We start from the raw sequence: 96,229 nt of genomic DNA, 5'->3' as shown, positions 1-96,229 counted from the left end.
CGCTGGCGGTCGGGCCCCCGCCGGGCACCAGGCCGGCGGACAGCCTCCCGCCGGACAGACCTTCGGCGCACCGCCCGCTCCGGCCACCCGTGTGGACGGCCCGCCCCCGCCCGTCGCCTTCCCTGCCACCGTGCCGCCGCCCACGATGGCGCCGCCGCCCGCTCCGCCCATGCCGCCCGCGGCCCCTCCGGTGCCGGTCCGGCTGTCCAAGGTGACGCTCACCAAGGAAGCCCCCTCGGTCTCGCTCACCAAGCAGGGCGGCACCTCGGGCGGCATGCGCGTGAACCTCAACTGGGAGGTCCGCAAGCAGTTCTCGGGGTGGGGCAGCAAGCGGGGCCGGGCCGTCGCGAACCACTCGGATCTCGACCTCGACCTGTGCGCCCTGTACGAGCTGTCCGACGGCCGCAAGGGCGTCGTCCAGGCGCTCGGCAACGCCTTCGGGGCGCTGCACCAGCCGCCGTTCATCCAGCTCGACGGGGATGACCGCACGGGTGCCGTGGCCAGTGGCGAGAACCTGACCATCAACCTCGACCACAAGCAGGACTTCCGGCGCATCCTCATCTTCGTGACCATCTACGAAGGCGCTCGGTCGTTCGCCGACCTGCATGCCACGGTCACCCTCCAGCCGATGAACGGCGCACCGATCGACTTCTCGCTCGACGAGTGCACCGTGCCCTCCACCGTCTGCGCCCTCGCCCTCATCACCGGCAACGGCAACGACCTGATCGTCCAGCGCGAGGCCCGCTACCTGGTCCCCGAACGAGGCGTCAGCCCGCAGCGCACCCTCGACTACGCCTACGGGTGGGGCATGAACTGGACCCCGGGCAGGAAGTGACCGCTCACCGCTCGTCGAGGGCGGTGTCGGGACGTGCGTAGGTGCGGCCCTTCCAGGCCGCACCGTGCCCCCTGTAGTGCTGCACCGCGGAATCGACCGTCATGAGGAGGTACAGGAAGGCGGTGGCCGGCAGCAGCGGCGCGAGCCACAGGGGCAGCCGGTAGTAGCGGAGCATCGGCAGGTACGTCGCGGTCATGACCAGCCATGCGAGGCCCCCGGCGACCGCCGCCGCCCCGCTGCCCGCCGCGAGGCCCACGACCAGCGTCACCGGCGGCACGAGGTACACCAGCGCGAGCCCCAGCACCGTTCCCGCGAGCAGCAGCGGACTGTGCCGCAGCTGGGCGTACGCGCTGCGCGAGACCATGCGCCACAGGTCGTGCAGCCGTGGATACGGGCGCACGCTGTCCACCCGCTCGGCGAGTCCCAGCCAGATGTGGCCCCCGGTCCCCTTGACCGCACGCGCCAGCGCCACGTCGTCGATGACGGCGTGCCGGATCGCGTCCGGGATCCTCGCCCGCTCGGCCGCCTCCGTGCGCAGCAGCACGCAGCCGCCCGCCGCGGCCGCCGTCCGCCCGCCCCGCACGGCGATCCAGCGGAACGGGTAGAGCTGCGCGAAGAAGTAGACGAAGGCGGGCACGACGAGCCGCTCCCACACGCTCTCCACGCGCAGCCGGGCCATCTGCGAGACGAGGTCGAAGCCGCCGGTGCGCGCCGCCGCCACCAACTCCCGCAGACTGTCCGGGGCATGAGCGATGTCGGCGTCCGTGAGCAGCAGGAATTCGGGTTCACGCGTGCGTGCCAGGGCGATTCCGTGCCGTACGGCCCACAACTTGCCGGTCCAGCCCGCGGGCGGCTCACCGGGCGAGTCCACGGTGAGCGGCAGCCCGCCGTGCCTGCGCGCCAGGTCGAGCGCCAGCTGCCCGGTGCCGTCCGAACTGCCGTCGTCGACGAGGAAGACCTCGGCCTGCCCCGGATAGTCCTGGGCGAGCAGCGACGGCAGGCTGTGCGGCAGTACGGCGGCCTCGTCCCGTGCCGGTACGACGACGCACACGGACGGCCAGGTGTCCTGCTCGCGGCGCGGTGGCAGCCGTAGATCCGTACGCCAGAAGAAGCCCTGGCCCAGCAGCAGCCAGACCCAGGCGGCCAGTGATCCGACGGCGGTCCACACAATGGCGCTCACCCGCCGCAGTCTGCCCCACGGCGGCGGCCCGTTGAGGCGGATCGTCTATGGTGACCGGGTGAAGATCGCACTGATGGACTCCGGAATCGGACTGCTCGCGGCAGCCACCGCGGTTCGCCGCCTACGGCCCGACGCCGATCTCATTCTCTCCTCGGACCCCGACACCCTGCCCTGGGGACCGCGCACCCCCGAGGACGTGACCGGGCTCTCGCTCGCGATCGCGGAGGCAGCGGCCCTGCACCGGCCCGAGGCGCTGATCGTGGCCTGCAACACGGCGTCCGTGCACGCCCTGCCCGCGCTGCGGGCCCGCTTCGAACCCGATCTCCCGGTCATCGGCACGGTTCCGGCGATCAAGCCGGCCGCCTCGGGAGGCGGCCCCGTCGCGATCTGGGCGACGCCCGCCACCACCGGAAGCCCCTACCAGCGCGGTCTGATCCGGGAGTTCGCCGACGGCGTGGCCGTCACCGAGGTGCCCTGTCCCGGGCTCGCCGACGCCGTGCAGTACGCGGACGAGGCGGCCATCGACGCCGCAGTCGCCGCCGCCGCGGCGCTCACCCCGCCGGATGTAAGGGCCGTCGTCCTGGGCTGCACCCATTACGAGCTGGTCGCCGACCGGATCCGCGCGGCCGTCCAGCAGCCCGGCCTCCCGCCGCTCGTCCTGCACGGCTCCGCCGGCGCGGTAGCCGCCCAGGCACTGCGCCGGATCGGCGAGCGCCCGGCCCCCGAGGCCCCCGCCGACGGCTCCCTCACGGTGCTTCTCGGCGGTCAGCCGGCCGCCTTGCCCGCGAGCGCCCTGATGTACGTGGAAGGCCGCCAACTCCAGGCCGTCACTCCCGTCCGCTGACCGCGGGTCACCGGGCGGGCGCACACCGCGCACACCGTAGGGAAAGGCGCCCGCCTGGAGCAGTTACGCTCTGCAAGGCGGTGCCCGCGGTGCGGAACCTGAGTAGTCTCGTACGCATGAGGGACCACCACCCCCACAGCGAGGACAGTGCGCACTCCGACGTCTGGACCGGCCGCGCCACCAACCGCGTCCAGTGGCTGCCGGCGCTGGCCGGCGCCGCCTGCCTGGCGCTGGGTATCGAGCTGGCCGTCGACTCCGCGTGGACGTCGGGTGTCGCCGCGCTCGCCATGTCCGTCGTCGGGTGCATCGCCGCGGGACTGCTCGTCCTGTTCGGCACGCTCGCCTTCGTGCATGTCGCCGTGAAGGTCGACGAGGACTCCCTCGAAGTGCGCTGCGGCCACATGGGGCTGCCGCGTCGCCGCATCCCCCTCTCGCACGTCGTCGGCGCCGACTTCGCGCCCCGGGTCACCCCACGGCAGTGGGGCGGCTGGGGCTACCGCTGGCGGCCCGACAAGGGGACTGCCGTCATCGTCCGGCGCGGCGAGGGCGTGGTGCTCCGCCTCGGGGACGGGCACACCTTCACGATCACGGTGGACAACGCGGAAGCGGCCGTGCGGATCATCCGTGCCCGCCTGCGGCCGACCACGTCCGGCGTGACCCGCTGACCTCAGGCCTCGTGCGGCCCTGCCCCCCTGCGGGGCGTCATTGCTCCAGCCGTTTGTCGCGGGGTCGCTCGTCCCTGCCCGCATCGCCCACCGGGGCCTCGTCGACCAGCGGTCGCGCCGTCGCGAACCCCGCGAGCAGGCCCGCACCCGCCGTCACCGTCGTGAAGCTCAGCGCATTGCCGACCATCGCGGCAGCGGCCAGCGCCGTCAGTGCCGCGCCCGCCGTCAGCGCGATCGGCGTGGGACGCGGAGTACGCCACAGCGCGTACAGGACCCAGCAGAACACCGTGGCGAGCAGGACCACCCCGACCAGACCCTGCTCGGCCGCCTGCTGCAGCGGTGCCGAATGCGGTTTGCCGTCGGGTGTCACGGACTGCGTGGCTGTCGGACTGAGTTCTCCGAAGCGGCCGGGTCCGGCGCCCAGCGCGGGCTCCTGACGGGCCAGGCGCAGCGCGTCGCGCCACAGCAGCACCCGGTGCTCGGTGAGCTGGCCCTCCAGGGACACGCTCAGACCGTCCGGGAGTACGTTCTCGGCCACGGCCCAGCTCGCACCGGCCACCAGGGCCGCGGCGAGCGCCAGGCCTGTCAGGCCCAGGACGCGGTGGTGCATGCGGTCCGCGGCGAGCGAGCACAGCAGCACCCCGGCGCACAGCGCGAAACCCGTGGTGGAGCCCAGCAGCGCCGCGGTCGCGGTGATCGCGGCGGCCAGCAGCCGCAGCGCGAGACGCAGCACCGGCGGCCCTGCCGCCCAGGCCCCGCAGCAGGCGGCTCCCGCGGACAGGGCCAGCAGCGCGGCCGTGGCCCCGTTGTGCCCGAGCGGCGAGGTGATCTGCGGGCCTGGCGTGGTGTGCGGAGCGGCGAGTGCCAGGCCGAGACCGGCGAGCGCTCCGGCACCGGGGGCGGCGACCGGCAGCAGCGCGCCGCTGATCCGGCCAGCGGCGTACCCGGCGGCGACGGCCAGCACCGCCAGGAGCATGCCCTCGGGCCGGCCGTCGTGCGCGGCCGCCGTGATCAACGACCAGACCGCGCACGCCGCGAGCACGGCGACGCCCGCGGCGTCAGCCATATTGCGTCTCTCGCTCGCGGCCGTCGTACCGGCCGCGGACGTCGTCCCCGTCGACCCCACTCCGTCGCCCCCCGACTTGCTGACGGGCCCCGACCGCCGTGGCCGTATCCGGCCGCACGTCAGAGGCTCGGGCACACGGTAACGGGTGATGCGCCGGTTTGTGGATGAGTTGCGCAGGAACGTTGCAGCAGCCGACCACCGAGGACGCGGTCCTTCCCGGTGCCGACGTCCCTCTCGAGGGGGCACAGCACCGCTCCCAGCAGCCGGTTTCTCACCGAGCCTTGTCCTACCGCGCTGTCGGTGCCCAGGTCACGCGCCGTACACTCCCCGAGTGACCGCCACAGCAACCTCCGTAGACGAGCCGGAACAGCTCGAACCCCAGGCCGCGCCCGTTTCGCGTGGGGCCAGACTGGCGCGACGGCTCGTTCCGGCCGCCGCCGCGGCGCTGTCCGGAGTGCTGCTGTACGTCAGCTTCCCGCCGCGCACCCTGTGGTGGCTCGCCCTCCCGGCCTTCGCCGTCTTCGGCTGGTCGCTGCGCGGCCGCACCTGGAAGGCCGGCCTCGGGCTCGGCTATCTCTTCGGGCTCGGCTTCCTGCTGCCGCTGCTCGTGTGGACCGGTGTCGAGGTCGGCTCAGGGCCGTGGTTGGCGCTGGTCGCCGTGGAGGCGGTCTACGTCGCTCTCGTCGGCGCGGGCATCACCCTTGTCTCGCGGCTGCCCGCGTGGCCGGTGTGGGCGGCGGCCGTGTGGATCGCGGGCGAAGCGGCACGCGCGCGTGCGCCCTTCGGGGGGTTCCCCTGGGGAAAGATCGCCTTCGGCCAGGCGGACGGCGTCTTCCTGCCGCTCGCCGCGGTGGGTGGAACTCCCGTGCTGGGCTTCGCCGTCGTGCTCTGCGGGTTCGGGCTGTACGAGATCGTCCGCCAGGTCGTCGACGGCCGCAGCACCCGTGCCGTGCACCGCGGAGCCGCCGCGGCAGCGCTGCTCAGCGTGGCCCTTCCCGTCGTGGGGGCGCTCGCCGCGCGCACCCTGGTGAGCGACAAGGCCGAGAACGGGACGGCGACCGTCGCGGTCATCCAGGGCAACGTGCCGCGCGCGGGACTCGACTTCAACTCCCAGCGCCGCGCCGTGCTCGACTACCACGCACGGGAGACCGAGCGGCTCGCCGCCAAGGTCAAGGCGGGCCGGATCGCGCAGCCCGACTTCGTCCTGTGGCCGGAGAACTCCTCCGACATCGACCCCTTCACCAACCCCGACGCGGCCGCCGTGATCGAGGGTGCGGCCCGGGCGATCGGCGCGCCCCTCTCGGTCGGCGGGGTCGTCGAGCGGGACGGCAAGCTCTACAACGAGCAGATCCTGTGGGACCCGGATAAGGGCGCCGTCGACACCTATGACAAGCGGCAGGTCCAGCCGTTCGGCGAGTACCTTCCGCTGCGCTCCCTCCTCGGCGCCATCAACAAGAACTGGACCACCATGGTGCGCCAGGACTTCAGCCGTGGCACCAAGGCGGGCGTGTTCACCATGGCGGGCACCAAGGTCGGTCTCGCGACCTGCTACGAGGCGGCCTTCGACTGGGCCGTGCGCGACACCGTCACCGACGGCGCACAACTGATCTCCGTGCCCAGCAACAACGCGACGTTCGACCGCAGCGAGATGACCTACCAGCAGCTCGCCATGTCCCGTATCCGCGCCGTGGAGCACAGCCGCACCGTCACGGTGCCGGTCACCAGCGGCGTCAGCGCCGTGATCATGCCCGACGGGAAGATCACGCAGAAGACCGGGATGTTCGTCGCGGACTCGCTCGTGCAGAAGGTGCCGCTGCGCTCCTCCGAGACGCCCGCGACGCGCCTCGGGGTGCTGCCCGAGATGCTTCTCGTGCTGGTCGCGGTCGGCGGGCTCGGGTGGGCCGGGACCGTCGTGGTCCGCGCTCGGCGAGGCAGTGTCGGCCAGTAGGGCGGGAGCGATGGCGGGGTGCCCCGAGCGGCCCGGGGTGCTTTCCCCGGTCAACACGGGTAACAGGACCGCCCGTTAGGGTCGGTCCATGGCTACTCCCGAATTCATCCGCACCATCAGGGCCGCCGCGGGCCATCAGCTCCTCACCCTTCCTGGCGTGAGCGCCGTCGTCTTCGACGACGAGGGCAGAGTGCTGCTGGGTCAGCGCGCCGACAACCGCGAGTGGTCGGTGCTCGCAGGCATCCCTGAGCCGGGCGAGCAGCCCGCGGCCTGCGCCGTGCGCGAGGTGTACGAGGAGACCGCCGTGCACTGCGAGGTCGAGCGGATCGTCTCGGTGAAGTCCCTGAAGCCCGTCGTGTACGAGAACGGCGACATCTGCCAGTTCACGGACATCACCTTCCGGTGCCGGGCCATCGGCGGCGAGGCGCGCGTCAACGACGACGAGTCGCTTCAGGTCGCCTGGTTCGACGTGGACGCACTGCCCGCACTCAACGAACACAGCCAGTTCCGGATCAAGCAGGCGCTCGCCGACGAACCCACGTGGTTTGACGCTATGACCTGAGCCTGAAGTGTGGGGGGTGACCACATCGGTGGGGGCGTCGGCGCTGCCTAGGGTGCAAGGCATGACCGCGCCCAGCGCCCTCCCGGGCCCCCACGCCCCCGCCCTCGACCTCGGCGGCCGTACCGCCCTTGTCACCGGCGCCGCCGGCGGCATCGGCCGCGCCTGCGCGCTGCGGCTCGCCGCCGCCGGGGCCAAGGTGAGAGCGGTGGACCGGGACGCCGACGGCCTGGAGCGACTCGCCGAGCAGGCCCAGGGCCTCGCGGGCACCGTCGAGCCCAAGGTCCTCGACCTCACCGACCTCGACGCCGCGGAACTCGCCGCCGCGGGTACCGACGTGCTCGTGAACAACGCCGGACTGCAACTGGTGCGCCCTCTGGAGGAGTTCCCGCCCGAGGTCTTCCACACCGTGCTGACCGTGATGCTGGAGGCGCCGTTCCGGCTCATCCGCGGGGCCCTGCCCCACATGTACGGCCAGGGATGGGGCCGCATCGTCAACGTCTCCTCGGTGCATGGGCTGCGCGCCTCGGCATTCAAGTCGGCCTATGTGGCCGCGAAACATGGTCTTGAAGGGCTGTCGAAGACCGCTGCCCTGGAAGGCGCTCCCCATGGAGTCACCTCGAACTGTGTGAACCCCGCCTATGTGCGCACCCCGCTGGTCGAGCGGCAGCTCGCCGACCAGGCCCACGCCCACGACATCCCCCGGGAGCGGGTCCTGTCCGAGGTACTGCTGCAGGACAGCGCGGTCAAGCGGCTCATCGAACCGGACGAGGTCGCCGAGGCGGTCGCCTACCTGTGCAGTCCACAGGCATCGTTCATCACCGGCACCTCGCTCGTGCTCGACGGTGGCTGGACGGCGCACTGAGCACCCGGTGACCCCTCGACACCGAAGTTATCCACAGGGCTGGCGGTGCCGGCCCGACGACAGGTAATCCTGTGAGCATGTCCCGCGATCAAGTGCAGCCCGCCGAGCGCTCCAGCCGGAGCGCCGAGGCACCGTTCCTGGAACTCCTGGCCAGGGGCGCGTCCGCCGAGGCGTACGAGCAGCCCGTGCTGCTCGCCCGCCTCAAGGAGCAGCCGCCCCAGCGCATCGCCGCGCTCGAACACGCCAAGGAGCTCGCGCTGCGCGTGCGCTCGGAGATAGAGGGCCGCAGGCGCCGCGAGGCCGAGCTGTCCGCCCTCTTCGAGACCGCCCACGACCTGGCGGGCCTGCGCGACCTGGACGCCGTACTCAAGGCAATCGTGCAGCGGGCCCGGTCGCTGCTGAGCACGGACATCGCCTACCTCAGCCTGAACGACGCCGACCGGGGTGACACCTACATGCGGGTCACCGAGGGGTCGGTCGCGGCACGCTTCCAGCAACTGCGGCTGGGCATGGGGGAGGGCCTCGGCGGACTGGTCGCCCAGACCGCCCGCCCCTACGTCACCGACGACTACTTCAAGGACGACCGCTTCCAGCACACCCGGACGATCGACGCGGGCGTGCACGACGAGGGCCTGGTGGCGATCCTCGGCGTCCCGCTCATGATCGGCCACCACGTCATCGGGGTGCTGTTCGCCGCGGACCGCCGTGCGCGGGTCTTCGAGCGGGAGGAGATCGCACTCCTCGGCTCGTTCGCCGCCCTGGCCGCGGCGGCCATCGACACGGCGAACTGGCTGGCGGAGACCCGCTCCGCCCTCGACCGCCTGGCCGGTGCCAACGAGATCATCCGGGACCGCAGCGCCGTGATCGAACGCGCGTCGGACGTCCACGACCGGCTCGCCGAGCTCGTGCTGCGCGGCGGTGGCGTCCACGACGTCGCCGCGGCCGTCTCCGAAAGCCTCGACGGCACGGTGCGGTTCACCGAGACGACCGACGCCCCCGGCACCGCTCTGGAGGCCTCCCGTGCCGAAGGCCACGCCGTGCGCCACCGGGACGACTGGGTGGCCGCCGTGTCCGCCGGAGGCGAACTGCTCGGTGCGCTCGTGCTGCGCGGCCATCCGGGGCTCGATCCCGTCGACCAACGCACACTGGAACGCGCCGCGATGGTCACCTCGCTGCTCCTGCTCGCCAGACGCTCGGCCGCCGAGGCCGAACAACGGGTGCGCGGGGAGTTGCTGGACGACCTGCTGGACGCGCGCGACCGTGACCCGCGCCTGCTGCGGGAACGGGCGGCCCGGCTGGACGCCGACCTCGACGCCACGCACGTGGTGCTGGCCGCCCGCCTGGAGGGCGCGGCCTGCGACGCCGACCAGGAAGCCGCGGCGCGCCGGCGGCTGTGGTCCGCCGCCTCCCATCTCGCCGCGACCCGGCACGGACTGGCCGCGGCCCGCGACGGCGGCACCGTCCTGCTGCTGCCCCTGGTCCGCGACGACACCGCCACGGATCTGGCCCGCCGTACCGCACGACAACTGGGCACCGCAGTCCACGAAGCGGTCACCGTCGGAGCCTCCGCACCCGTCGGCGACCTCGCCGCCCGCCCGGACGTCGTGGCCTCCGCGTACGCGGAGGGACAGCGCTGCCTGGAAGCGCTGCGTCTGCTCGGTCGCGCCGGCGACGGCGCCGCCGCCGAGGACTTCGGGTTCCTGGGGCTGCTGCTCGCCGGGGACCGGGACATCTCCGGGTTCGTCGAGCGCACCATCGGACAGGTGGTCGCCTACGACGAACGGCGCGGTACCGACCTGCTGCGCACGGTCGACGCCTACTTCAGGTCCGGCATGAGCCCCGCGCGGACGAAGGACGACCTGCATGTGCATGTGAACACCGTCGCCCAGCGTCTGGAGCGGGTGGGCCGCCTGCTCGGCGAGGACTGGCAGAGCCCGGCCCGCGCGCTGGAGATCCAACTCGCGCTGCGGTTGCACCGGTTGTCGTCCGCGGGCCGGCACTGATCCCCGTACGCCGGAGCGTACGGGGATCAGCGGGGGAGAGCCGTGGGGCGCCGGTCAGGCGGTGTGCGCGTCCGCCGTCGGGGCCGCCACCGGCCGCGCATCCGTGGCGCCGTCCACCTCGGCCAGGTCGTTGTGGCGGGTCTCCTTGGCGACTCCCACCGCGATCAGCGTGACCACGACCGCCGCGATCACGTACAGGGCGATCGGCGTCGAGCTGTCGTAGTCGGCGAGCAGCGCGGTGGCGATGAGCGGAGCCGGGGCGCCCGCCGCGACCGAGGCGAACTGGGCGCCGATGGAGGCACCGGAGTAGCGCATCCGCGTGGCGAACATCTCGGAGAAGAAGGCGGCCTGAGGGGCGTACATCGCGCCGTGCAGCACCAGACCCACGGTCACGGCGAGGACCAGGTTCCCGAAGCCGCCGGTGTCGATGAGCGAGAAGAACGGGAACATCCACAGGCCGACTCCCGCCGCGCCCAGCAGATACACGGGCCGACGTCCGACCCGGTCCGAGAGGGCGCCCCAGGCCGGAATGACCGCGAAGTGCACGGCGGACGCGATGAGCACCGCGTTGAGCGCCGTCTGCTTGGAGACCCCGGCCGACGTGGTGGCGTAGACCAGAATGAACGCGGTGATCACGTAGTAGCTGATGTTCTCGGCCATGCGGGCGCCCATCGCGATCAGGATGTCCCGCCAGTGGTTGCGCAGCACGGCCACCACGGGCAACTTCTCCGCCTCGGCGCCCTGCGTGGCCTTCCGGGCCTCGGCCTGCGCCAACGCCTGCTTGAAAATGGGCGATTCATCGACAGAGAGACGTATCCACAAGCCGACGATCACGAGCAGGCCCGAGAGCAGGAACGGAATGCGCCAGCCCCAGGACGTGAAGGACGCGTCTGACAGCGTGGCGGTCAGCAGCGACAGAACGCCGGTCGCGAGCAACTGTCCGGCGGGCGCCCCGGTCTGCGGCCACGATGCCCAGAACCCGCGCCGCCTGGCGTCCCCGTGCTCGGAGACCAGCAGTACGGCGCCGCCCCACTCGCCGCCGAGCGCGAAGCCCTGCACCAGTCGCAGCGCGGTGAGCAGCACGGGCGCGGCCGCGCCGACGGTCGCGTGGGTGGGCAGCAGACCGATCGCGAAGGTCGCCCCTCCCATCATCAGCAGGCTCAGGACCAGCAGCTTCTTGCGGCCGAGCCGGTCGCCGTAGTGCCCGAAGACGAGCGCGCCCAGCGGCCGTGCGGCGAAGCCCACCGCGTACGTCAGGAACGACAGCAGCGTGCCGACCAGCGGGTCGGAGTCCGGGAAGAACAGTTTGTTGAAGACGAGTGCCGCGGCCGAGCCGTACAGGAAGAAGTCGTACCACTCGATGGTGGTGCCGATGAGGCTGGCGGCGACTATGCGCTTGAGGTTGTTCGACGACGGTGGAGCGGGTGCTGCGGAGGCCATGTGCGCCACTTCCTCGTGTGCGGTGGGGACGGGTATGTATTCGCACACCGTAGGAACGCCCAGATCACGGGCACATGTGGCGGAGCAACATAGTTCGAGGCTTGCCTATGCGTGTGGCCACCATGCTGGCTCACGAAAGCTGCAGCCAGGTTTCGCCGACCTCCACATCACCCTGCCCTTTCGGGCCACCTCTCGCGATCGTTCGGTCTGGCGGTCGACCGCGATGCCGTCAAGGGCAACACCGTTGTCCGGCACCGAGTGTCAGTGGTGCATGAGCAGCATGATGGCCGTGCCCATGGCCGTCGATCCGTGCCAGAAGTGGTCGTAGGGCCCGTCGAGGTCGGTGGAGAAGCCCGCGCTGCCCGGGGCCACGCGCAGTGCGGGCATGTCCCGGGTCAGCGACCGGAGAGCGTAGGCCAGCAGACAGAGCGTCAGTACGCCGGTGATGACATCGCCGGTCTGCGCGTCCGTGACGCCGTCGTGGCGCACCGGCATCCACGCCATGGCGGCCATGCCGACCGCGTGCGGCGACCTGCGCGTGAGGCCGTTCCATCGCGGACCACGGAGGCTGAGGACCGCGGTCAACGGGAACCACAGTGCTGCGGCGGCGAAGAAGAAGGTCGTCCGCCCCGGTGACGGCCCTTCGCCGATCCCGTACCACGGCATCACCGCCATGGCCGACGCCATGACGGTGTGCAGCAGACTGTCACCTCGGCCGCGCCATCCGCAGCCTCGTGTCAGCACGGCCTGCCGCAGTGCGTACACGGCCGCGGCCGTGAACAGCGCTGTCAGCATGCAGTGCACGACGGCGGTGGCGCTCATGCCCAGTGGGTGGTCAGGCGGTGGGCCGTGAGGCACGGAGGTGGGCCCGCTCGGCCAGTTCCTGCTCCTCGACCAGCTCCACCATGGGCTTGCCCGGCGCGCACAGCATCGTCACGACGAACCGGGTGCGCGCGTCGGGCAGCGCGTTGCCGTCCTGGTAGTGGATCGCGTCGCCGCCCGGCTCCCAGAACGTCCCGCCGGCCTCGATCACCCGCTCGGGCTCGCCCTCGAGCTCGAAGCGGACGGCGCCCTCGAGGACGTAGCCGAACGCCGGTCCGGGGTGGCGGTGAGGCGGGGTCCCCGGGTCCCCGGGCTCCCACTCGACGCAGATGGTCATCGCCGACGCGCCCTCGGGGACGGTGAGAGGATCGGTGTCCTGCAGCATCTTCGCCGCCGTCTTCCAGCCCTCCGACCGGGTTTGAACTCCGGTCCCCTGCGCTGAGTCCCTGTCCGACATGGATCGGCCTCCCTTGGATGCACCCGGCCATGGCCGCCATGGCCCTCTGCAGTGATGACCGGGCTCCGGGCGGATCTGTGACACTCGCGTCCACATCAGTGTCACAACGTTGGCATGTGTCCTGTCCTAGGTGGTGTGAGGGACCGACATCACCGCCACCTCACGAAGCCATCAGCGGGGTCACCGACCCCTCGACGGGAAGGGGCCCGGAATGCGAGTCGTCGTAGCAGGAGCCACCGGTCTGATCGGTTCCAGGAGGGTGGCCAGGCTTCGGGATCGCGGTGTGGAGGTCGTGCGCGGGTCACGCCGCCATGGCGTCGACGTCACGACCGGCACGGGCCTCGACGAGGTTTCTCCCCGCCCACGCCCCGACAGGAAACAGCCATGAGTGAGCTCGACCAACTACCCGACCAGGACAGCGAAGAGACCACCGAATGGCAGGCGTCGCTCGACGCCGTCGTGCGGCACGCGGGGCCGGAACGGGCCGAGTACCTGCTGCGACGTGTGCACGAGTTCGCCGCCCGGGATGCCACGTACATCCGCGAGCACTTCTTCACGGGTGACGCGCTCGCCGTTCTCGCCGCCGGGCTGAGCGACAGCCGGCTGACCGAGTTGTTCCAGAACTCCCGGGGCGGCCACGAACCGCTCAAGGTTCACGCCGCCTACCGGGCCGCCTCGGAGCACCGGGGCGCGCCGACGGTCGTCCTCGCCTAGACGGTGAAGGGGCACACGCTCGGCTCGGCCTTCGAGTCGCGCAACGCCAACCACCAGATGAAGAAGCTGACCATGGCGCAGTTCCGCGAGATGCGTGACCTGCTCGAACTGCCCATCCCCGACAGCGCGTTGAGCGGTGACGTGGTGCCGTACTGGCACCCGGGCGAGAACTCGCAGGAGGTGCGGTACCTGCGCGAGCGGCGGGCGGCGCTGGGTGGCCCCGTCCCCGTGCGCCGGGTGGTGGCCAAGCCGCTGAAGCAGCCGCCGGCCCGCCCGTTCGAAGCACTGGAGAAGGGCTTCGGCAACCAGGAGGTGGCCACCACCATGGCCCTGGTCCGCCTGGTCAAGGACCTGATGCGCGACCAGGAGACGGGACCGCGCTGGGTGCCGATCATCCCGGACGAGGCCCGCACGTTCGGCATGGAGTCCCTGTTCCCGACGGCCGGGATCTACTCGGCGGACGGCCAGACCTATGAACCGGTGGACGCGGACCAGCTGCTCTACTACCGGGAGGCCAGGAACGGCCAGTTGATCGACGAGGGCATCACTGAGGCCGGTTCCATGGCCGAGTTCACCGCCGCGGCGACGTCGTACGCCACCCATGGCGAACCCATGATCCCGTTCTACATCTTCTACGCCATGTTCGGTTTCCAGCGCACCGGCGACCAGTTCTGGGCGCTCGCCGACCAGATGGGGCGCGGGTTCGTCATCGGCGCGACGGCGGGCCGTACGACCATGACGGGGGAGGGACTCCAACACGCCGACGGGCACTCCCACTTGCTGGCTTCCACGAATCCGGCCGCCGTGTCCTACGACCCGGCGTTCGCGTACGAGATCGCGGTGATCGTGCGGGAAGGGCTGCGCCGCATGTACGGCGACCGGCCCGAGGACGTCTTCTACTACCTGACCGTCTACAACGAACCCAAGGAGCAGCCGGCGATGCCCCCCGATCCCGGGGTCGAGGAAGGCATCCTGCGGGGCATGTACCTGTTCCGGCCGGCCGAGCCCACCGCAACAGAGCCAAGGATCCAGCTGCTGGCCTCCGGTACGGCCATCCACTGGGCGCTGTATGCCCAGGAGTTGCTGCTGTCCCAGTGGGGCGTCCACGCCGATGTCTGGTCGGTGACCTCCTGGACGGAACTGCGCCGCGACGCGCTGGACGCCGACCGCGCGATGCTGCGGGGCGAGGAACGCGTCCCCTACGTGACGGCGGCGCTCGCGGACGCGCCCGGTCCGGTGCTGGCGGTCAGCGACTGGATGCGTCAGGTGCCTGACCAGATCAGCCAGTGGGTCGGTCACGACTACTCGTCGCTGGGTACGGACGGTTTCGGCCTGTCGGACACCCGGGACGCCGTACGGCGCTATTTCCGCGTGGACGCCGAGTCGATCGTCGTAGCCGCCCTGGACCGGCTGGCACGCGGCGGCGCGGTCAGCTCGGAGGCGGTCGGGCAGGCACGCGAGTGGTACGGATGGCGCGGGTGACCATCGTGAACCCACCGCCGGCCGATGTTCCCGGGCGGGAGCGTCAGGACGCCTATGCGGTCGGTGCGGAGTTCTACGACGTTCTGCAGGCGGAGCGGGACGAGGCCCGGGTGCGCGCGCTCTACCGCGCCGACGTGCGCGGGGCCCGGGTCGGTGTGCTGGACGTCGGCGCGGGCACCGGGCGGGTCACGCTGATGAGCCTCCTGGAGTCGCACGTCCCCGTGCATGCGGTGGAGCCCGCCCGGTCCATGCGTACCCCGCTCATGACGCGGCTGGCGTCCCTGAGTGCGGAGCTCACGAAGCGGGTGACCGTCCACCCGCAGCTGCTCGAGGAGGCGGGGCTGTACGGCGTCGCGGACGTGGCCGTGTGCCACAACACCGTCGCCTGTCTGCACCCGGAGTCGCGCCGGGCGCTGTGGCCGGCCGTCGCCGACGCCCTCGTGCCCACAGGCGTGCTCCTCGTCCAGCTGCCACCGGCTCGCCTGCCGCGTCACAGGACCACCCATGTGCTGCCGACCCGGACCGTCGGCCGCCACGAGTACGGGGGCCGCATGGTGACGTCGGCCGACGTGGGCCGGATCCGGGCACGGTTCGACTACTGGGTGCGCGAGGACGGGCGGGTGCTGCGCCGGCACGACGAGACGTTCTGGATGTTGCCGGTCCCGCGTGCGGAGATGATCGCGGAACTGAGGGAGGAAGGTCTCTTCGCGCTGCCCGAACGGCCGGACCCCTCCGTGCCGGCCCTGCGACTGGCGTGACCGTGACGTGCTCCGCCCGGGTCTGAGCTGCCCGCTCTATCATGGGCAGCGCTTGCGCGAACGGGTCGGAACTGAAGGCGGCACGCATGGCTATGGGGGACGGCACTCACTCCCTCGACGGCTGGGACTCCCTCGACCAGGCGACGAAGGTGTTCATGGCGGTGCGGCCCCAGCTCTTCGGCATCGCCTACCGCGTCCTCGGCAGCACCTCGGAGGCCGAGGACGTCCTCCAGGAGGCGTGGCTGCGCTGGCAGCACACCGACCGTGGCGTGGTCCGCGAGCCGAAGGCGTTCCTGGCCACCGTCACCGCCCGGCTGGCGATCAACCTCGCCCAGTCCGCCCGGGTGCGGCGCGAGTCGTACACCGGTCCCTGGCTGCCGGAGCCGATCGACACACGCGCCGATCCGCAGTTGGGCGCCGAACGGGCCGAGGCGCTCGACCTGGCGGTTCTCTTCCTTCTGGAGAAACTGAACCCTGTGGAACGGGCCGCCTATGTGCTGCGGGAGGCCTTCGACTACCCCTACCAGCAGATCGCGGACATGCTGGAGACCAGCGAGGCCAATACGCGCCAGCTGGTGAGCCGTGCGCGCAAGCGCATCTCCTCGGAGCGCCGCAAGCCCGTCGACGCCACCGAGCACCGACGGCTGATGAAGGTGTTCCTCACCGCGGCACAGACCGGCGATCTGGCCGTGCTGGAGGACATCCTCACCGAGGACGTGGTCAGCTACACCGACGGGAACGGGCTGCGTGGTGCGACCCGGATTCCGGTCGTCGGCCTGGTGCACGTCTCCCGGTATCTCGCCGCCTTCGGCCCGCGCTTCTGGCCGCACAAGAAGATCGAGTGGGTCGAGGCCAACGGCGGACCGGCCGCCCTCGTCTCGGACGGCGGGAGGGCCGTGGTGCTGCTGACCCTCGACATCTCGGAGCGCGGCATCGAGCGGGCCATGTGGGTCATGAATCCGGAGAAGCTGGCACGTTACGTGGCATCGCTGGGCAGCTGAACGGGCCGGTCGTCACATCACCGGGCAGTCGTCGGTCAACCAGTGGTCCGAGACCCGACACACAGAGGTGCGCTCGATGACCGAACCGATCCAGCCGCCTGACCTGTCCACCGAGAACGACTTCGACGGCGACTCCTTCGCACCCCTCCACACCACGACGGTGACCATGACCGGCGGGACGGCGGCCCACGGGAGAGCCTCGGGGAGGGCACGCTCGGACGACGGCATCCTCGACCTCGACCTGCGCCTGCCCGCCGAACTGGGTGGAGACGGCCGGGGGACCAATCCCGAGCAGCTGTTCGCCGCCGGGTTCGCGGCCTGCTTCCACGGCGCGCTGAGCCTTGTCGCACGACAGGCCACGCTCGACCCCGCCGCGATGTCCGTCGAGGCGACCGTGGCGTTCGGCCGCAGCCCACAGGACGGGGGGTACGTCCTGCACATCGAACCTGGTCGTCGACTGGCCGGGCGTCACTCCCGACCTCGCCACTCCGCTTCTGCGGCGGGCCGACGCACTGTGCCCCTACGCGAGGATGGCCCGGCACCGCACGCCGACCACCATCACGCCGGCCTCCTTGGACCACATAGGCCAGGAGGTGTCACAGATCGCGGGACTGCCCGGTCGTACTGGATGAAGACCCCAGCGATCGGAGTGGACCGTGGCTGTCACCGAACAACGTCTTGCCACCATGGTGCTGGTCATCGGCACCGGAGGGGCCGGCCTGCGCGCGGCGATCGAACTGGCCGAGGCCGGCATCGACGTCCTCGCCGTCGGCAAGCGCCCCAAGGAGGACGCCCATACGGCACTGGCGGCCGGCGGCATCAACGCGGCACTGGCCACCATGGACCCCGAGGACAGCTGGCAGCAGCACGCCGCCGACACCCTCAAGGAGAGCTACCTCCTCGCCGATCCCCGCACCGTGGAGATCGTCACCCAGGGCGCCGCCCGGGGCATCGACGACCTGGAACGCTACGGCATGGCCTTCGCCCGCGAGGGGGACGGCCGGATCTCGCAGCGCTTCTTCGGCGCGCACAAGTTCCGCAGGACCGCCTTCGCCGGTGACTACACCGGCCTGGAGATCCAGCGCACGCTGATCAGGCGCGCCGAACAACTCGACATCCCGGTGCTGGAAGGGGTGTACATCACCCGGCTGCTGGTGCACGAGGGCGCCGTGTTCGGGGCCTACGGATTCGACCTCACCAGCGGCAGGCGCTACCTGATCCACGCCGACGCGGTCGTCCTGGCCGCCGGGGGCCACACCCGCATCTGGCGGCGCACCTCCTCGCGGCGCGACGAGAACACAGGCGATTCGTTCCGCCTTGCCGTGGAGGCCGGGGCCCGGCTGCGGGACGCCGAACTGGTGCAGTTCCACCCGTCCGGGATCATCGAGCCGGAGAACGCGGCCGGCACCCTGGTCAGCGAGGCCGCCCGGGGGGAGGGCGGCATCCTGCGCAACGCGCTCGGGGAACGCTTCATGGCCCGCTACGACCCCGAGCGCATGGAGCTGTCCACCCGTGACCGGGTCGCCCTGGCCGCGTACACGGAGATCAAGGAAGGCCGCGGCACCCCCAAGGGAGGCGTGTGGCTCGACGTCTCCCACCTGCCCCGGCAGACGATCATGACGCGGCTTCCCCGCGTCTACCAGACCCTGCTGGACCTGCAGATGCTGGACATCACCAGAGAGCCGATCGAGATCGCGCCCACCGCGCACTACTCGATGGGCGGGGTGTGGGTGCGCCCGGAGGACCACGCCACGGACGTACGCGGCCTGTACGCCATCGGCGAGGCGTCGAGCGGGCTGCACGGCGCCAACCGTCTCGGCGGCAACAGCCTCATCGAGCTGCTGGTGTTCGGCCGCCTCACCGGGCAGGCGGCCGCCGCGTATTCGCAGGCCCTGGAGGCGCAGCCGCGGTCGGCGTCCGCCATCGCTCATGCCCGTGCGGAGATCGACGACCTCCTCGCCGCCGACGGCCCGGAGAACGTCCGCGCCCTGCAACGCGCGATCCGCAACGCCATGACGGAGCACGCGGGCGTCGTGCGTGACGAAGACGGCCTGCGCGCGGGGTTGGCGGAACTCGCGGTGATCGAGAAAAGGATGCAGGACGTCGGCATCCACCCCGACATCGCCGGCTATCAGGACCTCGCGCACGCCTTCGACCTGAAGTCCGCCGCGCTGGCGGCCCGGGCCACCCTCGAATCCGCGCTGGAGCGGCGGGAGACGCGTGGCTGTCACAACCGCAGCGACTACCCCGACCAGGATCCCGCTCTTCGGGTGAATCTCGTGTGGTCCCCGACGACGGGCGTCACTCGCGAGAGTATTCCGGCCGTCCCCGACGAGATTTCCTCCCTGATTGAGGAAGTCTCGACCACGGGAAAACTCGTCGAATAGAAGGTGTCACAAACAACGCCGGTGCCCGGTCTCTACTGATACAGACATCAGGGAAACCCGAATAAATCCGAAAGGAATTCCGTCATGAAGGTCGTAGTGATCGGTGGAACCGGGCTCATCGGCTCGAAGGTGGTCGCCGGACTCGGCGCGCACGGGCACGAGGCGGTCGCCGCGTCGCCCAACACCGGAGTCAACACGCTGACGGGCGAGGGACTGGCCGAGGTCCTCCAGGACGCGTCGGTGGTCGTCGACGTGTCGAACTCGCCCTCGTTCGAGGACGACGCGGTCATGGAGTTCTTCCGCACCTCGACGACCAACCTGCTGAAGGCGGAGACGCAGGCCGGGGTGGCGCACCACGTGGCGCTGTCCGTGGTCGGCACCGACCGCCTCCAGGGCAGCGGGTACTTCCGCGCCAAGCAGGTCCAGGAAGACCTGATCAAGGCGTGCGGCAACCCCTACTCCATCGTCCACGCCACCCAGTTCTTCGAGTTCGCCAGGGGACTCGCCGACGGGGTCACCGAGGGCGACACCGTGCATCTGCCCGACGCCAGGATCCAGCCCATCGTCTCCGGCGACGTGGCCGCGGCCGTCGCCCGCACCGCGGTCGGCGCACCGGTGGGCGGCGTGGTGGAGGTCGGTGGCCCCGACGTGTTCCAGCTGGAGGAGTTCATCCGCATGGGGCTGACCGCCCTGAACGACCCGCGCAAGATCGTCACGGACGCGCAGGCGACGTACTGGGGCGCCCCGCTGCAGGAGAACACGCTCCTGCCCGGTCCGGACGCGCACATCGCCGGGACGAGGTTCGCCGACTGGCTCGCCCAGCAGAAGTAATTCCTCGGGGTGGCCCTCGCCGAAAGGAGAGGGCCACCCATTGCCCTTGGCAGCGGGCCGCGCACATTCCGGCAGGGAATCGGCTCACGCTCCTCGAACGAAATGCCATGGAGACACGATGTCCGTAATGGGTGAGGACCGCGTCGACCTCGCTGCCACCTTCGTATCGCTGACCGCCGAAGCCGCCGAGCTGCGTACCCGGGTCACGGAACTGCGCCGGGAACTCGCGGATCTCGGCGAACGCATGAACGTCGTCTCGGCCGCGCTGAACCGGGATGCGGTCCGTCGCTGATCATCTCGGCCGGGCGGACCGCCGCGTTGTCGTCGAGGCGCCGCCGGAACCCACTTCCACCGCCTGAAGCCGGTCGCGCCGAGTATGTGCATGATGCGAAAGACGACCGCCGCGAGGTTCTGGTCCGTCCGGGCCCGACGGTCCGCACCACGGCGCCGGGCCAGCATGCCGCCGTCACCGCCGGCCGCTCGCATCGGTCGACAGCATCCTTTCCAGGTGCCCGAGGTCACCGGTCTGGGCCGCCGAGAAGAACGCCTGTACGAGGCGCCGGTGTGCGACGGAGTCGACCGGCTGCCCGCGGTGGTCCTCGGTGAGACGCCGCTGGGCGCGTGCAACCTGCTGTCTGGTGTTCACGACGCTGAGGTGCAGGATCTCGGCGATCCGGTCGTACGGGTAGCCGAACCCCTCCCTCAGGACGTACACGGCACGTTGCCTCGCAGTCAGGGTCTCCATCAGCAGGAGAACCGCTCGCTCGACGGCGTCCTGGCGCTCGGCCACCTCTTCGGGGCCCGCGCAAGGGTCCATCCGAACCGGGAGCGAAGGGCTCGCACAGGACTCCCGGCGCTTCCAGGCGGACTGGACCACGTTGATGGCCAGCCGGACCGTGGTCTTCCTGAGTAGTGCCGACGGGTTGGAGACAGCCGTGCGGTCGGCGCCCTGCCACCGCAGCCACGTCTCCTGGATGACGTCCTCGGCCTCGTGCGCGTTCCCGACGATCTGCCTGGCGAGGCTGAGCAGTCCGGGTCTGGCCTGTACGAACACCAAGGTCGCGGCGTCCAGCGCGATGACGGATGTACCCGCCGTCTCGTGGCTCCGCACGGTTTCGGTCAGCTGTGTTTGCATGTCCGGCTCCTCCGCTTCCGTGGGGCAGCAGCTCGAAGGGCGGCCGGCACCAATGTCGCGCCCGAGGGCGGCCCCGCGCGCCCTTGGAAGGCCGTAGGGGACTGCGTGGTCGTGCCGTGGGAGGTCCGTGGTCGACCCGTCCGGATCGTGGTCGCGGGCAGTGCTGGATCCCTCACGGTCGCTCGAAGTCGGAAGTTCTCCGCTTTCGCAGCCGTTTACGATGGATCCGGCTCGCCTCGGCCGTCCCACGGCCGCAGTGATCCAACGCACCGGCCGACGCCCCGCCGGGAGGATCTTGACGTGGGAGGCTGCCATGACGAGCCGCGGTGTTGGAGTCGGTCTCCTCGACAGACGGAACGAGCGTCGGGCCCTCGACGACCTGCTGGCGGGCGCAAGGGACGGGCGCAGCGGAGTCCTGGTCCTGCGCGGTGAGGCGGGGATCGGGAAGTCCGAGCTGCTGAAGTACCTGCTGGGGCGGGCCACCGGATTCCGTACCGTCAGCGCGGGCGGCGTCCAGTCCGAGATGGAGCTCTCCTACGCCGGCCTGCACCAGCTCTGCGCGCCACTGCTGTCAGGACTCGACAACCTCCCGGAACCTCAACGCGACGCACTGCGCACGGCGTTCGGACTGCACGGCGGGGCCGCGCCCGACCGGTTCCTGGTCGGCCTGGCCACGCTGAGCCTTCTCTCGGACGCCGGGGGGAGCGAGCCGCTGCTCTGCGTCATCGACGACGCGCAGTGGCTGGACCGGGTCTCCGCGCAGACCCTGGAGTTCGTCGCCCGCAGGCTGCTCGCGGAATCGGTCGTGCTCGTCGTCGCCGTGCGCGAGCCGACCGCCGGTGAGGTGTTCCCCGGCCTCCCCGAACTGCCCGTGACCGGCCTGTTCGAGGACGACTCCCGAAAACTTCTCGCCTCGGTCGTCACCGGCCCGCTCGACCGCAGGGTGCGTGACCGCATCGTCGCGGAGACCCACGGCAACCCACTTGCCCTGCTCGAACTGCCGCACACACTCACCGCGTTGGACCCGGCCGGCGGCTTCGGACGCCCCGGTGCGGGGCCTGTGGCGAACCGGCTGGAGCAGGACTTCCTCCGCCGCGTCCGGGCGCTGCCGACCGAGACGCAGCGCCTGCTGTGCATCGCCGCCGCCGAGCCGGTCGGCGACGCGACGCTGCTCAGGCGGGCGGCCGAGCGGCTGGGAATCGTCGTGGACACGGCCGCGGCGGACGCCGAGGCGTCGGGATTGATCACCTTCGGCGCCTGGGCTCGCTTCCGTCACCCCCTGGTGCGTTCGGCGGCCTACCGCGCGGGGGGCCCGGACGCCCTGCGCGAGGTGCACAGAGCCCTGGCCGACGTGACCGACGCCGGGCTCGACCCGGACCGTCGGGCGTGGCATCTGGCGCGTGCGACGGTGGGACCCGATGAGGCGGTGGCCGCCGAGCTGGAGCGTTCGGCGGAGCGGGCGCAGGCACGTGGCGGAGTCGCCGCGGCGGCGGCCTTCCTCGACCGGTCCGCCCAGCTGACGCCCGACCCCACGCGCCGTGGAGCCAGGGCGCTGGCGGCGGCACACGCCAAATACCAGGCCGGCGCCTTCGATGCCGCGCGGGAACTGGCGGGCGCGGCCGAACTGGGCCCCCTCGACGCCCTCGGAGCCGCTCGGTCGACCCTGTTGCGCGGTCGGATCATGACCGCCTCCAACAGCGCCGGTGCCGGCCTGCCGCTGCTGCTCGAAGCGGCCAGACGCCTGGAGCCGCTCGACGCCGGACTCGCCCGTGAGACGTACCGGGACGCGATCTACGCGGCCCTCACCGCAGGCCGCCTGCCGCACGGCGAGGGGATCCTCGAAGTGGCCCGGGCCATTCTCGCGACGCCCACGCCCGCCGAACCGACACGCGACGATCTCCTTCTGGACGGCCAGGCGCTGCTGACCACGCAGGGCTACGCCGCGGGCGCTCCGATGCTGCTGAGGGCGCTGACCGCGTTCCGCGACGGCGGGATCTCGCCGAAGGAGGGGCTCGGCTGGCTCCCTCTCGCCTGCCGCCTGGCCCACAGCACCTGGGACTTCGAGAGCTGGTCCGTGCTCTCGGCACGGCTCGTCGACCTCGCACGCGAGACGGGAGCCCTGTCGGTGCTGCCGTCGGCGCTCCTGCTCCGCCTGTCCAACCGGGTCTTCGCGGGTGATCTGGCAGGTGCCGGCTCTCTGGTCGCGGAGGCGACGGCGATCGGTGAGGCGACCGGCAGCAGTTTCTTCGCGCACTACAGCGCGCTGGTCGTCGAGCCCTGGAAGGGCAGGGAGGCCGCGACCCAGCAGGCCATCGACGCCGTCACCCAGGACCTCCTCCTGCGCGGTGAGGGCAAGGTGGAGACCGCAACGCAGTGGGCTGCGGCGGTGCTCTACAACGGCCTCGGCAGGTACGCGCAGGCGTATACGGCCGCCCTACGGGGCTGCGAGAATCCGCAGGAACTCGGTCTCTCCCTCCAGTCGACGGTCGAGTTGGTCGAGGCGGCCGTACGACTGGGCAGACCCGCGGACGCGGCCGCGGCGGTGCGCAGCATCAGCGAGATGGCGCAGGCCGCCGGTACCGAGTGGGCCCTCGGCACCGCGTCCGGCGTCCGTGCCCAGGTGAGCGAGGGACAGGCGGCCGATGCCCTGTACCGGGAGGCGATCGAGCGGCTCGGTGGCACAGGGGCGCGGATGGACCTCGCCCGGACGCACCTGCTGTACGGGGAATGGCTGCGCCGCGAGAACCGCCGAGCCGACGCCCGCGTTCAACTGGGCATCGCGCACGACATGCTGAGCCACATCGGAGCCGGTGCATTCGCCGAACGCGCACGCCGCGAACTTCAGGCGACGGGGGCGAGGATCCGCAACCATTCCGCCGCGGCGCAGGTGGCCCTCACCCCCCAGGAGGAGCAGATCGCCCGCCTGGTCCGGGACGGTCTCACGAATCCCGAGATCGGCGCCCAGTTGTTCATCAGCCCCCACACGGTGGAATGGCATCTGCGCAAGGTGTTCTCGAAACTCGGCATCACCTCCCGCAAGGAGATCCGCACCATACGCCTCGCAGGCGAGGCGGCTTCGGCCTAGGCGTGATCTTCGGTACGTCCCTTGTGCAGCGCCTGGTATTCCTGCGCGGTCGGCTTGGCGATCTGCGCGCCTTCTCCATAAAGAGTCTCGCTGATCCGGGAACGCAGTTGCCGGGCCGGGCGGTTGCCGGGGCCGATCGGCTTGTACTGCTCGTGTTGGGTGAGGGCGTGGAGTTGTTCCTGGCTCAGCGGCTCGTGCACCTCGACGAATTCACCGTCGGGCAAGCGCTTGATGATGCCGGTCTCGCGTCCGTGCAGTACTTTGTCGCGGTCGCCGCGCTGAAGGCCGAGAGCCATGCGTTTGGTCACCGTATAAGCCGCGACAGGAACGACGAAGAGGCCGATCCGGACCGCCCACGTCACCGACTCGACCGAAACATGGAAACGGACGGCGATGATGTCGTTCGCGGCGCCGATCAAGGACACCAGATAGAAACTGAGCCATGCGACACCAAGTGCCGTTCGCACGGGACGGTTCCGCGGCCGGTCCAGAAGGTTCCGCTCGCGCGTGTCACCGGTCGCCCACGACTCGATGAACGGATATGCGCCCAGGGCGAGGAAGAGGCCGACACCCACGGTCAACGGAATCAGGTTGTCGAGTGCCAGGGTGTGACCCCAGAAGTCGACTTCCCAGCCCGGCATCACCCTGAGCAGTCCGTCCGCCACGCCCATGTACCAGTCGGGCTGCGAGCCGGCCGAAACCTGGTCGGCACGGTAAGGCCCGTACTGCCAGACGGGGTTGATCTGTGCGACCGCGGCCATGACGAAGATGGCACCGCTCACCAGCAGGAAGTATCCGGAGGACTTGACGACGCGTACCTTGGCCGGCACACCCACGACATTGCTGTTGGTGCGTCCCCGGCCCGGGTACTGGGTGTGCCCGTGGTAGAGCATGAGGGCCAGATGAGCGGTCAGCAGTCCCACCATGAGGCCGGGGATGACCAGCACGTGGATGGTGTTGAAGCGCGCTGTCAGGTCGTCGCCGGGGAACTCGCCTCCGAAGAGGAACATCGACAGGTAGGTTCCGACGATGGGAACGGACAGGATCGTTCCGTTCACCACGGCGAGGCCGGTCCCGGACAGCAGGTCGTCCGGGAGGTCGTATCCCGTCAGCCCGGCGAACATGGCGAGGATCAGCAGCAGAAAGCCGATCAGCCAGGTGAGTTCGCGCGGCTTGCGGAAGGCGCCCGTGAAGAACACCCGCAACATGTGGGCGAGTACGGCGGCGACGAAGACCAACGCCGCCCAGTGATGGGCCTGCCGGATCAGTAGACCGCCGCGGACGTCGAAGGATATGTGCATGGTCGAGTCGAAGGCCTCCGACACCATCTGGCCGCGTAGCGGTGCGTAACTTCCGTTGTACTGCACCTCCTTCATCGACGGATGGAAGTAGAAGGTCAGATACACACCCGTGACGAAGAGAACGACGAAGCTGTAGAGACAGATCTCCCCGAGCATGAAGGACCAGTGGTCCGGAAACGCTCGTCGTGCTTTTCCTCTGACCAGTCGGCGGACGCCCAGGCGTCCCTCGGCCCAGTCGGCCACCCTTTCGCCCGTGTTCATTTCACTGCCACCCGGGTCTCGATCACTCGCATCGCTCGGCGTTCGCTTTCCGTCGTTCCGCCCCAGATGCCGTCCAGCTGTCCCACCCGCACGGCCCAGTCGAGGCACTGCTCTGCCACGGGACATCGGCCGCAGATTGCCTTCGCCTCGTCGATCTGCCGAAGGGTGGGACCGCTGTTGGATATGGGGAAGAAAAGCTCGGGATCTACGCGCAGGCAGGCTGCCCGTTCACGCCAATGCACGGCATGGTCACCTCGTTCGGCAGTCAAGGGAAAAGAAGTGTGTAGCTGTCCTTTAAGACCGGACAGCCGCCGCATGTGTGACACGGCCGCGACGAGCCCGTGTCACACGATCCGGGAGTTCCCGGTCTTACGGGTTGAGCCGACGCCCCTGCCGCGTGCGGGGCAGCGTGAGCGAGAGCGAGGAATGCCCTGTGGATCAGAGCGATGCGGTGCCGATCGGCGAGCTGTGGGAGGAGCGCCGCTTCCTGCTCGATGTCGCCCACTGGATGCTGGGCGACCCGGGCGCGGCGGAAAGCGTCGTGGACGAGGCGTATCACCGGTGGTACGAGCTGTCCGACGCGGCACGTCGACAGGTCACCGTCCCCCGGTCCTGGCTGGCGAAGACCGTGGGCGGGATCTGCCTGGACCGCCTCGCACGGCCCGGCCGGGACGCGGCCGGGCACGGGGAAGGGCACGGGGCACATCCCTCGGAGGCGGAGGCGGAGGCGGAGGCGGAGGCCGGCCGGGTCGTGCTGAACGCGCTGACGTCGCTGCCGACCGCCGAGCGCGCGGCGTTCGACTTCCGTGCCTTCGGGATGGCCCCGGGCACGGTCGCCGGCATCGTGGGCCGTACGGAGCCGGAACTCGCCGAACTCGCCGAACGGGCCAGGCAGTGGCTGCGGCTGCGCCGCACCCGCTCCACGACACCGCAGCAGCACGACGCCGCCGCCTGCGCCGTGCACCGGGCATGCGTCACCGGGGACGGCGAGCTGCTCACGTCGTTGCTGTGCCCGGACGCGACGGCGTTCTTCGACGGCGGCGGCAAGGTACGAGCGTCGACCGGACCGGTCCACGGCTGTCGGCCGGTCGCCGACAGCCTCTTGACGCTCGTGGCCCCAAGCCCGCACACCACCCTGACCACCCATTCGGTCAACGGCCGGACCGGCCTCGTCGCGCGGTACGGCGGTCGGGTCGCCGCTGTCATCAGCCTCGATGTCTCGGACGACCGTGTCGCCCAGGTCTGGGTCATGCTCAACCCCGACAAACTGCGGTCCTGGAACCACCGCCCTACGTGAGACCAGGGGCGGCTGCGAAGCGGGAACGCGATGCGACGAAGGCGGCGATCTTGCTCGGCGCGAACACCCACAGCACCTGGTGAATGCCGTGCTTCGAGGCGGCCGCAGTCATGAAGGCGACCGTCCGGCCGTCCCGGTGGACCAGCACACCCGCAGCGCCGTTGGCATCGACCAGCTCGGGCACCGCCTCCCGCCACAACTGCCGATAGCTCGCGAGCCTGGCCACCTGGGCGCGGCCCCGCACAGGCACCCGGGCACAGCCCCGCATGCCGTTGCCGTCGGAGAGGCTGACGACATCGGGCGCGAGCAGGGCTTCCAGTGACGCCACGTCTCCCGTTCTGGCCGCCGCGACGAAGGCGGCGAGAAGGCGTCGGTGCTCAGCCGCGTCCACGGTCTGCCGCCGCTCGTTCAGCAGGTGACGGCGAGCACGGCTGACGATCTTCCGCACATTGACGAGGCTGACTTCGAGCATGTCGGCGATCTCGGCGTAGGCGTAGTCGAACGCCTCACGCAGTACATAGGCGGCGCGCTCGACGGGAGTCAGTTTCTCCAGCACCAGCAGCAGCGCCATCTCCACCGCCTCCGCGTGCTCGGCACCGACCGCGGGATCCGCGCTGCTGTCGACGGGTTCCGGCAGCCACGGTCCGATGTACGTCTCTCTGCGCACGCGTGCCGACTGCGCGACGTTGATGGCCAGACGGGTCGTGGCGCTGGACAGGAAGGCCGCAGGACTCAGCACCGCCGAGCGGTCTGTCTTCTGCCAGCGCAGCCATACCTCCTGGACCACGTCCTCGGCCTCGACCGTGCTGCCGAGGATGCGGTAGGCGATCCCGAAGAGCCGCCTGCGGTGGTGTACGAAGACGGCCACAGCGTCCTCGAGGTCGTCAGGTGGGGTGAGGGTCGGTTCGGCATACATGATCCACTGGCCTCCGTTGCTCCGGTTCATCCGCTGCATGGACCGCGATCGACGGGCGCTTGTGACAGAACGGGACGATGGTTTTCCACGTGCCTGCGAAATCCCACTGTTCGAGACACTGAGATGCCCTGTCTGACACTGAAAGCACTGCCTATGCTGTCGACAGGGGTTGAGGAGAGGAGCACTCATGGTCTCCGCGGGCCGCACGGCACACAGCATCGAGGTCACCGCTGAGGGACTTCAGGAGGAACTGGCCCGGCTGCAGTTCCAGAAGCAGGCGCTCGAAAGGGAGTTGGCGGCGGTCGTGGCCCATCTCGGCTCGGTACAGCGGGCTCTCGGGGCTCTCGAGAGCGCGCTGGTCACTCCGGCCGCCGCTCCTCAGGCGGAGGAGCAGTACGGAAGGCTCACCGAGCAGATCATGGCGTACTTCGCCCAGGTCGGTGACGCCGAGGTACGAGCCCGTGAGGTCGCGGCGGCGCTCGGCCGCGACGCCGACAGCGGAAGCATCAACGCGGTACGCAGCACACTCGATCGCCTCGTCGCCGCCTCCCGCATCCAGCGCGCCGGCAGAGGCCTGTACCGCACGAAGGCTTCCTAGCGCACGGCGGTCACCGCGACGCGCACGGCGGTCACCGCGACGATCCAATAATCACCACGACGGACGCGATCATCGCCAGCGTGATCAGCGCCATCCCGGTGAGTGTTCCCCGCAGCCATTGCCGGATCCTGAGGTGGTGTTGCGCTTCCATCGCGTCGACGCGCTCGGTGATGTGGTCGGTCACCATGCGGGCGACGTGTTTCTGCTCCTCCACGTACCACTGCTCGATGTCCCGTTTCTGCTCGGGGGTGAGCCCTTCCACGCTTGCGGTGAAAGCCGCCACGCGGCGGTGCGTCGCTCCCATGTGAGCCTCCCGGTACAGGAAGTCCTCGATGTCGGGCAGGCCGCGGGCGGCCTCCTCACGCGCGGTCATGCCGTGCCCTCTAGGGAAACGAGAACCCCACATGCTCATGCTGTGCTGCCTTCCTTCGCGCGGCCGGCACTCGGTTCCTGCGTCCGCCCGCCCGTCACGAAGGCGTCCCGCGGGTGCTGGACGGAGGCGAGGGACACGAGATCCCGGCCTGTCAGGGCCGCGGTCAGCCAGACCGCCAGAACGCGGATCTTCCGTTCCCAGCTGGGCACCGCGAGCACGTGATAGCCCCGGTGCATCAGCCACGCCGGGAACCCCTTGATGACGATGCCCTTGTACTGGAAGATGCCCCGCCCCAGCCCCAGCGTCGCCACCACGCCCAGGCTGTCGTGACGGTAGTTCCGCACGCGCCGCCCGCGCAGGTCGGCCACGAGGTTCCTGGCGAGACGTCTGCCCTGTCGCACGGCGTGCTGGGCGTTCGGCACCGTGCGCGCGCCCGGCACCGGCGAGGCCAGGTCGGGGATGGACGCGTCGTCGCCGGCGGCCCACACGTCCGGTACGGGTTCGGCCTCGGTGCCCACGCGCAGATCGGCGCGGGCCAGCAGCAGGCCGCGTGCGTCGAGCGGCAGGTCCGAGTGGTTGTGCACGACCGGGTTGGCGGCGTTGCCGGCGGTCCAGACGATCAGCTCGCCGTCGTACTCCGTTCCGTCGGAGAGGACGACGTGGCCGTCCTCGGCGGACAGCAGCTGCGTGTTCAGATGGACCTGCGCGCCACGGTGTTCCAGGTGGCGTACCACCCAGGCACCCGGCTTGTCGCTGACCTCGGGCAGGATCCGGCCCCGGGCCTCGACCAGGTGGAAGGACAGGTCCTCGGTGCCCAGCTCCGGATACGACCTGAGCATCGCGGCCGCCAGCGACAGCAGTTCACCGAAGCCCTCGACGCCGGAGAACCCGCCTCCCACGAACGTGACGGTGAGCAGCTTTCGCCGTTCGGGGCCGGGCGGCAGCGACGCGGCCTGGTCGAACGCGGTCATCAGCCGGTCACGTATCGCCACGGCCTCCTCCACGTGCTTGAGACCGATGGCCTGCTGTGCGAGCCCGGGAATGGGGAACGTACGGGTCACCGCGCCGGCGGTGACCACGAGGATGTCGTAGCGCAGCTCATAGGCCTCTCCGCGCACCGGGCGGACGGTCACCGTACGGTCCGCGTTGCTGATCCCGGTCACGGTGCCCGAGATCAGCCGGGTGTCGCGCAGGTGCCGCCGCAGTGACACGACGGCGTGACGTGCCTCCACCGAACCGGCCGCCACCTCGGGCAGGAAGGGCTGATAGGTCATGTACGGGCGCGGGTCGACGACCGTGACCCGAGCCTCGCCCGGTCGCAGCTTCCTCTGCAGGCCCCAGGCGGTGTAGAAGCCCGCGTAGCCGCCGCCGACGATCAGAATCTCTCGCATGACTGCCTCTGCTTGTTGTCCGTCACCATGTAGACCGCGCAGGCCTGGCCGATGTGACATCCATCGGCGACTCGGACTGTGCCGGTGCGCTCCTGCGCGGCGCTCTCGCCGGTGTCCGTCTCGCCCGCGGCCACGGCGTTCACCGCTCGGTGGATCTCGACGGTGAGCGTGTGGACGAGTTCCGCACCGCGGCTCTGGCGGCGTTACCCGCCGAATGGGCCCTGGCCCGGGCCCGGCTGAACCTCCACCACGGCCGCAGACTGCGTCAGCGATGGCACTACGTCGATGCCCGGAACCCGCTGCGCCGTGCCCGCGAGGAGTTCGACCGGATGGGGGCGCGCCCCTGGACCGAGACGGCTCGCGAGCAGTTGCGTGCCGCCGGTGAGTCGAGTGGACGGCGGCACGCGAACACCAGCGACCGGCTGTCGGCCCAGGAGATGCAGATCGCGGTGCTCGCGGCGCAGGGTCTGAGCAACCGGGAGATCGGCCAGCGCCTGTTCATCTCGCCCGCACCGTCGGAGCCCACCTGTACCGCATCCATTCCCGCCTCGGCGTCACCAGCCGGGGGAAGCTCGCCGGCGCGCTCGCCGCACTCCAGGACGGACACCCGGCAAGCGAATCATCGGGCGCGGACGCGGGCTGACGACACGACTCGCGATCAGCAGACGGATTACCATACTCACCGAAGATTCCTGACAAGGGAGCTGCCATGGCGAGGCGCGGTTCACGGGCCGGGCTCCTCGGCAGGGAGAACGAATGCAAGGCTCTCGACGATCTCCTGGCAGACGCCAGAGCCGGGCGCAGCGGTGTCCTGGTCCTGCGCGGTGAGCCTGGGATCGGCAAGACCGAGCTGCTGAGACATCTCCTCGGTCGTGCCACCGGATGTCGCACCATCAGGGCGGCCGGCGTCCAGTCCGAGATGGAACTCTCCTACGCCGGCCTGCACCAGCTCTGCGCCCCTCTGCTCACCGGTCTCGACCAGCTGCCCGAGCCGCAGCGTGATGCGCTCGGAACGGCCTTCGGGCTCCGCGGCGGCCCCCCGCCCGACCGGTTCCTGGTGGGCCTGGCCGCGCTGAGTCTCATCGCGGACGCGGGAGGTGACCAGCCGCTGGTCTGCCTCGTCGACGACGCGCAATGGCTGGACAAGGCATCCGCGTTGACCTTGGAGTTCGTGGGCCGCCGACTGCTCGCGGAATCGGTTGTGCTCGTCTTCGCCGTCCGCGACCCCAGTGCCGGTCACGCTCTTGGGAGCCTTCCCGAGCTGCCCATCACGGGACTGACCGAGCGGGATTCCCGGACACTGCTCGACTCGGTCGTCACCGGTCCGCTCGATGAACGGGTGCGCGACCGCATAGTCGCCGAGTCACGCGGCAACCCGTTGGCCCTGCTGGAGCTGTCGCGCGGGTTGAACACGGCGGAGATGGCCGGGGGCTTCGAGCGTCCGGACGCCTGGCCGTTGTCGAGCCAGATCGAGGAGGGGTTCCTCCGCCGGGTACAGGCGCTTCCGTTCGAGACCCGACGCCTGCTGTTCCTCGCCGCCGCGGAACCGCTGGGCGATGTGACACTGCTGAGGCGTGCGGCCGAGCGCCTCGGGATCGACGCCGATACGGCTGTGTCGACCGAAGGTGCGGCGGACCTGATCACACTCGGCACCCGGGTGCGCTTCCGGCACCCGCTGGTGCGCTCGGCGGCCTATCGAACAGCGGGCCCGAGCGAACGTCGAGAGGTGCACAAGGCGCTGGCCGAGGCCACCGATGCCCGGCTCGACCCCGACCGCCGGGCCTGGCACCTGGCCGACGCCGCCTCGGAGCCCGACGAGACGGTGGCCGCCGAACTGGAGCGCTCCGCGGGCCGAGCCCAGTCACGCGGTGGTATCGCCGCAACCGCTGCGTTCCTCCGGCGTGCGACCGCGCTGACCCCGGATCCGGCGCGACGCGCACAGCGAGCGGTCGACGCAGCACAGGCGAATCTCCACGCCGGCGCGTTCGAGTCGGCCGCCACCCTCCTCGCCACGGCGGAGGCGGGCCCCCTCGACGAACTGGGCCGTGCGCGGATCGAGGTGCTGCGCGCGGGGCTCGCGTTCGCCCAGAACCGCGGCGGCGAGGCCCCGCAGCTGCTGCTCGCCGCTGGTCGCCGGTTCGGTCGGCTCGATGTCGCGCTTGCCCGTGAGATCTACCTGGATGCCATCGCAGCGGCGATATTCGCCGGCCGCCTGGCGCGCGGCCCAGGACTGCTGGAGGTTGGCGAGGCCGCCCGTGAGGCACCGCCGGCCCGGCAGCCACAGGTGTCCGACATGGTGCTGGACGCCCTCGCCGTGCGGCTCACCGACGGTTACCCGGCGTCGGTGCCGATGATGAAGCGAGCTCTGGAAGCGCTCTGCGACGAGCGGCTCCCCGTACCGGAGCAGCTGCGTCGGCTCTGGCTGGCTTCTGTCATCGCCTCGGATCTGTGGGACGACGAGCACTGGCACACGGCCGCGACGCGTCATGTGACGATCAGCCGCGAGGCCGGAGCACTCAGCGCTCTCCCCGACGCCCTTGACTCCCGCGCGTTCGTGCACCTCATCGTCGGGGAACTGGCGGCGGCCGAGTCGCTGATCGACGAGACCGCAGCGGTGTGCGCGGCCACCGGCAACACCAGCCCGGGACGCGTCGGCCCCCTTGGCCTCGCCGTCTGGCGTGGTCGCGAGGGCGAGGCCCGTGCGTTGATCGACGCGAACCTGGGCGAGGCGGTGCCGCGTGGCCAGGGGGCCACCGTCACCGTCACACGGTGGTACGAGGCGGTGCTCTGCAACGGGCTCGGCCAGTACGCGCAAGCGCTGGCCGCGGCCCGGGAGGCAGCGGCCGAACAGCGGGAGTTCGCCTCGCCGCGCTGGGCGCTGACCGAGCTGATCGAGGCGGCCGTACGGAGCGGTTCACCGGAGTCGGCCATCGACGCGCTGGCGCGACTCTCGGAGGCGACGCGAGCCAGCGGCACCGACTGGGCGCTGGGCGTGGAAGCGCGCTCGCGGGCGCTGCTCAGCGAGGGCGACTCCGCGGAGCGGCTCTACCGTGAGGCGATCGAGCGGCTCGAACGGACCCGGGTCCGCATGGACCTCGCCCGCGCGCATCTGGTGTACGGGGAGTGGTTGCGCCGCGAGAACCGCCGCGTCGACGCCCGTGCCCAACTGGACGCCGCGCACGAGATGTTCAGCCGCTTCGGGGCGGAGGCGTTCGCCGAACGCGCGCGGGGCGAGTTGCATGCCACGGGGGCGAAGGTCCGCAACCGCACGGTCGCGACACCCACGGCTCTCACCCCGCAGGAGGCGCAGATCGCCCGGCTCGCGGGCAAAGGGCTGACGAACCCCGAGATCGGCGCCCAGCTGTTCATCAGTCGGCACACCGTCGAGTGGCACCTCCGCAAGGTGTTCTCGAAGCTCGGGGTCTCTTCCCGCCGGGAGATCCGCGCCATCCAGCTCGAGGGCGAGGCCACATCGGCCTGATGCGCGGGCGCGGTCGCGTTCTGTCAGTCACATCCGTTTCATACGAGACCGTATCGAACGAGTCAATGGCGGTAAACTGGCCTCATGTCAAGCGAAGCCTCTTCCGACGCCGGCCCCGCGCGTGTGACCGACCGCCCCGGGGACGCGTCGCCCTTCGCGCTCGGCCTGCTGCTGCGCCGGGCGCACTGGCGGGCGGCCGCAGTGATGGAAGAGGCTCTGAGGCCGCTCGGCATCGAGCTTCGGCATTTCGCCGTCCTCATCGTGCTCGTCGACCGCGGGCCGACGCTGCAGCGGGACCTGGTGGCGGCGACGGGGTCGGACAAGGCCGGCGTCATGCGTGTCGTGGACGACCTGGAGCGCAAGGGGCTTGCCCTGCGCAAGGCCGTCCCGGGGGACCGGCGGGCCCGGGCGGTGGAGATCACCGCCGAGGGTGTCGAGCTCTACGACGCCGCCCACGTGGCGGCGGAGCCGCTGGCCGAGGGCCTCGTCGTCGGACTGGCACCCGGCGAGCCCGAGCGGCTGACGGATCTGCTGACCCGGTTCGCCTATCCCGCCGACACCGACGAATAGGCGCCCCCGCGCACGCGTCGCAGTCGCTCCGCGAGCTCTTCGGCCTTGGAGGTCGCTTCCTTGAAGGCGCGGTCGCGGGAGGTCTCGTACAGCGGGACCAAGTCGCGCATGGCCGGATTCCGCGGCGCCAGCGTGAGCTCCGGGACGATGAAGTCGAGGTCCAGGCCGAGGGTGTCCCTGAGGACGGCCTCCAGGTAGTTCTGTACGAACTCGAAGCCCTCGCGCGGTGTGCCCGGCGCGTACGAACCGCCGCGGCTGGCGACGACGACGGCCGGGGTGCCCTGGGCGGAGGGGTTCTCGCCTGCGGTGCGGCCGAGCAGAAGCACGCTGTCGAGCCACGTCTTGAGAGTCGACGGGATCGAGAAGTTGTGCATGGGGGCGCCGATCAGGATCGCGTCCGCCTGCTCCAGTTCCTCTATGAGCGCCAGACGCGCGGCGAACGCGGCGGACTGCTCCGGCGTGCGTTCTGACGGCGCGGTGAAGCCCGCGGTCCACGCGGCGGCCGTGATGTGCGGGACGGGGTCGGTCGCGAGATCACGGTGGATCACCGTGCCCTCCGGGTGCTGCTCCTCCCATGCCTTGACGAAGGCGGCCGTGACCGAGCGGGACGAGGACGCCTCGCCGGGTAGTACGGACGAATCGATGTGCAACAGCGTGACCATGGACGTTCTCCCAAGTGGTGGTGCCTGAAGGCAGGGACCCGCTCTCGATGATTCGTTGAACTCGATCGAGAAGGTATTGAATGATACCATCTCGATCGCAACAGAATTTGGCAGGTCGGGCGTCAGGGAAGAGGTAGCCGATCGTGGATGTCCATGAGGCCGTGCGGAGTCGGCGTGCGGTGCGTCGCTTCAGCGAGCGGCAGGTTCCGAGGGAGACGTTGGAGCGCGTGCTGTCCAGCGCGGCCTGGACACCATCCGCGTCGAACCTCCAGCCCTGGCGGGCCTACGTGGTCACCGGAGGACCCCTGGCGGAGATGAAGAGGCGAGCCGGTGAGCGGCTGGCCTCGGGCGAGCCCTGGGACGAGGCGGAGTACGAGCAGTACCCACCTGCCCTCAAGTCCCCCTACCGCGAGCGCCGATCCGCATTCGGCGAGCAGCGCTACGGAGCGCTCGGCATTCCGCGCGAGGACATCGAGGCCCGTCAGAGGGCGGCCTCCGCGAACTGGCAGTGCTTCGGTGCGCCCGCCGCCCTGTTCTGCTACATCGACCGCCACATGGGTCCGGCCCAATGGTCGGACGTCGGTATGTACCTGCAGAGCGTCATGCTGCTGCTTCGCGCCGAGGGGCTGCACAGTTGTCCGCAGATGGCCTGGGCGAAGTACCACAGAAGCGTCTCGGAAGTCCTGTCGCCCTCGGGCGAACTCATCCTCTTCTGCGGTATGTCGATCGGATTCGAGGACGCCACGGAGACGGTCACCCGGACCGACCGGGCCCCTCTCGACGAGACAGTCACCTTCGTCGACGGCCACTGACACCACCGGTCGACACCGTCTCACACCGCTCCACCGCGCATGTCACACCTTGGGCGGGTGCCCTGTCATTAGGGGTGAGAGCAGGCATGAACCATGCCGACGCGAGGAGCAGAGGGATGACCGAGATGCCCCACGTCCGGCCGTGGCCGGAGAATCCGGAACCGTTGGGCCTGCGCGCCCTTCCCCGTCCTGTGGCCGTGGTGGTCGGCGCCGGTGGTGTGCTCGGCGCGGCGCATGTAGGCATCGGATACGCGCTGGAGCGGCGCGGATTCGTTCCGGACATGATCATCGGGACCTCGGTCGGAGCCCTCAACGGGGCCATCGCGGCCGCCTATCCTGAGGAGGCCGCCCCATGGCTGGACCATGTATGGACCCGGCTGCGCCGCCGTGAGGTGTATTCGCTCGGCCATCCGTCCTCGCGGGCCAGCGTCTTCACCGACCGCGGCCTGCGGCGACTGATCTCCCGGGCCGGACTGCCGTCGAGGATCGAGCAGTTGGCGGTCCCGTTCACCGCGGTGGCCATGGACCTCGGCACAGGCGCTCCCGTACTGCTCGACCGCGGAGACCTCGAGTCCGCGCTCCTCGCCAGTGCGGCGATCCCCGGAATGCTGCCCCCGGTGGAGCGGGACGGCCGGACTCTCGTCGACGGGGGAGTGGTCGCCTACGTCCCGGTGCCGGCCGCCCTGCAGGCCGGGGCCGCCAGTGTCGTGGTGGTGGCGGCGGGACCGGAGAGCTCGCCGTTGCGCCCGGTCGAACCGCGCCCACGTGCCGGGGCGATCGCCGCTCGGGCCGGGCTGCTGCTCCTGCACCGCCAGATCGAGCGTGACTTGCAGGAGGTGTCCGGGCTCATCCCGACCGTCGTGCTCCCCACCGGTATCGACACCTGGCCCGCACCCTGGGACTTCGGCCACTCCCAGCGGCTGATCAGCACCGCGTGCCGGACGGCGGGGCGCTTCCTCGACGAACTGCGCATCAGTGGACCGGGGCTGTACCGCGTCGCCGGCCCGTCCACGACATCCGCCGGCCCGAGCGGCCCATCGACCTCTTCGACAGTGGAGGCAGGACTGTGAGCACCATCGTGTTCCTCAACATCGGCATGCACGGACACATCAACCCGACACTGCCGGTCGTGGCCGAACTCGTTCGCCGCGGCCACACCGTCATCTACTACACCTCGCCTGCCTTCCGTGAGGAGATCGAGGCCACCGGCGCGACGGTGCGTCTCGACCCCGGAGGCGACCAGCCCTTCCCCGCCGAGCCGACGCCGCTGGCCTGGATGGAGGCGCTGGCGGTCACCACCCTCGGCCGGCTGCCCGCTCTGCTCACCGAGCTCCGCGGTGAAGGGCCCGACCTGGTCGTCCACGACAGCGCCTGTCCGTGGGGTGCGGTCGCCGCTCGTGAACTCGGCGTTCCGGCGGTCTCGTCGTTCACCACGTTCGCCTTCAACAGCCATGTCCCGAGCCCCACGCGGGCCTCCTGGGAGCTGCTGGCCGAGGCGAGTGCCCGCCCCCGCACCTTCCGGGGCTATCTGCGGTCCCGTCGGGAGCTGCACCGACGCTTCGACACCTCGCCGTTGCCACTGCTCGACCTGGCGAACATCCGCCAGCCGCTCAACCTCGTCTACACGTCGCGGGAATTCCAGCCCGCCGTCGAGGAGTTCGACCGGTCGTACCGTTTCGTCGGCCCGAGCATCGGCGCCCGCCCCGTTGACCCGACGTTCCCGGTGGACCAGCTCCAGGACCCGGTGTCGTACGCCTCGTTGGGCACGGTGTTCAACGCCGGCCCGCAGCTGCTCCGCAGTTTCGCCACCGGGCTCGCGCCCTTGGGTGGCACCGTGGTCGTGTCGACGGGACGGACCGATCCCGAGGAGCTGGGGCCGCTGCCCGCGAACGTGCTCGCCCGCCGCTTCGTGCCGCAGCCGGAGGTACTGGCACGCGCGGCGCTGTTCATCACCCACGGCGGGATGAACAGTGTCAACGAGGCCATGCACGCCGGAGTTCCGCTGTTGCTGGTCCCGCAGGGCGCCGACCAGCCGATGGTGGCCCGCCGCGTCGTCGAACTCGGTGCAGGCTTGACGATGCGCACCCAGGACGTCACCAGGGACTCCGTACGCGTCCTCGCCCGACGCCTGCTCCACGAGCCGGGGTTCAAAGCGGCCGCGACGACCCTGAAGGCCGCTCAACACAGGGCGGGCGGATACCGGCGGGCCGCCGACGAACTGGAGCAGTACACGCGGGTCGCGGGCTCGGTCCATGAGCCGGTTCCCGTCGATCCGTCACAGCGAGGCTGAGCGATGTCGATCCTCGTCGCGGTCCTGCTGCTGTTCGCCGGGGTGTCGGAGGCGGCCGGGCGCATCGTTCCCCTGCTGGCGCGCAGACCCGGCATGCCACGCACCCTGGTCGCGGGGCTGCTGCTGGCCGCAGGGCTGGTCGAGGCCGCCGTCTTCGCGCTGTGGCCGCTGACCGCGTGGAACCTCGCCGAGCTGGTCATGTCCTCCCCGCCACCGGGAGAGAGCCTGCCGTGGACTGCCGAGCTGGTCGCCCCGATGCTGCTCGCCGCCGTCCTCGCGTTTCCGGTGCTCGGGCCCTTTCTCCATCTGCTGCTCTTCGTGGGCGTCGGTGCCACTCTCGCCGACCCGCTGGCGACGGCCACCGGGCTCGGCTGGTGGAGTGCGGCCGGTTGTGTGGCCGTCGCCGGGGTCGGGCTCGGTCTGGCCGTGGAGACCGTTCGGCGGCTGGTCGTGAGGATCAGTGTGCCCCGGGCAACGGAGCCGATCGCATGAACACCTACCTGCTCTGGGCCCTGGTTCTCGGCCCCGTCCTGATAGCCGAGGCCCTGCTGTCCCGTCACGAGGTGCTGGTCTACGGCGCCGGTCTGCGCACCCCCCTCACCCAGCTCCCGGAGGGCGTCCCCTACGCCCGGGGTGCCGACCCCGACCGCCCGCCGGCCGCCTACTTGGTCTACCTGGACGGCATCGGAAAGCGTCGCGTCCGCGACACCAGGGACGGCGGCCAGCTGGTCCAGGCGGTACTCGCCGGAGCGCCGGAACTGCGGGTGCTGGGCCAGGTGCAGCCGTACTCACCGCTGGCCGACCCGCTGGCCGACCGGCCGGTGTGGGCGTGGCTGCGGCGGCGCATAGGGCTGCTGTTGTTCCTGCACAACGTCATGCAGGTCTTCGTCGCCGCCGACCACCGGTACCGCCCCCTGTACAACCGGGCCGTCGGCTCCCAGATCGGCACGCAGCTCCAGCTTGCCGGATACCGGCCCGGCAGCGGCGTTCCCGTGGTGCTGCTCAGCTACAGCGGTGGCGCCCAGGTCGCCACCGGTGCGGTCGAGGAACTGTACGCCCAGTTGCGTGCCCCGGTCGTGGTGATCACGCTCGGCGGGTTCCACAACGGGGCCAATGACCTCAACCACGCCGAGCATGTGCATCAACTCACCAGCGTCGGCGACCGGATCGAGCGGGTCGGCACGTGGATCTTCCCGCAGCGTTGGCGCCTGTTCCGGCGCAGTGGATGGAACCGGGCCGTTCGCTCCGGGAAGGTCACGGTCCATCGGCTCGACCCGGCCACCCACCTCGGGCCACGCAGCTACATCAGCCCGGAGGGCCTGTTGCCCGACGGCCGCAGCTACCTCGACCACACCACCGACACGGTGATCGCGCTCGTCCGCGCCCACTGCGGCGAGACCGCGGTGACGGACGAGCCGCGGCCGTGACACCGGACGCGGAGGGCGGTCAGCCGCCGACCATGCCGCGCAGGAGGGGGCCGTACTCGGGGTGGGCCAGGGCATGTGCCATCTGGGCCACCAGGTAGTCGGCCGGGTTGCCGGTGTCGTACCAGCGGCCCTTGATGACCTGGCCGTAGACCGCGCGGGCGGCGGCGTACGCGTTGATGGCGTCGGTGAGGTAGATCTCGCCGGTCCGGTGTTCGTACCAGCGGCGGGTCTGCTCGCGGAGTTCGTCGACGATGCCAGGTGTGATGACGTAGCCGCCGATGGCCGCGTACGACGACGGGGCGGCGGCGGGCTCGGGCTTCTCGACGAGGCCGGTGATGCGTAGTTGGCCGCCGCCGAGGTCCTCCTTGACGAGGGGCACGCCGTACCGCTGGGAGTCGGTGGGGTCCATCGGCAGGAGAGCCAGCACCGGGCAGCCGGTCTGCTCGTAGGCGCGGATCAGCTGCTGGGCGCGGGGCACCTCGGCGACGAAGACGTCGTCGGGCCACAGCACCAGCACGGGTTCGTCGCCGAAGGCCCGTGCGGCGTTCAGCACGGGGGTGCCGTTGCCGTACGGGCCGTACTGGTCGAGGTAGGTGATGTGGCCCCGGCGGGCGAGCTCGCCGACCTCTTCCACGGCGTCCGCGTAGGCGGTCTTGCCGTCGGCGCGGAGTTGCTCGACGAGGGCGGGGTTGGGGCGGAAGTGGTCCTGGATGAGGCTCTTGCCGTCGGAGACCACGATGGTGATGTCGGTGATGCCGGAGTCCACCAGCTCGCGCACGGTGTGCTCGATGACCGGCTTGTCGCCGACCGGGAGCATTTCCTTCGGTGTCGCCTTCGTCAGGGGCAGCAGACGCGAGCCGAGTCCGGCGGCGGGGATCACGGCCCTGCGGATCGTCGGAGCCATCAGGTCCCTCTCGGTCGGGACGGCCAGGTCGGTGAAGCTCAGCCGATCCTGCCACGCCGGGCCCCAATACGGTTGACCGGGCCGGTCGTGCGGGCAGTCCGAGCAGAGCGCCGGAAGCGGCTCGAGGGTGGCGCTCGCTGTCGGGGATACGCGTCGGTCACGACGACCCGGTCGAGTGGCGGGTCGCGAGCGCGGTGCCGCGAGATGTGCGGGCGATGCGCTTCATGTCGGCGAAGCAGGGCACTCCACCGACCACGACAGGCGGCATGCCATGTTGTGACACCGTCACAGAACCTCCGGCTGTCCGGTCATTATCTGCAAACGGTTGTGTGAGCCCGGGAATGTGCGGCGGTCACAGTTCGCCCACCGCGTTCCACCGACTGACACGGAGGCAGCAATGTTCGAGCAACGGACAGAGGCCGAGATGAGGTTGTACTCCGAGAGGACAGCCAGGGAAATCGCTCTGAAGAGGTCGCAGAGAGAGAGGGGCGACAACGACGACACCCCCGAGAATTGTGAGCGTGGCGGAGTGAACAGCGACTTCCCGGAGAACGGCTGTATCACCGAGCACGATGACGTCAGGGATATGTCGCCTCCGGCCGACGAAGCACGCGTGACGATGGAGACGACGGCCACCAGGGACTCGGAGCGAGCCGACTGACCGCCGCTGATCGTGACGACGCGGGGTCTCCCTCCGTTTCTGTCCGGGTTCTGCGGGCACCCGCACGTGGCGGTTCCGCTGGACGCGGTGAACCAGGAGCGGCCTGCAGGGGAGACGGTCATGGAGTGGTTGCGAAGGGCGGCTTGCGCGGAGATGGATCCCGAGCTGTTCTTCCCGGTCGGAACCACGGGGCCCGCGCTGCGGGACGAGCGGGCGGCGAAGCAGATCTGCGCCCGCTGCCCGGTGGTCAGTGAGTGCCTGAAGTGGGCCCTCACGAGTGGACAGGCCTTCGGGGTGTGGGGCGGAACCTGCGAGGAGGAGCGCTCCGCGATGCGGCGATACGCCCTCGACACCGGGCGGGTCGGGCGCTGACGCCGACCGCCCGTCCCGGCAGGGCCCCGCCCTCACCCCAACGGGAGGGCGAGGCCCTGTACTTCCTGGTGCGTGCGTGCGTGCGTGCGTGCGTGCGTGCGTGCCGCTGTGCGCCGTACGACGTTCACGTCACGCATTCCGCCGGCTCGGGCTCAGGTGGGTCCCGGGCCTCCGCTGCCGAAGGAACCGTTGTTGCCCTCGTCCCACCGGGGCCGCTTCTTCGAGGGGCTCGGCCGGGAACCGATGTTGCCGTGGGCCTTCAGGCGGTGCGGTGTCAGGCGGTTGCCGCTGCGGGGGACCTCGTCGGGCTCCCGGTACTCCCGGATCTCCGATACCGGGCCGTCCGCGGGGAGGCGAGGCTGCTCCTCCGGGCGGGGCGGGGCCGGCTCCCGGCGCCGGACCCGGATCCCGAGCCTGACCGCCCAGATCAGACCGGCGACGACGATCACGCCGGCTATGAGCGGAGCGATCCCGAGGAAGCCAAGAGAGGCCGCGATTTCCGTGCTCAGTGCAGTCATCCGAGGCGAGTACCCGGGGACGCGCTGTCCACCCCCGTACGGAATCCGCGGCGATCCTCCGGTCTCTTCCCTGTCCCGGGCTCAGAACCGCGACGGAAACGGGGTCCGTTTGCTCTCGGTGAGCAGGCGGCGGGCGAAGTCGTTGAAAGCGACGGCGGTCCGGGCGTGCCGATCGATGATCGCGGCGATCTCGGGGCGGACTCCCTCGGGCCGGCGGCCGGCGATCCACTCACGCAGGAAGACCTCGGGGTCCGCATCGCCGCGTACGTCGTCGAGCACGTGGTAGCGGAGCAGATGGGTCGCGGTGAGTGAGCGGTCGTAGACGAGATGGTTCGAGAGGAACTCGGCCTCGCCCCCTGAGAGTTCGAAGCGGGAGCTGAGGGCGAGTCCGAAGTCGGCGAAGTAGAGCAGTCGGCCATCGGTCAGGATGTTGTGGAAGTGGGCGTCGAAATGGACGAGCCCGTGTGCGCTCATGAAGGCGGTTCCGCGCACCAGGGACTCTTCCACCCACGGGTAGGCCGAGCTGCCTCCGTCCTGCGGCAGGGCCCCCCGACGGTCATCCAGCCATGCGGCCAGCGTCTGCGGCACGTGTTCCAGGAAGAGCACCAGGGAGGCTGACGAGCGGCCGATGGCCTCCAGCCGTTCGCGTACGGACTGGGAACCCTCCCAGTGAGCGACCGCGCCGTCGATGCCCCCGAACGCGTCGGCGAAGCCTTCCGGAGGGGCGGCGGGCAGGATGCGCCAGTGGTACATCAGCGGAAAGCCCGCGTAGGCGTTCCCGAGGACCCAGTGGGTGGTCATGGTGTGCACGGCCAGTTCGCGCCAAGCGCCGAACCCCGCCGACCCCACTCCGTACTGGTAGAACATCGGCAGACCGAAGAGATTCGCCGTCGACCGCACGTTCTCCGGCTGCAACTCCAGGTCCGTCAGGGGGACTTGCTTGACGAAGACCCGCGTCCCGTCGATGTCCAGCTCGGCCGACCGGCCCCCGATGCCCGACCCGAGAGGCACGGCCGCGGCGACGACCTCGCCGAGCCGGCGGTCGCTCAGCAGGGACAAGTGCGCGGCTACCGTTCCATGGGCGGCGAGACGCGCGACATGCCGTGGGTCTGGGGGATGCATCGACGGCTCCTCGGCGGCCTGAACCAGGACTTCGGTGATCTCGCGAACGCGCTCGACCCTATCCGTCGGGTCGTCCCGGCGAGGCACCGCATGACCGGCGTCGGGGAGACGCGCACAGTGCCCGCCGAGGGAGAGAGGTCCGCTGTCGGCACCCTCGCGTGGTGCCCGCCCGCTGGGTGGGACACCGGCGAGCGGTCCGCTTTTCGGGTGCCGTGAGAGGGGAACTCGATCAACCGTCCCGTGCCGTTTCGCGCCCAGGAGGCCGACGTGACCGATTCCCGGCACACTCAGCAGAACCCGACGACACAGCACCCCCAGCCCGACTTTCCCGGGCAGGAGCAGCCGCACCCGGGCTGGACCGGGCCCATGGACCCGCCCCCCGATCACGGCGAGGAGTCCTACCGCGGCAGTGGCCGTCTGGAGGGCCGCAAGACCGTGGTGACCGGCGGCGACTCCGGCATCGGGCGCGCGGTGGCGCCGGCCTTCGCCCGTGAAGGGGCCGACGTGCTGTTCACCTACCTCAAGGAGGAGGCGGACGACGCGCGGGAGACCTCCCGGCTGGTCGAGGACGCGGGCCGCAAGGCGGTCGCCGTCCCCTGCGACATACGCGAGGAGGACAACTGCCGCGAGCTGATCGAGCGTGCGGTCGCCGAGTTCGGGCGCATCGACGTCCTGGTGAACAACGCGGCGTACCAGATGTCGCAGCCGGACGGGATCGAGGCGATCTCGACCGAGCAGTTCGACCGGGTCATGCGCACCAACGTGTACGGGATGTTCTGGCTGACGAAGTTCGCGCTGCCGCACATCCCGGAGGGCGGCAGCGTCATCAACTCCACGTCGGTGCAGGCGTACAAGCCCAGTCCGCATCTGCTGGACTACGCCACGACGAAGGGCGCGATCGTGACCTTCACCCAGGGGCTGGCGCAGATGCTCGTCGAGCGCGGCATCCGCGTCAACGCGGTGGCGCCCGGGCCGGTGTGGACGCCCCTGATCCCGGCGACGATGCCCGACACCGTCGAGTTCGGCAAGCAGGCCCCCCTCGGCCGCCCCGCGCAGCCCGCCGAACTGGCCCCGGCCTACGTCTACTTGGCCTCCCAGGAGGCGAGCTTCGTCACGGCCGAGATCCTCAACGCGACCGGCGGCACACCACTGCCGTAGGAGCCGCCCGTTTGCCGACAAGCCGTCCGGGCCCCGCTCGTGACGACCGTGCGCACCCCCTTTACGTGGCTGTCATGTCCCTGTAGCTTCCGCGCCGCAAGAGTTTTCAGGAAGTTACCGGTTCTTCTTGCAGATCTTGGGTGTCAAGTCCCTTTCCTGCGGCCCGTATCGGAGTTGCCATGAGACGCACGCCACCACGCCTGCCAAGACGCCCGCTGGTGGTGTTCGTGGCTGCAGCCGGACTGCTCGGACTGGTCACGGCGCCTGCGACCAGGGGTTCCGCACCGATGGAACCGATGGAGACGACAGCCGCGACCTCCAACACGGCGACCGTCTTCTACTACACGAAGACCAAGAACTGGCCTGCCACGTACCTGCATTACGCGCCGGACGGCGGTTCCTGGACCACCGTGCCCGGCACGCGGATGGAATCGGCCTGCACGGACTGGGTGAAGAAGACGGTCGACCTCGGCTCGGCCGCCGGACTGCAGGCCACCTTCAACAACGGCAGCGGCACCTGGGACAACAACGGCGGCAGCAACTACGCCCTGGGCACCGGCACCATCACCGTCAAGGACGGCGTGATCGCCCACAGCGACCCGTGCGCCGACAGCGGAACGGGCAGTGGCAACCAGGCCAAGGTCTACTACTCGACCACGACCTCCGGCTGGACCACCGCCAACATCCACTACGCGCCCGCCGGAGGGTCCTGGACGACAGCGCCCGGGGTCGGCATGGAGGCGGCCTGCACCGGCTGGTGGAAGAAGACCCTCGACATCGGTACGGCGACCTCGCTGAAAGCCGCCTTCAACAACGGCAACGGCGTATGGGACAACAACAACAGCGCCGACTACACCATCCCGACCGGCACCACGACCGTGAAGGACCGGACGCTCACCAAGGACGCCACCGACCCCTGCGCCGCCGAGGAGCCGGACACGCAGGCCCCCACCGCGCCCGCCCACGTCACCGCGAGCGCCACCGACACGTCGGTGGTGGTGAGTTGGGACGCGGCAAGTGACGACACGGGCGTCACCAAGTACCAGGTCACCCGCACCGGCGGCACCCGGGGCACGGTCGTCACCGACATCGGCTCAACGGTGTACTCCGACACGGGACTTGAGGAGAAGACCGCTTACACGTACACCGTGAAGGCCGTCGACGCGGCCGGGAACACCTCGCCCGCATCGGCCGCGGTGACCGCCACGACCGGCGAGAAGGCATCCGCGCCGGCGTCCGGCACGCCGCTGGGTACCGACCCGCGCAAGGACCCGATCTACTTCGTGCTCACCGCCCGCTTCTACGACGGTGACAGTTCCAACAACCGCGGCGGCAGCCAGGACGTGAAGTCGGGCAACGCGGCGAACAACGACCCCATGTTCCGCGGGGACTTCAAGGGCCTGGTGAACAAGCTCGACTACATCAAGGGGCTCGGCTTCTCGGCCGTCTGGATCACCCCGGTCGTCCTCAACCGCTCGGACTACGACTACCACGGGTACCACGGCTACGACTTCTACAAGGTCGACCCGCGCCTGGAGTCCGCCGGCGCCTCCTACCAGGACCTGATCAACGCGGCTCACGCCAAGGGGATGAAGATCTACCAGGACGTGGTCTACAACCACAGTTCCCGCTGGGGCGCCAAGGGCCTGTTCACGCCGACCGTGTACGGCGTGCGCGATTCCCAGTGGAGCTGGTACTACGACGAGAAGAACGAGGGCTTCGAGTACGACGGCCTGACCGTCGAGCCCAAGTCCGGGAAGTCGTACTACAACGGCGACCTGTGGTCCACGGCCGAACCCTCCGGCAACACCTGCGTCAACTGGGGCAAGGCGACCGGTGCCAAGAGCGCCGAGGGTTACACGCTCTACAACTGTCAGTGGCCCAGCCCCACGTCGGGCATGTTCCCGAAGACGTACTACCACCAGTGCTGGATCGGGAACTGGGAGGGCGAGGACTCGCGGTCCTGCTGGCTGCACGAGGACCTGGCCGACTTCAACACGGAATCGACGCCCGTGCAGAACTACCTCATCGGCGCCTACGACAAGTACATCGACATGGGCGTCGACGGCTTCCGCATCGACACCGCCGTGCACATTCCGCGCGTCACCTGGAACCGCCGCTTCCTGCCCGCCATTTACGACCGCGTCACCCAGAAGTTCGGCACGGACGCCGCCAAGAACTTCTTCGTCTTCGGCGAGGTCGGCGCGTTCGTCAACGACAAGTGGAACCGCGGCTCGGTCAACCACTCGGCGCAGTTCTTCACCTGGAAGGAACGCAAGGAGTACAGCGCGGACGACGCGACAGCGGCCATCGAGCAGTACAACTACGAGGAGCAACTCGGCACCGGAAACCAGCCGACGTCGACGAACGCCTTCCTCAGTGGGAACAGCTACCACACACCGGACCACAGCCAGTTCTCCGGCATGAACATCATCGACATGCGCATGCACATGAACTTCGGCGACGCGCAGAACGCCTACAGCAACGGCAAGGACTCCGACGACTCCGTCAACGACGCCACGTACAACGTCGTCTACGTCGACAGCCACGACTACGGCCCGAACAAGTCCAGTACCCGCTACAGCGGAGGCACCGACGCCTGGGCCGAGAACATGGCGCTGATGTGGACCTTCCGAGGTATCCCCACGCTCTACTACGGCTCGGAGATCGAGTTCCAGAAGGGCAAGCAGATCGACTGCGGCCCGACCTGCCCGCTGGCGTCCACCGGGCGTGCCTACTACGGCGATCACCTCGCCGGGTCCGTCACGGCCTCCGACTTCGGGACGGTGGACTCGGCGAGCGGAGAGGTCGCCACGACGCTGGCCCAGCCCCTGGTCAAGCACCTCCAGCGGCTGAACCGTATCCGCAGGGCGATCCCGGCCCTGCAGACGGGCCAGTACTCCACCGACGGCGTCAGCGGTTCGATGGCCTTCAAGCGCCGTTACACCAGCGGGAGTACGGACAGCTTCGCACTCGTCACGGTCACCGGCGACGCGACGTACACCGGCATCCCGAACGGCACCTACACGGACGCCGTCACCGGTGATGCGAAGACCGTCTCCAACGGCACGCTGTCCGTGGCGGCACCGGGCAAGGGCAACCTGCGGGTGTACGTGCTGAACGGTCCCGGCAGGATCGGGACCGCCGGACCGTACCTGAAGTAGGGCGCGGCGAGAGGTCCCCGGGCCCGGGAGCGTGTTCGCGCTCCCGGGCCCGAGGCCCGACCTGATTGGCGCTTTCGAGTCGGTACACGCCCGCCCGCTGCCGTGTTCAATCGCTCGTATCGGGCCATCGGCGGACGGCCCGCCCGTCAGGAGGCAGGCACTGTGATCGCGGCTCCCGAACCCGGTCTGACCGAACGTGACATCGTCGAGCGGGCCGTGGCGCTTCGCCCCGCACTGCTGGAACGCCAGCCGGAGACCGAGCGGTTGACGCGCTATCCGCAACAGACGCACGACGACTTCCTGCGCTCCGGCTTCTACCGGATACTGCAGCCACGCCGGTACGGCGGCTACGAGTTCGGCCTGCCGACGTTCTACCGCGTGGTGACCGAAATCGCTCGCGGCTGCCCCTCCACGGGCTGGGCCCTCTCGCTCGCCGCCGCTCATGTCCTGCAGGTCACCACGGTCTTCGACGAGCGGGCGCAGGACGAGATCTTCGGCGGCGACGGCGAGTTCCGGGCCGCGTCCACCGCCACTCCCATCGGTGTCGCACAGCCCGACGGCGACCACCATGTGATGCTCGACGGCACCTGGCCGTACGCCTCCGGCTCCCCGTACTCCACGCACTACGTCGGCCAGACGCTGCGCGCCCCCGAGAAGGAGGGCGACCCGCCGGGACCGTTCGTGCTGTTCGTCGCGCCCCGCGCCGTCTGGACGGTGCTCGACGACTGGCAGGGCGTCCTCGGCCTGCGCGGCAGCGGCTCGAACAGCATCCGCCTGGACCGGGCCCGTATCCCCACCCACCTGACCCGCGAGGTGAGCCTGCTCGACCTGCCCGTCGAGGGCGGCACCGCCGGGTCCCGGCTGCACGGCAACCCCATGTACGCCGGTCGCGCGGCAAGCTTCTTCCACGGGGAACTGGCCGCCATCATGACCGGCATCGCCCACGCGGCCGCCGACGAGTACGCGAGGATCGTCGCCGCACGCCCGCTGATCGCCGACCCGACCCGCACCCGGTCCGAACTGCACGACTACCAGCGGCACCTGGGTGAGGCGCTGGGCGCCATCCACGCGGCCGAGGCGGCTCTCCAGCACACCGCCGAGGAGTGGATGGAGACCTGCCGTCGCAACGTCTCGGGCGAGGCCCCCTTCACCGCCGCCGAGGACAACCGGCTGGCGCTCGTCTTCCTCACCGCCGGACGCATGGCCTGGGACGTGCTGCAGGGCATCCTCTTCCGTACGGCGGGTTCCCGCCACGCGCGCGACGGCGAGCGGATGCAGCGCTACTTCCGTGACGCGGCCACGTACTGGTCCCATATCGGCCCCACCATGGCCGAGCCACTGCACCGACGCGTCGGCTGTGACCGCCTCGGCCTGCCTTCGGACCACATTCCGCTGCTGCCCTGAGCGAGGGGCCCGCTGGTCGAGCCCCGTCGCGAAGACCGCAGGCATGCCCACGGTGCGCCCGGGTACGCGACGAGGGTGTGCCCGGGGCGGATCGTGATGATCATGTCCTGGGCGGCCCGTCCGTACTACCCCCGGGATCTGCCATGGATACGTCCTCGAACAACCACACCGCACCCGCGACGCCCGCGCAGGAGGCGCTGGACACCCTCGCCGTCCACACACAGGACACGGAGGCGTTGAACACGCTCGCGGACAGCGAGGTGCTCATTCCGGTGCCCGACGACGCGGGCGACGCGGACGCCACCGACCCGTCGGCCGTCGCGCTGCCCGTGCTGGAGCAGGACAGCGGTGAGCAGGTCGTGCCGGTTTTCACGTCGGAAGTGGAGATGGCCGGGCTGCTGCCCTTCGTCTCGCGCTACCGTCTGGTGCCGCTGGGCGCGCTGGCCTCCCAGTGGCCGTCCGGTGACCTCTCGCTCACCATCGACGCCGGCTCCGCGCACGGTCTGACGCTCAACTCGGAGGGCGTACGCACCCTGTTGGCCCGCCCCCAGCTGTGAACCCGGCACCGGTCAGCGGTTCCTGCGGGACTTGAAAGGACACCCCCCGGCAGTGCTCGCCCACGGGCCGTGCCGCCGCGTATTCGAGGCCCTCCGACAGGGAAACATCCTGCGGGGAACGGTCCGATACGGAGAGGTGGGATCGCTGTGAGAGTCGCCTTGCTGGGCACGGCCGCCGGGGGCGGCTTCCCGCAGTGGAACTGCGCCTGCGCGCTGTGCGCGGCGGCTCGCGACGGCAAGCTGCCCGCGCGCACGCAGGAGTGCGTCGCCGTCAGCGGCAACGCCCGCGACTGGTGGCTGCTCAACGCCTCACCCGACATCCGTACGCAGCTCATCGCGGCCCCCGTGCTCGCACCGGGACCCGGGCCCAGGGACACGCCCGTACGGGGGGTGCTGCTGACCGACGCCGAGGCCGACCACGTCATGGGGCTGACCATCCTGCGCGGCGGCGCCGACCTCACGGTCTACGCCCCGCCGGTGGTCCTGGCCACGCTGGCACCGCTGCGCGGCATGCTGGACCGCTACGCCCCGTGGGTGTGGGCGGACAGCCTGGCCGAGGGCGGCTTCGTGCTGTCGGGGGGCCTTGTGGTCACCGCGCACCCGATCGGATCCAAGGTCCCCAAGTACGTGTCCGGTGCGGTCGAGGACACGCGGTGGGTGACGGCGTACCGGATCGAGGACCTGGCCACCGGGGGAGTGCTCGTGTACGCACCCTGCGTGGCCCGGTGGACCCCGGCGCTGGACAGGCTGCTGACCACGGCGGACTGCGTACTTCTGGACGGCACGTTCTACGCGGCCGACGAGATGGGCGGGGCGGTGCGCGCCCCTGCCGGGCAGGCCGCGATGGGGCACCTCCCGGTCTCCGGGGCGCAGGGCAGCCTGGCCGCCCTGGCCCGCCACCCCCGCGTGCGCCGGATCTACACGCACCTCAACAACACCAACCCGCTGCTCGACCCGGAATCTCAGGCCCGTGCCCGGGTCACGGAGACAGGCGTCGAGGTGCTGGAGGACGGCGCCGAGGTGGCCCTCTAGGGCCGCTCCGCCGCCGTACGACCCCTGGTCAGGGCCGGTGCGCCGCCGTCCGGCCGCTAGTCGTTCAGCATGCGGGCGAGGGCGGCGCGTTGCAGGGGGCGGACCTCCGTGTGCAGGTCGCGGCCCTTCGGGGTGAGCGCGACCCACACGCCACGGCGGTCCTCCTGGCAGACGCTGCGCTCCACCAGGCCGTCCTTGTCCAGCCGGCCGATCAGGCGGGACAAGGCGCTCTGGCTCAGGTGCACCCGGCCGACGATGTTCTGCACCCGGCACTGCTCGCCCGGCGCCGCGGCAGCCTCGGAGGCCAGGATGTCGAGCACCTCGAAGTCGCTGGCGCCGAGGCCGTACGGATGCAGCACGCGGTCGATCTCGCACATGGTGCGCGCGTGCACCGACAGGATGTCCCGCCACCGCTCCTCAAGCCGCGTATCGGCCGTCTTCGCTGCCATATCTGAACGATAACAGAGATCCGGCCATTCGTTGAGTATGCAATTAGTGCAGCTGCATGCAATGGTCGGGCTAGGCGGTGGGCGGGTCCTGCGTGATGCCGACCAGGTTGCCGTCCGCGTCCTTGACCGAGGCGATCAGCTTGCCGCCGCCCACGTCCTGGACGTCCTGCAGCAGCTCGGCGCCGGCCTCGACGAGACCCGCCAGCGTCGCCCGGATGTCGGTGACGTGCCAGTAGGGAACGGGTCCGGTCATCCCCTTGGCGTGCCCGTTGGGGTCCAGACCCACGTCCTGCCCGGCGTCCTTGTAGCCCACGTAGTAGGGCTCGTCCGCGTACGGCTCCACCCCCAGCAGCGCGCTGAACAGGGCCTTCGTCCGGGTGAGGTCCTTGACGGGGTAGATGATGGTCTTCAGGCCGTCGGTCATGACGTCTCCTAGGGAGTGCGTGTCGGGGTGCCGTTGTCCGGCGTGCCGACGTGTTGTCGTCGGCTCCTTCACGTTAGGTCCGCGGAGCGCCCGGTGGCTTCTTCGATCCTGACCGGTCGACGCCTTGGCCGACGGTGGTGGGCGACACGGCCGCGGCCGCCCACCACTCGCTCAGGTCGACTGCCGCCGCACCAGTTCCGTCGGCAGGATCACCGCCGCCGGGTCCTCGCCCCCTATCTGGGCGAGCAGGACGCGCACCATCTCGTTGCTGATGCGGTCCCAGGGCTGGCGGATGGTGGTGAGGGCGGGGTTGGCCGCCGTCGCGGCGGGGGAGTCGTCGAAGCCGCCGACCGACACGTCCTCCGGCACCCGCAGCCCGGCCTTGCGCAGGGCCGCCAGTACGCCCTGCGCCATCAGGTCGGAGGCCACGAAGACGGCGTCCATGTCCGGGACCCGCGCGAGGAGTTGCTCGGCGCCGGCCTCACCGCTGGCCCGGCTGTAGTCGCCGGAGGCGATGAGGCGGTCATCGGGCTCGATGCCCGCGGCGGACAGCACCTCGCGGTAGCCCGCCAGACGCTCCACGCCACCGGGGGTGTCGAGCGGACCCGTGACCATGCCGATGCGGCGACGGCCCAGCGACAGCAAGTGCTGGACCATGTCGCGGGCGCCGTCACGGTCGTCCGCGGCGACGTAACTCACCTTGGAACCCAGGCCGATCGGCTTGCCGCAGGCGACCAGCGGCACCCCGGCCTCGCGCAGCTCCTCGGCGACCGGGTCGCCGGAGTGACTGGAGACCAGCAGCACGCCGTCGACGTGACCCGCGGTGATGTACCGCGTTATACGCCGCCGTTCGTCCTCGGTCCCGGCCAGCATCAGCAGGAGCGGGACGTCGTGGGCGGCCAGCGCCTGCGTGCAACCACGCAGCAGGACATTGAAGTTGGGGTCCTCGAAGAACCGCTCCTGAGGCTCGGTCAGCAGGAAGCCGATCGAGTCGGAACGCCCGGTGATCAGCGAGCGGGCGTGCCGGTTCACCACGTAACCCGTGCGGTGGATGGCGGCGTTGACCGCCTCCTGGGCGGCGGGGCTCACATAGTGGCCGCCGTTGAGCACCCGTGACACGGTGCCGCGCGAGACCCCCGCCTCACGCGCCACGTCGTGGATCGTCGGCGGTTTGCGCCTGCCCCCCGTGTTGCTCATGGTCATGACTTTACGGCCCCGGACAGCAGGTCGAGGCTCCAGAACCGCTGGATGACCAGGAACAGGGCGATCAGCGGGAGCACCGCCAACAGCGCGCCGGTGATGACCAGCGTGTACAGGGCGGGGGTGTTGGCGCCCTGCTCCAGCAGGGTGAACAGGCCCAGTGTGATCGGGAACTTCTCGTCGTCGCTGAGCATGATGTACGGCAGCAGGAAGTTGTTCCACACCGCCACGAACTGGAACAGGAACACCGTCACCAGTCCGGGCACCATCATCGGCAGCGCGATCCGCGTGAAGATCCGCCACTCGCTCGCCCCGTCCATCCGCCCGGCCTCCACCACGTCACCGGGCACGGCCGCGGCCGCGTAGATCCGGGCGAGGTACACGCCGTAGGGGGAGAGGATGAGGGGCAGGAGCACGGAGGCGTACGAGTCGGTGATGTCCGCCTTGGCCAGCAGCAGGTACTGCGGGATCGCGAGGATCACCGGCGGCATGAGCACGCCCGCCATGAGCACGCTGAAGACGGTCTCGCGGCCGCGGAAGCGGTAGACGGCGAGGGCGTAACCGCTGAGCGCCGAGACGGCCGTCGACAGGAGGGCGCCCAGGCCCGCGTAGAGGGCGGAGTTGCCCATCCACTTCCAGTAGACGCCGTCGCGGTAGGCGTTGAGGTCCTTGATGTTCTGGGTGAAGCCGGTGCCCGGCAGGAACGTGAACGTCGAGAACAGCTCACGGCCCGACTTGGTGGCCGCGATCACCACCCAGGCGACCGGCAGCAGGCAGTACAGCGCGCCCAGCAGCAAAGTCAGCGTGGGGACGAGCGCGATCCGGCGGCGCAGCGGCGGACCCTGGGCGGTGCCGGGCGTGGTGCCGGCCGCCGGGGCGGCCTTGCGGATGTCGCCGGTGGCAAGAGAACTCATCGTGCTTCCTCCTGCTTGTTACGGGAGTTCGCGGCGCGCAGGAATCCGAAGGACAGGACGAGCGTGACGAGGGCGATGATCGTCGCCTCCGCTGCGGCCGAGTAGATGTCGCCCTTGCCGAAGGCGTCCTGGTACACCTTCATCAGCGGACTCCAGGTCGTGGGAACGGAGTTGGTGAGCGGTTTGAGGGTGGTCGGCTCGCTGAACACCTGGAGCGTCGCGATGATCGAGAAGAAGAAGGTGAGTACCAGCGAGGGCGCCACCATCGGGATCTTGATCTTCAGCGCGACCTGCAGCGGGGTGGCCCCGTCCAGCTTCGCCGCCTCGTACACCTCGACCGGGATGGCCCTCAGTGAGGTGTAGATGACGATCATGTTGAAGCCGGTGCCGCCCCAGACCGCGATGTTCGACAGCGCGAGGTAGAGCGGGCCGCCGTCCAGCAGGTCCGGCTGCGGCATCCCCAGCTTGTCGAGGACGAAGTAGAACGGGCTGACGTCCGGCAGGTACAGGAAGCCCCACAGCAGCGCCGCCACGACGCCGGGGATGGCGTACGGCAGGAAGATCGCGAGCCGGGTGAAGGGCGCGAGCCGCACCTTGTCCGTGTCGAGCATCAGCGCGAAGAGCAGGGCGAGCCCGAGCATCACCGGGACCACGATGGCGCCGTAGCCGACCACGCGCAGCGCGCCGTCGAGGAGCTCGGAGTCGCTCAGGGCGTCCTTGTAGTTCTCCAGGCCGGCCCAGACCTCCTTGCGGGCACCCGAGCCCAGGCCGAGGCCTGAGACGTGCACCTTGTGGAGGCTGAGCCAGAGCGCGTACCCGATGGGCAGCGCGAAGAACAGGGCGAACAGGATCGTCGCGGGGAGGAGGAAAGCGTACGGGGCCGTCCTGACCCCGTACGCTTTCCGGCGTGCCGTGGTCACTCGGCGACCTCGAAGCCCTGCTTCTTGAGGTCGGCGACCGTGTCGCCCTGCATCTTGGTCAGGGCGGCGGAGAAGTCCGACTTGTTCTTGGCGGCGGCGCCGAACGCGTCCTTGAAGGTCGTGTAGGCGACGTTCACGTTCGGGCCCCAGGCCGAGGGCGCCGTGGACTTCGCGATCTCGGAGGCCTGGGCGTAGAAGTCCGACTGGTTCGAGAAGAAGGCCGGCGGCTGGGCGAAGGCGTCACTGGTCTGCGCGGTCGTGGCGGCGGGGTAGATGCCGCCCTCCTTCGCCAGCGCGGTCAGCGCCTCGGGGTCGGTGTTCAGCCAGGCGGCGAACTTCGCGGCGGCCGCCTTGTGGTTCGAGTCCGTGGTGACGGCCGTGGAGGAGCCGCCCCAGCTGCCGGTGACCTTCTCCGAGGCGGACCACTGCGGCAGCGGGGCCATCGCCCACTTGCCCTTGGTGTCGGGGGCCGCCGTGGTCAGGGTGCCGGGCGCCCAGACCGCGCTGACCCAGGCGATCTGCTTGCCGGTGTTCAGCGCCTTGTTCCAGGACGGTGTGTACATCGGCTGGTTGTCGATCGCGCCCTCCTTGACGAGGCCGCCCCAGAAGTCGGCGACCTTCTTCGACGCCGCGTCGTCGATGCCGACCTTCCACTTCTCGCCCGAGGTCGTCCACCACTTGGCGCCGGCCTGTTGGGCGAGACCGGCGAAGAGGCCGGAGTCGTTGGCGGAGAAGGTGGTCAGGTCCTTGTCCGGGGCCTTCTTCTTCAGGGCGCGGGCGGTCTCGGCGAACTCGTCCCAGGTCGTCGGAACCTTCAGGCCGTACTTCTTGAAGAGGTCCTGGCGGTAGTAGAACATCATCGGGCCGATGTCCTGCGGGATCGCGTAGACCGCGTCCGTGCCGAGCGTGGTCTGCTGCCAGACGCCGTCGGCGAAGTCGGACTTCGCGTCCTTCACGTCGCCCGCGATGTCGGCGAGCGCGTCATTGCTGACCAGGGTCGGCAGGGCCTGGTACTCGGCCTGGACCAGGTCCGGGGCCTTCTTCGCCTTGTGCGCCGTGAGGATCTTGGTGACCAGCGTGTCGCCGGACGCCTGCTTCTTCACGGTCACCGTGATCTGCTGCTTCTTCCCCGGCCCCTTGTTCCACAGGTCCGCGACCTTGTCCATGCCCGGGGTCCAGGTCCAGTAGGTCAGCGAGGCGGGCCCGGACTGGGCGTCGCTGTCGCTGTCCTTGTCGGACGAGCCGCAAGCGGCGAGGGCGGTGGCGCCGAGCGTGACGGCGAGGGCGGTGGCCACGAGGCGGCTGAGCTTCGTGTTGGGCATGGATCGTTCTCCCCTGACCTGGGTCTCCGCCTGCTGCGGAGGCCTGCCATGCTTCTGTGAGCGTTCACATAACCAGGATCAATGCTTGGCGCAAAGACCTGCACTATGTCTGTGAGCGTTCACAGTAGAGAAACATCCCGGACACTTGTCAATGGTTGTTGCTGTGCGGTTATGTTGGGCTCTCGCCGTCGGCGATGTGTGTGCACGTTCCCAAATGATCGACTTCACGGGAGAGATCCATGCCGGAGACCACCCCGAAGGGCCTCACCCGGCTCGCCTTCGGAGGGGACTACAACCCTGAGCAGTGGCCGGAACACGTCTGGCATGAAGACGTCCGGCTGATGCGCGAGGCGGGCGTCACGATGGTGAGCGTCGGGATCTTCTCCTGGGCGATGCTCGAGCCCGAGCGCGGCGCCCACGACTTCGGCTGGCTCGACCGGCTGCTCGACCTGCTCCACGACAACGGCATCCGCGCCGACCTCGGGACCCCGACGGTCGCCCCGCCGGTGTGGTTCTACCGCGAGCACCCGGACGCGCTGCCGGTGGCCGCCGACGGCACCCGCTACGAGTTCGGCTCGCGCGGCGCCATCTGCCACAGCAACGCCGACTACCGTGCCGCGGCCGCCGACATCACCACGCGGCTCGCCACCCGGTACGCCGACCACCCGGCGCTCGCCCTGTGGCACGTCCACAACGAGTACGGCGTCCCCGTCTCCGCCTGCTACTGCGACTCCTGCGCCGCGCACTTCCGCCGCTGGCTGGGCGCGACGTACGAGACCGTCGAGGCGCTCAACGAGGCCTGGGGGACCGCCTTCTGGGGCCAGCGCTACACGGACTTCGAGCAGGTCAACCCGCCCCGGACGACTCCCACCGTCGGCAACCCCGCCCAGGCGCTGGACTACAAGCGGTTCGCCGACGCCACCATGCGCGAGAACTTCGTGGCCGAGCGGGACATCCTGCACCGCCTCGCGCCCGGCATCCCGGTGACCACCAACTTCATGACCGCGCTCAGCCAGTGCGACTCCGTCGACTACTGGGCCTGGGGCCGCGAGGTCGATCTGGTCACCAACGACCACTACCTGATCACCGACGGCCGCCGCACCCATGTGAACCTCGCGATGGCCGCCGACCTCACCCGCTCGGTGGCCGGCGGCGCCCCCTGGCTGCTGCTCGAACACTCCACCTCGGGGATCAACTGGCAGGCCCGCAACCCCGCGAAGGCCCCCGGCCAGATGGCGCGCAACTCCCTCGCCCATGTGGCGCGCGGCTCCGAGGGCGCCATGTTCTTCCAGTGGCGCCAGTCCCGGCGCGGCGCCGAGAAGTTCCACTCCTCGATGCTGCCGCACGCCGGCACGGACTCACGGGTGTGGCGCGAGGTGGTCGAACTCGGCGCCTCCCTCGACTCGTTGAGCACCGTCCGGGGCACCCGCACCCAGGCCGACGTGGCCGTCCTGTGGGACTGGCACTCCTGGTGGGCGCAGACCCTCGACTGGCGCCCCAGCGAGGACCACGACCCGCGCGAGCGCGCCGACGCGTTCTACGAGGCGCTCTACGACCGCCACCTGACCGTCGACTTCGCCCACCCGGAAGCCGACTTGTCGGCCTATCCCCTTGTCGTCGTGCCCGCGCTGTACCTGATGACCGAGGCCGCCGGGAACAACCTCAGGGAGTACGTCGAGAACGGCGGCACCCTCGTCGTCTCGTACTTCTCCGGCATCGTCGACGAGCACGACGCCGTGCACGAGGGTCCCTACCCCGGCCCCCTGCGTGATGTACTCGGCCTGACCGTCGAGGAGTTCTCGCCGCTGCTCAAGGACGACCGCGTCCGCATCACCGGCCCCGACGGCTCCGAGCTCGGCGGCGATGTGTGGACCGAGTTCGTGGTGCCGCGCGGCGCCGAGACCGTGTGGACGTACGCCGACGGTCTGACCGCCGGCCATCCCGCCATCACCCGGCACCGGCACGGCAAGGGCTCGGCCTGGTACGTCTCCACCCGACTGGCCGCGCAGGGGCTGGACGCCCTCATCGGCTGGGCCGCCGACGACGCCCGTCTCGCGCCACGCGCCGACCTGCCCCGCGACGTCGAACTGGTGCACCGCACCGGCGAGTCGGGCACCTTCCTGTTCGCGATCAACCACTCCGCGCTCGACGCCAAGGTGCCCCTCGACGCGCACGGCACGGAACTGCTCACCGGCGAACGCGCCGCCGGGCGCCTGTCCGTGCCCTCGGGAGCCGTCAGGGTCGTACGACTCGACGGCTGATCCCCGCCCACAAGACCCCGACCGGACTCCTGGGGGGACATCCGGTCGGACGGGGGGCGCCGGGCCCCGACCTTCGGGCGCGGCGCCGCCCCACACCCCCAGTCTCCCCACCTTCGTCGAAGGGACGACGATGTTCCACGCGAGACGCGCTCTACGGGCCCTGCTGATACCGCTGTTCGCGGGGCTGGCCCTTGTCACTCTGCCGGTCACCACCGCCCAGGCCGCCTCCACGCTCACCAACGGCGGCTTCGAGTCGAACGGCACCGGAACCGCCACGCCGACCGGCTGGTCGACGTACTCGGCGGGCGGCCAGAACGCCGCCTCCTTCACCGAGTCCGGTGGCCACAGCGGCAGTTACCGCCTCACCCACTACTCGTCCGCCGCCTACAAGGTGGAGACGTACCAGTACCTCTCCGGGCTGACCAACGGGAACTACACCCTCACCGCCTGGGTCCGCTCCGGCGGCGGCCAGAACTCGGCGTACATCGCGCTGAAGAACTGCGGCAGCACCGAGCAGCGCACCGGGCTGCCGGTGTCCAGCAGCGGCTGGGTCCGGATCGTCACCTCCATCGCGGTGACGAACAACCAGTGCACGATCAGCATCAACTCCGATGCCAACGCGGGCAACTGGATCAACGTCGACGACCTGACGTTCGCCTCCGGCACGACGGGCCTGAGCATCAAGGGCGCCGACATCTCCTCCCTCGCCAAGAGCGAGGCGCTGGGCGGCGTGTACAAGAGCAGCTCCGGCACCACGACCGACGCGCTCACCGTCCTGAAGTCCTCCGGCATGAACTACGCGCGCCTGAAGGTCTGGGTGAACCCCGCCGACGGCTACAACAACAAGACGCGCGTCCTCGCCATGGCCAAGCGCATCAAGGCGCAGGGCATGAAGCTGCTGGTCGACTTCCACTACTCCGACACCTGGGCCGACCCGGGCAAGCAGACCAAGCCCGCAGCCTGGTCCGGACACACCTACAGCCAGCTCAAGACGGACGTCTACAACCACACGTACGACGTCCTGAACGCCCTCAAGGCGCAGGGCACCACCGCCGACATGGTGCAGGTCGGCAACGAGATCAACGGCGGCATGCTCTGGTCCGAGGGCTCCACCGACAACTGGTCGCAACTCGCCGGGCTGCTCAACTCCGGCTACAGCGCGGCCAAGGCGGTCTCCTCCTCCACCGTGGTGGCTCTGCACCTGGCCAACGCGGGTGACGACGCCACCGTCCGCTGGTGGTTCGACAACGCGAAGACGTACGGGATCAACTACGACGCGGTCGGCCTGTCGTACTACGGCTACTGGCACGGCACGCTCGCCGCGGCGCAGACCACGCTCGACGACGTCGCCTCCCGCTACGGCAAGCCCGTGTTCATCGCCGAGACGGCCTACCCCTTCCGTCTCGACAGCGACGACTCGCTCACCAACCAGATCGACACCACCGGTGAACTGGTCTCCGGCTACGCGGCCTCGACGGCCGGGCAGACGGCGTGGATGAACGACGTGGCGAGCATCGTGGAGGCCGTCCCGAACGGACGCGGCCTCGGTGTCTTCTACTGGGAGGCCACCTGGACGGCGGTCACCGGCAACGGCTGGGACCCGGCCGACGCCACCTCCGGCAACGGCTGGGAGAACCAGGCCCTGTTCGGCTTCGACGACAAGGCGCTGCCCGCCATGTCGTGGTTCAGCCACCGCTGAGCAGGTGACGAAGGACTGAACGCATGAGGAGGGGCCCGGTCGCCAGGCGCGGCCGGGTCCCTTCGCGCGTGACGGCGCACGCCGGGGGCCGAACGGCCCATCCGACCCTGCCCGTTCGGCCCCCGGCCGGGGCCGCTGGGGCCTGGGCACACGGCCCCCGGCCGCGAGACAGTGACCGTACGGCGCGGTGCCGGACCGACCGAGGGGGAAGAGATGCTGAGGGTGCCGAGCAACGAGAGACGGCTGGACATCCTGGAGTGGCTCCGGGACCCCGCCGCGCACTTCCCACCGCAGCCCCACGCCGACCCCGTCACCGACGGCGTCTGCTCCCAGTCGGTCGCCGACAAGCTGGGAGTGAGCCGCCCGGTGGCCAGCGCACACCTCGAACTCCTCGCCGGAATAGGACTGTTGCGGGCCACCAGGATCAGGAGCCGCACCTTCTACCGCCGTGACGAGGAGCGCATCGCCGATGTGCGGTGGCTGTTCGAGAAGGGCTGGTAGCAACGCCGGCACCCGGCCCGGCGGCGGCCGCATACCGCGGGACGAGGGTGTACCGCGGCATGACGACGGCGGATCAGGCAGACTCGGCGGGTGGACAGCTATGGAATGGTGCACCGAGAACCCGCTCCCGAACGGTACGGACGCCTGCGCGTGCGGACCGACGATCTCGGCCCTGCGCGCTGGCTGACCGAGCGTGCCCCTGGGAACGGCGACTTCGGCACGGTGGCGGGTGTCGCCGCGCCGGGGTTCGCCGCCTACGCGAGGGTGCTGCATCCGGCGTCACTGGGGGAGCGGCCGGTGCGGTGGTCGACGGTGGGTGCCGCCTACGGCCGTGAGGTCGCGCCGGGCACGAACTGGCACGAGCTGATCGGGACCGACCGGGAATATCAGAACGCGGCCGACTACGGCCTGCCCGGTGTCTGGGACGAACACGCGGCGGAGGGGCCCACCCCGCCAGGTGTCGCCCGGGCGCTGATCCCGATCCTGGCCCGGCACACGCGGAACCCCGAGCGCTGCTGGTTCGGGCTGTGGAACGGCTACGGCCGCTGGGACTTCGATCTGTTGCCCTCCTTCGAGACCCCCGGCCGGGACGAGGTACTGCTCGCCGGAACGCTGGACGAAGCCGTCTCGCCGGTGTCCCTGGACGAGTTCGCCGAGCTGCCCGATCTGTGGTGGCCCGAGGATCGCGCCTGGTGCCTGGGCGGCGACGTCGACCTGGTGAGCACCTACATCGGCGGGTCCGAGGCGTTGATCGCCGAGTTGCTGGCCGCCCCGGAGCTGGAGGCACACCGGGTGTCGCCCGGCGACGCGGTCGGCTGACGCTCCGGTGCGCCGGTACCGAGCACTGCTGCGCGCCATGAGGCCGTGCGGCCGGCGCCACCGGTTCGGAGTGCCGAAGCCCGGGGCGCAACCGCTCACCGCTTCTCCCGTCCCCACTGCGGCCCGACCCGGTCCCACGCCCTGCCCCACTCGTCGATCCGGCGGCGGTCCAGCTGACGGCGCAGGACGCGTCCGCCGGCGTAGACCGGCGCGGCGAAGGCCGTCGCGGCCAGCAGGCCGAGCGCGTCGGCCTGCACGGAACTCTCCGTCGCGGACGGAGGGCGGGTGACGAGCCGGCCCTGACCGTTCACCCAGACCTTGACCTCGGAGCCGACCCGATGTCCCGCATCGAGCATTGTCCGGTCGGTGCGCGTGGTGCCGTCCGCCGTCCAGCGGACCGTGGCGCGGACCCGGGTACCCTCCCAGCCGGCCCGTACCGGGCTCGACGTGTTGTCCATCAGCACGGCCTGCACGGGATGCCGATCGGCGCGCTGCCGGGCGAAGGCGTCCTCGGTGGAGTGCGCGCAGACCGTGCCGACAAAGGGGGCACCGACCGCGATGGCCGTCCATACGCCCAGGACGACCCACCCTTCGACGACATCGTCGCGTCGCCGCAACGGATTCCTGCGCCACCTCCACAGCCATCGGCCGCGCGTTGCCTGCCCGTCGTGCTGTCCCGACGGCCTGCCCGCCCCGTGCCCGCTCCGCTGTGTCGGCCTGCCATTGCCTCGCATCGCGTCGCACCTCCTCCTCCGGCCCTTCACGACCGTCCGTCACGACCGTGACACCCGGACGAGTTCCCAGATGAGGGCAGCTGAGGCAGGAGTGGGAGGACCGTTCGGCGTGACGCGCCGGCCCGGCCGCGGTCAGTTCAGGGCGGCCTCGCCGGACCTCGCGGAGGGCGCCCGCTGCCGCAGGCGGCGCAGCATCCGGGCGTCCTCGAAACCGACCTCGCGGGCCGCGCCCTCCACCGTCGCACCATGGCTGATCAGGTGCTCGGCGCGCTCCAGCCGGAGCATCTGCTGATAGCGCAGCGGGGTGAGGCCGTCGGCGGCGCGGTGGAACAGCCGGGTCAGCGTGCGCTCGCTGACGCCGACGGAGGACGCCAGCCGGGCCAGCGGAAGCTGCTCGGCGAACCGCGCGTCGATGAGGTCCTGGACGCGGTGGACCGTGTCGTCCAGATGGGAGCGGTGCCGCAGCATGGCGCTGGCCTGCGGTTCGTGGCCGTTGCGGCGGGCGTAGACGACCATGTTCCGCGCCACCTGGGCGGCGCTCGCCGCGCCGTGGCGTACGGCCAGCAGATGCAGCGCCAGGTCGATGCCGCTGGCGATACCCGCCGACGTCACCACCCGGTCGTCGGTGGTGAACAGCACGTCGCGGACCACGATCGCGCGGGGATGGCGGGTGGCCAGCTCGTCCTGGTGCTCGTGGTGGGTGGTGCATCGGCGCCCGTCCAGCAGTCCCGCGAGGCCGAGCGCCTCGGCTCCGGCGCACACGCTGGCGACGGTGCCGCCGGCGGCATGGTGGGAGCGCAGACGCTCCAGGGTGGCCGGGCCCGGTTGCGGGCCGCCCCGCAGGGTGGGCGCCCGCCAGCCGGGCACCATGACGAGGTCGTCGGCGCCGAGATCCGGCCATTCGGTCCGCGCGGTCAGCGGCAGTCCCTGGGCGCTGTGCACCTGCTCCTGCTCGCCGACGTAGGCGATGCGGTAGGGCAGCCCGTAGCCCGCCGCCGTACTGAAGACCTGGGCCGGACCGGCCAGATCGAGCAGATGGACGCCGGGCAGCAGGACGAAGACGACAAGGCTCACGCCTGGGATGCTCCCCTCTCCGCCTCCAGTTCGGCCACCGTGGCGATCCGCGCGAAGCGGTCGCGCAGGACCGCCTCCGTGCGCTCGATGATCGCATCCGCGCCGAGGTCACCGATCGGGTTGGTGGTCGTCGCGTCGGTCACGAAGGTCATCCGGTAGCCGAGGTCGCTGCCGACCCGGGTGGTGGTCTCCACGCACTGCTCGGTGCGGATGCCGCAGACCGACAGCTCGCGCACGCCGGCCTCGGTCAGCCGCTGCTGCAGATTGGTGGTGGTGAAGGCGTTGTGGGAGGTCTTGTGCAGGACCGGTTCGCCGGGCTGCGGCTGCTCCAGTTCTTCCATCAGCCGTACGTGACCCAGGGCGGGGTCGAACACGGTTCCGCTGCCGGGCTCGGAGTGCAGGACCCAGACCACCAGGTCGCCGCTCGCGCGGGCGAGGCGGACCAGCCGGTTGACCGGATCCGCGATCTTGGGGTTGGCGGCCTGCTCCCACTCCTTGCGGGCACGGAAGGATTCCTGGACATCGATGACGATCAGCGCTCGGTTCATGTCCCCCATTCTGGTCTGCGCCGATGCCCGGGGAGCAGGCCCGATCCAGGCCTCCACCGGAACGATCCGGTCACGCCCGCCGCCGGGCCCGCGCGCGGCGCGCTTGCCCCCTCCCGCGGATCGCGGCAGCCTACGCAGACATGGCCCACCTACGCACAGCCCACCGCCCTCAGGTCCTCCAGCCCCAACGCCTCGTCGCGATCGGCGGTCACGGCCCCGAGGACGTCGTCGCCGACAGACGCGGCCGCGTGCTGACCGGAGTCGAGGACGGACGCATCCTGCGCCTGGACGGCGTCGCGGACCCCTCCGGTGTGCGGGTCGAGACGCTCGCCGACACCGGCGGCAGGCCCCTGGGGCTCGAACTCCTCCCGGACAACGCCCTGTTGGTCTGCGATGCCCGGCGCGGCCTGCTGCGGGTGTGCCTCGACGACGGCACCGTGCACGTCCTCGCCGATTCGGTGGAAGGACAGCTGCTCCGGTTCTGCAGCAACGCGGTCGCCCTGTCCGACGGCAGCATCTACTTCACGGTCTCCAGCCGGAGTTACCCCCTGGAGCAGTGGATCGGCGACCTGGTCGAGCACACCGCGACCGGACGGCTGCTGCGCCTCGCAGCCGGCGACAAGGAACCCGAAGTCCTCCTGGAGGGGCTGCAGTTCGCGAACGGGATCGCGCCGGCAACCGACGAGTCCTTTCTCGTCGTCGCCGAGACAGGCACCCGCCGGCTCACCCGCTACTGGCTCACCGGACCGACGGCCGGTCGCAGCGAGGTCTTCGCCGACGATCTGCCGGGGCAGCCGGACAACCTGTGGCGCAGCCCGGGCGGACCGATCTGGGTGGCACTCGCCGGGCCCCGCGTCCCCCCGCTGGAGCTGCTGCACCGCCGGGGCCCCGCCGTCCGTGCCGCCGCCGCGAAGGTGGCCGTACGGGCGCCGTTCCGGCCTCCGGGCCTCGCCGCCGTCCTCGCCGTCGACGAGCAGGGCCGCACCCTGCACCACCTGGAGCGGCGACGCGCCCCCTTCCGTATGGTCACCAGCGTCTGCGAGGCCGACGGTCGGCTGGTCCTGGGCAGCCTGTGGGAGCGCGGCGTGGCGGTGTGCGATCTGCCGGAGTCCACCGGCTGACGACCGTGGCGAGGCCTCGGGGAAGGTAAGAAGTGGTTGTGAGCCGACTCTTGGTGATCATCCGTGCGATCGTCGGTGCGCCTGCGCGTACCTGACCGACCGGGTGGTGGGGACCCTGCGCGACACTGTCTCCCCGGCCCCTTCACGGCCACCGGCGTTGGCGACCCTGTGCCGGGCCCCCGCTGCCCGCAGCGGCGGCCGCGGCGCGGCGTTCGGGGAGTCTCGGTGCGGCTGGGGCCCTGCGGGGGTGGGCGGCGGGAACCCCCGCGTGGGCGTGGGGCGTCACGTCCGTGTAGTAAGACTGTGCCCGCCGCACTCCTTCTCTGAGCAGAACTGGATCCCATGAGCGTCATCAACGTCGGTCAGGCCGTCGTCCTCGGAGCGATCGAGGGCGTGACCGAATTCCTGCCTGTGTCCTCCACCGGCCACCTCAAGATCGCCGAGGGGCTCATGGACATCCCCGTCGACGACGACGCCGTCGTGGGATTCTCCGCCGTGATCCAGGTCGGCGCGATCGCTGCCGTCCTCGTGTACTTCTTCAAGGACATCGTGCGGATCGTCTCCGCCTGGGGCCGTGGGCTGCGCGACCGCGAGGAGCGCACGAGCCATGACTACAAGTTCGCCTGGTGGGTCATCTACGCGACCATCCCGATCGTGATCGTGGGCCTGGCCGCCAAGCCGCTCATCGAGGGGCCGCTCGCCTCGCTGTGGGTGGTGGCGGGTTCGCTGATCGCCGGCAGCGCCGTGATGTGGGCGGCGGACCAGATGGGCCGGCACAAGCGCGGTGAGGACGACACCTCGTTCAAGGACGCGATGCTGGTGGGCAGTTCGCAGATCCTCGCCCTGCTCTTCCCGGGTTTCTCGCGCTCCGGCGCCACCATGTCCACCGCGCTCATCCTGGACCTCGACCGGGTAGCCGCCACCCGGCTCTCCTTCTTCCTCGGCATCCCCGCCCTGACCGGCGCGGGCCTGTACGAGCTGAAGGACGCGCTGGGCACCGGGGTGGGCGTGGCCCCGCTGGTCGTCGGCACGGTCGTGTCGTTCGTGGTGGCGTACGGCTCGATCGCCTGGCTGCTGAAGTTCGTCGCCAAGCACTCCTTCAACGCGTTCGTGATCTACCGGGTCGTCATCGGTGTGCTGCTGTTCGGCCTGCTGGCGTCGAACACCCTCTGATCTTTCGCGGTCCGCCCGGCACGGGCGGGCTCGGCCGATCTCTCGTGCGGTCCACGGGGCGTGATACCGGTATTCAGGTATCGCGCCCCGTGAAAATTTAAATGCCAGTCCCTTGACAGCCCCCTCTCGTCCCCCGGAGGATCACCCCCGTGAACCTGTCAGACAGCCAGACAGGTGGTTCCGGCCCGCGGCGCATCAGCGCCATGGAAGCGGTGCTCGGCCATCTGCGCAGCGCCATTGAGCGCGGTGAGTACGCGGTGGGGGACAAGCTCCCCTCCGAGGCGGAGCTGTGCCGTCTTCTCGAGGTCAGCCGGCCCGTGTTGCGCGAGGCCCTGCGGGCCCTGCAGACCATGGGCCTGACCGTCTCCAAGACCGGCAAGGGCACCTTCGTCGTCGCCAGCGCCGTCGAGGACCCCACCTTCGGCGACTACGCGGCCAGTGACCTGCTGGAAGTCCGTCGGCACGTCGAGATCCCGGTGGCCGGGTACGCCGCCGCGCGGCGCACGCCGGAGGACCTCGACCATCTGGCGCACCTGCTGGACCGCATGGAGCACGAGACCGACACCACCGCGTGGGTCGCCATGGACACGCTCTTCCATCTCGCCGTCGCCCAGGCCGCCCAGAACCCGGTCTTCCGCCGGGTCATCGAGGAGATCCGGGACGCGCTGGCCCGCCAGTCGGCCTTCCTCAACGAGCTCGGCGGCCGGCGCGAGCAGTCCAACCGCGAGCACCGGGCGATCGTCGAGGCCCTCATCGACGGCAGCGAGGGCGACGCGGTGGAGGCCATGTCCCACCACCTCGACCGGGTCGAGACGACCCTCACCGACATCGTGCGTCCCGCGCACGCGGACACCCCCACGGAAGGCGGAACCGAAGCGTGAGCGAGCAGTTCCTCAAAGAAGAGACCCTGCCCACCGGGCAACCGGCCGCGCACGTCGACGCCGGAGACGCCGGCTACAGCAAGTCCCTGAAGTCCCGCCACGTCAACATGATCGCCATCGGCGGCGCCATCGGAACCGGCCTCTTCCTCGGCGCCGGCGGCCGCCTCGCCGACGCCGGCCCCTCCCTGTTCATCGCCTACGCCGTCTGCGGAATCTTCGCGTTCCTCGTCGTCCGCGCGCTCGGTGAGCTGGTCCTGTACCGGCCCTCCTCCGGCGCGTTCGTGTCGTACGCCCGCGAGTTCCTCGGCGAGAAGGGCGCGTACGTCGCGGGCTGGATGTACTTCCTGAACTGGGCGACCACCGGGATCGCCGACATCACCGCGGTGGCGCTCTACACGCACTACTGGGGCATGTTCTCCGACATCCCGCAGTGGGTGATCGCGCTCATCGCTCTCGCCGTCGTCCTCACCGTGAACCTGATATCCGTGAAAATGTTCGGCGAACTGGAGTTCTGGTTCGCCATCATCAAGGTGAGCGCGCTGGTCGTCTTCATGCTGATCGGCATCTTCCTGCTGGTCACGCAGCACCCCGTGGACGGCCACAACCCCGGCCCGTCCCTGATCACGGACAACGGCGGCATCTTCCCCAACGGCCTGCTGCCCATGCTGCTGATCATCCAGGGCGTCGTCTTCGCCTACGCCTCCGTCGAGCTCGTCGGCGTCGCGGCGGGAGAGACCGAGAACCCCGAGAAGATCATGCCGAAGGCGATCAACTCGATCATGTGGCGCGTGGGCCTCTTCTACGTCGGCTCCGTGGTCCTGCTGTCGATGCTCCTGCCCTGGAGCAAGTACAGCGCGGCGCAGAGCCCCTTCGTCACGGTGCTCTCCAACATCGGCATCCCGGCCGCGGGCGGCGTGATGAACCTCGTCGTCCTCACCGCCGCCATGTCCTCGCTCAACTCCGGCCTGTACTCCACCGGCCGCATCCTGCGCTCGATGGCGATGTCGGGATCCGCACCGAAGTTCACCGGCCACATGAGCCGCAGCCAGGTCCCCTACGGCGGCATCCTGCTCACCAGCGGCATCTGCGTCCTCGGCGTCGGCCTCAACTTCGTAGTCCCCGCCGACGCCTTCGAGATCGTGCTGAACTTCGCGGCGATCGGCATCCTCTCCACCTGGGGCATGATCATGCTCTGCCACCTGCTGTTCTGGCGGAAGACCCAGAACGGCGAGCTGTCCCGGCCGAGTTACCGGCTGCCCGGCTCACCGTGGACCGAGATCGTCACCATCGGCTTCCTCGTCTCCGTGCTCGTGCTGATGTACGCCGACGGAGGCGCCGGACGTACCACCGTGCTGTGTCTCCCGCTGATCGCCGCCGCGCTCGTCGCCGGCTGGTACGGAGTGCGCCGCCGCGTGGCCGCGATACAGGTCGAGGCAGGAAAGTGAACCAGGCAGTGATGTACGGCAGTTCGGTCTCCGCGGCCCCCGCGATCCGCGAACCCCTCCACGCACCCGTCGCCCATCTCGTCCGCGGCGGCGTCATCGAGGGCATCCACTACGGCTCGGTGGTCGTGCTGGCCGCCGACGGTGGCGTCGACCTCCAGATCGGCGACATCGAGGCCGCCTGCTACCCCCGCTCGGCACTGAAGCCCGTCCAGGCCGTGGCGATGCTGCGGGCCGGGCTGCCGCTGGACGGCGAGCTGCTGTCGCTCGCGGCGGCCAGTCACTCCGGCGAGGAACGCCATCTGGCCGGCACCCGGCGCATCCTGGAGCTGGCAGGCCTGCCCGAGAGCGCCTTGCGCAACGCGCCGGACCTCCCCTTCGACCCCGTGGTCCGGGAGGCCTGGGTACGCGAGGGCCGGTTGCCCTCCCGGCTGGCCCAGAACTGTTCCGGCAAGCACGCGGCCATGCTGCTGACCGCACGGCTCAACGGGTGGTCGCTCGACGACTACCTGGACCCCGGGCACCCCCTGCAACAGGCCATCGCCGAGATCGTCGAGGACCTCACCGGCCAGGCGATCGCCCAGGTCACCGTCGACGGCTGCGGCGCGCCGCTCTTCTCGATCTCCCTGCACGGCCTCGCCCGCGCCGCCGCCCGGATCACCACGGCAGCACCGGGCACCCCCGAGGCGCAGGTGGCCGACGCGATGCGCGAACACGCCGAGATGGCCTCCGGCTCGGGCCGTGACGTCGCCGCGCTGATGCGGGCCGTACCGGGGCTGCTCGCCAAGGACGGCTTCGAAGGCGTCCAGGTCGCAGCCCTGCCCGACGGGCGCGCCGTCGCCGTGAAGATCGCCGACGGTGCCGACCGGGCCCGCGTCCCGGTGGCCGCCGCCGCCCTCGCCCGCGCCGGCGTCGATCCCGTCGCGCTCGCCGAGTTCGCCGGGGCCCCGCTGCTCGGCGGCGACGCCGTGGTCGGCAGCCTCCGGCCGACCCGCGCCCTCGACCCGGTGACCCGGCCCACGTACGCCTGATCCCGATCCGGTCACCCGGCCCACGTACGGCCTGATCCCGAACCGGTACCTCCCCGCTCGTACGCCCTCCTCAGCCCCCTGCGCCCGACCGCCCCCTCCCGAAGGAAGACCCGCACCGACATGACCGCCGCAACCCATCGCAGCGAGCACGACCTGCTCGGCGACCGCGACGTCCCCGCCGAGGCGTACTGGGGCATCCACTCCCTGCGCGCCACGGAGAACTTCCCCATCACGGGCACGTCGATCTCCGCCTACCCGCACCTGATCGACGCCCTCGCCGCGGTCAAGGAGGCCGCCGCGCACGCCAACGAGGACCTCGGCCTGCTCGAACCGAGGAAGGCCGCCGCGATCGTCGAGGCCTGCCGGGAGATCCGCGACGGCAAGCTGCACGACCAGTTCGTCGTCGACGTCATCCAGGGCGGCGCCGGCACCTCGACCAACATGAACGCCAACGAGGTGATCGCCAACCGGGCGCTGGAGCTGCTCGGGCACGCCAAGGGCGAGTACCGGCACCTGCATCCCAACGAGGACGTCAACCTCGGCCAGTCCACCAACGACGTCTACCCGACCGCTGTGAAGATCGCCACGGTCTTCGCCGTACGAGGCCTGCTCAAGGCGATGGCCGTGCTCCAGGACGCGTTCGCCCGCAAGGCCGTCGAGTTCCGTGACGTACTGAAGATGGGGCGCACCCAGCTCCAGGACGCCGTGCCGATGACGCTCGGCCAGGAGTTCTCGGCGTTCGCGGTCATGCTGGACGAGGACCGCAGCCGCCTCGCCGAGGCCGTCGAGCTGATCCACGAGATCAACCTCGGTGCCACCGCGATCGGCACCGGCCTCAACGCCCCCGCCGGCTATGCCGAGTCGGCGCGCCGCCACCTCGCCGACATCACCGGACTGCCGCTGGTGACGGCGGCGAACCTGGTCGAGGCGACCCAGGACTGCGGGGCGTTCGTGCAGATGTCGGGTGTGCTGAAGCGGATCGCCGTCAAGCTCTCCAAGAGCTGCAACGACCTGCGGCTGCTGTCGTCGGGGCCGCGGGCCGGCCTCAACGAGATCAACCTGCCGCCGGTGCAGGCCGGTTCGTCCATCATGCCCGGCAAGGTCAACCCGGTGATCCCCGAGGTCGTCAACCAGGTCGCCTTCGAGGTGATCGGCAACGACGTCACCATCACCATGGCCGCCGAGGCCGGACAGCTCCAGCTCAACGCCTTCGAGCCGATCATCCTGCACTCCCTGTCCGAGAGCATCACCCATCTGCGCGCCGCCTGCCTCACCCTCGCCGAGCGCTGCGTGGACGGCATCACCGCAAACACGGAGGGACTGCGCGCCGCGGTGGAGAACTCCATCGGCCTGGTCACCGCCCTCAACCCGCACATCGGCTACACGGCGGCCACCGACATCGCCAAGGAAGCTCTCGCCTCCGGACGCGGCGTGGCCGAACTCGTCCTGGAGAAGGGCCTGTTGCCCGCCGAGCGGCTTGAGGCGCTGCTGCGGCCCGAGGTGCTCGCCGGCACCGGCACCGCGCAGGCGATCTGACCCGATGAGCACCAGGACCGGAGGGACGGCACAATGGTGATCATGTCTCCGTCGCTGACCTTCCAGCCGGTCCTGGAGCGCATCGCCACCGAGATCGCGCAGACCCCCGGCCGCGGCCGGCCCGCCGACTACATCCCGGCGCTGGCCGCCCGCGACCCGCGCAGCTTCGGCATGGCCGTCGCCGAGCTCGACGGCACGGTGTACGGCGTGGGGGACTGGCGCAACCCGTTCTCCACCCAGTCCCTCACCAAGGTGTTCACCCTCGCCCTCGACCTGGCCCGCGAGAGCGACGAGCTGTGGGAGCACGTCGGCCGCGAGCCCTCCGGCAACCCGTTCAACTCTCTGGTCCAGCTGGAGTACGAGAACGGCATCCCGCGCAATCCGTTCATCAACGCGGGCGCCCTCGTCGTCACCGACCGGCTGCAGACCCAGACCGGCGACGCGGCGGGCACCCTGCTGGAGTTCCTGCGCACCGAGAGCGGCAACTCCGCGCTCACCTTCGACAAGGACGTGGCCGCCTCCGAGGCCGCGCACGGGGACCGCAACGCGGCGCTCGGCCACTTCATGGCGTCCTACGGCAACATCGACAACCCGGTACCGGTCCTCCTGGAGCAGTACTTCCGCCAGTGCTCCATCGAGGCGTCCTGCGCCGACCTCGCCCTGGCCACCGGATTCCTGGCCCGGCACGGCATCCGCGCCGACGGCTCCCGGCTGCTCACCCGCAGCCAGGCCAAGCAGGTCAACGCCGTGATGCTCACCTGCGGCACGTACGACGCGGCCGGCGACTTCGCCTACCGCGTCGGCCTGCCCGGCAAGAGCGGCGTCGGCGGCGGCATCATCGCGGTCGTCCCCGGCCGCTGCACGCTGTGTGTGTGGAGCCCGGGCCTGGACCAGCGTGGCAACTCGGTGGCGGGTGTCGCCGCCCTGGACCGCTTCACCACACTGACCGGACTGTCCGTGTTCTGAGCGCCCGCGCCCACCCCGGCGGTCAGCCGAGGAACTCGGTCACCGCCGGCATGAGCAGCTCCGTACGCCGCATCAGGGCGATGTGCGTGGTCGCGGGCAGCACCGCCAGCCGGGCGTCGGGAATGAGGCCCTGCATCTCGGCGGCGTGCTCGACCCGTACGAAGTCGGTGTCCCCCACGACCAGCAGCGTGGGCATCGCCAGCCCGCGCAGGTCGTCGGCGCTCCAGGGCAGCGGGGCGTGCGCCGCGGCCGTGCACCTGCCGAGGAAGTCCTGGAAGTGCTCGGGATGGGGCGCGACGGCCGCGTAGGCCTCGGCCATCTCCTGGAAGTCGGCCTCGCTCGGCAGCCTCGGCGAGGTGTAGTCGGGTGTGCGGACGTCGTCGTGGTAGCCGTCCTGGGCGTACTGCGTGGAGGCGAGCACGAGCTTGCCCACCCGCTCGGGGTGCCGTACGGCGATCTCCAGGGCGGTCAGTCCGCCGAGGCTGAAACCGAGGAAGTCCGCCTGCCCGATGCCGAGTTCGTCGAGCAGCGCCACCACGTCGGAAGCCAGGTTCGGCACGGTCATCGCCCGCTCCGTGTCGGCGGTGCGGCCGTGGCCCTGAAGCTCCGGAGCCACCACACGCCTTCCTGCCGCAAGGGCGGGCAGCACCGCCGCGAAGGACAGGCCGATGGTCAGCACGCCGCCGTGCAGCAGGACGAGCGGACGCCCGGTGTCGTGCTCGGCGCCGTGGATCTCGTAGTACATCTCCAGGCCGTTGACCTTGGCGTAGGCGGAGGTGTTCGCCATCGTCATCACGTCCGTTCTGTGGAGTGGAAGGGCCGGTGGAAGGGGGATACACGGCAGACCGGCCGCACCCGCGGAACTCATCGCCGCGACGGAGCCGCTCGCCCGTGGATCACTCCCGGGCTTATAGTCAACGCCGGTCATCAGCACCCGAGAGGCATCTGTATGCACGACACAGCCGACTTAATCGCGAAGACCTACGCGCTGGGCGCCGGACCGTGGACGATCCGGTCCGTCACCCGCGGCGCCCTGGGCCAGATCTGGAAGCTCTCCGGAAACGGCTCCTCATGGGCGGTCAAGGAACTGCTCTTCGGCTGCGACGAGGAACAGGTCGAACGGGAGGCCGCACTGCGGCAGGCCGCGGAGAGCCTGGGCATCGTGTCCCCGCGGCTCATCCTCAACCGGCAGGGCGCACACGTCTCACGGCTCGGCCCGTCCTCGGACGGGTCCGACGGATCCTTCGTCAAGTTGTACGACTGGATCGACGGCACCAAGACGGACGCGTCCGATCCGGAGATCCTGGACTGGTTCGGCGGGGCCATGGCGCTCCTGCACACGGCGGGGGAGGGCACGAGCGAGCCGCCGGACGCCTGGTACGAGCAGTGCCCTCAGGACGCCGACTGGAAGAAGCTCCACGAGGAGGTCCAGCGGGCCGGGCTGCCGTGGTCGGACGAGCTGGGCCGGTTCATCGCCACGTCCGCGGCGGAGCTGGCCCGGTGGGTGACCCCGGCCGATCCCGGCGACCTGGTGACGTCGCATCTCGACCTGCAGCCGCAGAACGTTCTCGTCCGCAAGGACGGGCCGGTCCTCCTCGACTGGGACAACGCCGGGCCCACCTCCGCGGAACGCGAACTCGCGCGCGCCCTCTACGTATGGTCGGGCGGCAGCGACGCGGACACCGGGTCCGCGCGGCGACTGATGCGGGCCTATCGCGGCGCCGGAGGCGGTGCGGTGATCAAGGGGCCGGAGTCCTTCGCGATGCTCTTCGCCACGGACCTGAACTACATCCGTGTACAGGCCGAGTGCGCCGTCGATCCGGCCGTGACGCCCGCGCAGCGCGAGTTCGGGAGCAGCCAGGTGGTCGCCTGCCTGCGCCGCCTGCCGGACCTGGCGGCGATCTCCCGGCTGACCGCGGCGGTACAGGACGTGGGCTGACCGAGCACCGATCACACGGAGGTCACACGCAGGCCGTCGCCCCGAGGGGAGTGTGTCGCTTTCCGGTCATCCGGCGTTGACACGCTGCCCGAGTGTTGGCCATGGCTTTTCCCGTCGATCTACGCCGCTGCCAGGCCCTGGGCCTGGTCGGTACAGCCGTGCTCGCGCTGGGAGGTGAGACGGCCGGGGCCCTGCCGGTCCGGGAGCTGCTCGCGCCCGCCTCCGCGCGCGCCGCGCTCGGCGTGGTCGGCGTGTACTTCGGCGTCGTCCTGCTGATCGCCGCCTGGGTCCTTCTCGGCAAGGTCGTACGCGGCCCCGAACCACCCTCCGTGCGCGCCCTGTTGGCCGTGCTCGCCGTGTGGACGGCGCCACTGCTGCTGGCGCCGCCGCTGTTCAGCCGGGACGTGTACAGCTATCTCGCGCAGGGCGCCATGGTCGACGCACACCTCGACGTCTACGCACACGGACCGGCGCAGCTCGGCGGACCTCTCGTCGACGAGGTGGCGCCGATGTGGCGGCAGACCGCGACACCGTACGGCCCGGTCTTCCTCGCCGTCGCCTCCGCGCTGTCCGGCCTCACCGGGGGCGACCTGCCGGCCGGGCTGCTCGGCATGCGCCTGGTGGCCCTGCTCGGTGTGGCGCTGATGGCGGCGGCGCTGCCCCGCCTCGCCCGGCACAGCGGCGCCGACCCGGCCGCCGCACTGTGGCTGGGGGCGCTCAACCCCCTTGTGCTGCTGCACCTGGTGGCCGGGGCGCACAACGACGCCCTCATGCTCGGCCTGCTCGGCATCGGGCTGGTCGCCGCGCGCGGCCGCCTGCATGTGCTCGGCGTCGTCCTCGTCACGCTGGCGGCGCTGGTCAAGGCACCCGCCGCGCTCGGGCTGCTCGCGGTCGTCGCGCTGCGCGGCCGCCGGGGCCTGGCCGGAACCCTCCTGATCACGGCAGGTGTCGCCCTGGCCACGACGGCGGCGGCCACTGCCGTGGCAGGCACCGGCTACGGCTGGATAGCGGCCCTGAAAACCCCGGTCTCGCCGCACAACTGGGCACCCACCAGCGTGCTCGGTCGCGCCACCGGCGCCCTGCTCCACGACCTGGGCAGCGGCCTCGCCCCACTGGCCGTGCCGCTCTGGCAGGCGGCCGGTCTCACGGCGACCGCACTGCTCCTGCTGTTCATCTGGCTGCGCCTCAAACCCGGCCCGGTCCACGCCCTGGGCCTGAGCCTCGCTGCCCTGGCCGCACTCGGCCCAGCGATCCGGCCCTGGTACGCCCTGTGGGGCCTGTTCCTCATCGCCGCCGCCGCGCCCGGCCGGGCGACCCGCCCGCGCGTCGCCGCCGCGATCGGCGTCCTGGCTCTGGCCGTGGTGCCGGGCGGCGGCTCGGCGGATGTCGATCAGGTCGTACTTGCGGTCTCCGGGGGCGCGCTCGCCGCGGTGGTGCTCTGGCAGGCCCAACAGGCGGCGCAGGCACCGGTGTTGGGACGGACCGTATGAGAGCAGTGCTCACGGGGATCGGTGCCAGGGCGGGTCGCATGAGAGGACCTCGCGTCGCACTCGCGGGTCATACGGGCACGGATCGCGGCCGGTTGCTCCTGCTGCTCGGCCTCGCCGCCGCTGTCACCCTGTTCACCGCGACCGTGCCCCTGCTGCGTGACTGGTTCGACCTGCGCGTCTACTACGGCGCCGTGGACGCGTGGGCCCGCCACGGCGGCCGGATCTACGACTACCGGGTCCCGGGGACGACGTACGGCTTCACGTATCCGCCGTTCGCCGCCCTCAGCATGCTGCCGATGAGTGTGCTGGGGCTGGACGGGGCGATCGTGGTCTGCCTGCTGCTCAACCTTGTCGCGACGGGCACGGTGGTGTGGATTCTGGTCGGCCCCTCGCTGCGCCGCTACGGCTGGTTCGGGTTCGGCCTGGCGGGCTGTCTGCTGGCGCTGTTCGAACCTGTTCGGGACACGTTCAGCTTCGGGCAGGTCAACCTGCTGCTGCTGGCCCTCGTGCTCGGTGACGCGTGGCTGCTGTCCACCGGCAGGGGCAGATGGGCGGGCGTCGGCATCGGTCTGGCCGCGGCGGTGAAGCTCACGCCCGTGCTCTTCATCGGGCTGTTGCTGCTCGCCCGGCGCCGGCGCGCCGCCGGGGTGGCCACGGCCACCGCCGCCGTCGCGACCGCGCTTGCGGCGTGGGCGGCGCCGGACGCCTCGCGCTTCTACTGGACCGACGCGGTGTGGGACACCACCCGCATCGGCCGTCTTGGCTATGTCTCCAACCAGTCCCTCCAAGGTGTGCTGGCCCGGCTCGCGCAGCCGCACGAGCCGAGCCGGGCCGTCTGGGCGGTGGCAGCCCTCGCGGTGCTGTGCGTGTGGGCGTGGCGGGCGCACCGCGCGGTGGCCGCCGATGACTGGATGGCCGCCTTCGCTCTCACCGGACTCGCTGCCTGCCTGGTCAGCCCCATCACCTGGGTGCATCACCTGGTCTGGCTGCTGCCGTCCTTCGCCGTGCTGCTGCACCGGCACCGGCCGTGGACCGCCGCCGTCCTGTACGCGGTGCTGTGCAGCAGCGTGGTGTGGCTGTGGTTCCACGACTCGTCCGGAATCGACGGCTTCCTCGGCAGCAACACGTACACATGGATCACCCTCGGGCTGCTGCTGCGACTGCCCGTCGGTCAGTCGCGTGTGCCCCGGCCGCCCCTGAGCCGCAGCGCCAGCGCCACGCCCCCCGCGCCCAGACCGGCCGCGCACCCGATACCGGCCGCCGCCGCCCAGCCGGCTCCGTCACCCGCGGACAGCGACGCGGCCGCGGCCGGGGTCGGCGTCGGTGTCGGTGTCGCGTGCAGCGCGGCGGGCCCCGACCGGGGCACGGCCCGCGAGTTGACGAGCGACCCCACCGGGTCGACCCGTCCGGCCGCCCCGAAACCCCAGTCGAGCAGCGAGCGGGCCTCCTCGTACACGGTGAACCCGCCGCCCGCCTGAGGGTTCATCACCGTGACGACCAGGGTGCGCCCGCCCCGCTTCGCGGCGGCGACGAGCGTGTTGCCCGCGTTGGTGGTGTAGCCGTTCTTGACGCCGATCAGCCCGGGGTAGCGCTCCACGCCGTCGGCGCCGGTCAGCAGCCGGTTGGTGTTCTGGATGCCGTACGACCAGGTGCCGCCGCCGGGGAACTGCGCCTCGGCCGTGGAGCAGTACCGCGCGAAGTCCGCGTTGGCGAGACCCGCCCGTCCGAACACCGCGAGGTCGTACGCGGAGGAGACCTGCCCCGGCGTGTCGTACCCGTCCGGGGAGATGACGTGCGTGTCGAAGGCACCCAGCGTGCGGGCCTTGGCCTGCATCCGTACGGCCGTGGTGCGCCAGCCACCGTTCATCGCGGCCAGTACGTGCACGGCGTCGTTGCCGGAGTTGAGGAAGACACCGCGCCACAGATCGGACACCCGGTAGGAGTGCCCCTCGGCGACGCCCACCAGGCTGCTGCCGTCGCCGATTCCCGACAGCTCCTGCTCGGTGACGGTGTGCCGCAGGCCGCCGGGCAGCCCCGGCAGCACGGTCAGCGCGAACAGGGTCTTCAAGGTGCTCGCGGGCGGCAGCTTGCGGTGCGCGTCGTGCGCCGCGAGCACCGCACCGGTGCGGGCGTCCGCCACCAGCCACGACAGGGCGGAGACCTCGGGCACCTCGGGCGCGCCGGCCCGGGGCCGCACCTGTGTGTTCGACCGGTAGAGGGAGGGCGGCTGCGAGGCGGTGGGTCTCGGTGCACCCGGGTCCGTCGTGGCCCGGGCGAGGGCCGGACTCGGCGCCAGGGCCAGCGCGCCGGCCACGCACACGGCGGAGCAGGAGACGGCGACGCGGGTGAAGGAGGCCCGGGAGGCGGTGGCCCGAGGGAGGCCGGCGCGGAATGAGAATCCGATGGTCATACCGCCAACGTAGGAACGGACACGGCGTACACCGGGCTGCCAGGGCCGAGTGAAGGGATTCCAGCACCCGGATGCCGCACGCGAGGGGTGCCCGACCGGGTGCAGGGGCGCGGCCGACGGGCCGTCAGGAGGCGGGCAGCGTGGGATGGACCTGGCGCAGGAAGGTGGCGTTGTCCGGCGTGGCGCGCATGCGCTCCAGGAGGGTTTCGAGGTTCGCCTGTCCGTCCCGTGTCTGCAGGGCACGCCGCAGTCCGCGCATGGCGGTCAACTCGGCTGCGGGCAGCAGGAGTTCCTCGCGGCGGGTGCCGGAGGGGGTGATGTCGACGGCAGGGTAGAGGCGCCGGGAGGCGAGGGTGCGGTCGAGGCGGAGCTCCATGTTGCCGGTGCTCTTGAGCTCCTCGAAGAAGAAGTCGTCGGCTCGGGAGCCGGTCTCCACCAGCGCGGTGGCGAGGATGGTCAGCGAGCCGCCCTCCTCGGCGAGGCGGGCGGCGCCGAACAGCCGCTTGGGGCCTTGCAGCGCGCTCGCGTCGACGCCGCCGCTCAGGGTGCGGCCACCGGAGGCGGCCGCGTTGTTGTGGGCCCGGCACAGCCGGGTGAGGGAGTCCATCAGGATGACGACGTCCTCACCCTGCTCGACGAGCCGCTTGGCGCGCTCGATGACGAGCTCGGCGAGCGCGATGTGCTGCTTGGGCGTCTTGTCGAACGTCGAGGCGAAGACCTCGCCGCGCACGGAGCGCCGCATGTCGGTGACCTCCTCGGGCCGCTCGTCGAGCAGCATCACCATCAGGTGGCATTCGGGGTGGTTGCCCGCCACGGCAGCGGCGATCTGCTGGAGGAGCACGGTCTTGCCGGTCTTGGGCGGGGCCACGATGAGGCCGCGCTGACCCTTGCCGACCGGCGAGACCAGGTCGATGAGGCGGGTGGACACTCCGCCCGCCGGGTGTTCCAGGCGCAGCCGGTCGCGGGGGTGCAGCGGGGTGAGGTCGCGGAAGTGCGGTCGGCGCTTCAGGTCTTCGGGCGTACGGTCGTTGATCCGCTCGACCTCGGCCAGGGCGCGGGGCCCGCCGCGGACGCCTTCGACGCTGTCGCCCTTGCGCAGGCCGTGGCGGCGGATGAGCGCGGCGGAGACCTGGAGGTCGTTCGGCGCGGGCAGGCAGCTGTCGGCGGCCCGCAGATACCCCTGCCCGCCCTGCGCGATGTCGAGGACACCGGAGACCTGGGCCGGGAGCTGCTGCTGTACGGGAGGGTGTTCGAGTGTGGTGGTCATGGTGATCGGTCCTTTCAACGGACGGAGTCATGAGGGAAGGAGGGGAAGGCCGGGGGAGGCGGCGTGCTCACGCCCCCGTGCGGCGAAGGACAGCACCTCGGCTGCGACGAACGACGGGAACTGCCCGAGTCCGTGCTCACGAGGTGGTGCGAGGAAGCTGGACGGCCGGTCGGGATACGACGGGCGTGTCAGCGAGAAGAAGTGGAACTAGCACCGGCGCCCGAGACGGGGCGTACACAAGTGCTATCGGCACTGTACCACGCGGGGGCCCGGTGGAATGGTGATGTGCGCCTCAGGGGCTCGTCGCTCGTGCGCAGCCGGCGGATGAGCGGACCCGTCCCCGATCGGGGCGTCGGTGACGTCGTCCAGTTTCGTTCATGTGCGGCCCAAGTGGTCGTGGCGCAGCAGCAGTTCGCCGACCTCCTCATGGCGCAGGGCTGCGGACGCGGTGGGCGCGCCGGGTGGCGAAGGTCTACGGCTCTGTCGCGTGCCCACGTGACGACCCGCCGGTCGGGCTCTCGCGCAGCCGGTCGAGAACGGTGGGGGAGAGGCGGGCGGCCAGCTGCTCCAGCAAGGAGACCGTCTCGGCGACGGTGTCCTCGTCGTCGGTGCCGAGGGCGGCGGCGAGCGCGTCGTCGATCGGGGTGGTCGCGACCTCGGCCCGGCGCCCGGAGATCTCGGGGGACTGCCGGATCAGGGTGCGCCTGCGGTCGGTGGGGTCGGTTGCGGCCAGCACGGAGCCCGTCTCCCTGAGACGTGCCACGCAGGCCGAGACGGCACTCTGAGGCAGTCCGGTGCGCGCGGCGACCTCGCCGACCGTGGTGTCCGGGTGGGCGTAGACGTCGAGCATCACGATCAGGACGGACCGTGTGCTCGTGGAGCGCGGGCCGACGCCCTCGGTGGGGATGGCCTCCTCGCCGATCTTCATCAGGGTCCGACCGAGGAGGAAGAGTTCAGCTCCGTTCATGGCGGCAGATTACATCGAGTCAGATACATCAAAAATGATGCATCACTCTTGATGCATCATTTTTGATGAAGTACGTTCGATGTCGAAGCCCCGCACCGCACCCACCCTGTAACGGAGGACCACCATGAGCACTGCCGCGAACGCCGCCAGGACCGCCACCCTCGCCGTCCCTGGTGCCACGCTCCACTATGAAGTGCGCGGCTGCGGCCCCCTGTTGCTCGTGTCGCAGAGCGGCGAGGGGGATGCCAACCGCAGTGACGCGATGGTCGATCACCTCGTCGACACCTGCACCGTGGTGACGTACGACCGCCGGGGCCTTTCCCGCAGCGTTCTCGACGACCCGGCCCGGGGCGCGACCCTCGACGACCACGTCGACGACGTACACCGGCTGCTGGCCGAACTCACCGACGAGCCCGCGCTGATGGCCGGATGCAGCATGGGCGCCCTCATCGGGCTGCGGCTCGCGCTGCGGCACCCGGAACAGCTGAGCACACTCGTCGCGCACGAGCCCGCCATTCCGGGACTGTTGCCCGACGCCGAACGGCTGCACGCCCAGGAAGAGTTGGACGAGATGCGTGCCATCTTCCAGCGGGACGGCTGGATCGCCGGAGTGAAGAAGATCGGCGAGATCCTCGGCATCGACCCCGCCCGGCAGGAACTGGAGCCCGGCGCCAGGCTCGCCCCCTTCGACGCGTCGCGCGAGCCCAACTTCACCTTCTTCATCGAGCATGACGCGCCGACCATGACCCGGGCCGAGCTGAGCGCGCAGGAGATCAAGGCGCTCGCCTCGGGCCCCGTCCGCATCGTGCCCGCGGCCGGACGCACCACCCCGCGCACCGTCTTCGACTACCGGTGCGCCGAGGAGCTGGCCGCCGGACTCGGCACTGAGCTGCTGCACCTCCCCGGCGGGCACAACGGCAACCTCACTCACCCCAAGGGCTTCGCCGAGTTGCTGCGCGCAGCGCTGTGAGCAGGCAGAATCACCGGCGTACGACCCAGGACGCCAGGACCTGAGGCGTACGCCCGACTCGGCACCACAGGCCGCAGACCGCAGACTGGAGAACACCGGTGGACGTCTCGCCCGGCACGCCGCATCGTCTGGACCCCGCCGGAGGCTGCCCGCACGCCGACAACGCGCGGCTGCTCGCGCGCGGAAGTGTCGCGCCCGTGGTCCTGCCCGGAGGCGTGGAAGGCATGGCGGTGCTCGGGCACGACACGCTGAAGGAGTTCCTCGCGCACTCCGAAGTCGCCAAGGGTGCCGAGCACTTCACCGCACTGCGGGAGGGCCGCATAGCCGCCGGATGGCCGTTGATGACCTTCGCCACCGTACGCGGGATGACGACCGCGGACGACGAGGACCACCGGCGGCTCAGATCCCTGGTCAGTACGGCGTTCACGCCCCGTCGGGTGGAGCGACTGCGGCCGTGGATCGAGGAGTTGACCGATCAGCTGCTCGACGACCTCCGGCGCGCGGCGGACGGGAACAAGGGGGTCGCCGACCTGCGCCGGAACTTCGCGCTGCCCCTTCCGATGGGTGTCATCGGTGAACTGCTGGGCGTCGACGCCGAGTTCCGCGACCGGCTGCACCATCTGTCCAGCCAGGTGGTGGCCACCGACATCGGCCCCGAACAGGCCGTGGCCGCCAACCGTGAACTGGTAGCCGTCCTCGCCTCGGTGGCCGCCGCGCGGGCCGAGCGACCGGGCGACGACCTCACCAGCGCGCTGATCGCCGCCCGGGACGAGGAGGGCGACCGGCTCAGCCAGGAGGAACTCCTCGGCACCCTGGTGCTGATGATCATCGCCGGGCACGAGACGACCCTCAACCTCATCACCAACGCCGTCCGCGCGCTGTGCGGCCACCGCGACCAGCTGGAGAGCGTGCGCAACGGCAGGGCCGACTGGTCGGACGTGGTCGAGGAGACGCTGCGCTGGGACGCCCCCGTCAGCTACTTCCCCTTCCGCTACCCGGTGCGCGACCTCACCCTGGACGGGACGGTGATCCCGAAGGGCACACCCGTGCTGGCCGGTTACTCGGCCGCCGGGCGCGACAAGGACGCCCACGGCCCGGACGCCGACCGCTTCGACGTGACCCGGCCCGCCCGTCCCGGCACCGCCCGCCACCTCTCCCTCGGGCACGGCGCCCACTACTGCCTGGGCGCCCCGCTCGCGCGACTGGAGACCACCATCGCCCTGGAGCGGCTGTTCACCCGCTTCCCCGACCTCGACCTCGCCGTCCCCGAGGCGGAACTGACGCGCCACTCCAGCTTCGTGGGCAACAGCGTGCGGACCCTGCCGGTACGGCCGGGAGTTTCCGGGCTCTGACCTGCGGCTGCCGCGCCAGAGGTGGGAATCTCACTTCCGGCGCACTGGATGTGTCGATTCGGCGCCGGCCCGTTCGTCGGTGAACGTCAGGACCCAGTGAGCTCCGGGAGGAACCATGAAGTACATGCTGCTGGTCTGCGGCGACGACACCGCCGACGCCTCGGGCATGGCGCCCGTCCAACCGTGGGTGGAGGAACTCGCGCAGCGCGAGGTGCGGCTGCACGGCCACCGCCTCGCCGTGCCCGCCGACGCCGTCACCGTCCGCGTGCGCGATGGTGAAGTGCTGCGCACCGACGGGCCGTTCGCGGAGACGAAGGAGTACGTCGCCGGATACGACATCCTCGACTGCGACAGTCTGGAGGAGGCGGTCGCGGCGGCGGCGAAGCACCCCGTGGCGACCATCGGAGCCATGGAGGTGCGCCCCTTCTGGGGCGACGAGGGCGAGGACGCCGAGAAGCAGATCCGCCACCTCGACAAGGAACTCACCCTCGCCCTGCGCGAGCGGAACATCGAACGTCACCTGGCCTGCTACACGCCCGACGCCGAGGTGGTGCACGCGATGAGCGGGCTGGAGGAAGGCATCGACGCCCTGCGCAAGGCCCAGGAGCGGTTCTTCGCCACCGTCACCGGGCCCGTGGAGCGCGAGGTGCTGGAATTCCGCCTCCGGGTCGACGAGAGCGTCGCCTTCAGCCATGGCGTCGTACGGATCCGCGCGACGCTCACCACCGGTGAGCCGCTCACCGGCGTGGCACGGGTGACCACCGGCTACCGCGCCGTCGCCGACCGGTGGCTCATCGACCACGAGCACGCGTCGGTCCCCGCCGACCTCGGCATCAGGGGATCGGCGTCATGAAGTACGTCCTGTTCCTCTGCACCTCCGTCGGCGGTGAGGAACCCGGCCCCGACGCGATCGTCGACGACGCCCGCCTCACCGCGTACGCCGACCAGGTGCCCGGCCTCGACCTGGGCCGGGGCGGAACGCGTCTGCGGCCCTCCACCGACGCCACCACCGTGCGCGTCGAGAGCGGTGAAGTGCTGCTCAGTGACGGGCCGTTCGCGCAGGCCGAGGAGTACATCGCCGGAATCGACATCGTCGAGGTCGCCGACCTCGACGAGGCCCTCGCCCTCGCCTCCCGCCACCCCGCCGCCCTCGACGGCGGCTCGGTGGAGGTACGGCCGGTCTGGGAGTGAACGAGAACCCGGCGGCGAACGACGTCGAGGACGCGGTCGCCGCCGCCTTCCGCGCGGAGTGGGGCCAGGTCGTCGCCACCCTGATCAGGGTGACCGGCGACTGGGACCTCGCCGAGGAGTGCGCGCAGGACGCCTTCACCCAGGCACTGGACCGGTGGCGGCGCGACGGCGTCCCGCACCGCCCCGGCGCCTGGCTGACCACGACGGCGAAGAACCGCGCCCTCGACGTGCTGCGCCGGCAGGCGGTGGGGGCCCAGAAGCTGCGGGAGGTGGCCGTGCAGGCGCGCCACGAGGGGCCCCACGACCCGGAGTTCGAGGACGACGACGGGCTGCACGACGACCGGCTGCGGCTGATCTTCACCTGCTGTCACCCGGCACTGCCCATCGAGGCCCGGGTGGCACTGACGCTGCGCACCCTCGCGGGCCTGACCACGCCCGAGATCGCCCGCGCCTTCCTTGTCCCCGAGGCGACGATGGCGCAGCGGCTGGTGCGCGCCAAGCGGAAGATCCGCAACGCCGGCATTCCCTACCGCGTGCCGCCCCCGCATCTGCTGCCCGAACGCACCACGGGCGTCCTCGGTGTCGTCTACCTCCTCTTCAACGAGGGGTACGCCGCCACGTCCGGCGTCGATCTGGTGCGCAGGAACCTGTGTGCGGAGGCCATCCGACTCGCCCGCGTCCTGGCCCACTTGATGCCGGACGAGCCCGAGGTACTGGGCCTGCTCGCGCTGCTCCTGCTGCACGACGCCCGCCGGGACACCCGCGTCGACGCGGCGGGGGAGCTGGTGACCCTGGAGGACCAGGACCGTACGGCCTGGGACCGGCCCGCCATCGACGAGGGCGCCGCTCTGCTGGAGACCGTGCTGCGCCGCGGCCGCCCCGGTCCCTACCAGATCCAGGCCGCCATCGCCGCCTGCCACACCACCGCTGCCACGGCCGCGGACACGGACTGGGCCGACATCGCCGCGCTTTACGGCGAGCTGGCCCGCTTCGTGCCGTCCGCCGTGGTGCGGCTGAACCGCGCGGTCGCGATCGGTATGTCCGAGGGCCCTGCCGCGGGGCTCGCCCTGGTGTCGGAACTGGAGCAGGAGGGCGACCTGGCCGGTTACCACCTGCTGTCCGCCACCCGCGCCGACCTGCTGCGCCGGATGGGACGCCCGGCGGAGGCGGCCGAGGCGTACGGCCGGGCGCTGGAGCTCGTGGAGAACGAAGCGGAGCGCGACTTCCTCGAAAAGCGGCTCGCGGAGTGTCGATCGGCGTAGGACCCGTTCGTCGGTGGGGTGCAAGACCCCCTACGACACAGGAGCACCCCATGACCATGAACATCACCGTCGCTGTCCTCGCCCGGCCTGCCAAGCGGGCCGCCGCCCTTTTCGCTCCGCGCACTCCGCGTCGCCCACAGCGCCCGAGCAGCACACCCCCGCCGGCCTCTGCGAGCACGCCCGACGTCTGGCTCGCCGGCCTCCGGCTGGGCGGCTGAGCCGTGCCCGGCTACGCGAGCAGGCGCCGGTGGCGCATACCGGGCCGTCCGACGAGGGTGATCTCCTCCACCGCGGTGAATCCGTTCCGTTCGAGGACCGTCCTGGACGCGGCGTTGTCGAGGGTGGTGACCGCGATGAGTGAGGAGAGCCGGTACGCCGAGGGGGCCAGGCGGCACACCTCGGCGACCGCGGCCGTCGCCGTGCCCCGGCCTGCGGCGCGCTCTGCGATCCGGTAGCCGAGTTCGGCGGCGCCGTCCGCGACGTCCACGAGATTCACGCGGCCGACCAGGTTCCCCTGCTCGTCCACGGCGACATGGAAATGGCAGACACCCGCGTCCTGTTCGGCGAGCAGTGCGCGGTGGCGCGCGGGGAACTCGGCGAAGTACGCGTCCCCGCGGTCCGACACCGACCGTGCGAAGTAGTCCCGGTTCTCCCGCTCGAAGGCGAGCAGAGCCGGCGCGTGGTCGGTCCGGAGCCTCTCCAGCGTCAACATGGCGGACAGAGTACGGATCCGTGACGGGGCTCCGCACCAGGATTGAGCAGCGCCCGACGGCTGCAGCCGTGCACCGGTGCTCTCACCGCCCTGCGCTGCCCTAAGCTGACGACGATGTTCACCCCGCAAGGTCCCACACTCCGCGAACTGGCGGTCCAGGCCCTCTCGTCCGTCGAGCGCGGTTACGACCTGTTGGCCCCCAAGTTCGACCACACCCCCTTCCGCACACCGGAGTCGATCCTCGACGCGGTGGGACGGGCCCTCGCCCGGATGGGCCCCTTCGAGAACGGGCTCGACCTGTGCTGCGGCACCGGAGCGGGCATGGACGTGCTGGAAAGGCTGTGTCGGCAGAGCGTCACCGGGGTCGACGTCAGCGCTGGGATGCTGACCGTGGGCCGGGAGCGGGTCCGGGGTGACGGGGAACCGCGTGTCGACTGGGTGCGCGGTGACGCCCGTGCGCTGCCCTTCGGGCCCGCCTTCGACCTCGTCGTGAGCTTCGGCGCGTTCGGGCACTTCCTGCCGCGCGAGCTGCCGAACCTGTTCGCGCAGGTCCACTCGGTGCTGCGGCCGGGCGGTCGCTTCGCGTTTCCGATGCCGGCACCGGCCCGCCCCAGCTCGCCCTGGTACTGGGCGCTGTTGGGCTTCGACACGGCCATGCGGGTGCGCAACGCGCTCTGGCGTCCGCCGTTCGTCATGTACTACCGGGGCTTCCGGCTCGGCGACGTACAGCGCGAGCTGGCGTGGGCCGGATTCGACGTACAGCTCCTGACGCTCCCCGAGTTCGGCCATCGGTCCGACGGCAGTCCGCGGTGCCGGATGGTCGTGGCCACCCGTGCGGACGGTCCGCGCCCGGGCTGAGACCGGTACACCCGACGGACATCAGGGAGACCGGAGCCGAACAGGTCCCCGGTAGCCCAGCTGCCGATGAGGACGATCAGCCCGGAGACGGATGACAACGCGCCGACGTAGAGGCCGAGGCGTCCGTCCGGGGCGAGGTCGGGCACCCAGGCACGGGTGGCCGGGGTGACCAGCATCTGGCCGAGGGTGAGCAGGACGACGAACCCCGCGGCCGGCAGCAGCCCAGCAGTTCCCGTCCAGTGGGCCGGGCGCACGGCCACCACTCCGAAGCCGGCCGCGATGAGCAGCAGTCCGGCGGCCATGGAACGGCGCAGGTCGAGCCGCTCGGCCGCCCAGCGCGTGACGGGCGGTTGGGCGCCCACGACCAGCAGGGACGAGAGGGCGAACAGCCCGGACAGGGGCGTCTGGGAGCCGGTCGGCCAGCGGCGACCAGGCGACGGCAGCCACGGCCAACGCGGGGGTCCACGGCCCGCTGCCCGCGACGCCGGTGACAAGAAGCCCGGCCAGGACGGGTGGTACGGCCGTGAACGTGTCCACTGCCAAACCGGACAGGCGGGGGGATGGACCCAACAGCACTCCGGCCGTCAAAGCCGCCGCGCTCACCGCCAGAGCGACGCCCAGGGTGTGCAGCCCGCCGTGCGCGACGCGGCCGACGGCGGGGGGTTCGCATGGTGTTCTTGTTCGTCCCTCTGGGTGTGTCGGTGTCGATCGGGGAGATGAGGTCAGCGCAGGGGGATCTCGAAGTGGAGGATCCGTTGGCCGCCGCCGGGCTGCTCGTCGTGCACCAGCTTGCCCAGGGACCGCCACAGGGCCTCGGCCCCCGGTGACGCCGGGTCCGTGTGCAGATAGGCCGACCGGTAGCCGCCGTCCGCTCTGGCGAACCCGATCAGCTCGCCGACCAGCCGCCGCGCGAGCCCGCGCCGCCGGTGCTCGGGATGCACGTACACCCGCCGTAGCTGAGCGGTCTCGCCCGAGGGGTAACGCTCGGCCAGCCACCGGGGGTTGGGCGGATGCGCCGGTCCGCGCGCGTCCAGCGCGGCCGTGGCGGCCACCGTCCCGTCCCGCTCGTGGACCGCCACCAGCAGCGTGTGCCGGGGAGGGACGAGGTAGAAGCGCTCGGGCTCGATGATGTCGCCGTGCCACCGGGGCACGTACCCGGTTCCGAAGTCCCGGTAGACGGTGTCGAGCATCACGGCCCGTGCCGCGTCGAGGTCTTCCGGGGCCGCCACCCTGATGCGATATTCAACCACCTGCGAATCATATGCAATAAGGAAACGGCGAGAGTGACCAGGGACGTGGCGGCGGAGGTGTCCCGGGCGCCGGGCGACCCGTATGCGCGCCGCGACTGTGCGCCGCCGCCACGTGTGGTCGTTCGCGTGGCAGTGCCGTCAGGAGGACTTGGTGCCGGTCCGGCGTCGTACGGCCAGGATCGGCAGACCGCCGAGCGTCGCGGTGACGGCCGCGGCACCGGCGACGAGCGTGGTGCCGTCGGATCCGGTGCTCGCCAGGTGGCCGTCGGCGAGGACGCCGGTGGAGCCGCCGACCGACGAGCCCGCCGACGTCGAACCCGTGGTCGCGGAGCCCGTCGTTCCGGTGCCGCCGGCGGCCTGACCCTGCGGGTGATTGCCTTCGTCGCCACTGCCGGAGCCGCCGTCGCCCGAGTCGCCGCTGCCGGTGGAGCTCTGCGAAGGGCTCGGGCTGGGCTCGGCGTTGCCGCCGGGCACGTCGATGCTGAGATGAGCGGTGTCGTTGGCGGGGTTCTTGTCGAAGGCCGGGTCGATGCCGTACACGGAGGTGGCCCGCACTTCGCCTTCGGTGTCCCGCGCGGTGTCCTTGACGTCCAGTACGAAGGCGTAGGTGAGGGACTGGCCGACCTCAAGGGTGAGGTCGGAGGGCCAGCAGACGTACTGGGGCTTGCCCGGGGCGGACGGTCCGCTCGGGCCGTCGATGTTGAAGGGCGCGCATTCCTTGGGCACCTCGACGGCGACCGTGCCGGGCGGAATCGTCACCATGAGTGCCACGGGATCGTCGCTCTCCTGGTTCTGGATCCAGCCGGGGCCGTCGTTGCGCAGTGTCGCCTTCACCGTCACGGTGTGGCCCGGACGCGCCTTCGCCCGGTCGCCGGTGGCGGCGAGGTCGGCCGTGCTGTCCGCGGTCAGGGTCAGACGCCGGTAGCTGTCCGTGTATCCCTCGCCCGGGGCCTCGCCGGTGCGTCCGGTGCCGTACTCCACGGATTCCATCAGCGCCTTGGGCAGGGCCTTGAACCGTACGGGTGTGGTGACCGAGGCGCCGGGCGGGATGACGGTGTCGAGTTCGCAGAGTGCCTGGCGGACCTGGTCCTCGACGGTCGAGTAGGTGCAGCCCTTGACCGGTTCGGGGAAGTCGAGCCCTCGGGTCAGCCGTATCCGGAACGCGACACCGTCCGCGGCCACGGTGCCGTTGTTGGTGAGGGTGACGGACTCGTCGTAGACCTCGCCGGGCTTGGGCGTGGCGCGCGGCAGCGTCGAGATCACCAGGTCGGGGCCGGCCTCCTCGGCATGCGCCACCGGAGCGGCGAGTGCGGGAACGGCGGCGGCGATCGCGAATGCGGCCACGATGGCTGCCGGGGGACGGAGGCGCTGGCGCACGATGATTCTCCTCGTGGGGGTGGGCAGGCGGCGGCCGGGCAGCGTTGGCCGTCCGGTCATGTTCTGGACACCCCGAAGGCCCCGAGGGTTGTAGTGATCCGGATGTCGGGCGCCGACGGTTCACGGACCGCCTGGCCGAGCGGGCCATTTGGGCCCGCTCGGCGCGGTGTACCTTGCCGAGTCGCTGGACGTCCCGGTGTCAGCCGGCCGCCGGAAGGGTGAACTCGTAGACCAGGGTGTCCTGTTGGGCGTCCACCAGCAGATCGGTGATCTCCAGGGGCCGGTCGTACTGGTCGTGCACGCGCCGGGTGACCCGGACGGACGGCGGGAGCTGCTGGATGGAGTCGCGGTGGTGCAGCGTGAGCCCGGCCTTGCGCATCCAGTCGTAGGCCCTGCGCAGCTGCGCCGAGGCCGAGCCGTCCGCACGGTCGCGGTAGCGGGCCAGTTCCTCGACCTCGCTGACCGCGACGGCGGAGAAGGATGTCACCGCCGTCCTGCGGCCGCTCCCGTCGGCCGCGGCGGATTCGTAGCGATGGACCAGCGTCGGCCGCCGTGGCGCCAGCCCCAGCGCCCGGGCGTGCTCGGGCGGGGGAGCCTCCCAGGTGACCGTCGTGCGGTGGACGGCGCACGGCTCGGTGGTGTGCGCGCCGACGGGGAAGTCCAGCGAGGGTATGTGCTCGGCGGTGGCGCCGGGCAGGGTCGCGTGGCTGCCGTGCCCGTCCGTGGAGACCAGGCCGCCGGCCCGCAGGACCTGCAGGGCCTGGCGTATCGTCTCCCGGCTGACGCCGAAGCGGGTGGCCAACTGCCGTTCCCCCGGCAGCCGTTCACCGGGCGCGACGGTCCCGTCCCGCAGTTCGTCGAGGAGTTGGGTGGCGATCCTCCAGTAGCGGGGTTCGTGGTCGGACAGTCGGGTGGTGCGGGCCATGTCCGCGCCTCCTGTGTGGTCACAATCCGAGCGGCTTCCTTGCGCGACCAGATCTAGCATTGGTCTAAACCACAAGGAAGGGTCGCTGGACGGTTCGGCCGGTTTCCGCCCGCGTCCACCACACCGTGCGCGTGCGCTCAGAGCGCGCTGTACAAGGCGTCGATCAGTGCCATCTTCCTTGGGTCGTCTGCGATGTGCGGGCCCATGCGGTTCATGACGTACCCCAGTGACACGTGCGCTTCCGGGTCCGCCAGACCGCACGAGCCGCCGAAACCGTCATGTCCGAAAGCCCTCGGGTTCGGCCCGTACGAACCGTTCGGTCCGCTCAGCCACAACCCCAGCCCGACCTCCGTCTCGTGTGCGAACCCGGCCCCCAGCACCAGGTCGCGGCAGGCGCCCTGGCCCTCGCGGACCCGCTCGGCCGCCTCCGGTGAGAGCACCTGGCGCCCGTCGTACGTGCCCCGCCCGGCGAAGACGCCGTACAGGGCGGCGACCGCACGCGCCGTGGCGTGGCCGTTCGCGGCCGGGATCTCCGCCGCCCGCCACCCGGGCGTGTTCGCCTCGGCGGCGCCGACGAGCGGATTGGCCAGGGCGGCGAGCGCCGCGGGCGCCAACTGGGCGAAGACCGCCGCCTGTTCGCTGGTCTCGGCGGCCGGCGGATGCACCAGTTCGGCCGCCCGGCCGGCCTCCTTCTCGGGCAGCCCGATGGTGAAGTCGATCCCGAGCGGACCGGTCACCTCCCGCTCCAGGAACGCGCCCGGCAGCAGACCCGACACGCGCCGCACCACCTCACCCACCAGGAAGCCGTACGTCAGCGCGTGATAGCCCGACCGCGTCCCCGGCTCCCACCAGGGCTCCTGCTCCGCCAGGCGCTTGACGGTCAGCTCCCAGTCGTACAACTGCGCCGCCGTGTGCGGCTCCCGCAGCCCGGCCAGGCCCGCGCGGTGCGACAGCAGATGCCGTACGAGGACCGACTCCTTGCCGGCCGCCGCGAACTCCGGCCAGTACGCGGCCACCGGCGCGTCGAAGTCGAGCAGCCCGCGGTCGGCCAGGATGTGTGCGCAGAGCGCTGTCGGCCCCTTCGACGTCGACCACACGTTGACCAGCGTCTCGCGCTGCCACGGCCGGGTGCGCGCCGCGTCGGCCCAGCCGCCCCACAGGTCGACCACGCTCTCGCCGTCGAGCGTGACGGTCACGGCCGCGCCCAGTTCCCCGCGTGCGCGGAAGTTCTCGGCGAACGCCGCACGGACCGCTTCGAAGCGCGGGTCGCAGTGGCCTTCAAGGTGTGGCGTGTGCTGGGACATGGGCCCTCCGTCGTCCGCCGGAAACCGGGATACCGGGACGCCGGTACGCGGACGGAGCGGCCCGGCCCCCCGAACGTACCGACTGGTCGGACTGGAAGGAAGGAGGGGGAAGCCACCAATCGTCGGCTCGGTCCGGCGCCACTCGCCGGTGCCACCGAAGGCCGGGATCCGGCCGGCCGGGGTCCCGTCGCGCATCCGTCATCCCGCCATCTGCCGGATGTCAGCCAACACCCCTACTCTGCTCCCCAGTTGACCACCGAGGTGCAGGAGGCAAGGGGACCATGCGGAGACAAGTGAGGGTGCTGACCCGTACCGGGACGGCCGTGGCGGCGGCAGGTGTGCTCGCGCTGGCAGCAGGACCGCAGGCGACGGCCGCGGCCCCAGCGGCGACCACCGCGGATCTCACGTACGCGTCCAGCACCTGGGTGGGCGTCCACAACGCATACGACAAGGCGAAGTACCCGTACTTCGCCGACGCGCTGGACTCCGGCGCCGGGATGCTCGAACTCGACGTGTGGACCAACGTGTTCGGCTCCTCCTGGCGCGTCTCGCACAGCAACCCGCTCGGCAACGACAACAACTGCGAGAACGCCGCGAGCGCCACGGAGCTGCGCACCAAGTCGCGCAACCGCGACCTCGGCGGCTGCCTCGCCGACATCAAGGCCTGGCACGACGCGCACCCGGGCCACCGCCCGATCCAGCTGAAGATCGAGATGAAGGACGGCTTCCAGTCCAACAACGGCCGCGGCCCGGCCCAGTTGGACGCGCTGCTCGCCGCCAAGCTCGGCGACGCCCTGCTGCGTCCCGCCGACGTCGTCGGCTCCCACACCGACCTCGACTCGGCCGTCCGCGCCGACGGCTGGCCCGCCCGCTCCGCCCTGGCGGGCAAGTTCGTCGTCGAGCTGATCCCCGGCACCGTCGAGGAGGGCAACCCCCTCGACACGCTCTGGACCGACCGCGAGTACGCCACCCATCTGCGCGACCTCGCCTCCGCCGGCCGGCTGCGCGAGGCGGCCGCCTTCCCCGCCGTGCACGGCGCGGCCACCGGCGACCCGCGCACCCGCTACACCGACACGACGATCCGCCCCTGGTTCGTGTTCTTCGACGGCGACGCCGCCACCTACGCGAACGGCACCATCGACACCGCCTGGTACGACGACCGCCACTACCTGGTCGTCATGACCGACGCCCACAACGTCCCGCCGGCCATCGACGGCACCAACCCCACCCAGGCCCAGGCACTGGAGCGCGTCACCCTGCTGGCCACACAGCACGCCAGCGTGGTCTCCGCGGACTGGTACCCCCTGCCCGCCGTCCTCGCCACGGTCGCACCGCGCGGGACGGCGGGGTGAGGCACCTGCCTAGGTGAGGAACAGGGGGCCGGCGGGTTCCTGGTGGCCTGCGGCGGTGTGCCAGTAGTCGCGGGTCTCCACCGCCTGCCCGGCCGCGTCGAAGCGCACGAAGACGCAGCCCGCGAGCGTCACGGGTTCCCCGTCCTCCTCGGCGAGGACGCGGAACTCGGCGACCGCGAGCCCGTCCCGGCCGACGACGGGCTCGGAGAACCGGACGTCGACCGTGCGCTCGGACGCGAACGACCAGCGCACGTAGGCCGCGAGTTCGTCGCGGCCTACGTGCGGCTCGCGGAACGGCATCGAGCGGTGCACGCACTGCGGGGCGTACAGCTCCAGGATCGCGTCCACGTCGTGGGCGGCCCAGGCTCGTTCCCACACGCGGACGAAGCGGTGCGCCGCTCCAGCCGTGTCCATGACGCTCGCTCCTCGCAGGTCGCGGGTCAGAGGTGCCGGGGGAGCCAGCGCAGCTTCGCCGCCTCCTGGAAGGGACCGCCGCCCTCGTGGTCGTTGAAGTCGTACACCTCGATCGTCTTGTTGTCGTCGGCCCAGTTGTTGAAGGCCGCGAAGACCGTCGACGGCGGGCAGGTCACGTCCTCCAGGGCCACCGAGAACAGCGCGGGCGCCCGGCCGCGCGACGCGAAGTGCACGGCGTCGAAGTAGGACAGCGTGCGCAGGACGCGCTCGGTGCGGCCGCGGTGGGTCTTGAGGTAGTTGCCGATCTCCCGGTAGGGGTCGCGGTCGGTGATCGTCGTCGCGCGCGGGAAGTCGCACAGGAACGGCACGTCCGGCGCGACCGCGGCCAGGTCGGGGACCAGACCGCCGACCGCGATCGAGATGCCCCCGCCCTGGCTGGCGCCGACAACCGCGGTGCGGGCCGCGTCGGTCAACGGGTGCGAACGGGCCGCCTCCACGGCGCGTACGGCGTCGGTGTACACCCGTCGGTAGTAGTAGTTCTCGGGGGCGTCGATGCCGCGCGTCATGAAGCCGGGGTAGGCGGGGGCGCCGCCGACCGGGTCCGCGGTGTCGCCGCCACCGCCCCAGGCGCTGCCCTGGCCGCGGGTGTCCATCACGAAGTGCGCGAAGCCCGCCGCCGCCCACAGCAGATGGGTGTGGGGAAGGCCGCGGCCGCCGCCGTAGCCGAGGAACTCGACGACCGCGGGCAGCGGCGCGTTCGCCCAGGCCGGGAGCGTCAGCCAGCCCTTGACCGGGTGCCCGCCGAAGCCCGCGAAGGTCACGTCGAACACCTTGACTGTCTTCAGGTGCGTCTCGACCGGTTCGAAGCGGGCGTCCAGATCGTGCTCGCGGGTCTCCTGCAAGGTCTTCGCCCAGAAGGCGTCGAAGTCCTCCGGCTCGGCGGACGCGCTGCGGTAGCTGCGGAGTTCGTCGAGCGGCAGGTCGAACAAGGCCATGAATGACCACCTTTGACGTCAGGAGTGCGGATGATCACACCGTACGTGGGCCCACCGGGAGGCCGCCAGGCCTTCTCCCCGCGACTGGCCCCGGGCACGTGGAGGAGGCGGGGCTCAGCCTTCCTTCGGGTGCGGGACCACGGTCACGTCGAGGGTGAAGGCGACGCGCGCCGCGCCCGCCACGTCCGGCGCCTTCGCCATGGCGGTGACCTTGGCCGCACCGGCCCGGGTGCCCGCGCACCGCACTTCGGCGCGGGCGGTGCCGTCCGGGCCGACCTGCCATCCGGAGGGCAGGACGAACACCGGGGCGGAGCTGTGCACGGCCGTCCACCGCTTGTCGTCGATGCGGGGCCGCAGGACGAGGGTCACCACTGTCCCCGGCCGGGCGCACAGCCGCTGTTCGACCGCGTCGCCGGGGGAGACGGTGACCTCCGTGTGCCCGGCGGCACAGGGTGCCGCCGAGGCGGACGGCGTGGGGGCCGAGACGGACGGGCTCGGCACGCTCGGGCTCGCGGGCCCGCTCGCGGACGAGGAGGCGGACGTCCTCGCCGACGCACCGGTCGACGGCCCCGGCGAGCGGTGCCCGGACGGACCTCCCGCCGGCCCGTCGCCCGTTGACGCACCACAGGCCGCCAGCACGACCACTCCGGCGGCGGCCCACCAGCCCGCGCTCCGCCGCATCCCAACACCTCCAGGGCCAGCCTGCTCCTACGGACAACAGCATGCCTCGACACCGTCGGGAAAGTCCGCGGACCGGATCCGGTCCCGCTCGGCCGGGCGTTTCAGGCCGGCCGCGACCACCCCACCCCGGCGGTCAGTTGAGATCGAGCAGCCCCCGGCGGACAGCCTCCGACACGGCGGCCGCCCGGTTCTCGACCTTCAGTTTCCGGTAGATGCGCACGAGGTGGGTCTTGACGGTCGCCTCGCTGAGGAACAGGGACTGGGCGATGGCCCGGTTGCTGAGCCCCTCCGCCATCAGCCCGACGACCTCGACCTCGCGTGCGGTCAGGTCTTGATCGGGGCTGACCACTTGGCCGACCAGCTCGCCGACGACCTCCGGCGCGAGGGCCAGGGCGCCGGTGGCCGCGCCGCGGACCGCCCGGAAGAGCTCCTCGGGCGGGCCGGCCTTGAGGACGTAGCCGCGGGCGCCCGCCTCCAGCGCGCGCACGATGTCGCCGCGGCCGGAGTAGCTGGTCAGCATCAACACCCGTACGCCCGGGGCCTCGACAGCCAGTCGACGGACCGCCTCGACGCCGTCGATCCCGCTGCCCGGCCCGGCGAACCGCAGGTCCATCAGAACGACGTCCGGCGTCGCGGAGACGGCGAGGCGGACGGCCTCCTCGCCGCTGGCCGCCTCCGCGAGCACAGCGAGGTCCGGCTCGCCTTCGAGCAGGGCCCGCAGTCCGGCCCGTACGACGGCGTGGTCGTCGGCGATCAGCAGCCGGACGGGCGGGGTGGTCATCCGGCTGCCACCGAGGTCAGGGCGGTGACGGGTTGAGCAGCCGGGTGGGCGGGCACGACGGCCCGCACCCGGGTGCCGCGGCCCGGCGCGCTGGTCACCCGCAGATCGCCGCCGCAGTCCAGCAGCCGGGCCCGGGCCGCGGGGAGGCCGAAACCGCGGGTCGGCCGGGTGACCTCGCGGTCCCCGGCGGGATCGAAACCCGCGCCGTCGTCGCGCACGTCGAGTTCGACGCGGTCCGCATGGTGGTGGAGCGTGACCAGCACGTTGGCCGCGTGCGCATGTTCCCGTACGTTCGCCAAGGTGCCCTGCGCTACCCGGAACACGGTGGTGGCGGCCTGTTCGTCCAGGGCGGGCAGAAGGTCTCCCGTCGATTCGAACCTCACCCGCGCCGCGGTCCCGTCCCGCCCTGCCTGGGCGCACAGCAGTCGCAGCGACCCTTCGAGCCCGGATTCGGCGACGGCCGAGGGAGTGAGGTCGTCGATGATCCGGCGGGTCTCGGTGAGATGGGCGTCCAGACCATCGGCGACCGCACGGACCCGGGTGCGTGCCACGCCCGGCCGCTGCTCCCAGTCCCGCTCGGCCGCCTGGAGCAGCATCAGGCTCCCGGCGAGTTCCTGGGCGAGTGTGTCGTGCAGGTCCCGGGCGATCCGCGTGCGCTCCGCCAGCACTCCCGCCCGGCGCTGCTGGTCCGCCAGGACATCGCGCGTCCGGTGCAACCGCTCCAGGAGCAGCCGACGTTCCGTGGCGTCCCGCTGCTGCGCTCGGTAGAGGGCGACGGTGCCCCAGACGGCCGCCACCGGGATCAGCGCCATCTCGGGGTCGAACCCGCCGGTGGCCACGACGAGTTGGCTGCCCAGTACAACGGTGATCGCGGCCACCGCCACGACGGCTGTACGACGTCCGAGCGCGCGCAGCGCCGCGCACGCCAGCGGAACGGCGCACCAGGCATACGCGGAGGTCAGCGGTGCCGGGACGAGCAGGACGAGGATCGCCCAGAGCAGCAGCAACGTCAGGGCCCAGGCGGACCGGCCGCGGGGACCGAGCCGGTCCCACACCGCCAGGCCGCCCGCGTACACCATCGCCAGCAGGCCGCTGACGATGACCATGTCCCAGCACAGTGCGCTGCGCAGGGCGGTGAGCCGCACGACGGCGGCACCGACGACCACGAAGAACACGAGGTGCGAGACGTGTTCCAGGGTGATCCGGATGCCGCGAACCGGCGGCGGTTCGTGGGTACGAGCGCGGTCGGGCACGGCAGATTCCCCTGGACGGACTGATCCACTCGGACAGGGCGTCCGAGTCTATCCGCGGCCTGTATGACCAAGGTGAAGAGCGGGACGGCCGCCCTGAACCGTTGGGTGGCGCGACG

The 96,229-nt window shown here is 70.9% G+C and carries 91 protein-coding genes and 5 pseudogenes; 55 read left to right on the top strand and 41 right to left on the bottom strand.

Going from position 1 to position 96,229, the window contains the following annotated elements; genetic code table 11:
* A partial coding sequence (locus ACN6LB_RS22905) for a TerD family protein (protein ID WP_445027562.1) occupies positions 1-835 on the top strand: 835 nt, incomplete at its 5' end.
* Between the two features lie 4 nt (positions 836-839).
* On the opposite strand, the gene ACN6LB_RS22900 is transcribed toward ACN6LB_RS22905, so the two are convergent.
* Entirely contained in the window at positions 840-2,015 is a 1,176-nt protein-coding gene (locus ACN6LB_RS22900; protein WP_445027561.1) for a glycosyltransferase, read from the bottom strand.
* Positions 2,016-2,073: 58 nt separating this feature from the next.
* Between ACN6LB_RS22900 and ACN6LB_RS22895 the strand changes: the two genes are divergently transcribed.
* Complete coding sequence (locus tag ACN6LB_RS22895; RefSeq protein WP_445027560.1) at positions 2,074-2,859, top strand: glutamate racemase; 786 nt, start codon at positions 2,074-2,076, stop codon at positions 2,857-2,859.
* Positions 2,860-2,975: 116 nt separating this feature from the next.
* On the top strand, positions 2,976-3,524 hold the full coding sequence (locus tag ACN6LB_RS22890; protein WP_445027559.1) for a hypothetical protein: 549 nt from the start codon (positions 2,976-2,978) through the stop codon (positions 3,522-3,524).
* A gap of 37 nt (positions 3,525-3,561) precedes the next feature.
* On the opposite strand, the gene ACN6LB_RS22885 is transcribed toward ACN6LB_RS22890, so the two are convergent.
* On the bottom strand, positions 3,562-4,590 hold the full coding sequence (locus ACN6LB_RS22885) for an O-antigen ligase family protein (RefSeq protein WP_445027558.1): 1,029 nt from the start codon (positions 4,588-4,590) through the stop codon (positions 3,562-3,564).
* 331 nt (positions 4,591-4,921) lie between these two features.
* Between ACN6LB_RS22885 and lnt the strand changes: the two genes are divergently transcribed.
* The 4 genes from lnt to ACN6LB_RS22865 all read left to right on the top strand — a co-directional run bounded on the left by lnt (position 4,922) and on the right by ACN6LB_RS22865 (position 9,965).
* Entirely contained in the window at positions 4,922-6,538 is a 1,617-nt protein-coding gene (gene lnt / locus ACN6LB_RS22880) for an apolipoprotein N-acyltransferase (RefSeq protein WP_445027557.1), read from the top strand.
* 88 nt (positions 6,539-6,626) lie between these two features.
* Entirely contained in the window at positions 6,627-7,100 is a 474-nt protein-coding gene (locus tag ACN6LB_RS22875; RefSeq protein ID WP_445027556.1) for an NUDIX hydrolase, read from the top strand.
* Positions 7,101-7,161: 61 nt separating this feature from the next.
* Complete coding sequence (locus ACN6LB_RS22870; protein WP_445027555.1) at positions 7,162-7,962, top strand: 3-hydroxybutyrate dehydrogenase; 801 nt, start codon at positions 7,162-7,164, stop codon at positions 7,960-7,962.
* A gap of 77 nt (positions 7,963-8,039) precedes the next feature.
* Complete coding sequence (locus ACN6LB_RS22865; protein WP_445027554.1) at positions 8,040-9,965, top strand: helix-turn-helix domain-containing protein; 1,926 nt, start codon at positions 8,040-8,042, stop codon at positions 9,963-9,965.
* 54 nt (positions 9,966-10,019) lie between these two features.
* Here ACN6LB_RS22865 and ACN6LB_RS22860 read toward each other — a convergent pair whose 3' ends face one another.
* The 3 genes from ACN6LB_RS22860 to ACN6LB_RS22850 all read right to left on the bottom strand — a co-directional run bounded on the left by ACN6LB_RS22860 (position 10,020) and on the right by ACN6LB_RS22850 (position 12,684).
* Positions 10,020-11,405 carry an MFS transporter gene (locus ACN6LB_RS22860; RefSeq protein ID WP_445027553.1) on the bottom strand — a complete coding sequence of 462 codons (1,386 nt, stop codon included), beginning with the start codon at positions 11,403-11,405 and terminating at the stop codon, positions 10,020-10,022.
* Positions 11,406-11,666: 261 nt separating this feature from the next.
* Positions 11,667-12,227, bottom strand: coding sequence for a DUF5134 domain-containing protein (locus ACN6LB_RS22855; protein ID WP_445027552.1), 561 nt, complete (start codon positions 12,225-12,227; stop codon positions 11,667-11,669).
* A 13-nt stretch (positions 12,228-12,240) separates the two neighbouring features.
* Positions 12,241-12,684 carry a cupin domain-containing protein gene (locus ACN6LB_RS22850; RefSeq protein ID WP_445027551.1) on the bottom strand — a complete coding sequence of 148 codons (444 nt, stop codon included), beginning with the start codon at positions 12,682-12,684 and terminating at the stop codon, positions 12,241-12,243.
* 211 nt (positions 12,685-12,895) lie between these two features.
* Between ACN6LB_RS22850 and ACN6LB_RS22845 the strand changes: the two genes are divergently transcribed.
* The 4 genes and pseudogenes from ACN6LB_RS22845 to ACN6LB_RS22830 all read left to right on the top strand — a co-directional run bounded on the left by ACN6LB_RS22845 (position 12,896) and on the right by ACN6LB_RS22830 (position 16,639).
* Positions 12,896-13,072 (top strand): NAD-dependent epimerase/dehydratase family protein, encoded by a 177-nt coding sequence (locus ACN6LB_RS22845; protein WP_445027550.1) that lies wholly within the window; start codon positions 12,896-12,898, stop codon positions 13,070-13,072.
* A 125-nt stretch (positions 13,073-13,197) separates the two neighbouring features.
* Positions 13,198-14,880, top strand: a pseudogene (locus tag ACN6LB_RS22840) (transketolase-like TK C-terminal-containing protein); the annotation flags it as partial.
* Positions 14,877-15,638 (top strand): methyltransferase, encoded by a 762-nt coding sequence (locus ACN6LB_RS22835; protein WP_445027549.1) that lies wholly within the window; start codon positions 14,877-14,879, stop codon positions 15,636-15,638. The pseudogene ACN6LB_RS22840 and the gene ACN6LB_RS22835, both read left to right, overlap by 4 nt.
* A gap of 86 nt (positions 15,639-15,724) precedes the next feature.
* Positions 15,725-16,639, top strand: coding sequence for an RNA polymerase sigma-70 factor (locus ACN6LB_RS22830; protein ID WP_445027548.1), 915 nt, complete (start codon positions 15,725-15,727; stop codon positions 16,637-16,639).
* Between the two features lie 12 nt (positions 16,640-16,651).
* Here the strand turns inward: ACN6LB_RS22830 and ACN6LB_RS22825 are convergent, their stop codons facing one another.
* Positions 16,652-16,867 carry a hypothetical protein gene (locus ACN6LB_RS22825; protein ID WP_445027547.1) on the bottom strand — a complete coding sequence of 72 codons (216 nt, stop codon included), beginning with the start codon at positions 16,865-16,867 and terminating at the stop codon, positions 16,652-16,654.
* On the opposite strand from ACN6LB_RS22825, the pseudogene ACN6LB_RS22820 reads away from it, so the two are divergent.
* From ACN6LB_RS22820 to ACN6LB_RS22805, 4 genes and pseudogenes are all read left to right on the top strand, one after another.
* Positions 16,806-17,024: pseudogene (locus ACN6LB_RS22820) on the top strand (OsmC family protein); the annotation flags it as partial. The gene ACN6LB_RS22825 and the pseudogene ACN6LB_RS22820 sit on opposite strands and share 62 nt — an antisense overlap.
* Positions 17,025-17,325: 301 nt before the next feature.
* On the top strand, positions 17,326-19,026 hold the full coding sequence (locus ACN6LB_RS22815) for an L-aspartate oxidase (RefSeq protein WP_445027567.1): 1,701 nt from the start codon (positions 17,326-17,328) through the stop codon (positions 19,024-19,026).
* An 84-nt stretch (positions 19,027-19,110) separates the two neighbouring features.
* Positions 19,111-19,857, top strand: a complete 747-nt coding sequence (locus tag ACN6LB_RS22810; protein ID WP_445027546.1) for an SDR family oxidoreductase — start codon at positions 19,111-19,113, stop codon at positions 19,855-19,857.
* A 118-nt stretch (positions 19,858-19,975) separates the two neighbouring features.
* The gene (locus ACN6LB_RS22805; RefSeq protein WP_445027545.1) at positions 19,976-20,149 is read left to right on the top strand and encodes a hypothetical protein; all 174 of its coding nucleotides are present in this window, start codon (positions 19,976-19,978) and stop codon (positions 20,147-20,149) included.
* Between the two features lie 174 nt (positions 20,150-20,323).
* On the opposite strand, the gene ACN6LB_RS22800 is transcribed toward ACN6LB_RS22805, so the two are convergent.
* Positions 20,324-20,992, bottom strand: a complete 669-nt coding sequence (locus tag ACN6LB_RS22800) for a sigma-70 family RNA polymerase sigma factor (RefSeq protein WP_445027544.1) — start codon at positions 20,990-20,992, stop codon at positions 20,324-20,326.
* 313 nt (positions 20,993-21,305) lie between these two features.
* On the opposite strand from ACN6LB_RS22800, the gene ACN6LB_RS22795 reads away from it, so the two are divergent.
* Positions 21,306-24,077 carry a helix-turn-helix transcriptional regulator gene (locus tag ACN6LB_RS22795; RefSeq protein ID WP_445027543.1) on the top strand — a complete coding sequence of 924 codons (2,772 nt, stop codon included), beginning with the start codon at positions 21,306-21,308 and terminating at the stop codon, positions 24,075-24,077.
* Here the strand turns inward: ACN6LB_RS22795 and qcrB are convergent.
* On the bottom strand, positions 24,074-25,639 hold the full coding sequence (qcrB, locus tag ACN6LB_RS22790) for a cytochrome bc1 complex cytochrome b subunit (protein ID WP_445027542.1): 1,566 nt from the start codon (positions 25,637-25,639) through the stop codon (positions 24,074-24,076). The two genes, ACN6LB_RS22795 and qcrB, sit on opposite strands and share 4 nt — an antisense overlap.
* Positions 25,636-25,881, bottom strand: a complete 246-nt coding sequence (locus tag ACN6LB_RS22785; RefSeq protein WP_445027566.1) for a WhiB family transcriptional regulator — start codon at positions 25,879-25,881, stop codon at positions 25,636-25,638. The genes qcrB and ACN6LB_RS22785 overlap by 4 nt, the downstream gene beginning before the upstream one ends.
* A gap of 191 nt (positions 25,882-26,072) precedes the next feature.
* Here ACN6LB_RS22785 and ACN6LB_RS22780 point away from each other — a divergent pair, with 191 nt between their 5' ends.
* Entirely contained in the window at positions 26,073-26,936 is an 864-nt protein-coding gene (locus tag ACN6LB_RS22780) for an RNA polymerase subunit sigma (RefSeq protein WP_445027541.1), read from the top strand.
* Here the strand turns inward: ACN6LB_RS22780 and ACN6LB_RS22775 are convergent.
* Positions 26,929-27,852 (bottom strand): sigma-70 family RNA polymerase sigma factor, encoded by a 924-nt coding sequence (locus ACN6LB_RS22775; RefSeq protein WP_445027565.1) that lies wholly within the window; start codon positions 27,850-27,852, stop codon positions 26,929-26,931. The two genes, ACN6LB_RS22780 and ACN6LB_RS22775, sit on opposite strands and share 8 nt — an antisense overlap.
* Positions 27,853-28,039: 187 nt before the next feature.
* Between ACN6LB_RS22775 and ACN6LB_RS22770 the strand changes: the two genes are divergently transcribed.
* Positions 28,040-28,450 (top strand): hypothetical protein, encoded by a 411-nt coding sequence (locus ACN6LB_RS22770; RefSeq protein ID WP_445027540.1) that lies wholly within the window; start codon positions 28,040-28,042, stop codon positions 28,448-28,450.
* 31 nt (positions 28,451-28,481) lie between these two features.
* Here the strand turns inward: ACN6LB_RS22770 and ACN6LB_RS22765 are convergent, their stop codons facing one another.
* The 3 genes from ACN6LB_RS22765 to ACN6LB_RS22755 are packed head-to-tail and all read right to left on the bottom strand — an operon-like array spanning position 28,482 to position 30,357.
* Positions 28,482-28,823 (bottom strand): hypothetical protein, encoded by a 342-nt coding sequence (locus ACN6LB_RS22765; protein ID WP_445027539.1) that lies wholly within the window; start codon positions 28,821-28,823, stop codon positions 28,482-28,484.
* A gap of 35 nt (positions 28,824-28,858) precedes the next feature.
* Positions 28,859-30,214, bottom strand: a complete 1,356-nt coding sequence (locus ACN6LB_RS22760) for an NAD(P)/FAD-dependent oxidoreductase (RefSeq protein ID WP_445027538.1) — start codon at positions 30,212-30,214, stop codon at positions 28,859-28,861.
* Positions 30,199-30,357, bottom strand: a complete 159-nt coding sequence (locus ACN6LB_RS22755; RefSeq protein ID WP_445027537.1) for a hypothetical protein — start codon at positions 30,355-30,357, stop codon at positions 30,199-30,201. Before ACN6LB_RS22755 ends, ACN6LB_RS22760 begins: the two co-directional genes overlap by 16 nt.
* Before the next feature lie 186 nt (positions 30,358-30,543).
* Here ACN6LB_RS22755 and ACN6LB_RS22750 point away from each other — a divergent pair.
* The 3 genes and pseudogenes from ACN6LB_RS22750 to ACN6LB_RS22740 form a co-directional block, all read left to right on the top strand.
* Positions 30,544-30,681 (top strand): annotated as a pseudogene (locus ACN6LB_RS22750) (hypothetical protein); the annotation flags it as partial.
* 242 nt (positions 30,682-30,923) lie between these two features.
* Positions 30,924-33,695 (top strand): helix-turn-helix transcriptional regulator, encoded by a 2,772-nt coding sequence (locus tag ACN6LB_RS22745; protein ID WP_445027536.1) that lies wholly within the window; start codon positions 30,924-30,926, stop codon positions 33,693-33,695.
* 84 nt (positions 33,696-33,779) lie between these two features.
* Positions 33,780-34,265, top strand: a complete 486-nt coding sequence (locus tag ACN6LB_RS22740; RefSeq protein WP_445027535.1) for a MarR family winged helix-turn-helix transcriptional regulator — start codon at positions 33,780-33,782, stop codon at positions 34,263-34,265.
* On the opposite strand, the gene ACN6LB_RS22735 is transcribed toward ACN6LB_RS22740, so the two are convergent.
* Complete coding sequence (locus tag ACN6LB_RS22735; RefSeq protein WP_445027534.1) at positions 34,241-34,927, bottom strand: FMN-dependent NADH-azoreductase; 687 nt, start codon at positions 34,925-34,927, stop codon at positions 34,241-34,243. The genes ACN6LB_RS22740 and ACN6LB_RS22735 overlap by 25 nt on opposite strands.
* 143 nt (positions 34,928-35,070) lie before the next feature.
* On the opposite strand from ACN6LB_RS22735, the gene ACN6LB_RS22730 reads away from it, so the two are divergent.
* The 5 genes from ACN6LB_RS22730 to ACN6LB_RS22710 all read left to right on the top strand — a co-directional run bounded on the left by ACN6LB_RS22730 (position 35,071) and on the right by ACN6LB_RS22710 (position 39,456).
* The gene (locus ACN6LB_RS22730) at positions 35,071-35,739 is read left to right on the top strand and encodes a nitroreductase (RefSeq protein WP_445027533.1); all 669 of its coding nucleotides are present in this window, start codon (positions 35,071-35,073) and stop codon (positions 35,737-35,739) included.
* A 116-nt stretch (positions 35,740-35,855) separates the two neighbouring features.
* The gene (locus ACN6LB_RS22725; protein WP_445027532.1) at positions 35,856-36,809 is read left to right on the top strand and encodes a patatin-like phospholipase family protein; all 954 of its coding nucleotides are present in this window, start codon (positions 35,856-35,858) and stop codon (positions 36,807-36,809) included.
* On the top strand, positions 36,806-38,029 hold the full coding sequence (locus ACN6LB_RS22720; protein ID WP_445027531.1) for a macrolide family glycosyltransferase: 1,224 nt from the start codon (positions 36,806-36,808) through the stop codon (positions 38,027-38,029). The genes ACN6LB_RS22725 and ACN6LB_RS22720 overlap by 4 nt, the downstream gene beginning before the upstream one ends.
* Positions 38,030-38,032: 3 nt before the next feature.
* Positions 38,033-38,521: a hypothetical protein gene (locus ACN6LB_RS22715; RefSeq protein WP_445027530.1), complete on the top strand. Its 489-nt coding sequence runs from the start codon at positions 38,033-38,035 to the stop codon at positions 38,519-38,521.
* Positions 38,518-39,456, top strand: a complete 939-nt coding sequence (locus tag ACN6LB_RS22710; protein ID WP_445027529.1) for a hypothetical protein — start codon at positions 38,518-38,520, stop codon at positions 39,454-39,456. The genes ACN6LB_RS22715 and ACN6LB_RS22710 overlap by 4 nt, the downstream gene beginning before the upstream one ends.
* A gap of 19 nt (positions 39,457-39,475) precedes the next feature.
* Here the strand turns inward: ACN6LB_RS22710 and ACN6LB_RS22705 are convergent, their stop codons facing one another.
* Positions 39,476-40,360, bottom strand: a complete 885-nt coding sequence (locus ACN6LB_RS22705; RefSeq protein WP_445027528.1) for a UTP--glucose-1-phosphate uridylyltransferase — start codon at positions 40,358-40,360, stop codon at positions 39,476-39,478.
* Positions 40,361-40,757: 397 nt separating this feature from the next.
* Between ACN6LB_RS22705 and ACN6LB_RS22700 the strand changes: the two genes are divergently transcribed.
* Entirely contained in the window at positions 40,758-41,021 is a 264-nt protein-coding gene (locus tag ACN6LB_RS22700) for a hypothetical protein (protein ID WP_445027527.1), read from the top strand.
* Positions 41,022-41,141: 120 nt separating this feature from the next.
* Positions 41,142-41,393: a WhiB family transcriptional regulator gene (locus tag ACN6LB_RS22695; protein ID WP_445027526.1), complete on the top strand. Its 252-nt coding sequence runs from the start codon at positions 41,142-41,144 to the stop codon at positions 41,391-41,393.
* Between the two features lie 152 nt (positions 41,394-41,545).
* On the opposite strand, the gene ACN6LB_RS22690 is transcribed toward ACN6LB_RS22695, so the two are convergent.
* Both ACN6LB_RS22690 and ACN6LB_RS22685 read right to left on the bottom strand, forming a co-directional pair.
* Positions 41,546-41,911 carry a DUF6479 family protein gene (locus ACN6LB_RS22690; RefSeq protein WP_445027525.1) on the bottom strand — a complete coding sequence of 122 codons (366 nt, stop codon included), beginning with the start codon at positions 41,909-41,911 and terminating at the stop codon, positions 41,546-41,548.
* A gap of 81 nt (positions 41,912-41,992) precedes the next feature.
* Entirely contained in the window at positions 41,993-43,033 is a 1,041-nt protein-coding gene (locus ACN6LB_RS22685; RefSeq protein ID WP_445027524.1) for a protein kinase family protein, read from the bottom strand.
* Positions 43,034-43,300: 267 nt separating this feature from the next.
* On the opposite strand from ACN6LB_RS22685, the gene ACN6LB_RS22680 reads away from it, so the two are divergent.
* The 5 genes from ACN6LB_RS22680 (at position 43,301) to pqqB (ending at position 50,348) form a co-directional block, all read left to right on the top strand.
* Complete coding sequence (locus ACN6LB_RS22680; protein WP_445027523.1) at positions 43,301-44,191, top strand: SDR family oxidoreductase; 891 nt, start codon at positions 43,301-43,303, stop codon at positions 44,189-44,191.
* 179 nt (positions 44,192-44,370) lie between these two features.
* On the top strand, positions 44,371-47,355 hold the full coding sequence (locus ACN6LB_RS22675) for a carbohydrate binding domain-containing protein (protein WP_445027522.1): 2,985 nt from the start codon (positions 44,371-44,373) through the stop codon (positions 47,353-47,355).
* A 162-nt stretch (positions 47,356-47,517) separates the two neighbouring features.
* Positions 47,518-48,759 carry an acyl-CoA dehydrogenase family protein gene (locus tag ACN6LB_RS22670; protein ID WP_356139223.1) on the top strand — a complete coding sequence of 414 codons (1,242 nt, stop codon included), beginning with the start codon at positions 47,518-47,520 and terminating at the stop codon, positions 48,757-48,759.
* A 143-nt stretch (positions 48,760-48,902) separates the two neighbouring features.
* The gene (locus ACN6LB_RS22665; protein ID WP_356139221.1) at positions 48,903-49,316 is read left to right on the top strand and encodes an SseB family protein; all 414 of its coding nucleotides are present in this window, start codon (positions 48,903-48,905) and stop codon (positions 49,314-49,316) included.
* A gap of 147 nt (positions 49,317-49,463) precedes the next feature.
* Complete coding sequence (pqqB, locus tag ACN6LB_RS22660; RefSeq protein ID WP_445027521.1) at positions 49,464-50,348, top strand: pyrroloquinoline quinone biosynthesis protein PqqB; 885 nt, start codon at positions 49,464-49,466, stop codon at positions 50,346-50,348.
* Between the two features lie 56 nt (positions 50,349-50,404).
* Here the strand turns inward: pqqB and ACN6LB_RS22655 are convergent, their stop codons facing one another.
* From ACN6LB_RS22655 to ACN6LB_RS22630, 6 genes are all read right to left on the bottom strand, one after another.
* Positions 50,405-50,797 carry a MarR family winged helix-turn-helix transcriptional regulator gene (locus ACN6LB_RS22655; RefSeq protein ID WP_445027520.1) on the bottom strand — a complete coding sequence of 131 codons (393 nt, stop codon included), beginning with the start codon at positions 50,795-50,797 and terminating at the stop codon, positions 50,405-50,407.
* Positions 50,798-50,867: 70 nt separating this feature from the next.
* Positions 50,868-51,221: a VOC family protein gene (locus ACN6LB_RS22650; RefSeq protein ID WP_356139215.1), complete on the bottom strand. Its 354-nt coding sequence runs from the start codon at positions 51,219-51,221 to the stop codon at positions 50,868-50,870.
* A 171-nt stretch (positions 51,222-51,392) separates the two neighbouring features.
* A complete protein-coding gene (locus ACN6LB_RS22645; protein WP_445027519.1) occupies positions 51,393-52,424 on the bottom strand; it encodes a LacI family DNA-binding transcriptional regulator in 1,032 nt (343 codons plus the stop codon).
* Positions 52,421-53,335: a carbohydrate ABC transporter permease gene (locus ACN6LB_RS22640; RefSeq protein WP_445027518.1), complete on the bottom strand. Its 915-nt coding sequence runs from the start codon at positions 53,333-53,335 to the stop codon at positions 52,421-52,423. Before ACN6LB_RS22640 ends, ACN6LB_RS22645 begins: the two co-directional genes overlap by 4 nt.
* Positions 53,332-54,255, bottom strand: coding sequence for a carbohydrate ABC transporter permease (locus ACN6LB_RS22635; protein ID WP_445027517.1), 924 nt, complete (start codon positions 54,253-54,255; stop codon positions 53,332-53,334). The genes ACN6LB_RS22640 and ACN6LB_RS22635 overlap by 4 nt, the downstream gene beginning before the upstream one ends.
* Positions 54,252-55,577, bottom strand: a complete 1,326-nt coding sequence (locus tag ACN6LB_RS22630; protein ID WP_445027516.1) for an extracellular solute-binding protein — start codon at positions 55,575-55,577, stop codon at positions 54,252-54,254. The genes ACN6LB_RS22635 and ACN6LB_RS22630 overlap by 4 nt, the downstream gene beginning before the upstream one ends.
* 239 nt (positions 55,578-55,816) lie before the next feature.
* Here ACN6LB_RS22630 and ACN6LB_RS22625 point away from each other — a divergent pair, with 239 nt between their 5' ends.
* The 4 genes from ACN6LB_RS22625 to ACN6LB_RS22610 all read left to right on the top strand — a co-directional run bounded on the left by ACN6LB_RS22625 (position 55,817) and on the right by ACN6LB_RS22610 (position 60,857).
* Positions 55,817-57,838, top strand: coding sequence for a beta-galactosidase (locus ACN6LB_RS22625; RefSeq protein WP_445027515.1), 2,022 nt, complete (start codon positions 55,817-55,819; stop codon positions 57,836-57,838).
* Positions 57,839-57,968: 130 nt separating this feature from the next.
* Complete coding sequence (locus tag ACN6LB_RS22620; RefSeq protein WP_445027514.1) at positions 57,969-59,537, top strand: glycoside hydrolase family 53 protein; 1,569 nt, start codon at positions 57,969-57,971, stop codon at positions 59,535-59,537.
* Positions 59,538-59,750: 213 nt separating this feature from the next.
* Positions 59,751-60,038 (top strand): ArsR/SmtB family transcription factor, encoded by a 288-nt coding sequence (locus ACN6LB_RS22615; protein WP_445027513.1) that lies wholly within the window; start codon positions 59,751-59,753, stop codon positions 60,036-60,038.
* Positions 60,039-60,128: 90 nt separating this feature from the next.
* Positions 60,129-60,857, top strand: a complete 729-nt coding sequence (locus ACN6LB_RS22610; protein ID WP_445027512.1) for a hypothetical protein — start codon at positions 60,129-60,131, stop codon at positions 60,855-60,857.
* Between the two features lie 95 nt (positions 60,858-60,952).
* Here the strand turns inward: ACN6LB_RS22610 and ACN6LB_RS22605 are convergent, their stop codons facing one another.
* The 3 genes from ACN6LB_RS22605 to ACN6LB_RS22595 form a co-directional block, all read right to left on the bottom strand.
* Positions 60,953-61,498, bottom strand: a complete 546-nt coding sequence (locus ACN6LB_RS22605; protein ID WP_445027564.1) for an Rv1733c family protein — start codon at positions 61,496-61,498, stop codon at positions 60,953-60,955.
* A 225-nt stretch (positions 61,499-61,723) separates the two neighbouring features.
* Positions 61,724-62,665, bottom strand: a complete 942-nt coding sequence (locus tag ACN6LB_RS22600) for a GlxA family transcriptional regulator (protein WP_445027511.1) — start codon at positions 62,663-62,665, stop codon at positions 61,724-61,726.
* Complete coding sequence (locus ACN6LB_RS22595) at positions 62,662-63,213, bottom strand: cysteine hydrolase family protein (protein ID WP_445027510.1); 552 nt, start codon at positions 63,211-63,213, stop codon at positions 62,662-62,664. The genes ACN6LB_RS22600 and ACN6LB_RS22595 overlap by 4 nt, the downstream gene beginning before the upstream one ends.
* Positions 63,214-63,353: 140 nt before the next feature.
* Between ACN6LB_RS22595 and ACN6LB_RS22590 the strand changes: the two genes are divergently transcribed.
* The 7 genes from ACN6LB_RS22590 (at position 63,354) to ACN6LB_RS22560 (ending at position 71,363) form a co-directional block, all read left to right on the top strand.
* On the top strand, positions 63,354-64,334 hold the full coding sequence (locus ACN6LB_RS22590; RefSeq protein WP_445027509.1) for an SMP-30/gluconolactonase/LRE family protein: 981 nt from the start codon (positions 63,354-63,356) through the stop codon (positions 64,332-64,334).
* Positions 64,335-64,676: 342 nt separating this feature from the next.
* On the top strand, positions 64,677-65,507 hold the full coding sequence (locus ACN6LB_RS22585; RefSeq protein ID WP_445027508.1) for an undecaprenyl-diphosphate phosphatase: 831 nt from the start codon (positions 64,677-64,679) through the stop codon (positions 65,505-65,507).
* Between the two features lie 203 nt (positions 65,508-65,710).
* Positions 65,711-66,388, top strand: a complete 678-nt coding sequence (locus ACN6LB_RS22580) for a FadR/GntR family transcriptional regulator (protein WP_356139243.1) — start codon at positions 65,711-65,713, stop codon at positions 66,386-66,388.
* Entirely contained in the window at positions 66,385-67,833 is a 1,449-nt protein-coding gene (locus tag ACN6LB_RS22575; RefSeq protein ID WP_445027507.1) for an amino acid permease, read from the top strand. Before ACN6LB_RS22580 ends, ACN6LB_RS22575 begins: the two co-directional genes overlap by 4 nt.
* Before the next feature lie 11 nt (positions 67,834-67,844).
* On the top strand, positions 67,845-68,861 hold the full coding sequence (locus tag ACN6LB_RS22570) for an asparaginase (RefSeq protein ID WP_445027563.1): 1,017 nt from the start codon (positions 67,845-67,847) through the stop codon (positions 68,859-68,861).
* A gap of 120 nt (positions 68,862-68,981) precedes the next feature.
* Positions 68,982-70,397, top strand: coding sequence for an aspartate ammonia-lyase (gene aspA / locus ACN6LB_RS22565; RefSeq protein WP_445027506.1), 1,416 nt, complete (start codon positions 68,982-68,984; stop codon positions 70,395-70,397).
* Between the two features lie 33 nt (positions 70,398-70,430).
* A complete protein-coding gene (locus tag ACN6LB_RS22560) occupies positions 70,431-71,363 on the top strand; it encodes a glutaminase (RefSeq protein WP_445027505.1) in 933 nt (310 codons plus the stop codon).
* A gap of 22 nt (positions 71,364-71,385) precedes the next feature.
* Here the strand turns inward: ACN6LB_RS22560 and ACN6LB_RS22555 are convergent, their stop codons facing one another.
* The gene (locus tag ACN6LB_RS22555; RefSeq protein ID WP_445027504.1) at positions 71,386-72,150 is read right to left on the bottom strand and encodes an alpha/beta fold hydrolase; all 765 of its coding nucleotides are present in this window, start codon (positions 72,148-72,150) and stop codon (positions 71,386-71,388) included.
* 162 nt (positions 72,151-72,312) lie between these two features.
* Between ACN6LB_RS22555 and ACN6LB_RS22550 the strand changes: the two genes are divergently transcribed.
* From ACN6LB_RS22550 to ACN6LB_RS22540, 3 genes are all read left to right on the top strand, one after another.
* Complete coding sequence (locus ACN6LB_RS22550) at positions 72,313-73,302, top strand: phosphotransferase enzyme family protein (RefSeq protein WP_445027503.1); 990 nt, start codon at positions 72,313-72,315, stop codon at positions 73,300-73,302.
* Between the two features lie 101 nt (positions 73,303-73,403).
* Positions 73,404-74,792, top strand: coding sequence for a polyprenol phosphomannose-dependent alpha 1,6 mannosyltransferase MptB (gene mptB / locus ACN6LB_RS22545; RefSeq protein WP_445027502.1), 1,389 nt, complete (start codon positions 73,404-73,406; stop codon positions 74,790-74,792).
* Between the two features lie 38 nt (positions 74,793-74,830).
* Positions 74,831-76,270, top strand: a complete 1,440-nt coding sequence (locus ACN6LB_RS22540) for a glycosyltransferase 87 family protein (RefSeq protein WP_445027501.1) — start codon at positions 74,831-74,833, stop codon at positions 76,268-76,270.
* A gap of 11 nt (positions 76,271-76,281) precedes the next feature.
* Here the strand turns inward: ACN6LB_RS22540 and ACN6LB_RS22535 are convergent.
* The 3 genes and pseudogenes from ACN6LB_RS22535 to ACN6LB_RS22525 all read right to left on the bottom strand — a co-directional run.
* Positions 76,282-77,202, bottom strand: a pseudogene (locus ACN6LB_RS22535) (D-alanyl-D-alanine carboxypeptidase family protein); the annotation flags it as partial.
* Positions 77,203-77,326: 124 nt separating this feature from the next.
* Positions 77,327-78,469, bottom strand: a complete 1,143-nt coding sequence (gene rho, locus ACN6LB_RS22530; protein WP_445027500.1) for a transcription termination factor Rho — start codon at positions 78,467-78,469, stop codon at positions 77,327-77,329.
* Between the two features lie 472 nt (positions 78,470-78,941).
* Complete coding sequence (locus tag ACN6LB_RS22525) at positions 78,942-79,436, bottom strand: MarR family winged helix-turn-helix transcriptional regulator (RefSeq protein ID WP_445027499.1); 495 nt, start codon at positions 79,434-79,436, stop codon at positions 78,942-78,944.
* A gap of 124 nt (positions 79,437-79,560) precedes the next feature.
* Between ACN6LB_RS22525 and ACN6LB_RS22520 the strand changes: the two genes are divergently transcribed.
* The 6 genes from ACN6LB_RS22520 to ACN6LB_RS22495 all read left to right on the top strand — a co-directional run bounded on the left by ACN6LB_RS22520 (position 79,561) and on the right by ACN6LB_RS22495 (position 84,429).
* Positions 79,561-80,406 (top strand): alpha/beta fold hydrolase, encoded by an 846-nt coding sequence (locus tag ACN6LB_RS22520; RefSeq protein ID WP_445027498.1) that lies wholly within the window; start codon positions 79,561-79,563, stop codon positions 80,404-80,406.
* A gap of 98 nt (positions 80,407-80,504) precedes the next feature.
* On the top strand, positions 80,505-81,758 hold the full coding sequence (locus tag ACN6LB_RS22515) for a cytochrome P450 family protein (protein ID WP_445027497.1): 1,254 nt from the start codon (positions 80,505-80,507) through the stop codon (positions 81,756-81,758).
* A gap of 115 nt (positions 81,759-81,873) precedes the next feature.
* Positions 81,874-82,611 (top strand): nuclear transport factor 2 family protein, encoded by a 738-nt coding sequence (locus ACN6LB_RS22510; RefSeq protein WP_445027496.1) that lies wholly within the window; start codon positions 81,874-81,876, stop codon positions 82,609-82,611.
* Entirely contained in the window at positions 82,608-82,949 is a 342-nt protein-coding gene (locus tag ACN6LB_RS22505; protein ID WP_445027495.1) for a YciI family protein, read from the top strand. Before ACN6LB_RS22510 ends, ACN6LB_RS22505 begins: the two co-directional genes overlap by 4 nt.
* A complete protein-coding gene (locus ACN6LB_RS22500) occupies positions 82,946-84,211 on the top strand; it encodes an RNA polymerase sigma factor (protein ID WP_445027494.1) in 1,266 nt (421 codons plus the stop codon). Before ACN6LB_RS22505 ends, ACN6LB_RS22500 begins: the two co-directional genes overlap by 4 nt.
* 50 nt (positions 84,212-84,261) lie before the next feature.
* Entirely contained in the window at positions 84,262-84,429 is a 168-nt protein-coding gene (locus ACN6LB_RS22495) for a hypothetical protein (RefSeq protein ID WP_356139152.1), read from the top strand.
* A gap of 11 nt (positions 84,430-84,440) precedes the next feature.
* Here ACN6LB_RS22495 and ACN6LB_RS22490 read toward each other — a convergent pair whose 3' ends face one another.
* The gene (locus ACN6LB_RS22490) at positions 84,441-84,923 is read right to left on the bottom strand and encodes a GNAT family N-acetyltransferase (protein ID WP_445027493.1); all 483 of its coding nucleotides are present in this window, start codon (positions 84,921-84,923) and stop codon (positions 84,441-84,443) included.
* A 114-nt stretch (positions 84,924-85,037) separates the two neighbouring features.
* Between ACN6LB_RS22490 and ACN6LB_RS22485 the strand changes: the two genes are divergently transcribed.
* Positions 85,038-85,781, top strand: a complete 744-nt coding sequence (locus ACN6LB_RS22485; RefSeq protein ID WP_445027492.1) for a class I SAM-dependent methyltransferase — start codon at positions 85,038-85,040, stop codon at positions 85,779-85,781.
* Between the two features lie 23 nt (positions 85,782-85,804).
* On the opposite strand, the pseudogene ACN6LB_RS22480 reads toward ACN6LB_RS22485, so the two are convergent.
* From ACN6LB_RS22480 to ACN6LB_RS22460, 5 genes and pseudogenes are all read right to left on the bottom strand, one after another.
* Positions 85,805-86,194, bottom strand: a pseudogene (locus tag ACN6LB_RS22480) (MFS transporter); the annotation flags it as partial.
* A gap of 309 nt (positions 86,195-86,503) precedes the next feature.
* Positions 86,504-87,031 carry a GNAT family N-acetyltransferase gene (locus tag ACN6LB_RS22475; RefSeq protein WP_445027491.1) on the bottom strand — a complete coding sequence of 176 codons (528 nt, stop codon included), beginning with the start codon at positions 87,029-87,031 and terminating at the stop codon, positions 86,504-86,506.
* A gap of 138 nt (positions 87,032-87,169) precedes the next feature.
* Complete coding sequence (locus ACN6LB_RS22470) at positions 87,170-88,408, bottom strand: hypothetical protein (RefSeq protein WP_445027490.1); 1,239 nt, start codon at positions 88,406-88,408, stop codon at positions 87,170-87,172.
* Between the two features lie 199 nt (positions 88,409-88,607).
* Positions 88,608-89,333: a GntR family transcriptional regulator gene (locus ACN6LB_RS22465; protein ID WP_445027489.1), complete on the bottom strand. Its 726-nt coding sequence runs from the start codon at positions 89,331-89,333 to the stop codon at positions 88,608-88,610.
* A 137-nt stretch (positions 89,334-89,470) separates the two neighbouring features.
* A complete protein-coding gene (locus ACN6LB_RS22460) occupies positions 89,471-90,637 on the bottom strand; it encodes a serine hydrolase domain-containing protein (protein ID WP_445027488.1) in 1,167 nt (388 codons plus the stop codon).
* Between the two features lie 281 nt (positions 90,638-90,918).
* Between ACN6LB_RS22460 and ACN6LB_RS22455 the strand changes: the two genes are divergently transcribed.
* A complete protein-coding gene (locus ACN6LB_RS22455; protein WP_445027487.1) occupies positions 90,919-91,989 on the top strand; it encodes a phosphatidylinositol-specific phospholipase C domain-containing protein in 1,071 nt (356 codons plus the stop codon).
* A 9-nt stretch (positions 91,990-91,998) separates the two neighbouring features.
* On the opposite strand, the gene ACN6LB_RS22450 is transcribed toward ACN6LB_RS22455, so the two are convergent.
* The 5 genes from ACN6LB_RS22450 to ACN6LB_RS22430 form a co-directional block, all read right to left on the bottom strand.
* Complete coding sequence (locus ACN6LB_RS22450) at positions 91,999-92,403, bottom strand: nuclear transport factor 2 family protein (RefSeq protein WP_445027486.1); 405 nt, start codon at positions 92,401-92,403, stop codon at positions 91,999-92,001.
* 26 nt (positions 92,404-92,429) lie between these two features.
* Positions 92,430-93,398 carry an acetylxylan esterase gene (locus ACN6LB_RS22445; RefSeq protein ID WP_445027485.1) on the bottom strand — a complete coding sequence of 323 codons (969 nt, stop codon included), beginning with the start codon at positions 93,396-93,398 and terminating at the stop codon, positions 92,430-92,432.
* A gap of 114 nt (positions 93,399-93,512) precedes the next feature.
* Complete coding sequence (locus ACN6LB_RS22440; RefSeq protein WP_445027484.1) at positions 93,513-94,079, bottom strand: hypothetical protein; 567 nt, start codon at positions 94,077-94,079, stop codon at positions 93,513-93,515.
* A gap of 133 nt (positions 94,080-94,212) precedes the next feature.
* Complete coding sequence (locus tag ACN6LB_RS22435; protein WP_445027483.1) at positions 94,213-94,860, bottom strand: response regulator; 648 nt, start codon at positions 94,858-94,860, stop codon at positions 94,213-94,215.
* Positions 94,857-96,113: a sensor histidine kinase gene (locus ACN6LB_RS22430; protein WP_445027482.1), complete on the bottom strand. Its 1,257-nt coding sequence runs from the start codon at positions 96,111-96,113 to the stop codon at positions 94,857-94,859. Before ACN6LB_RS22430 ends, ACN6LB_RS22435 begins: the two co-directional genes overlap by 4 nt.
* Positions 96,114-96,229: the final 116 nt, after the last annotated feature.

Source organism: Streptomyces sp. SAS_270, from assembly GCF_052543295.1.
This window is presented reverse-complemented; position numbering and strand designations above follow the sequence as displayed.

Bases quoted from the DNA above. Each gene is read 5' to 3' on its own strand.
- ACN6LB_RS22810 (WP_445027546.1), top strand. From the start codon at position 19,111: ATGAAGGTCGTAGTGATCGGTGGAACCGGGCTCATCGGCTCGAAGGTG.
- ACN6LB_RS22625 (WP_445027515.1), top strand. From the start codon at position 55,817: ATGCCGGAGACCACCCCGAAGGGCCTCACCCGGCTCGCCTTCGGAGGG.
- ACN6LB_RS22465 (WP_445027489.1), bottom strand. From the start codon at position 89,333: ATGGCCCGCACCACCCGACTGTCCGACCACGAACCCCGCTACTGGAGG.
- ACN6LB_RS22550 (WP_445027503.1), top strand. From the start codon at position 72,313: ATGCACGACACAGCCGACTTAATCGCGAAGACCTACGCGCTGGGCGCC.
- ACN6LB_RS22455 (WP_445027487.1), top strand. From the start codon at position 90,919: ATGCGGAGACAAGTGAGGGTGCTGACCCGTACCGGGACGGCCGTGGCG.
- ACN6LB_RS22725 (WP_445027532.1), top strand. From the start codon at position 35,856: ATGACCGAGATGCCCCACGTCCGGCCGTGGCCGGAGAATCCGGAACCG.
- ACN6LB_RS22645 (WP_445027519.1), bottom strand. From the start codon at position 52,424: ATGACCATGAGCAACACGGGGGGCAGGCGCAAACCGCCGACGATCCAC.
- ACN6LB_RS22695 (WP_445027526.1), top strand. From the start codon at position 41,142: ATGGAGTGGTTGCGAAGGGCGGCTTGCGCGGAGATGGATCCCGAGCTG.
- ACN6LB_RS22775 (WP_445027565.1), bottom strand. From the start codon at position 27,852: ATGTATGCCGAACCGACCCTCACCCCACCTGACGACCTCGAGGACGCT.
- ACN6LB_RS22440 (WP_445027484.1), bottom strand. From the start codon at position 94,079: ATGCGGCGGAGCGCGGGCTGGTGGGCCGCCGCCGGAGTGGTCGTGCTG.
- ACN6LB_RS22560 (WP_445027505.1), top strand. From the start codon at position 70,431: ATGGTGATCATGTCTCCGTCGCTGACCTTCCAGCCGGTCCTGGAGCGC.
- ACN6LB_RS22495 (WP_356139152.1), top strand. From the start codon at position 84,262: ATGACCATGAACATCACCGTCGCTGTCCTCGCCCGGCCTGCCAAGCGG.
- ACN6LB_RS22450 (WP_445027486.1), bottom strand. From the start codon at position 92,403: ATGGACACGGCTGGAGCGGCGCACCGCTTCGTCCGCGTGTGGGAACGA.
- ACN6LB_RS22460 (WP_445027488.1), bottom strand. From the start codon at position 90,637: ATGTCCCAGCACACGCCACACCTTGAAGGCCACTGCGACCCGCGCTTC.
- ACN6LB_RS22505 (WP_445027495.1), top strand. From the start codon at position 82,608: ATGAAGTACGTCCTGTTCCTCTGCACCTCCGTCGGCGGTGAGGAACCC.
- ACN6LB_RS22865 (WP_445027554.1), top strand. From the start codon at position 8,040: ATGTCCCGCGATCAAGTGCAGCCCGCCGAGCGCTCCAGCCGGAGCGCC.
- ACN6LB_RS22540 (WP_445027501.1), top strand. From the start codon at position 74,831: ATGAGAGGACCTCGCGTCGCACTCGCGGGTCATACGGGCACGGATCGC.
- ACN6LB_RS22580 (WP_356139243.1), top strand. From the start codon at position 65,711: ATGGAAGCGGTGCTCGGCCATCTGCGCAGCGCCATTGAGCGCGGTGAG.
- ACN6LB_RS22805 (WP_445027545.1), top strand. From the start codon at position 19,976: ATGTCCGTAATGGGTGAGGACCGCGTCGACCTCGCTGCCACCTTCGTA.
- ACN6LB_RS22815 (WP_445027567.1), top strand. From the start codon at position 17,326: ATGGTGCTGGTCATCGGCACCGGAGGGGCCGGCCTGCGCGCGGCGATC.
- ACN6LB_RS22555 (WP_445027504.1), bottom strand. From the start codon at position 72,150: ATGGCGAACACCTCCGCCTACGCCAAGGTCAACGGCCTGGAGATGTAC.
- ACN6LB_RS22850 (WP_445027551.1), bottom strand. From the start codon at position 12,684: ATGTCGGACAGGGACTCAGCGCAGGGGACCGGAGTTCAAACCCGGTCG.
- ACN6LB_RS22705 (WP_445027528.1), bottom strand. From the start codon at position 40,360: ATGGCTCCGACGATCCGCAGGGCCGTGATCCCCGCCGCCGGACTCGGC.
- ACN6LB_RS22640 (WP_445027518.1), bottom strand. From the start codon at position 53,335: ATGAGTTCTCTTGCCACCGGCGACATCCGCAAGGCCGCCCCGGCGGCC.
- ACN6LB_RS22570 (WP_445027563.1), top strand. From the start codon at position 67,845: ATGTACGGCAGTTCGGTCTCCGCGGCCCCCGCGATCCGCGAACCCCTC.
- ACN6LB_RS22685 (WP_445027524.1), bottom strand. From the start codon at position 43,033: ATGCATCCCCCAGACCCACGGCATGTCGCGCGTCTCGCCGCCCATGGA.
- ACN6LB_RS22845 (WP_445027550.1), top strand. From the start codon at position 12,896: ATGCGAGTCGTCGTAGCAGGAGCCACCGGTCTGATCGGTTCCAGGAGG.
- ACN6LB_RS22715 (WP_445027530.1), top strand. From the start codon at position 38,033: ATGTCGATCCTCGTCGCGGTCCTGCTGCTGTTCGCCGGGGTGTCGGAG.
- ACN6LB_RS22490 (WP_445027493.1), bottom strand. From the start codon at position 84,923: ATGTTGACGCTGGAGAGGCTCCGGACCGACCACGCGCCGGCTCTGCTC.
- ACN6LB_RS22710 (WP_445027529.1), top strand. From the start codon at position 38,518: ATGAACACCTACCTGCTCTGGGCCCTGGTTCTCGGCCCCGTCCTGATA.
- ACN6LB_RS22655 (WP_445027520.1), bottom strand. From the start codon at position 50,797: ATGGCAGCGAAGACGGCCGATACGCGGCTTGAGGAGCGGTGGCGGGAC.
- ACN6LB_RS22860 (WP_445027553.1), bottom strand. From the start codon at position 11,405: ATGGCCTCCGCAGCACCCGCTCCACCGTCGTCGAACAACCTCAAGCGC.
- ACN6LB_RS22620 (WP_445027514.1), top strand. From the start codon at position 57,969: ATGTTCCACGCGAGACGCGCTCTACGGGCCCTGCTGATACCGCTGTTC.
- ACN6LB_RS22770 (WP_445027540.1), top strand. From the start codon at position 28,040: ATGGTCTCCGCGGGCCGCACGGCACACAGCATCGAGGTCACCGCTGAG.
- ACN6LB_RS22855 (WP_445027552.1), bottom strand. From the start codon at position 12,227: ATGAGCGCCACCGCCGTCGTGCACTGCATGCTGACAGCGCTGTTCACG.
- ACN6LB_RS22675 (WP_445027522.1), top strand. From the start codon at position 44,371: ATGAGACGCACGCCACCACGCCTGCCAAGACGCCCGCTGGTGGTGTTC.
- ACN6LB_RS22870 (WP_445027555.1), top strand. From the start codon at position 7,162: ATGACCGCGCCCAGCGCCCTCCCGGGCCCCCACGCCCCCGCCCTCGAC.
- ACN6LB_RS22765 (WP_445027539.1), bottom strand. From the start codon at position 28,823: ATGACCGCGCGTGAGGAGGCCGCCCGCGGCCTGCCCGACATCGAGGAC.
- ACN6LB_RS22830 (WP_445027548.1), top strand. From the start codon at position 15,725: ATGGCTATGGGGGACGGCACTCACTCCCTCGACGGCTGGGACTCCCTC.
- ACN6LB_RS22525 (WP_445027499.1), bottom strand. From the start codon at position 79,436: ATGAACGGAGCTGAACTCTTCCTCCTCGGTCGGACCCTGATGAAGATC.
- ACN6LB_RS22650 (WP_356139215.1), bottom strand. From the start codon at position 51,221: ATGACCGACGGCCTGAAGACCATCATCTACCCCGTCAAGGACCTCACC.
- ACN6LB_RS22435 (WP_445027483.1), bottom strand. From the start codon at position 94,860: ATGACCACCCCGCCCGTCCGGCTGCTGATCGCCGACGACCACGCCGTC.
- ACN6LB_RS22885 (WP_445027558.1), bottom strand. From the start codon at position 4,590: ATGGCTGACGCCGCGGGCGTCGCCGTGCTCGCGGCGTGCGCGGTCTGG.
- ACN6LB_RS22890 (WP_445027559.1), top strand. From the start codon at position 2,976: ATGAGGGACCACCACCCCCACAGCGAGGACAGTGCGCACTCCGACGTC.
- ACN6LB_RS22760 (WP_445027538.1), bottom strand. From the start codon at position 30,214: ATGCGAGAGATTCTGATCGTCGGCGGCGGCTACGCGGGCTTCTACACC.
- qcrB (WP_445027542.1), bottom strand. From the start codon at position 25,639: ATGAACACGGGCGAAAGGGTGGCCGACTGGGCCGAGGGACGCCTGGGC.
- ACN6LB_RS22745 (WP_445027536.1), top strand. From the start codon at position 30,924: ATGGCGAGGCGCGGTTCACGGGCCGGGCTCCTCGGCAGGGAGAACGAA.
- mptB (WP_445027502.1), top strand. From the start codon at position 73,404: ATGGCTTTTCCCGTCGATCTACGCCGCTGCCAGGCCCTGGGCCTGGTC.
- ACN6LB_RS22590 (WP_445027509.1), top strand. From the start codon at position 63,354: ATGGCCCACCTACGCACAGCCCACCGCCCTCAGGTCCTCCAGCCCCAA.
- ACN6LB_RS22615 (WP_445027513.1), top strand. From the start codon at position 59,751: ATGCTGAGGGTGCCGAGCAACGAGAGACGGCTGGACATCCTGGAGTGG.
- ACN6LB_RS22520 (WP_445027498.1), top strand. From the start codon at position 79,561: ATGAGCACTGCCGCGAACGCCGCCAGGACCGCCACCCTCGCCGTCCCT.
- ACN6LB_RS22665 (WP_356139221.1), top strand. From the start codon at position 48,903: ATGGATACGTCCTCGAACAACCACACCGCACCCGCGACGCCCGCGCAG.
- ACN6LB_RS22630 (WP_445027516.1), bottom strand. From the start codon at position 55,577: ATGCCCAACACGAAGCTCAGCCGCCTCGTGGCCACCGCCCTCGCCGTC.
- ACN6LB_RS22735 (WP_445027534.1), bottom strand. From the start codon at position 34,927: ATGGTCACGCTGTTGCACATCGATTCGTCCGTACTACCCGGCGAGGCG.
- ACN6LB_RS22875 (WP_445027556.1), top strand. From the start codon at position 6,627: ATGGCTACTCCCGAATTCATCCGCACCATCAGGGCCGCCGCGGGCCAT.
- ACN6LB_RS22700 (WP_445027527.1), top strand. From the start codon at position 40,758: ATGTTCGAGCAACGGACAGAGGCCGAGATGAGGTTGTACTCCGAGAGG.
- ACN6LB_RS22510 (WP_445027496.1), top strand. From the start codon at position 81,874: ATGAAGTACATGCTGCTGGTCTGCGGCGACGACACCGCCGACGCCTCG.
- ACN6LB_RS22795 (WP_445027543.1), top strand. From the start codon at position 21,306: ATGACGAGCCGCGGTGTTGGAGTCGGTCTCCTCGACAGACGGAACGAG.
- aspA (WP_445027506.1), top strand. From the start codon at position 68,982: ATGACCGCCGCAACCCATCGCAGCGAGCACGACCTGCTCGGCGACCGC.
- ACN6LB_RS22485 (WP_445027492.1), top strand. From the start codon at position 85,038: ATGTTCACCCCGCAAGGTCCCACACTCCGCGAACTGGCGGTCCAGGCC.
- ACN6LB_RS22585 (WP_445027508.1), top strand. From the start codon at position 64,677: ATGAGCGTCATCAACGTCGGTCAGGCCGTCGTCCTCGGAGCGATCGAG.
- ACN6LB_RS22445 (WP_445027485.1), bottom strand. From the start codon at position 93,398: ATGGCCTTGTTCGACCTGCCGCTCGACGAACTCCGCAGCTACCGCAGC.
- ACN6LB_RS22800 (WP_445027544.1), bottom strand. From the start codon at position 20,992: ATGCAAACACAGCTGACCGAAACCGTGCGGAGCCACGAGACGGCGGGT.
- ACN6LB_RS22740 (WP_445027535.1), top strand. From the start codon at position 33,780: ATGTCAAGCGAAGCCTCTTCCGACGCCGGCCCCGCGCGTGTGACCGAC.
- ACN6LB_RS22595 (WP_445027510.1), bottom strand. From the start codon at position 63,213: ATGAACCGAGCGCTGATCGTCATCGATGTCCAGGAATCCTTCCGTGCC.
- rho (WP_445027500.1), bottom strand. From the start codon at position 78,469: ATGACCACCACACTCGAACACCCTCCCGTACAGCAGCAGCTCCCGGCC.
- ACN6LB_RS22825 (WP_445027547.1), bottom strand. From the start codon at position 16,867: ATGCCGTCGTCCGAGCGTGCCCTCCCCGAGGCTCTCCCGTGGGCCGCC.
- ACN6LB_RS22690 (WP_445027525.1), bottom strand. From the start codon at position 41,911: ATGACTGCACTGAGCACGGAAATCGCGGCCTCTCTTGGCTTCCTCGGG.